98 protein-coding genes (1 of these 98 running past the window's edge) are annotated in these 115,343 nt (G+C 62.7%); 65 read left to right on the plus strand and 33 right to left on the minus strand.

The genetic code is table 11. The annotated features are described in order from the left end of the window. Positions 1 to 309 precede the first annotated feature (309 nt). Entirely contained in the window at positions 310 to 870 is a 561-nt protein-coding gene (locus tag IGS55_RS23760; RefSeq protein ID WP_230518280.1) for an acyloxyacyl hydrolase, read from the minus strand. Positions 871 to 977: 107 nt separating this feature from the next. Between IGS55_RS23760 and IGS55_RS23765 the strand changes: the two genes are divergently transcribed. After that, on the plus strand, positions 978 to 1,874 hold the full coding sequence (locus tag IGS55_RS23765) for an NAD(P)-dependent oxidoreductase (protein ID WP_268991994.1): 897 nt from the start codon (positions 978 to 980) through the stop codon (positions 1,872 to 1,874). Position 1,875: 1 nt separating this feature from the next. Here IGS55_RS23765 and IGS55_RS23770 read toward each other — a convergent pair whose 3' ends face one another. Beyond that, the gene (locus IGS55_RS23770; RefSeq protein ID WP_230518279.1) at positions 1,876 to 3,069 is read right to left on the minus strand and encodes a M20 aminoacylase family protein; all 1,194 of its coding nucleotides are present in this window, start codon (positions 3,067 to 3,069) and stop codon (positions 1,876 to 1,878) included. Between the two features lie 206 nt (positions 3,070 to 3,275). On the opposite strand from IGS55_RS23770, the gene IGS55_RS23775 reads away from it, so the two are divergent. The 4 genes from IGS55_RS23775 to IGS55_RS23790 all read left to right on the plus strand — a co-directional run bounded on the left by IGS55_RS23775 (position 3,276) and on the right by IGS55_RS23790 (position 10,106). Further along, positions 3,276 to 5,351, plus strand: coding sequence for a molybdopterin-containing oxidoreductase family protein (locus IGS55_RS23775; protein WP_230518278.1), 2,076 nt, complete (start codon positions 3,276 to 3,278; stop codon positions 5,349 to 5,351). A 2-nt stretch (positions 5,352 to 5,353) separates the two neighbouring features. Further along, entirely contained in the window at positions 5,354 to 6,403 is a 1,050-nt protein-coding gene (locus IGS55_RS23780; RefSeq protein ID WP_230518277.1) for an aminopeptidase, read from the plus strand. Between the two features lie 277 nt (positions 6,404 to 6,680). Then, the gene (locus tag IGS55_RS23785) at positions 6,681 to 8,363 is read left to right on the plus strand and encodes a long-chain fatty acid--CoA ligase (RefSeq protein ID WP_034745464.1); all 1,683 of its coding nucleotides are present in this window, start codon (positions 6,681 to 6,683) and stop codon (positions 8,361 to 8,363) included. Positions 8,364 to 8,423: 60 nt separating this feature from the next. Then, positions 8,424 to 10,106 carry a long-chain-fatty-acid--CoA ligase gene (locus IGS55_RS23790; protein ID WP_230518276.1) on the plus strand — a complete coding sequence of 561 codons (1,683 nt, stop codon included), beginning with the start codon at positions 8,424 to 8,426 and terminating at the stop codon, positions 10,104 to 10,106. Here the strand turns inward: IGS55_RS23790 and IGS55_RS23795 are convergent. Then, positions 10,103 to 11,275 carry an acyltransferase family protein gene (locus IGS55_RS23795; RefSeq protein WP_230518275.1) on the minus strand — a complete coding sequence of 391 codons (1,173 nt, stop codon included), beginning with the start codon at positions 11,273 to 11,275 and terminating at the stop codon, positions 10,103 to 10,105. The genes IGS55_RS23790 and IGS55_RS23795 overlap by 4 nt on opposite strands. Before the next feature lie 142 nt (positions 11,276 to 11,417). Between IGS55_RS23795 and IGS55_RS23800 the strand changes: the two genes are divergently transcribed. After that, positions 11,418 to 12,299: a LytR/AlgR family response regulator transcription factor gene (locus IGS55_RS23800; RefSeq protein WP_230518274.1), complete on the plus strand. Its 882-nt coding sequence runs from the start codon at positions 11,418 to 11,420 to the stop codon at positions 12,297 to 12,299. On the opposite strand, the gene IGS55_RS23805 is transcribed toward IGS55_RS23800, so the two are convergent. Together IGS55_RS23805 and IGS55_RS23810 are read right to left on the minus strand one after the other, a co-directional pair. Further along, positions 12,296 to 13,888, minus strand: a complete 1,593-nt coding sequence (locus IGS55_RS23805) for an alkaline phosphatase D family protein (RefSeq protein WP_230518273.1) — start codon at positions 13,886 to 13,888, stop codon at positions 12,296 to 12,298. The two genes, IGS55_RS23800 and IGS55_RS23805, sit on opposite strands and share 4 nt — an antisense overlap. Before the next feature lie 21 nt (positions 13,889 to 13,909). Further along, positions 13,910 to 14,275 (minus strand): acyl-CoA thioesterase, encoded by a 366-nt coding sequence (locus tag IGS55_RS23810; protein ID WP_223278886.1) that lies wholly within the window; start codon positions 14,273 to 14,275, stop codon positions 13,910 to 13,912. Between the two features lie 136 nt (positions 14,276 to 14,411). Here IGS55_RS23810 and IGS55_RS23815 point away from each other — a divergent pair, with 136 nt between their 5' ends. The 12 genes from IGS55_RS23815 (at position 14,412) to IGS55_RS23865 (ending at position 26,347) form a co-directional block, all read left to right on the plus strand. Beyond that, complete coding sequence (locus IGS55_RS23815) at positions 14,412 to 16,262, plus strand: ABCB family ABC transporter ATP-binding protein/permease (protein WP_230518272.1); 1,851 nt, start codon at positions 14,412 to 14,414, stop codon at positions 16,260 to 16,262. Between the two features lie 195 nt (positions 16,263 to 16,457). Beyond that, positions 16,458 to 17,414, plus strand: coding sequence for an amino acid ABC transporter substrate-binding protein (locus tag IGS55_RS23820; RefSeq protein ID WP_166446591.1), 957 nt, complete (start codon positions 16,458 to 16,460; stop codon positions 17,412 to 17,414). Between the two features lie 98 nt (positions 17,415 to 17,512). After that, on the plus strand, positions 17,513 to 18,262 hold the full coding sequence (locus tag IGS55_RS23825) for an amino acid ABC transporter permease (protein ID WP_070303009.1): 750 nt from the start codon (positions 17,513 to 17,515) through the stop codon (positions 18,260 to 18,262). Position 18,263: 1 nt separating this feature from the next. Then, on the plus strand, positions 18,264 to 18,956 hold the full coding sequence (locus IGS55_RS23830) for an amino acid ABC transporter permease (RefSeq protein ID WP_166446590.1): 693 nt from the start codon (positions 18,264 to 18,266) through the stop codon (positions 18,954 to 18,956). A gap of 19 nt (positions 18,957 to 18,975) precedes the next feature. Further along, a complete protein-coding gene (locus tag IGS55_RS23835; protein ID WP_230518271.1) occupies positions 18,976 to 19,701 on the plus strand; it encodes an amino acid ABC transporter ATP-binding protein in 726 nt (241 codons plus the stop codon). Positions 19,702 to 19,738: 37 nt separating this feature from the next. Further along, on the plus strand, positions 19,739 to 21,187 hold the full coding sequence (locus IGS55_RS23840) for an amidohydrolase family protein (RefSeq protein WP_230518270.1): 1,449 nt from the start codon (positions 19,739 to 19,741) through the stop codon (positions 21,185 to 21,187). Between the two features lie 151 nt (positions 21,188 to 21,338). Then, on the plus strand, positions 21,339 to 22,391 hold the full coding sequence (gene pyrC, locus IGS55_RS23845) for a dihydroorotase (RefSeq protein ID WP_034745484.1): 1,053 nt from the start codon (positions 21,339 to 21,341) through the stop codon (positions 22,389 to 22,391). A gap of 6 nt (positions 22,392 to 22,397) precedes the next feature. Then, positions 22,398 to 23,216 carry a DUF3025 domain-containing protein gene (locus IGS55_RS23850; protein WP_230518269.1) on the plus strand — a complete coding sequence of 273 codons (819 nt, stop codon included), beginning with the start codon at positions 22,398 to 22,400 and terminating at the stop codon, positions 23,214 to 23,216. A 1-nt stretch (position 23,217) separates the two neighbouring features. Continuing rightward, positions 23,218 to 24,207: a Gfo/Idh/MocA family protein gene (locus IGS55_RS23855; RefSeq protein WP_230518268.1), complete on the plus strand. Its 990-nt coding sequence runs from the start codon at positions 23,218 to 23,220 to the stop codon at positions 24,205 to 24,207. A gap of 11 nt (positions 24,208 to 24,218) precedes the next feature. Next, positions 24,219 to 25,433 carry an MFS transporter gene (locus IGS55_RS23860; protein ID WP_230518267.1) on the plus strand — a complete coding sequence of 405 codons (1,215 nt, stop codon included), beginning with the start codon at positions 24,219 to 24,221 and terminating at the stop codon, positions 25,431 to 25,433. Continuing rightward, positions 25,433 to 25,558, plus strand: a complete 126-nt coding sequence (locus IGS55_RS27920; protein WP_268991989.1) for a hypothetical protein — start codon at positions 25,433 to 25,435, stop codon at positions 25,556 to 25,558. Before IGS55_RS23860 ends, IGS55_RS27920 begins: the two co-directional genes overlap by 1 nt. 297 nt (positions 25,559 to 25,855) lie before the next feature. Then, complete coding sequence (locus IGS55_RS23865; RefSeq protein ID WP_230518266.1) at positions 25,856 to 26,347, plus strand: REP-associated tyrosine transposase; 492 nt, start codon at positions 25,856 to 25,858, stop codon at positions 26,345 to 26,347. Positions 26,348 to 26,456: 109 nt separating this feature from the next. On the opposite strand, the gene recG is transcribed toward IGS55_RS23865, so the two are convergent. Then, complete coding sequence (gene recG, locus IGS55_RS23870; RefSeq protein ID WP_230518265.1) at positions 26,457 to 28,559, minus strand: ATP-dependent DNA helicase RecG; 2,103 nt, start codon at positions 28,557 to 28,559, stop codon at positions 26,457 to 26,459. A gap of 178 nt (positions 28,560 to 28,737) precedes the next feature. Here recG and queA point away from each other — a divergent pair, with 178 nt between their 5' ends. The 9 genes from queA (at position 28,738) to IGS55_RS23915 (ending at position 37,114) form a co-directional block, all read left to right on the plus strand. Then, complete coding sequence (gene queA, locus IGS55_RS23875; RefSeq protein WP_230518264.1) at positions 28,738 to 29,793, plus strand: tRNA preQ1(34) S-adenosylmethionine ribosyltransferase-isomerase QueA; 1,056 nt, start codon at positions 28,738 to 28,740, stop codon at positions 29,791 to 29,793. A 1-nt stretch (position 29,794) separates the two neighbouring features. Next, positions 29,795 to 30,934: a tRNA guanosine(34) transglycosylase Tgt gene (tgt, locus tag IGS55_RS23880; protein ID WP_230518263.1), complete on the plus strand. Its 1,140-nt coding sequence runs from the start codon at positions 29,795 to 29,797 to the stop codon at positions 30,932 to 30,934. Positions 30,935 to 31,130: 196 nt separating this feature from the next. Then, complete coding sequence (yajC, locus tag IGS55_RS23885) at positions 31,131 to 31,463, plus strand: preprotein translocase subunit YajC (RefSeq protein ID WP_034745505.1); 333 nt, start codon at positions 31,131 to 31,133, stop codon at positions 31,461 to 31,463. Positions 31,464 to 31,559: 96 nt separating this feature from the next. Then, entirely contained in the window at positions 31,560 to 33,425 is a 1,866-nt protein-coding gene (gene secD / locus IGS55_RS23890; RefSeq protein ID WP_230518262.1) for a protein translocase subunit SecD, read from the plus strand. Between the two features lie 90 nt (positions 33,426 to 33,515). Further along, on the plus strand, positions 33,516 to 34,538 hold the full coding sequence (gene secF, locus IGS55_RS23895) for a protein translocase subunit SecF (RefSeq protein ID WP_230518261.1): 1,023 nt from the start codon (positions 33,516 to 33,518) through the stop codon (positions 34,536 to 34,538). A gap of 75 nt (positions 34,539 to 34,613) precedes the next feature. Then, positions 34,614 to 35,363: a hypothetical protein gene (locus IGS55_RS23900; protein WP_230518260.1), complete on the plus strand. Its 750-nt coding sequence runs from the start codon at positions 34,614 to 34,616 to the stop codon at positions 35,361 to 35,363. Then, on the plus strand, positions 35,360 to 36,061 hold the full coding sequence (locus IGS55_RS23905; protein WP_230518259.1) for a helix-turn-helix transcriptional regulator: 702 nt from the start codon (positions 35,360 to 35,362) through the stop codon (positions 36,059 to 36,061). Before IGS55_RS23900 ends, IGS55_RS23905 begins: the two co-directional genes overlap by 4 nt. 74 nt (positions 36,062 to 36,135) lie before the next feature. After that, complete coding sequence (locus IGS55_RS23910; protein ID WP_268991988.1) at positions 36,136 to 36,762, plus strand: glutathione S-transferase family protein; 627 nt, start codon at positions 36,136 to 36,138, stop codon at positions 36,760 to 36,762. A gap of 187 nt (positions 36,763 to 36,949) precedes the next feature. After that, positions 36,950 to 37,114 (plus strand): hypothetical protein, encoded by a 165-nt coding sequence (locus IGS55_RS23915; protein WP_230518257.1) that lies wholly within the window; start codon positions 36,950 to 36,952, stop codon positions 37,112 to 37,114. Here the strand turns inward: IGS55_RS23915 and IGS55_RS23920 are convergent. The 3 genes from IGS55_RS23920 to IGS55_RS23930 form a co-directional block, all read right to left on the minus strand. Beyond that, the gene (locus tag IGS55_RS23920; RefSeq protein ID WP_034745523.1) at positions 37,111 to 37,959 is read right to left on the minus strand and encodes an HDOD domain-containing protein; all 849 of its coding nucleotides are present in this window, start codon (positions 37,957 to 37,959) and stop codon (positions 37,111 to 37,113) included. The two genes, IGS55_RS23915 and IGS55_RS23920, sit on opposite strands and share 4 nt — an antisense overlap. A 269-nt stretch (positions 37,960 to 38,228) precedes the next feature. Further along, positions 38,229 to 38,513 (minus strand): hypothetical protein, encoded by a 285-nt coding sequence (locus IGS55_RS23925; protein WP_034778933.1) that lies wholly within the window; start codon positions 38,511 to 38,513, stop codon positions 38,229 to 38,231. A 45-nt stretch (positions 38,514 to 38,558) separates the two neighbouring features. Next, positions 38,559 to 38,993 carry a MarR family transcriptional regulator gene (locus IGS55_RS23930; RefSeq protein WP_181877996.1) on the minus strand — a complete coding sequence of 145 codons (435 nt, stop codon included), beginning with the start codon at positions 38,991 to 38,993 and terminating at the stop codon, positions 38,559 to 38,561. A 131-nt stretch (positions 38,994 to 39,124) separates the two neighbouring features. Between IGS55_RS23930 and IGS55_RS23935 the strand changes: the two genes are divergently transcribed. The 10 genes from IGS55_RS23935 (at position 39,125) to IGS55_RS23980 (ending at position 54,066) form a co-directional block, all read left to right on the plus strand. Further along, on the plus strand, positions 39,125 to 40,069 hold the full coding sequence (locus IGS55_RS23935) for a GlxA family transcriptional regulator (RefSeq protein ID WP_058051011.1): 945 nt from the start codon (positions 39,125 to 39,127) through the stop codon (positions 40,067 to 40,069). A 140-nt stretch (positions 40,070 to 40,209) separates the two neighbouring features. Then, positions 40,210 to 41,451 carry an acetylornithine/succinylornithine family transaminase gene (gene astC, locus IGS55_RS23940; RefSeq protein WP_070220673.1) on the plus strand — a complete coding sequence of 414 codons (1,242 nt, stop codon included), beginning with the start codon at positions 40,210 to 40,212 and terminating at the stop codon, positions 41,449 to 41,451. Positions 41,452 to 41,545: 94 nt separating this feature from the next. Continuing rightward, positions 41,546 to 42,577, plus strand: a complete 1,032-nt coding sequence (locus tag IGS55_RS23945) for an arginine N-succinyltransferase (RefSeq protein WP_230518256.1) — start codon at positions 41,546 to 41,548, stop codon at positions 42,575 to 42,577. Between the two features lie 13 nt (positions 42,578 to 42,590). Continuing rightward, positions 42,591 to 43,643 (plus strand): arginine N-succinyltransferase, encoded by a 1,053-nt coding sequence (gene astA / locus IGS55_RS23950; protein ID WP_230518255.1) that lies wholly within the window; start codon positions 42,591 to 42,593, stop codon positions 43,641 to 43,643. Beyond that, complete coding sequence (gene astD / locus IGS55_RS23955; RefSeq protein ID WP_230518254.1) at positions 43,636 to 45,126, plus strand: succinylglutamate-semialdehyde dehydrogenase; 1,491 nt, start codon at positions 43,636 to 43,638, stop codon at positions 45,124 to 45,126. Before astA ends, astD begins: the two co-directional genes overlap by 8 nt. Before the next feature lie 16 nt (positions 45,127 to 45,142). Next, positions 45,143 to 46,483 carry an N-succinylarginine dihydrolase gene (gene astB, locus IGS55_RS23960; protein ID WP_230518253.1) on the plus strand — a complete coding sequence of 447 codons (1,341 nt, stop codon included), beginning with the start codon at positions 45,143 to 45,145 and terminating at the stop codon, positions 46,481 to 46,483. A gap of 149 nt (positions 46,484 to 46,632) precedes the next feature. Next, complete coding sequence (locus IGS55_RS23965) at positions 46,633 to 51,360, plus strand: NAD-glutamate dehydrogenase domain-containing protein (protein ID WP_230518252.1); 4,728 nt, start codon at positions 46,633 to 46,635, stop codon at positions 51,358 to 51,360. Next, entirely contained in the window at positions 51,360 to 52,343 is a 984-nt protein-coding gene (locus IGS55_RS23970) for a succinylglutamate desuccinylase (RefSeq protein WP_230518251.1), read from the plus strand. Before IGS55_RS23965 ends, IGS55_RS23970 begins: the two co-directional genes overlap by 1 nt. Before the next feature lie 145 nt (positions 52,344 to 52,488). Then, positions 52,489 to 53,457: a DUF2167 domain-containing protein gene (locus tag IGS55_RS23975; protein ID WP_230518250.1), complete on the plus strand. Its 969-nt coding sequence runs from the start codon at positions 52,489 to 52,491 to the stop codon at positions 53,455 to 53,457. Between the two features lie 99 nt (positions 53,458 to 53,556). Continuing rightward, positions 53,557 to 54,066, plus strand: a complete 510-nt coding sequence (locus IGS55_RS23980; protein WP_230518249.1) for a DUF1993 domain-containing protein — start codon at positions 53,557 to 53,559, stop codon at positions 54,064 to 54,066. A 122-nt stretch (positions 54,067 to 54,188) separates the two neighbouring features. Here the strand turns inward: IGS55_RS23980 and IGS55_RS23985 are convergent, their stop codons facing one another. Then, entirely contained in the window at positions 54,189 to 54,752 is a 564-nt protein-coding gene (locus IGS55_RS23985; protein WP_230518248.1) for a glycine zipper 2TM domain-containing protein, read from the minus strand. 161 nt (positions 54,753 to 54,913) lie between these two features. Here IGS55_RS23985 and IGS55_RS23990 point away from each other — a divergent pair, with 161 nt between their 5' ends. The 6 genes from IGS55_RS23990 (at position 54,914) to IGS55_RS24015 (ending at position 63,979) form a co-directional block, all read left to right on the plus strand. Continuing rightward, a complete protein-coding gene (locus tag IGS55_RS23990; protein WP_230518247.1) occupies positions 54,914 to 56,026 on the plus strand; it encodes an NADH:flavin oxidoreductase/NADH oxidase in 1,113 nt (370 codons plus the stop codon). Between the two features lie 161 nt (positions 56,027 to 56,187). Beyond that, on the plus strand, positions 56,188 to 57,771 hold the full coding sequence (locus IGS55_RS23995; protein WP_230518246.1) for an ABC-F family ATP-binding cassette domain-containing protein: 1,584 nt from the start codon (positions 56,188 to 56,190) through the stop codon (positions 57,769 to 57,771). Between the two features lie 254 nt (positions 57,772 to 58,025). Further along, a complete protein-coding gene (locus tag IGS55_RS24000; RefSeq protein ID WP_034745569.1) occupies positions 58,026 to 58,484 on the plus strand; it encodes a RidA family protein in 459 nt (152 codons plus the stop codon). Between the two features lie 129 nt (positions 58,485 to 58,613). Further along, a complete protein-coding gene (locus IGS55_RS24005; RefSeq protein ID WP_230518245.1) occupies positions 58,614 to 60,044 on the plus strand; it encodes an amino acid permease in 1,431 nt (476 codons plus the stop codon). Between the two features lie 445 nt (positions 60,045 to 60,489). Next, the gene (locus IGS55_RS24010; protein WP_230518244.1) at positions 60,490 to 61,962 is read left to right on the plus strand and encodes an amino acid permease; all 1,473 of its coding nucleotides are present in this window, start codon (positions 60,490 to 60,492) and stop codon (positions 61,960 to 61,962) included. Between the two features lie 67 nt (positions 61,963 to 62,029). Continuing rightward, the gene (locus IGS55_RS24015) at positions 62,030 to 63,979 is read left to right on the plus strand and encodes a S9 family peptidase (RefSeq protein ID WP_230518243.1); all 1,950 of its coding nucleotides are present in this window, start codon (positions 62,030 to 62,032) and stop codon (positions 63,977 to 63,979) included. 11 nt (positions 63,980 to 63,990) lie between these two features. Here the strand turns inward: IGS55_RS24015 and IGS55_RS24020 are convergent, their stop codons facing one another. Next, positions 63,991 to 66,141: an FUSC family protein gene (locus IGS55_RS24020; RefSeq protein WP_230518242.1), complete on the minus strand. Its 2,151-nt coding sequence runs from the start codon at positions 66,139 to 66,141 to the stop codon at positions 63,991 to 63,993. Positions 66,142 to 66,231: 90 nt separating this feature from the next. Further along, the gene (locus IGS55_RS24025) at positions 66,232 to 67,920 is read right to left on the minus strand and encodes a M14 family zinc carboxypeptidase (protein ID WP_230518241.1); all 1,689 of its coding nucleotides are present in this window, start codon (positions 67,918 to 67,920) and stop codon (positions 66,232 to 66,234) included. A gap of 149 nt (positions 67,921 to 68,069) precedes the next feature. Between IGS55_RS24025 and IGS55_RS24030 the strand changes: the two genes are divergently transcribed. Continuing rightward, a complete protein-coding gene (locus IGS55_RS24030; protein WP_230518240.1) occupies positions 68,070 to 68,678 on the plus strand; it encodes a hypothetical protein in 609 nt (202 codons plus the stop codon). Between the two features lie 29 nt (positions 68,679 to 68,707). On the opposite strand, the gene IGS55_RS24035 is transcribed toward IGS55_RS24030, so the two are convergent. The 6 genes from IGS55_RS24035 to purB form a co-directional block, all read right to left on the minus strand. Then, on the minus strand, positions 68,708 to 70,861 hold the full coding sequence (locus IGS55_RS24035) for a S46 family peptidase (protein WP_034745584.1): 2,154 nt from the start codon (positions 70,859 to 70,861) through the stop codon (positions 68,708 to 68,710). A 306-nt stretch (positions 70,862 to 71,167) separates the two neighbouring features. After that, the gene (locus IGS55_RS24040) at positions 71,168 to 71,437 is read right to left on the minus strand and encodes a GlsB/YeaQ/YmgE family stress response membrane protein (RefSeq protein ID WP_034745587.1); all 270 of its coding nucleotides are present in this window, start codon (positions 71,435 to 71,437) and stop codon (positions 71,168 to 71,170) included. 166 nt (positions 71,438 to 71,603) lie between these two features. After that, positions 71,604 to 72,179: a YceI family protein gene (locus tag IGS55_RS24045; RefSeq protein ID WP_046684512.1), complete on the minus strand. Its 576-nt coding sequence runs from the start codon at positions 72,177 to 72,179 to the stop codon at positions 71,604 to 71,606. A gap of 151 nt (positions 72,180 to 72,330) precedes the next feature. Further along, positions 72,331 to 72,885 (minus strand): YceI family protein, encoded by a 555-nt coding sequence (locus IGS55_RS24050; protein ID WP_139090541.1) that lies wholly within the window; start codon positions 72,883 to 72,885, stop codon positions 72,331 to 72,333. A gap of 46 nt (positions 72,886 to 72,931) precedes the next feature. Continuing rightward, the gene (locus tag IGS55_RS24055; protein ID WP_230518239.1) at positions 72,932 to 73,456 is read right to left on the minus strand and encodes a cytochrome b; all 525 of its coding nucleotides are present in this window, start codon (positions 73,454 to 73,456) and stop codon (positions 72,932 to 72,934) included. 185 nt (positions 73,457 to 73,641) lie between these two features. Continuing rightward, complete coding sequence (gene purB, locus IGS55_RS24060; RefSeq protein ID WP_070220631.1) at positions 73,642 to 75,021, minus strand: adenylosuccinate lyase; 1,380 nt, start codon at positions 75,019 to 75,021, stop codon at positions 73,642 to 73,644. 275 nt (positions 75,022 to 75,296) lie between these two features. Between purB and IGS55_RS24065 the strand changes: the two genes are divergently transcribed. The 5 genes from IGS55_RS24065 (at position 75,297) to IGS55_RS24085 (ending at position 82,754) form a co-directional block, all read left to right on the plus strand. After that, positions 75,297 to 75,911 carry a glutathione S-transferase N-terminal domain-containing protein gene (locus IGS55_RS24065; RefSeq protein WP_152250657.1) on the plus strand — a complete coding sequence of 205 codons (615 nt, stop codon included), beginning with the start codon at positions 75,297 to 75,299 and terminating at the stop codon, positions 75,909 to 75,911. Between the two features lie 7 nt (positions 75,912 to 75,918). After that, entirely contained in the window at positions 75,919 to 76,947 is a 1,029-nt protein-coding gene (locus IGS55_RS24070; RefSeq protein WP_230518238.1) for a LacI family DNA-binding transcriptional regulator, read from the plus strand. Between the two features lie 309 nt (positions 76,948 to 77,256). Next, positions 77,257 to 79,551, plus strand: coding sequence for a TonB-dependent receptor (locus IGS55_RS24075; protein ID WP_230518237.1), 2,295 nt, complete (start codon positions 77,257 to 77,259; stop codon positions 79,549 to 79,551). Positions 79,552 to 79,566: 15 nt separating this feature from the next. Continuing rightward, on the plus strand, positions 79,567 to 81,429 hold the full coding sequence (locus tag IGS55_RS24080; RefSeq protein WP_230518236.1) for an alpha-amylase family glycosyl hydrolase: 1,863 nt from the start codon (positions 79,567 to 79,569) through the stop codon (positions 81,427 to 81,429). Continuing rightward, entirely contained in the window at positions 81,426 to 82,754 is a 1,329-nt protein-coding gene (locus IGS55_RS24085) for an MFS transporter (RefSeq protein WP_230518235.1), read from the plus strand. The genes IGS55_RS24080 and IGS55_RS24085 overlap by 4 nt, the downstream gene beginning before the upstream one ends. Before the next feature lie 54 nt (positions 82,755 to 82,808). Here the strand turns inward: IGS55_RS24085 and bfr are convergent, their stop codons facing one another. After that, positions 82,809 to 83,285 (minus strand): bacterioferritin, encoded by a 477-nt coding sequence (bfr, locus tag IGS55_RS24090; RefSeq protein ID WP_065307050.1) that lies wholly within the window; start codon positions 83,283 to 83,285, stop codon positions 82,809 to 82,811. 421 nt (positions 83,286 to 83,706) lie between these two features. Between bfr and IGS55_RS24095 the strand changes: the two genes are divergently transcribed. Next, the gene (locus IGS55_RS24095) at positions 83,707 to 84,387 is read left to right on the plus strand and encodes a Fe2+-dependent dioxygenase (RefSeq protein WP_230518234.1); all 681 of its coding nucleotides are present in this window, start codon (positions 83,707 to 83,709) and stop codon (positions 84,385 to 84,387) included. Between the two features lie 219 nt (positions 84,388 to 84,606). Here IGS55_RS24095 and IGS55_RS24100 read toward each other — a convergent pair whose 3' ends face one another. Beyond that, positions 84,607 to 85,308, minus strand: coding sequence for an energy transducer TonB (locus tag IGS55_RS24100; protein WP_051990857.1), 702 nt, complete (start codon positions 85,306 to 85,308; stop codon positions 84,607 to 84,609). Between the two features lie 16 nt (positions 85,309 to 85,324). Beyond that, the gene (locus IGS55_RS24105) at positions 85,325 to 85,540 is read right to left on the minus strand and encodes a (2Fe-2S)-binding protein (protein ID WP_034745611.1); all 216 of its coding nucleotides are present in this window, start codon (positions 85,538 to 85,540) and stop codon (positions 85,325 to 85,327) included. Between the two features lie 413 nt (positions 85,541 to 85,953). Here IGS55_RS24105 and IGS55_RS24110 point away from each other — a divergent pair, with 413 nt between their 5' ends. The 4 genes from IGS55_RS24110 to IGS55_RS24125 all read left to right on the plus strand — a co-directional run bounded on the left by IGS55_RS24110 (position 85,954) and on the right by IGS55_RS24125 (position 88,659). Further along, positions 85,954 to 86,238, plus strand: a complete 285-nt coding sequence (locus IGS55_RS24110) for a FeoA family protein (protein WP_230518233.1) — start codon at positions 85,954 to 85,956, stop codon at positions 86,236 to 86,238. 2 nt (positions 86,239 to 86,240) lie between these two features. After that, positions 86,241 to 88,142, plus strand: a complete 1,902-nt coding sequence (gene feoB / locus IGS55_RS24115) for a ferrous iron transporter B (RefSeq protein ID WP_230518232.1) — start codon at positions 86,241 to 86,243, stop codon at positions 88,140 to 88,142. Between the two features lie 9 nt (positions 88,143 to 88,151). Further along, positions 88,152 to 88,427, plus strand: coding sequence for a hypothetical protein (locus IGS55_RS24120; protein WP_230518231.1), 276 nt, complete (start codon positions 88,152 to 88,154; stop codon positions 88,425 to 88,427). 70 nt (positions 88,428 to 88,497) lie between these two features. Then, positions 88,498 to 88,659 carry a hypothetical protein gene (locus IGS55_RS24125; protein ID WP_176390074.1) on the plus strand — a complete coding sequence of 54 codons (162 nt, stop codon included), beginning with the start codon at positions 88,498 to 88,500 and terminating at the stop codon, positions 88,657 to 88,659. Positions 88,660 to 88,709: 50 nt separating this feature from the next. On the opposite strand, the gene nagZ is transcribed toward IGS55_RS24125, so the two are convergent. The 4 genes from nagZ to IGS55_RS24145 form a co-directional block, all read right to left on the minus strand. Continuing rightward, the gene (nagZ, locus tag IGS55_RS24130; protein WP_230518230.1) at positions 88,710 to 90,251 is read right to left on the minus strand and encodes a beta-N-acetylhexosaminidase; all 1,542 of its coding nucleotides are present in this window, start codon (positions 90,249 to 90,251) and stop codon (positions 88,710 to 88,712) included. Between the two features lie 170 nt (positions 90,252 to 90,421). After that, entirely contained in the window at positions 90,422 to 92,032 is a 1,611-nt protein-coding gene (locus tag IGS55_RS24135; RefSeq protein WP_230518229.1) for an FMN-binding glutamate synthase family protein, read from the minus strand. A 102-nt stretch (positions 92,033 to 92,134) separates the two neighbouring features. Next, a complete protein-coding gene (locus IGS55_RS24140; protein WP_230518228.1) occupies positions 92,135 to 93,148 on the minus strand; it encodes a M48 family metallopeptidase in 1,014 nt (337 codons plus the stop codon). 1 nt (position 93,149) lies between these two features. Then, entirely contained in the window at positions 93,150 to 94,202 is a 1,053-nt protein-coding gene (locus IGS55_RS24145; protein ID WP_230518227.1) for a YjgN family protein, read from the minus strand. Positions 94,203 to 94,367: 165 nt separating this feature from the next. Between IGS55_RS24145 and IGS55_RS24150 the strand changes: the two genes are divergently transcribed. The 3 genes from IGS55_RS24150 (at position 94,368) to IGS55_RS24160 (ending at position 96,438) form a co-directional block, all read left to right on the plus strand. Beyond that, entirely contained in the window at positions 94,368 to 95,039 is a 672-nt protein-coding gene (locus IGS55_RS24150) for a glutathione S-transferase (RefSeq protein ID WP_128141681.1), read from the plus strand. A 71-nt stretch (positions 95,040 to 95,110) separates the two neighbouring features. After that, a complete protein-coding gene (locus tag IGS55_RS24155) occupies positions 95,111 to 95,884 on the plus strand; it encodes a 5'-3' exonuclease (protein WP_166446543.1) in 774 nt (257 codons plus the stop codon). Between the two features lie 146 nt (positions 95,885 to 96,030). Then, a complete protein-coding gene (locus IGS55_RS24160; RefSeq protein ID WP_086144753.1) occupies positions 96,031 to 96,438 on the plus strand; it encodes a response regulator in 408 nt (135 codons plus the stop codon). 155 nt (positions 96,439 to 96,593) lie between these two features. On the opposite strand, the gene mnmA is transcribed toward IGS55_RS24160, so the two are convergent. Beyond that, on the minus strand, positions 96,594 to 97,709 hold the full coding sequence (gene mnmA / locus IGS55_RS24165) for a tRNA 2-thiouridine(34) synthase MnmA (RefSeq protein ID WP_230518226.1): 1,116 nt from the start codon (positions 97,707 to 97,709) through the stop codon (positions 96,594 to 96,596). Positions 97,710 to 97,751: 42 nt separating this feature from the next. Further along, on the minus strand, positions 97,752 to 98,231 hold the full coding sequence (locus IGS55_RS24170) for an NUDIX hydrolase (RefSeq protein WP_034745637.1): 480 nt from the start codon (positions 98,229 to 98,231) through the stop codon (positions 97,752 to 97,754). A gap of 412 nt (positions 98,232 to 98,643) precedes the next feature. Between IGS55_RS24170 and IGS55_RS24175 the strand changes: the two genes are divergently transcribed. From IGS55_RS24175 to IGS55_RS24185, 3 genes are read left to right on the plus strand one after another with little or no spacing between them, the layout of a single operon-like run. Next, positions 98,644 to 99,756: a Re/Si-specific NAD(P)(+) transhydrogenase subunit alpha gene (locus IGS55_RS24175; RefSeq protein WP_219328101.1), complete on the plus strand. Its 1,113-nt coding sequence runs from the start codon at positions 98,644 to 98,646 to the stop codon at positions 99,754 to 99,756. Between the two features lie 24 nt (positions 99,757 to 99,780). After that, positions 99,781 to 100,095, plus strand: a complete 315-nt coding sequence (locus tag IGS55_RS24180; protein ID WP_034745644.1) for an NAD(P) transhydrogenase subunit alpha — start codon at positions 99,781 to 99,783, stop codon at positions 100,093 to 100,095. Between the two features lie 8 nt (positions 100,096 to 100,103). Beyond that, a complete protein-coding gene (locus IGS55_RS24185) occupies positions 100,104 to 101,558 on the plus strand; it encodes an NAD(P)(+) transhydrogenase (Re/Si-specific) subunit beta (protein ID WP_058048033.1) in 1,455 nt (484 codons plus the stop codon). A gap of 131 nt (positions 101,559 to 101,689) precedes the next feature. Here the strand turns inward: IGS55_RS24185 and IGS55_RS24190 are convergent, their stop codons facing one another. The 5 genes from IGS55_RS24190 to IGS55_RS24210 form a co-directional block, all read right to left on the minus strand. Further along, positions 101,690 to 102,631, minus strand: a complete 942-nt coding sequence (locus IGS55_RS24190; RefSeq protein ID WP_230518225.1) for a GGDEF domain-containing protein — start codon at positions 102,629 to 102,631, stop codon at positions 101,690 to 101,692. A 115-nt stretch (positions 102,632 to 102,746) separates the two neighbouring features. After that, complete coding sequence (locus IGS55_RS24195) at positions 102,747 to 103,889, minus strand: UbiH/UbiF/VisC/COQ6 family ubiquinone biosynthesis hydroxylase (RefSeq protein WP_230518224.1); 1,143 nt, start codon at positions 103,887 to 103,889, stop codon at positions 102,747 to 102,749. A 9-nt stretch (positions 103,890 to 103,898) separates the two neighbouring features. Then, positions 103,899 to 105,221, minus strand: a complete 1,323-nt coding sequence (gene pepP, locus IGS55_RS24200; protein ID WP_230518283.1) for a Xaa-Pro aminopeptidase — start codon at positions 105,219 to 105,221, stop codon at positions 103,899 to 103,901. Then, entirely contained in the window at positions 105,221 to 105,940 is a 720-nt protein-coding gene (gene murU / locus IGS55_RS24205; RefSeq protein ID WP_230518223.1) for an N-acetylmuramate alpha-1-phosphate uridylyltransferase MurU, read from the minus strand. Before murU ends, pepP begins: the two co-directional genes overlap by 1 nt. A gap of 197 nt (positions 105,941 to 106,137) precedes the next feature. Further along, positions 106,138 to 107,205, minus strand: a complete 1,068-nt coding sequence (locus IGS55_RS24210; RefSeq protein ID WP_230518222.1) for an aminoglycoside phosphotransferase family protein — start codon at positions 107,203 to 107,205, stop codon at positions 106,138 to 106,140. A gap of 99 nt (positions 107,206 to 107,304) precedes the next feature. On the opposite strand from IGS55_RS24210, the gene IGS55_RS24215 reads away from it, so the two are divergent. From IGS55_RS24215 to rsmA, 4 genes are all read left to right on the plus strand, one after another. Further along, positions 107,305 to 109,542, plus strand: coding sequence for an LPS-assembly protein LptD (locus tag IGS55_RS24215; RefSeq protein WP_230518221.1), 2,238 nt, complete (start codon positions 107,305 to 107,307; stop codon positions 109,540 to 109,542). 103 nt (positions 109,543 to 109,645) lie between these two features. Next, on the plus strand, positions 109,646 to 111,040 hold the full coding sequence (locus tag IGS55_RS24220; RefSeq protein ID WP_223278859.1) for a peptidylprolyl isomerase: 1,395 nt from the start codon (positions 109,646 to 109,648) through the stop codon (positions 111,038 to 111,040). Between the two features lie 19 nt (positions 111,041 to 111,059). Further along, positions 111,060 to 112,115, plus strand: coding sequence for a 4-hydroxythreonine-4-phosphate dehydrogenase PdxA (pdxA, locus tag IGS55_RS24225; protein ID WP_230518220.1), 1,056 nt, complete (start codon positions 111,060 to 111,062; stop codon positions 112,113 to 112,115). Between the two features lie 100 nt (positions 112,116 to 112,215). Next, positions 112,216 to 112,995, plus strand: coding sequence for a 16S rRNA (adenine(1518)-N(6)/adenine(1519)-N(6))-dimethyltransferase RsmA (rsmA, locus tag IGS55_RS24230; protein WP_139090561.1), 780 nt, complete (start codon positions 112,216 to 112,218; stop codon positions 112,993 to 112,995). Between the two features lie 92 nt (positions 112,996 to 113,087). Here the strand turns inward: rsmA and IGS55_RS24235 are convergent, their stop codons facing one another. Beyond that, entirely contained in the window at positions 113,088 to 114,005 is a 918-nt protein-coding gene (locus tag IGS55_RS24235; RefSeq protein WP_034745670.1) for a LysR family transcriptional regulator, read from the minus strand. A 226-nt stretch (positions 114,006 to 114,231) separates the two neighbouring features. Here IGS55_RS24235 and IGS55_RS24240 point away from each other — a divergent pair, with 226 nt between their 5' ends. Continuing rightward, on the plus strand, positions 114,232 to 115,343 hold the 5' portion of the coding sequence (locus IGS55_RS24240; RefSeq protein WP_230518219.1) for a porin. It continues 4 nt past the right edge of the window; 1,112 of the gene's 1,116 nt are visible here — the first part of the coding sequence; its start codon is at positions 114,232 to 114,234; its stop codon lies off the right edge, out of view.

The following is a 115,343-nucleotide window of genomic DNA, read 5'->3' on the forward strand; positions in this document are numbered from 1 at the left end:
GTGAAACAACTTTGCGCCGATGATAGTGCTGCAACCAGTGTGAAAGTAGGTTATCGTCAGGCTTGTTATTCGCAGTAAGAGAAAAACCCCACCGGACTCCGGTGGGGTTTTTTTTCGTCTGGCGGTTTGATATGCCGCGGGTGGTGTCGGCTTACGCTGCGCTAAGCCGACCTACGTCCGTTTACAGCCGGCCAGGTCGGTAGGTCGGATTAGCGTAGCGTAATCCGACAATATTGTTGGCCGGCCAGGCCAATCAACGGACGAAAAAAAAGCACCGCTATGCGGTGCTTTTACTCATGCACGTTTCCATCAGAAATGGTACGCGACTTTGACGTTCATGTAATTGACGCCGCTGTTTGGCTTTTTGTAGCCACCGTTCGAGAAATGCTGGATTTTGGCAGCGACTTCCCATTTGTTATTGAAGATATAGCCGACGCCGATATGGTCGCCGAACTGGAAATGGGTCGACAGGCGGTCATCGTCGTTGTTGTACAGTTTCGACAGCATGTGCACGCCGATGCCGGCTTCCGCATAGAAACCCAGCTTGTTCGTATTTTCAAAGCGGAACACGGGGGTAAAGCCCAGATCCCACAGTTTTTGATGCTGGCCCGGGACATTCTGGTAGCTCTTGGCATCCCAGCCGCCGATGCTGGCATCCCAGTAACCGCTCAGCTGCGTGCCATTCGATACAAACCAGGCTTTATCCCAGTTCGAGGTCACGCCGGCGCGTACCATTTGTACCTTCACGCCCTTGGCATATTCGCCGTAGACGGAGTCGATCAGTTTGTCGTCGGCGGCAAAGCCGGCGTTAGCCGCCATCAGCGCGGCAACGGCGGCGATGGATTTGAGGAGATTCTTCTTGAAGGACATAGAGGCTTTCATCGTAAAATTGGCCGTCAGGCTTGTCTTGTTTGCGCAGGCACCTAGTTTTGCACACTACTCCCGCCACCTGTTTGATCTCAGAGGTTGAATTGACATTGTCTACAAAAATCGCATTTCTCGGTATTGGCCTAATGGGAGGGCCGATGGTCCGGTGCCTGCTGCGCGCTGGATATTCTGTCACAATTTGGAATCGCACGCACAGCAAGGCCCAAGTCCTGGGTGCGGCAGGGGCGCAGCCCGCCGTTTCAGTGGCTGAGGCCGTCAACGGGGCGGACGTCGTCATCTCGATGCTGGAAGCTGGCCCTATCGTGGCGCAGGTGCTGCAAGAGGCGTTGCCGGCCTTGTCCACTGGTGCGCTCTGGGTCGACATGAGTTCCACCAAGCAATCGGAAGCGCAGCAATTTCATGCCATTTTGCACACTGCGGGCCATGGCTTCATCGACGCGCCTGTGTCGGGTGGCGTCGGCGGGGCGCAGGCGGGTACCCTGGCCATCATGGCTGGTGCCAGCGCCAGCGATTACGCTCGAGTTGAGGCAATTCTGTCGGCCATGGGCCGCCCGACCCTGGTGGGTCCGGCAGGCAGTGGCCAGGTCGCCAAGCTATGCAATCAGCTGATCGTCGGTGCGACATTGACGATCGTGGCGGAAGCGCTGTTGCTGGCCCAGGCGGCGGGCGCCGACGCGGCTGCCGTGCGGGCGGCCATTCGTGGCGGTTTTGCAGAGAGCAAGATTCTGGAGGTGCATGGCCAGCGCATGTTGGACCGAAATTTTGTTGCCGGCGGCCAGGTGAAGAGCCAGATCAAGGATATGCACAACATTCTCGCGGCGGCCGAAGCGGCCCACGTCACCTTGCCGGTGACGCAACTGGTGACGCAGCGTTATGAAACCCTCGCCGCCACGCACCCGACGGCCGATCACGCGGCCGCCTTGCTGGCCCTGGAAGCGTTGAATCCGGGCCAGCGCCTGGGCGCCGGTCCGGATCAGCTGAGCTGATTCAAGCGATGGGCAGGCTCGCTTCGGCCAGCTTGACCCAGAAACTGGCGCCGATCGGCAACAGCTTGTCGTTGAAGTCGTAGCTGCCATTGTGCAAGACGCACGGACCCAGGCCGTGGCCGCCATCGCGGTGCTCGCCATCACCATTGCCGATGAAGATGTAGCAGCCGGCTTTTTCCTGCAGGAAGAAAGAAAAATCTTCCGCACCCATGGTCGGCTCGACATTTGCGTTGACCTTGTCCGCGCCCACCACGCTTTTCATCACGTCGACGGCAAACGCCGTTTCCTTCGCGTGGTTGACCAGCGGCGGATAGTTGCGCTTGAAGTGGAAATCGACTTCGGCGCCAAAGGCGGCGGCCGTGTGCACGGCGATCTCGCGCATGCGCTCTTCGATCAAGTCCAGCACGGGCTTGGTGAAAGTGCGCACGGTGCCGACCAGGCTGGCGTCATCGGGAATCACATTGGTGGCGCTGCCTGCATGGATTTGCGTGATCGACAACACGGCCGTGTCGAGCGGACTCTTGTTGCGCGTGATGACGGTTTGCCAGCTTTGCGCGATTTGCACGGCCACCATGACGGGGTCGATGCCCTTGTGGGGCTGGGCCGCATGTGCGCCCTTGCCTTTGACGGTGACATGGAATTCATTGCTGGACGCCATCATGGGTCCTTCCACCACGCTCAGGGTGCCCGTTTCGGCGCCTGGCCAGTTGTGCATGCCGTAGATGGCATCCATGGGAAAGCGCGTAAACAAGCCGTCTGCTATCATTTCGCGCGCGCCGGCGCCGCCTTCCTCGGCTGGCTGGAAGACCAGATACACGGTGCCGTCGAAATGGCGATGTTGCGCCAGATAGTGGGCGGCGCCCAGCAGCATGGCCGTGTGGCCGTCGTGGCCGCAGGCGTGCATCTTGCCCGGGTGGCGTGAAGCATGCTCGAAGGTATTCATTTCCTGCATCGGCAAGGCATCCATGTCGGCGCGCAGGCCGATGGCCCGTGTCGACGTGCCATTTTTGATGATACCGACCACGCCAGTGCGGCCCAGGCCGCGCACCACGGGGATGCCCCACTCCGTCAGCTTGGCGGCGACCACGTCCGAGGTGCGCTGTTCTTCGTAGCACAGCTCGGGATGCGCATGCAGGTCGCGGCGGATACCTTGCAGTTCGGATTGAAACGCCAAGATCGGATCAACTAGTTTCATGGGACTCTCCTGTGGATGCGGGCACGCAGCAATGTATGGCGCGCCGGACCGCGCTTGCTTGATCGAAAACAGGCGCGGCTAATAGTGCATTGTAGCCCTTGTTTGCCGGGTAAATCCAGCGCACGGACGTGCTTGCCACGGCGCCAACAGCAAGCGCGCGGAATGGTTTACAGTATCGCCTTCCCCCAACGTTTTTGGATTGCCCCATGACCACCACCCAAGTGCGCGCCGCCTGCCCGCTCGATTGCCCCGATACCTGCGCCTTGCTGGTCACCGTGACCGATGGGGTGGCCACGGCCGTCAAGGGCGATCCCGACCATCCGACCACGGCTGGCGTGCTGTGCACGAAGGTATCGCGCTTCACGGAGCGCACCTACCATGCGGACCGCTTGCTGCACCCGCTGCGGCGCGTAGGCAAGAAGGGCGAAGGCAAGTTCGAGCGCATCAGCTGGGAAGAAGCGCTGCAGATCATCGCGGCCCGCTTGAAACCGATCGCCGCGCGCGATCCGCAGGCGATCTTGCCGTACAGCTACTGCGGCACCATGGGCCTGGTGCAGGGCGAATCGATGTCCTCGCGCTTCTTCAACCAGCTCGGCGCCTCCCTGCTGGACCGCACCATCTGTGCCTCGGCCGGCGCCACGGGCTACCGCTACACGGTGGGCGCCAGCATCGGCACCGATATGGAGCAGTTCCAGAACGCGAAATTGATCATCATCTGGGGCGGCAACCCGATCGCCTCGAACCTGCACTTCTGGATGCGCGCGCAAGAGGCCAAGCGCAATGGCGCGACCCTGATCGCCATCGATCCCTACCGTTCGCTGACGGCGGAAAAATGCCACCAGCATATCGCCTTGCTGCCGGGTACCGATGCGGCCCTGGCGCTGGGCTTGATGCATGTGCTGATCACGGAAGACCTGGTCGACCACGACTATATCGCGCAGTACACCATCGGCTATGCGGAACTGAAACAGCGGGCCCTGGAATGGCCGCCCGAGCGCGTGGCCGAGGTGTGCGGCATCACGGCCACGGAAGTGGTGGAACTGGCGCGCCTGTACGGCCAGGCATGCCGCTCTGGCGAGGGCGCCGCCATCCGCGCCAACTACGGCGTGCAGCGCGTGCATGGCGGCGGCATGGCCGTGCGCAATATCGCCTGCCTGCCCGCGCTGACGGGCGCCTGGCGCCATCCCGCCGGCGGCATGCAGCTGTCGAGCTCGGGTTCCTTCCCCGTTAACCGCAAGGCCCTGCAGCGCCCGGATTTGCTCAAAGGCACGCCGCGCACCATCAACATGAGCACCATTGGCGACGATTTATTGAAAGCAAGTTCCGCCGAGTTCGGCCCGCAAGTCGAGGCCGTGATCGTCTACAACTCGAACCCGCTGGCCGTGGCGCCCGACTCATCGAAAGTGGCGCAGGGTTTTGCCCGCGAAGACTTGTTTACGGTCGTGCTCGAGCATTTCCAGACCGATACCGTCGATTACGCCGACATCGTGCTGCCCGCCACCACGCAGCTGGAGCATGTCGATGCCCATTCCACCTACGGCCACCTGTACATGATGGCGAATAACGCGGCCGTGGCGCCGCTGGGCGAAGCGAAGGCGAATACGGAAATCTTCCGCCTGCTGGCGCAGCACATGGGCTTTGATGACCCGTGCTTCCAGGAAAGCGACGAGGCGCTGGCAGCCAAGGCGTTCGATGCGACCGATGCGCGCGCCGTGCATTTCGATTGGGAATCGCTGAAACGCACGGGCTGGCAAAAGCTGGCCATGGCCGAGGCGCCATTTGCCACAGGCGGTTTCCCCACGCCATCGGGCAAGTGCGAGTTGTATTCGAGCGCCATGGCGCAGGCGGGACTCGATCCCTTGCCCACGTATATCGCGCCGCACGAATCGCTGGCCAGCAATCCCGCGCTGGCGGCCCGTTATCCGCTGGCCATGATTTCGCCGCCGGCGCGCAACTTCCTCAACTCCACCTTTGTGAACGTGAAAAGCCTGCGCGCGGCCGAAGGCGAGCCGCACCTCGACATCCACCCTGACGATTGCGCCGCGCGCGGCATCGCGGCCGGCGACATGGTGCGCATCTTCAACGACCGCGGCAGCTTCGTGGCCAAGGCCAGGGTGACGGACAAGGCGAGACGCGGCCTGGTGGTGGGCTTGTCCGTATGGTGGAAGAAACTGGCCAGCGACGGCAAGAACGCCAATGAAGTGACGAGCCAGCGCTTGACGGACATGGGCCGCGCGCCGACCTTCTACGATACGCTGGTCGAAGTGGAAAAGGCTGGCTGAGCATGGCGCGCTGGCCGGCCCGCTTGCTTGTCGGCATGCTGTGCCTGCCGCTGGGCGGCTGCACGCAGCTGCGCTACTACACGCAGGCGGCGCAGGGGCAGTATGCGCTGTGGTCCGGCGCACGCCCCATCGGTGACTGGCTCGATGACCCGGCCACCGAACCGCGCCTGAAAGTGCGCCTGGCCAAGGCGCAGCAGATTCGCCGCTTTGCCGTCAGCGAGCTGGACTTGCCCGACAATGGCAGCTACAAGAACTACGCCTCGCTGCGGCGCCCGTTCGTGCTGTGGAACGTGGTGGCCACGCCGGAACTGTCGCTGCAGCCACTGCAATGGTGTTTTCCCATCGCCGGCTGCGTCAATTACCGCGGCTACTACAGCAAGGAAGAGGCGCTCGCGTATGCCGTCGAACTGCGGGCCCAGCATTACGACGTGCAGGTGGGCGGCGTGCCCGCGTATTCGACCCTGGGCTGGTTCGACGATCCCCTGCTGTCGACCTTTATCAATTACAACGATGCGGAACTGGCGCGCCTGATCTTCCATGAACTGGCGCACCAGGTGGTGTACGTACCCGGCGATTCGGCCTTCAACGAGTCGTTTGCCAGTGCCGTGGAAGAGGCGGGCGTGCAGCGCTGGCTGGCGCGCGAGGGCAATGACGCCATGCGCGCCGCGTACGCCCGGTACGCGGCGCGGCGCCAGGATTTCCTGGCCCTGCTGCTGACATACCGGGGCGAACTGGAAGCCGTGTATGCGAGCGGCGCCAGCGATGCGGAGAAGCGCGCGCGCAAGGCGCAGGTGTTTGCGGCATTGCAAGACGCGTATCAGGTGCTGAAGAAAAACTGGAGTGGCTTTGCCGGTTACGACCGCTGGTTCGAGCAGCCATTGAGCAATGCGCACCTGGCTTCCGTGTCTACCTACAATGAATTTTTGCCTGCCTTCAAAAAATTGCTGGAAGAAAAAAAGAACTTTCGTGCTTTTTATGCTGCAGTGCACACAATGGCCCAGATGAACAAGCCTGAGCGCAGGCGTGCGCTGGAACAATTGTCCAGCCCCTGACCCGTAAAGATTGTCCCGTACGCCGAGCCAGACGATCCTGCAACAGTGTATTTATCGTGTTGCGTTGCAGCATAAAATACCCCTAGAGTTGCCGCTCGAATACTGTTGAAAGCGCTTGCATGGAAGCGCGGCGCCCGATAGCATCGCATTAGTAGCATAGAGCAATTGCTCGTCAGAATGCTCAAACTGACTGCAGGACAACAGAATCCGCAGCAATGATCCGCGCCGGCAGGGTGCGCCGGCTCCCCCACGATTATTCGAGACAAAGAGGCACAGGATGGAAAAAATTTGGCTGAAGTCGTATCCTCCCGGCGTCCCCGCCGACATCGATCCTGATCAATATCGTTCGCTGGTGCATCTGCTGGAAGAAGCATTTCAAAAATATGCGGACCGCAATGCCTATGTCTGCATGGACAAATTTCTCACCTATGCCGAACTCGATACCTATTCGCGCCAGCTCGGTGCCTGGCTGCAAAGCCGTGGCCTGAAAAAGGGCGCCCGGGTGGCCCTGATGATGCCGAACGTGCTCCAGTATCCGGTGGCGATCGCCGCCGTCTTGCGCGCCGGCTACACGGTAGTCAACGTCAATCCTTTATATACGCCGCGCGAACTCGAGCATCAGCTCAACGATTCGGGCAGCGAAGCGATCATCGTGCTGGAAAACTTTGCCCATACCTTGGAGCAAGTACTGGCCAAGACGGCCGTCAAGCACATCATCGTTGCCAGCATGGGCGAAATGCTGGGCGGCTTGAAGGGCGCGATCGTCAATTTTGTCGTGCGCAACGTCAAGAAGATGGTGCCCGCGTATTCCTTGCCGAACGCCATGCGTTTCAAGCAGGCGCTGGCGCTGGGCAGCCGCATGAAACTCACGCCTGTCGAGCTGAGCATCAATGACGCCGCCTTCCTGCAATACACGGGCGGCACGACGGGCGTGTCGAAAGGCGCGACCTTGAGCCACCGCAATGTGATCGCCAATGTGCTGCAGAGCGAAGCATGGTCGGGCGCGGCGCTCGACCAGAACAGCAAGGAACAGATGATCGTCGTCTGCGCCTTGCCGCTGTACCATATCTTTGCCCTGACGGCGTGCGCGATGTGGGGCACGCGCGTGGGCGCCCTGAATATCCTGATCCCGAATCCGCGCGATATCCCGGGCCTGATCAAGGAACTGGGCAAGTACAAATTCAATCTGCTGCCAGCGGTCAATACGCTGTATAACGCGCTGGTGAACCATCCCGATTTCGCCAAGCTCGATTTCTCGGGCTTGAAGATCGCCAATGGCGGCGGCATGGCGGTGCAGCAAGCCGTCAACGATAAATGGCTGCAAGTGACGGGCGTGTCCATCATCGAAGGCTATGGCCTGTCGGAAACGTCGCCCGTCGCCACCTGCAACCGGGCCGATACCACGGTGTTTTCCGGCACCATCGGCTTGCCCGTGCCTTCGACCGATATCGCCATCCTCGACGATGACGGCAAGGAAGTACCGCTGGGCCAGACGGGCGAAATCGCCATCCGTGGCCCGCAAGTGATGAGCGGCTACTGGAACCGTCCCGATGAAACGGCCAAAGTCATGACGCCTGATGGCTACTTCAAGTCGGGCGACGTGGGCATCATGGACGAGCGCGGTTACGTGAAGATCGTCGACCGCAAGAAAGACATGATTCTCGTCTCCGGCTTCAATGTGTATCCGAACGAAGTGGAAGCCGTCATCGCGGCCCATCCCGGCGTGCTCGAGTGCGCCTGCGTGGGCGTGCCGGACGAACATTCTGGCGAAGCCGTGAAAGTGTTTGTCGTGCGCAAGGACCCGAACCTGACCCAGGCAGTGCTGGCCGCGTATTGCAAGGAACAATTCACAGGCTACAAGCGGCCGAAATACATCGAGTTCCGCGATGAACTGCCGAAGACCAACGTCGGCAAGATTTTGCGTCGCGCCCTGCGTGACGAAACGAAGACAGCAGCATAAACAGTACAGGGTGTGCGCATCAGGCTGCACACCCTTTCTACAGATAAAGATGAGGCATAGATGGACAAGATTTGGTTGAAGTCGTACCCGGACAGCGTTCCCGCAGAGATTGATTGCACGCAATACCGTTCCGTCACGCATTTGCTGGAAGAGTCATTCCAGAAATACGCTGACCGCAACGCGTTCGTGTGCATGGATAAATTCCTCACGTATCGCGAGCTCGACAAGCTGTCGCTGCAGATGGGCGCCTGGCTGCAAAGCAAGGGCCTGAAGACGGGCGCGCGCGTGGCGATCATGCTGCCGAACGTGCTCCAGTATCCGGTGGCCATGGCCGCGATTTTGCGCGCAGGCTACACGGTGGTCAACGTCAACCCGCTGTACACGCCCCGTGAATTGCAGCATCAGCTGATCGATTCGGGCAGCGAAGCGATCATCGTGCTGGAAAACTTCGCCACCACGGTCGAGCAAGTGCTGCCGCACACGCAGGTCAAGCACGTGATCGTCGCCACCATGGGCGACATGCTGGGTGGACTGAAAGGCACCATAGTCAACTTTGTCGTGCGCAAGATCAAGAAAATGGTGCCCGCGTTTTCCTTGCCGGGCGCCATCAGCTTCAACAAGATGCTGGCCGAAGGCGCGCGCTTGAGCCTGACGCCGGTGCAGCAGGGACATGACGATATCGTCTTCCTGCAGTACACGGGCGGCACGACGGGCGTGTCGAAAGGCGCGATGTTGTTGCACCGTAACGTGATCGCCAACGTGCTGCAAAACGAGGCGTGGATTTCGCCCGTGATGACCAAGGAAATGCGCGCCACCTCGATGGGATTCATGTGCGCCTTGCCCCTGTATCACATCTATTCGCTGACGGTCAGCGCCCTGATGGGCATGCGCGTGGGCGGCTTGAACGTGCTGATCCCCAACCCGCGCGACATCCCCGGTTTCGTCAAGGAATTGTCCAAGCACAAGATCGTCGTGTTCCCGGCCGTCAACACTCTGTACAACGCGCTGCTGAACAATGCCGACTTCGCCAAGCTCGATTTCTCCAGCTACAAAGTGTGCAATGGCGGCGGCATGGCCTTGCAGCGCAACGTGGCCGAACGCTGGCTGAAACTGACGGGCTGCCCGCTGATCGAAGGCTATGGCATGTCGGAAACGTCGCCCGTGGTGACGGGCAACCGCGTCGATATCACGGAATTTACGGGCACCATCGGCTTGCCTTTCCCGTCGACGGAAGTGGCAATCTTGAACGACGATGGCGTGGAAGTGCCGCTGGGCGAGCCGGGCGAGATCGCCGTGCGCGGCCCGCAAGTGATGGCCGGCTACTGGCAGCGTCCGGACGAGACGGCCAAGTCGATGACGGCAGACGGCTTTTTCAAGACGGGCGACGTGGGCGTCATGGATGAACGCGGCTATGTAAAAATCGTGGACCGCAAGAAAGACATGATCATCGTGTCCGGCTTCAATGTGTATCCGAACGAGGTGGAAGACGTGGTCGCTTCCTGCCCGGGCGTGCTCGAATGTGCCTGCATCGGCGTGCCGGACGCCAATTCGGGCGAAGCCGTGAAAGTGTTTGTCGTGCGCAAGGACCCGAACCTGACGGTGGAACAGATCCGCGAGTATTGCAAGCATGAATTGACGGCATACAAGAAGCCGAAATACATCGAGTTCCGCGATGAATTGCCGAAAACCAACGTCGGCAAGATCTTGCGCCGTCAATTGCGCGACGAAAAGAAAGCAGCTTAATGCGCCGATAAGGCCGTGTCCGCCACCACGGCTTGCCGTGGCTGGGCGGGCAAGCCGAAGCAGGGGCGCAGCCAGTTCACTTTGCTGATCAGCAGCGACGTTCCCAGCCAGCAAGTCGCCACCGTGCCTGCAAGTATCAGCAGTGGTTCCAGCACGGGGCCCAGCTTTAACGGCACCAGCCAGTAGGCCAGCAGCACGATGGCGCTCTGGTGCAGTATGTACCAGGGAAAGACGGCCTGGCGCGCCCATGGCAGCCAGGCAAACGGTTTATTCAGCAAGGTGTGCGACCAGCCCAGGATGGCGCAGATGGCCAGCCACATGTACAGGTTGCGCATGGGCCAGGAGCCGGCTGAGGCCCAGGTCAGCAGGTTTTCCGAATACACGAGATCAAAGCCCAGATACACGGCAAACGCGCAGGGTGCCAGCAGCAGCGCATGCCAGCGCAAGCGCGCCAGTTCCTGCCACACTCCCTTGTCATTGCCCAGCCACCAGCCATACAGATACATGGTGAAATAGATGGCGTGCGCGTACCAGTCTTTCACCAGCGCATGGGTTTCCGGATAGCGCAGTTTCAGGAAAGCCGTTGCCGCCAGCGCGGGCAGGGCGGGCAGGATCAACAGGCGCCAGCCGCGCAGCCCCGTCAACAGCGGCCTGGCCTTGGCCAACAGCGGCTGCAGCGCCACCAGCACGATGGTGTACAGCAGCAGATACACCAGATACCACAGATGGTTCCAGGTAAAACTGGTTTTCCAGCCCGTAAATGCGCCGGCCGGCCAGGCGTAGCCGCCAAAGTAGTGCAGCAGAAATGCTCCATAGCCAGGCTCGACCAGGCCGTTGCTGACGCCCTCGCAATACGGCTGCACGGGAATCACCACCAGCACGCCAAACAGCAGGGGCAGCAACAGGCGCTTGATCCGGCGCCACAGGAAGGCGCCGCGGGAGGTGTGCGCCATCATGGCGCACGACACGCCGGAAATGAGGAACACGATTTCCATGCGCCACCGGTTGATAAAGACCATGGGAAAGTTCAATGTTTCCGTCAAGTAGCTGCTCTTCATGTGGAAGGCGGCACCGTCCAGGTACAGCATGGCCGTGTGGTAGACGATCAGCAGGCTGAAGACAAGAAAGCGCAAGGCGTCGATATCGTAACGGCGAGAATCAGTGGTCATGGTCGCGGGTCCGCTGGTGAAGGAAGAGCCCAGCATAGGCAGGCCGCACGGGGCGATCCAGTGAAAAGTGATCAAGTGCGGGCTGTTTGTGACGAGCGGTGATGCTGGGACGGCTTTGGGACCTTACAATCATGCAACTAATTTGCCATCCGACACCATGCGCCTGTCTTCCACCGATTTGTTGCAACGATATCAACGCTGGCGCCAGTTCGCCGAGCCAGCTTTCTGGATCGTCCTGTATCTGCTGCAAACGTCGCTCAACTGCTGGATCAGCTGGACGGACCGCCAACGCGCCGGGCTCGCTACACCGTTCTGGGAAGTGGCCGTGTGGGAGTGGAGCAGCAACCTGGTGTTGCTGGCGCTGGTGCCGGTGGTGATCCTGGCTAACCAGCTTCGGCCCTTGCACCTGGTTTTCCAGCGCCAGAACCTGCGCTGGCACCTGATCGCGTCGCTGGTCTACAGCCTCGTGCATGTGCTGGCCATGGTGGCCCTGCGCAAGCTCGCGTACTGGAGTGCCGGCAGCGATTACGATTTCGGTAACTGGTGGCGCGAATTGCCTTATGAATATGTCAAGGATGTGCGCACTTACTTCTCCATTTTATTGTTCACGGGCTTTTACCAGTTGCTGCTGATGCGCTGGCAAGGCGAGGCGACCCTGCTGGGCGAACCCGACGAGGGACTGGCCGTGGAACCGGTGCAGCAGCCGGAACGCTTCCTGGTGCGCAAGCTGGGCAAGGATTTCCTGTTGCCCGCCGCCGATATCGAATGGATACAGGCCTGGGGCAATTATGTGAATTTGCACGTGCGCGGCCATGATTATCCGCTGCGCTCGACCATGGCGGCCATCGAGCGCCGCCTGGATGGCAAGCGCTTCCTGCGTGTGCACCGCAGCTATATCGTCAATCTTGATTTCGTACAAGCCATCGTGCCGCTGGAGTCGGGCGATGCCCGCGCGGTACTTTCCACTGGGGGCGAAGTGCCCGTCAGCCGGCGCTACCGCGAGGCCTTGAAAAGCATAGGCTAGACGCGCTGCACGCCCGCATTGCCATCCTGGACGGTAAAACTGGCCAGTGTCGCGATGGTCGACGCGCTGTCGCGCACATTTTCCAGACCCTGGAACAGGGTCGTCGTTTTCTCCGGCGTGATTTCCATCCACATATAGCCGCGCTTGTCGCTGCGCCCGTAGCGGATGTGCGGGTTCATCGCCACGTACTGTTCCGTGCGCGCCTGCGGGCGCGAGCTGGACGTGATGGAGGTGCCGCAAAATTCGGTGGCCAGCACGGGATTGTTCTTGCCGGTGGGCCGCATGGCGTTGCGGCTCAGTTCGGTGGCATAGAAAGTGTGCACGTCGCCCGACAGCACCAGCGGGTTGCTGGCCTTGCTGCTTTGCAAGGCGTCGAGCAGGTGCTGGCGCGCCATCGGATAGCCATCCCAGCCATCGGTCCAGATGCGTTCGTCGCCGGGCCGCAAAATCGGCACCTGGCTCGATTGCGCCATCAGGGTTTGCTGGGCCAGAATATTCCAGCGCGCCGGGGAATCATCGAGGCCGGCTTGCAGCCAGCGCTGCTGCTCCTCGCCCAGCATCGTGCGCTGCGGTTTGCGCAGGTCAGGGCAGTTGCGCGTGGTGACGGAATTGGAGCCGCCGCGGCCCGGCCTGGCGCACGCGTGATAGGCACGGTATTGCCGGTCGTCCAGCACGTGGAAGCGCGCCAGGCGGCCCCAGTCGTAGCGCTGGTAGATGCGCATGTCGACAAAGCCCCGCCGGCCCAGCGGCAGCAAACGCAGCGGCATGTGTTCATAAAACGCCTGGTAGGCGGCCGCGCGGCGCTGCAAAAAAGTGGGCGTGAGCAATTCGTCGCGGTCATTGCCGTAATCGTTGGCCACTTCATGGTCGTCCCAGGTGACGATCCACGGCGCGGCCAGGTGCGCGCCCTGCAAGTCGCGGTCGCTCTTGTATTGCGCATAGCGGGCGCGGTAGTCGTCCAGCGTAAAACTTTCATGCGTGCGCACGGCCCGGCCCGGATGCTGCAGCTGGTACGGTCCCCATTCATAAATGTAGTCGCCGAGAAAGGCCACCAGGTCGGGGGCGGCCGCAGCGATGTGCCGGTGCGCCGCATACGCGCCGAACTCCCAGTGCTGGCACGAGGCGACGGCCAGTTTCAGCGAGGAAGGCATGGCGCCGGACTCGGGCGCCGTGCGCGTGCGGCCCACGGGACTGACGGCGTCGCCAAAGATAAACCGGTACCAGTACCAGCGCCCGGGCGCGAGACCGCCAGCGTCGACGTGCACGCTGTGCGCGAGGGCGGGCATGGCCGTGGCCTGGCCCTTGGCGGCGATGCGGCGAAACGCCTCGTCTTCGGCCACTTCCCAGCGCACGTTCAGGGCGATGGCGGGCGTGGCGGCTGGGTGCAGCGGGTCGTGGCAGATGCGCGTCCACAGCACGACGGCGTCGGGCAAGGGCGAACCGGAAGCGACACCGAGCGCAAACGGATAGCCCGTGCCATTCATGCGCGTGGCGGCACTCGCGCTGGAACCGGACAGCACGCTGCCGGCCGCGGCCAGCGCCGTGATGCGCGCAGCGCTTTGCAGGAAGATGCGGCGCTGGCTATCCATGGTGTGGAATGATTGCGACAATCAAGACGACAGCAAGGTCTCGATCGGCGGCACCTTGCGCGGCTTGCGGTCGGAGTCCGTCGCCACGTAGATCAGGGTTGCTTCCGTGACTTTCACGATGCACGCCTGCAGGCGGTTGCGCTCGGCATATACCTCGACATTGACGGTGATCGAGGTGTTGCCGACCTTGACGATGTCGGCGTAGAAGGAGAGCAGATCGCCGACGAAGACGGGGTTTTTGAAGACGAAGGAATTGACGGCGATGGTGGCCACGCGGCCGTTGGCGCGCCGCGTGGCCGGCAGGGAACCGGCGATATCGACCTGCGCCATGATCCAGCCGCCGAACACATCGCCGTACACATTGGCGTCGGACGGCGCGGGCATCATGCGCAATTCCGGCATTTTTCCGGCGGGCAGGCCGGAGGCGAGGCAGTTGTCGGGACGGTCTGGGGAGGTGCTCATCTTTTATTCTCATGAAAGGCTACAATTGCCCCGATTGAACCATAAAAAGCCGACCTTCGCCATGCGCCGTTCCCAGACTCCCCCTCCGCCCCGCTCGCCCGTTTCCGCCAGCCACAGCGATTTCGCCACCATCAAGACCTTGCTGCCGTATCTCTGGGTCTACAAATGGCGGGTGCTGCTGGCGCTGCTATGCCTGGTGGGCGCCAAGCTGGCCAACGTGGGCGTGCCCCTGATCCTGAAAAAACTCGTCGACGCCATGACGATCACGGCGGCCCATCCGCAAGCGCTGCTGGTGCTGCCCGTCGGCTTGCTGGTGGCCTACGGCTTGCTGCGCCTGTCGACCACCTTGTTTACGGAATTGCGCGAATTCCTGTTCGCCCGGGTCACGCAGCGGGCCGTGCGCACCATCGCGCTGCAAGTGTTCCGCCACCTGCATGCGCTGTCCCTGCGCTTTCACCTGAACCGCCAGACGGGCGGCATGACGCGCGACATCGAACGGGGCACGCGCAGCGTCGGCTCGCTCATTTCCTATACCCTGTTCAACATCTTGCCGACCCTGGTGGAAATCACCCTCGTGCTTGGCTACCTGGTCTTGCATTACGACATCTGGTTCACCGTCATCACGGCGGTGGCCCTCGTGTCCTACATCGCATTTACCGTGCTGGTGACGAACTGGCGCACGCATTTCCGCCGCACCATGAACGACCTCGATTCCAAAGCCAATACCAAGGCCATCGATTCGCTGATCAACTATGAAACCGTCAAATATTTCGGCAACGAGGATTACGAAGCGAAGCGCTACGACGAAGGCTTGCAGCGCTATGAGTCGGCGGCCGTGAAATCGCAGACTTCCCTGTCCCTGCTGAACACGGGCCAGTCCCTGATCATCGCCACGGCCGTCACCCTGATTTTGTGGCGCGCCACGGTGGGCGTGATCGCCGGCACGATGACCCTGGGCGACCTGGTGCTGGTGAACGCCTTCATGATCCAGCTGTATATCCCCCTCAATTTCCTGGGCGTCATTTACCGCGAAATCAAGCAAAGCCTGGCCGACATGGAACGCTTGTTTTCCTTGCTGAACGAGAACCGCGAAATCGCCGACACGCCGGACGCCCAGCCGCTCGTCACACGGGGCGCGGCCGTGCGCTTTGCGCACGTGGATTTCAGCTACGAAGCCAAGCGGCAAATCCTGTTCGACGTGGATTTCCAGATTCCCGCCGGCACGACGACGGCCGTGGTGGGCCACAGCGGCTCGGGCAAGTCGACCCTGTCGCGCTTGCTGTTCCGCTTCTATGAAGTCGATGGCGGCGGCATCACCATCGATGGCCAGGATTTGCGCCATATCACGCAGGATTCCCTGCGCGCGGCCATCGGCATCGTGCCGCAGGATACGGTGCTGTTCAACGACACCATCGAATACAACATCGCCTACGGCAAGCCGGGCGCCAGCAAGGATGCCATCGTGGCGGCGGCGAAAGCGGCATCGATCCATGATTTTATTGAAAGCTTGCCAGATGGCTACAACTCCATGGTGGGCGAGCGGGGCTTGAAGCTGTCGGGCGGCGAAAAGCAGCGCGTGGCGATTGCCCGCACCTTGCTGAAGGACCCTGCCATCCTGATCTTCGACGAAGCCACTTCGGCGCTCGACTCCAAGGCCGAACAGGCGATCCAGTCGCAGCTGAAGGACATCGCCAAGAACCGCACCACCCTGGTCATTGCGCACCGTTTGTCGACGGTGGCCGACGCCCAGCAAATCCTCGTGCTCGACCACGGCCGCATCGTCGAGCGGGGCACGCATCCGCAATTGCTGGCGCTCGATGGCCTGTATGCGCAGATGTGGCAACGCCAGCAGGCGAATAGGGACGATGAGGCGCAAGAGGACGAGTTGGCGGGTCTGGCGCCGGCAAAATAAATCGGGAATGTGAAATCAGTAGGAAAAATGCTACAGCCGCGCTGATTCCAGCGCGCGTATAGCGCCTATTTGCGGGCAATCGCAGAAAATGGCTGGTGGGGTGCTGAAAATGAAATAAAATTAATTCCAATGGTGGCGTCTGCACCACAGTTGTTTCGTTCGGAGTCCATCCGATTTGTCCGCCCAGGAGAATTTATGAAATTGACCAAAATCTTCGCCACGCTGCTCAGCGTCGGTGTCATCAGCAGCATGTCGCCAGTCCAGGCTCAGGAATTGACCGGCACCTTGGCCAAGATCAAGAAAGCCGGTTCCGTCACCCTCGGTGTGCGCGACGGCTCCGTGCCCTTCTCCTATCTCGACGACAAACAGCAATACCAGGGTTATTCGATCGACCTGTGCATGAAAGTCGTCACCGCCCTGCAAAAGCACCTGGGCCTGAGCGAACTGAAAGTGGTGATGAGCCCCGTCACCTCGGCCAACCGCATCCCGCTGATGGCCAACGGCACCATCGACCTCGAATGCGGCTCGACGACGAACAACCTGGAGCGCCAGCAGCAAGTGGCGTTCGCCCCGACCATGTTCGTCATCGGCAACCGCGTGCTGGCGAAAAAATCCTCGAACATCAAGACGCTGGAAGACTTGCGCGGCAAGACCCTGGTCGCCACGGCAGGCACGTCGACCATCAAGCAGATGACCATCCTGAACAAGGAAAAGAACCTGGGCATGAATATCGCCGTCGGCAAGGATCATCCCGAGTCGTTCCTGATGCTGGAAACGGGCCGCGCGGTGGCTGAAGCCAACGACGACATTTTGCTGGCGTCGCAAGTGGCCAACTCGAAAAACCCGAACGACTACGAAATCACCAAGGAAGCGCTGTCGGTCGAGCCGTACGGCATCATGCTGCGCAAGGGCGACCCGGCCTTCAAGAAGGTGGTCGACGACGCGCTGATCCGCCTGTACAAGAGCGACGACATCAACCGCATTTACGCGAAATGGTTTACCTCGCCGATCCCGCCGAAAAACATCAACTTGAAATTCCCCATGCCGCCGCAATTGAAGGCCGTGTTTGCCAATCCGACCGACTCCGGCGACCCTGCCGCGTATGCGGCCGTACCGGAAGCGCAGAAGACATCGGACAAGCGGAAAAAGTAAAGATTGCGTAACAAACCGGGGGGCGCAAGCCTCCCGATTTATTTGCGGGACGGGTGGCCGGCTGGCCGCTGTCCTCGGGCTGCATGCGAAGGATGATCATGAATTACAACTGGAATTGGCGTATTTTCTGGGAGATTTCTCCCGATGGCGTGGGCACGTATATGGACACCCTGTGGTCCGGTTTGACCTGGACCCTGGCCACGGCCGGTGCGGCGTGGATCATGGCGCTGATCCTGGGCCTGGTGATCGGCACCATCCGCACCTTGCCGAACAAATGGCTGGTGGGCGTGGCCAATGCCTACGTTGAACTGTTCCGCAACGTGCCGCTGCTGGTGCAGATGTTCCTCTGGTATTTCGTCATGCCGGAACTGCTGCCGCCGGACCTCGGCGCCTGGGTCAAGTCGCTGCCGAATGCGCCGTTCGTCACGGCCGTGCTGTGCCTGGGGTTCTTTACCTCCTCGCGCGTGGCCGTGCAAGTGACGACGGGTATCGAGGCGCTGCCGCGCGGGCAGAAACTGGCCGGCACGGCGCTGGGCCTGACCCTGCCGCAAACCTACCGCTTCATTTTGCTGCCGATGGCCGCGCGCGTCATCATGCCGCCGCTGACCAGCGAATTTTTGAACATCATCAAGAACAGTTCCGTGGCCCTGACCATCGGCCTGATCGAGCTGACGGCCAGCGCGCGCGCCATCCAGGAGTTTTCCTTCCAGGTGTTCGAAGCGTTTTCGGCCGCCACCATCATCTACGTCGTCGTCAACCTGCTGGTGGTGGTGCTGATGCACCTGATCGAGAAAAAGGTCGCCATCCCGGGCTTCATCGTCGCCGGCGCCAAGACGGGAGGACATTGATATGTTCGGCAATTTCGACTTCGATGTCATCTCCCGCTCGTGGGTCTACCTGTTCCAGACCGGCATGGTGTTCACCCTGAAACTGACGGCGCTGGCCATGGTGGGCGGCATCGTGCTCGGTACCGTGCTGGCGCTGATGCGCTTGTCCAGCAACCGCATCGTCTCGGGCGTGGCGTCGAGCTACGTCAACCTGATACGCTCGATCCCGCTGGTGCTGGTGATCTTCTGGTTCTACTTCCTGGTGCCGTATATCGCCGCCTGGATCATCGGCGCCAACGAGCCCGTGAAAGTGGGCGCGTTCTCTTCCGCGCTGATCACCTTCATCATGTTCGAGGCGGCCTACTATTGCGAGATCATGCGCAGCGGCATACAGTCGATCCCGCGCGGCCAGGTGTGGGCCGGCCAGGCGCTGGGCATGAACTACCGTCAAACCATGGGCAACATCGTGCTGCCGCAAGCGTTCCGCAACATGATCCCCGTGCTGCTGACGCAGACCATCGTGCTGTTCCAGGACGTGTCGCTCGTGTACGTGCTGTCGATCCCCGATTTCGTCGGCGCCGCATCAAAAATCGCCCAGCGCGACGGCCGCCTGGTGGAGATGTACGTGTTTGTCGCCGTCGTGTATTTCGTGCTGTGCTATGCCTTGTCGTTCCTGGTAAAACGCCTGCAGAAACGCGTCGCCATCATTCGCTAACCGTAAAAGAAAGAACAAGATGATTGAACTCAATAACGTCAGCAAATGGTATGGCCAGTTCCAGGTACTGACCGATTGCACCACCAATGTCGACAAGGGCGACGTGATGGTCATTTGCGGTCCGTCCGGCTCCGGCAAGTCGACCCTGATCAAGACCGTCAACGGCCTCGAACCGATCCAGCAGGGGCAGATCATCGTCGACGGCATCACCGTCAACGATCCGAAGACGAATCTGTCGAAACTGCGCGCGCGCATCGGCATGGTGTTCCAGAATTTCGAGCTGTTCCCGCATCTGTCGATCCGTGAAAACCTCACCATCGGCCAGATCAAGGTGCTGGGCCGCAGCGCCGACGAAGCCAATGCCAAGGGCTTGAAATACCTGGACCGCGTGGGCCTGCTGTCGCAGCAGGACAAGTTCCCCGGCCAGCTGTCGGGCGGCCAGCAGCAGCGCGTGGCGATCGCCCGCGCGCTGTCGATGGACCCGATCGCCATGCTGTTCGACGAGCCGACATCGGCGCTCGATCCGGAAATGATCAACGAAGTGCTCGACGTGATGGTGGGCCTGGCGCAGGAAGGCATGACGATGATGGTCGTCACGCACGAAATGGGCTTTGCCCGGCGCGTGGCCAACCGCATCGTCTTCATGGACCAGGGCAAGATCATCGAAGATTGCAGCAAGGATGACTTCTTCAACACGACGCGCTCGGACCGCGCACGCGATTTCCTCGCCAAGATCATCCATTAATTTTCCATCACGTTGAAGTTGAGTACGCATGCCTGACATGAAACACATAGCCGGCGCCATGCTGGCGCTGGGCCTGCTCGCCCATGCCCACGCGGCCGACAAGATCGCCGTCGACATCGCCCTGCGTGACGCCACCGTGATCGACGTTGCCGGCGGCAAGGCGGTCAAGGGCAAGACCGTGCTGCTCAGGGGCGACAGCATCGTCGCCGTCGTCGATGACGCGCAGCTGCCCAGCTACGCGCCGAAGCGGACCATCCGCCTGCCCGGCAAGTATCTGATGCCGGGCCTGTGGGATACGCACGTGCATTTCGGCGGCGGCCCGGAGCTGATCGACGAGAACAAGCAGCTGCTGCCCTTGTATCTGGCGCACGGCATCACCACGGTGCGCGACTGCTCGGGCGACTTGCCCGACACGGTGCTGGCATGGCGCCAGCAGATCAACGCGGGCCAGCTGGAAGGCCCGACGATTTTTACGTCCGGCGCCAAACTCGAAGGCATCAAGCCGCTGTGGAAGGGCACCATCGAAGTGGGCACGCCGCAGGAAGTCACGCGCGCGCTCGACGGCCTGCAGGCGCAGCAAGTTGACTTCGTGAAGATCACGGAAAATACCCTGAAGCCGGAGCTGTACCTGGAAGCGCTGCGCCAGGCGCGCGAACGGGGCATGCGCACGTCGGGCCATATTCCCGTGCAGCTGACCCTGGAGCAGATGGCCGATGCGGGCCTGGGCACGATCGAGCATCAATCGTATCTGCTGCGCGCCACCACGCCGCGCGAGCAGGAGCTGACGGCCAAGGTGGCCGCCGGCGCGATGACGGGCAAGGAAGCCATGCAGGCCAGCGTGCAAAGCTACGACGAACCGACGGCGCGCAAGGCCTTTAGCTATCTGGCCGCGCGCGGCACGGCCATCGTGCCGACCCTGTGGGGTTCGCGCGTGACGGCGTACCTGGACCGCGAAGACCACACGCACGACACGGCCCTGCAATACATCGGCAAGGGCTTGCGCGCCACCTACGACTGGCGCGTGCAGCGCGCCGCCAAGGATGGCCCGGAAGCCATCGTCCAGCGCCACGCGCAGTTCGAGCAATCGGCCAAGCTGCTGCCCATTTTGCAGCAGCAGGGCGTGAGCATCATCGCCGGCACCGATGCGGGCTTCTTGAATTCCTTCGACTATCCGGGCCAGGCCCTGCACGATGAAATCGGCCTGTATGTGCAGTACGGCCTGACGCCGCAGCAAGCCTTGCAGTCGGCCGTCATCAACGGCCCCCGCTTCCTGGGCAAGCTGGACCGCTACGGCAGCGTGGCGGCCGGCAAGGCGGCCGACCTGCTGGTGCTCGACGCGAACCCGCTGCAGGACATCGGCGCCACGCGCCAGATCCGCCTGGTGGTCAGCCGTGGCCACGTGTACGACCGCGCCGCGCTGGACCGGATGCTGGCCGAACTCCGCGCCTGGGTGGCAAAGCAGGAAGCGGCGCCGGCCAAGTCCTGATTCCCATACGCTCTCGAGATTGAAAACGGCCGGTGCGAACCGGCCGTTTGATCGTCCGGCAACCATCGGGCAGTAGCCGCCGCAGCCTGCGAGGCCGCCCCGCGGCTGGTAAAATGGCGCTATTCGCAATGACCGCCTGAGAGCAGCCGCCATGTCCACACTCGATCACACCCCAGCCTCCATCACCATCACCCGTCCGGATGACTGGCATTTGCACCTGCGCGACGGCGCCGTCATGGCCAGCGTGCTGCCGCACAGCGCGCGCCAGTTCGGTCGCGCCATCGTCATGCCGAACCTGAAACCGCCCGTCACCACCACGGCCGATGCCAGCGCCTACCGCGAACGCATCCTGGCCGCCGTGCCGCAAGGCGTGAACTTCGATCCGCTGATGGTGCTGTATCTGACGAACAACACCTCGCCCGACGAAATCCGCCGCGCGCAGGATAGCGGCATCGTGCAGGCCGTGAAACTGTATCCGGCTGGCGCGACCACCAATTCCGACCTGGGCGTGACGGATTTGAAGAATTGCTACAAGGTGCTCGAAGTGATGCAGGAGGTGGGCATGCCCTTCCTCGTGCATGGCGAAGTGACGGACCCGGAAATCGACATTTTCGACCGCGAAGCCGTCTTCATCGAGCGCGTGATGCGCCCGCTGCGCAGCGCCTTCCCGGCCCTGTCCGTCGTGTTCGAACACATCACCACCAAGGATGCGGCGCAGTACGTGGCCGAAGCGGAAGGCCCGATCGCCGCCACCATCACGGCGCATCATCTGCTGTACAACCGCAACGAGATTTTCAAGGGCGGCATCCGTCCCCATTACTACTGCCTGCCTATCCTGAAGCGCGAAGAGCACCGCCTGGCACTGATGACGGCCGCCGCCAGCGGCGACGAGCGCTTCTTCCTCGGCACGGATTCGGCGCCGCACGCGCAAGGCGCCAAGGAAATGGCTTGCGGCTGCGCCGGCTGCTATACGGCCCTGCACGCGATGGAAATGTATGCCGAAGCATTCGAACGGGCCGGCGCGCTCGATAAGCTCGAAGCGTTCGCCAGCTTCCACGGCCCGGCCTTCTACGGCGTGCCGCGCAACACGGACACCATCACCCTGAAACGCGAAAGCTGGACCTTGCCAGCCTCGCTGCCGCTGGGCGACAGCCACGTGATTCCGCTCAACGCGGGCGAGCAGATCAACTGGAAAATGGTCTAGGCGTTCATGCTGCCATCGATAGACTGGACCCGCCCCTGGTTTGCCACGGTGCTGCCGGCGCGACGGCAGCTGGACCTGCAGCGCGACACGGTGATTGCCGCGCTCAATGGACGGGCGCGGGCGCTGGACTTGCGCAATCCATCGGGCCTGCCGCTGGCCTTCGTGCCGCAAGCGGACCTGCCCGAAGGCGTGGCCTATGAAGAGTTCATCGGCGCGACGGGCGGCGTGCCCACGCGCGACAATCTGCACGATTTTTTCAACGCGCTCGTGTGGCTCACCTTCCCCCGCATCAAGCGCCAATTGAATGCGCTGCAGGCGGCGCAGATCGCGCTGTCGGGCGTGGGCAAATCGCGTGGTCCCGCGCGCGATGGCGCGACGATTTTTGACGAAAATTCCGCCTTGCTGGTGCTGCGTGATGGCGACGCGGGGCGCGCGCTGGACGCGGCCTTGCGCGGGCACGACTGGCGCGGCGCGTTCATTGCGCAGCGCGAGAAATTTGGCGCGGGCGGCGATGCCGATGTCTGGCTGTTTGGCCACGCGCTGATGGAAAAACTGGTGGCGCCGCGCAAGGCCATCACGGCGCACACGCGCGTGATCTTCGCCGGCGACGCCTATTTCACCCTGGACGATGCGGCACGCCGCGCCTGGCTCGACGAGCGGGTGGCGCAAGACCTGGCGCAGCAAGGCCTCACCACGGCGGACTTCACGCCGCTGCCGGTGCTCGGTTTGCCCGGCTGGTGCGAAGGCCAGGACGACGATTTTTACAATGACGCGGCGGTGTTCCGCCCGAAGCGCAAGGTGGCTGGCGCAGAAAGAGATCAATAGCATGGAAAACACCGTCCGCTGGGGCATCCTCGGCACCGGCAAGATCGCCCGCGCGATGGCCAATGGCTTGCGCGATGCGCCCGGCGCGCAACTGGTGGCGGTCGCCTCGCGCAGCAGCGCCGGTGCGCAGGCCTTTGGTGCCGAATTCGGCATCGAACATTGCCACGGTTCCTACCAGGCGCTGGCCATGGACCCCGGCGTTGACGTGATCTACATCGCCACACCGCACACCCTGCATGCGGAAAATGCCTTGCTGTGCCTGGCCGCCGGCAAGCACGTCGTATGCGAAAAACCGTTCACCATGAATGCGCGCGAAGCGCAGGCCGTGGTTGACATGACGCGCGAGAAAAAGCTGTTTTTGATGGAGGCCATGTGGAGCCGTTTCCTGCCCGCCGTGCAGGAAGCGCAACGCATCATCGCCAGCGGCGAAATCGGCGTGCTGCAACAAGTGCAGGCCGATATCGGCTTTGTCGCCAACTTCCCGCCCGAGCACCGCATGTTCAATCCGCAGCTGGGCGGCGGCGCATTGCTCGACGTGGGCATTTATCCGTTGTCGATGGCGGCCTTCTTCCTCGGCCCCGTATCGCAGGTGCAGGCGCTGGCCGAGATGGGCGCCACCGGCGTCGATGAACAGGTCGCGTTCTCGCTGCTGCACGCTGGCGGCGGCACCTCGTCCTGCGCCTGCAGCCTGCGCGCGCAAACGCCGACGGAAATGACCATTTCCGGCAGCCTGGGACGCATCCGCCTGCCCAGCCGGTTTTACAAGCCCGACCACCTGATCGTCGAGACGGTGGATGGCGAACGCCGCGTCGTCGCCGCGCCCCACCTGGGCAATGGCTATGCGCATGAAGCCATCGAGGCGATGCGCTGCATCCGCGCCGGCTTGCTGGAAAGCCCCCTCATGCCGCATGCCGACAGCGTGGCGCTGATGCGCAACCTCGACACCATGCGCGGCCAGATCGGCCTCGTCTACCAAGCCGACCAGGCGTGAACAGGAACCCCATGACATTGCACTCATCCCGTCCCAGCCTGAAAACTGTCCTCATCGCCAGCGGCGTCGTCCTGACGCTGGCGATGGGCGTGCGCCACGGCCTGGGCTTCTGGATGCAGCCGATTTCGCAAGCGAATGGCTGGACGCGCGAAACGTATTCGCTGGCGCTGGCCATGCAAAACCTGATGTGGGGCGTCTTCGGCCCGTTCGCCGGCATGGCGGCCGACCGTTTCGGCACCATGCGCGTCGTCATCGTCGGCGCCATCAGCTACATGACGGGCCTCGTGTGGATGGCGCTCGTGACGCAGCCCACTCTGTTCATCGTCGGTTCCGGCATTTTCATCGGCCTGGCGCTGGCCTGCACGGCCTTTGGCGCCATCAGCGGCATCATCGGCCGCAGCGCGCCGCCCGAGCAGCGTTCGTGGGCTTTCGGCATCTCGTCGGCGGCCGGCTCGTTCGGCCAGTTCCTCATGATGCCCGTGGAGCAGCAGCTGATCTCCGCCGTGGGCTGGCAAAACGCCTTTTATGTGCTGGCCGCGCTGGTGCTGCTGGCGATGATCCCGATGGCCTTCTACCTGCGTGAGCCGCCTGTCTCGCACGCCAGCGGCCCGCAGCAAAGCGTGGGCGCCGCCTTCAGCGAAGCCATCGCCAGCCGCTCGTTCTGGCTGCTGCTGGCCGGGTATTTTGTCTGCGGTTTCCAGCTGGTCTTCATCGGCGTGCACTTGCCGGCCTACCTCAAGGACCAGGGCCTGATGAACCCGAACGTCGCCGTCACGGCGCTGGCCCTGATCGGCCTGTTCAACATCGTCGGCTCCTACTACGCGGGCAAACTCGGCGGCAAGATCGCCAAGCGCTACCTGCTGTCTGCCATCTACGTGACGCGCGCCGTGGTCATCACCGCGTTCCTGCTGGCGCCATTGTCGGCATGGTCCGTGTATCTGTTCGCCGCCGGCATGGGCGTGCTGTGGCTGTCGACCGTGCCGCTGACGAACGGCATCATCGCCGGCATTTTCGGCGTGAAGCATCTATCGATGCTGGCCGGGATGGTGTTCTTCTCGCACCAGGTGGGCAGTTTCCTCGGTGCGTGGCTGGGCGGCTATCTGTACGAGCACCAGGGCAGTTACCACATCGTGTGGATGATCACCATCGGCCTGGGTCTGCTGGCCGCGCTGATCAACCTGCCCATCGACGAGCGCGCCGTCAAGCGCGTGGCGGTGGCCGCGTAATGGCCAACTGGCGTACATGGCTGTGGCGCCTGGCTGGCGCCGCGCTGCTGGCCATCGTCTTCCTCGCCTATCTGCGGCCCGACTTCATGCTGGACCTGGCGAACCGCTTCTGGATGTGCATGTAGGCTGCGCGGGCGCAATGTAGTTTGCGAAAAGTCGGATTACGCTACGCTAATCCGACCTACCCGGCCTGCCGCCACGCATATCGCGTAGGTCGGATTAGGCCGAAGGCCGTAATCCGACAACACCCGAAAATAAACAATACCAACGGCGCTTAGGCCGAAGGCCGTAATCCGACACCACCCGAAAATAAACAATACCAACGGCGCTTAGGCCGAAGGCCGTAATCCGACACCACCCGAAAATAAACAATACCAACGGCGCTTAGGCCGAAGGCCGTAATCCGGCAACACCTTGAAACCATGCGATACCGACGCGCATCCCAGCCAGGCGGCAGTTTTTTCTTCACGGTGGTGACGGCTCATCGCCGCCCCATTTTTTCTTCGGCAACAGCTGTGGACTTGCTGCGTGACGCATTCAGCGCCGTGCGCCATCAACGGCCATTCGCTATCGACGCTATCGTCATCCTGCCCGATCACCTGCACTGCATCTGGACCCTGTCTGAAGGCGATGCCGATTTCATGACGCGCTGGCGCTTGATCAAGACGTGGTTCAGCAAGCGCTGCGATCTTGAAAATGTCTGGCAGCAGCGGTATTGGGAGCATGTCTTGCGCGATGAGCGCGACTTCGCCAAGCATGTCGATTACATCCATTACAACCCCGTCAAGCATGCTCTTGTGAGCAAAGCCATCGATTGGCCGTATTCCAGTTTTCACCGGTATGTAAAGCAGGGATGGTGTGCCGCGGATTGGGGCGGCGATGGTGTGGATGTGGCGGGTGTTGGGCGGGAGTAGGCGGGGTCAACAATGTTGTCGGATTACGCTACGCTAATCCGACCTACCGTTTGCGTCATGAGTAGGTCGGATTAGCGCAAAGCGCGTAATCCGACATGCAATGTAAGACCTACACCTTCAAAAATTCCTCTTTCCCACCCAGCCAGCGCGCCAGGTGCGCTTCCACGGTGGCTGCGGCGGTGGCCGTGGTGGCGTGCAGCAGATCGTGCGCCACGTCGCGGGCCTGGTCCACCAGCCATTGATCCGTTTCCAGGTCGGCGAAGCGCAGCATGGCCTGGCCGGACTGGCGCGCGCCAAGAAACTCCCCGGGGCCGCGGATTTCCAGGTCGCGGCGGGCGATTTCAAAACCGTCCGTCGTTTCGCGCATGGTCATCAAACGCTGGCGCGCCACGCCGCCCAGGGGGCCCTGATACAGCAGCAGGCAGACGCTGGCCGCCGAGCCGCGGCCCACGCGCCCGCGCAGCTGGTGCAGCTGAGACAGGCCGAAGCGCTCGGCGTGCTCGATCACCATCAGCGAGGCGTTCGGCACGTCGACGCCCACCTCGATGACGGTGGTGGCTACCAGCACGTGGATATGGCCGGCGATGAAAGCGTCCATCACTTCCTGCTTTTCCGCCGGTTTCAAGCGGCCGTGCACGAGGCCCACTTGCAGCGCGGGCAGGGCTTCGGCCAGCATCATGTAGGTGTCGGTGGCCGTCTGCAGCTGCAGCGCTTCCGATTCCTCGATCAGCGGGCAGACCCAGTACACCTGCCGGCCTTCCAGTGCGGCCGCATACACGCGGGCGATAACTTCGTCGCGCCGGTTCTGGTCGATGGCGCGCGTGACGATGGGGCTGCGGCCCGGTGGCAGTTCGTCGATCACCGACACTTCCAGGTCGGCGTAATACGTCATGGCCAGGGTGCGCGGGATGGGCGTGGCCGACATCATCAACTGGTGCGGCACGGCCGCGCTGTCGCCCTTGTTGCGCAGGGTCAGGCGCTGGCCCACGCCGAAGCGGTGCTGCTCGTCGACGATCACCAGGCCCAGTTTGGCAAACAGCACGTTATCCTGGATCAGCGCATGCGTGCCGATCACCAGCTGCGCTTCGCCCGATTCGATCAGGGCCAGCGCGGCCGTCTTTTCCTTTTTCTTCAGGCTGCCCGTCAGCCACGCCACCTTCACGCCCAGCGGCTCCATCCAGGCGGCGATCTTGCGGAAGTGCTGCTCGGCCAGGATCTCCGTGGGCGCCATCAGCGCGGCCTGGTAGCCGCTGTCGATCGCCTGCGTGGCCGACAGGGCGGCGACGACCGTCTTGCCGCTGCCGACGTCGCCCTGCAACAGGCGCTGCATCGGATACGGCTGGCGCAGGTCGGCGCGGATTTCCTCGAGCACGCGCGCCTGTGCGCCCGTCAGCTTGAAGGGCAGGGCGGCGCCGAAAGCGTTCGACAAATTGCCGACGATGGGTAGCGATGCGGCGCCCTTCGAGCGGCGCGCGCGCTGGGCGCGTTTCAGCGACAGCTGCTGCGCCAGCAGTTCATCGAACTTCATGCGCACCCAGGCCGGGTGCGAGCGGTCCATCAGCGCGCTTTCATCGATGTCCTGCGGCGGATAGTGCAGCAGGTGCACGGCGGCGCGGAATGGCGACAGCTGCATCTGGCGCAACAAATCGTCAGGCAAGGTGTCCTGCCAGTCGATGCGGCGCATGGCGTCGGCGATTTCGCGCCGCAGCACGTGCTGCGACAGGCCTTCGCCGGACGGATACACGGGCGTGAGCGCCGTGGGCAGGGGCGCGCCCTCGTTGACCACCTTATACGTCGGGTGCACCATCTCGGCGCCGAAAAAGCCGTGTTTGAGTTCGGCGCGCGCGCGCACGCGCGTGCCTTCGGCCAGCTGCTTGACCTGGCTGCCGTAGAAATTCATGAAGCGCAGCAGCAAATTGCCCGTTTCGTCGGCGATCGTCACCAGCAGCTGCTTGCGCGGCTTGAAATTGACTTCGCATTTGGTGACGACACCCTCGACCTGCCACGACTCGCCGCCGCGCAGGCAGGCGTCGCGTATCGTGTAGACCTTGGTTTCGTCCTCGTAGCGCATCGGCAGGTGCAGCACCAGGTCCATGTCCGTGCGCAAGCCCAGTTTGGCCAGCCGGCTTTCCGTGCTGACCACTTTTTTGACGGCTTTCGGCTTGGTGGCCGGCTTGGCTGCGGGTGGAAGATCGGGCTTGGGTTCGGACATATCGGAGATTTTTGTGCCGCTAGCGTAAAATAGAGGGTTGTCCGGCACACCCTGTGCGTACCGCAGTCGTAAATTGTTGCGGCGGATTATTGTAATGCCTGTATAGGCGCACAGTATAGTGCCAGATGTTCCATTGCGCACTCCTAATCATTTTTGACGTACTTTTGAAGCAAAACGCATGTATTCGCTTTCCGATTTCGATTTTAATTTGCCGCAAGAAAACATTGCGCAAACTCCATTGGCCGAGCGCAGCGCCTCGCGCCTGTTGCATCTGGACGGCGACGCTCTGGTCGACCGCCAGTTCGCCGACATCGTCGGGCTGTTGCAGGCGGGCGACCTGCTGGTGATGAACGATACGCGCGTACTCAAGGCGCGCTTCTTTGGCGTCAAGGAAAGCGGCGGCAAGATCGAGGCACTGGTCGAGCGCGTGCTCGATGACCGCACCGTGCTGGCCCAGGTACGCGCGTCGAAGTCGCCGCCGCCCGGTTGCCGCATCCGCCTGGCCGACGCCTTTGATGTGACGGTCGGCCAGCGCGCCGGCGAATTCTTTACCCTGCACTTCGAGGCCGACGTGTTCGAGCTGATCGAGGCGCATGGCCGGCTGCCGCTGCCGCCGTACATCGAACACGATGCGGACGAATTCGACGAGACGCGCTACCAGACCGTGTTCAACAAGGTGCCCGGCGCTGTCGCCGCGCCGACGGCCGGCCTGCATTTCGACCAGGCCCTGCTCGATCAATTGAAGGCCAAGGGCGTCAACTTCGCCTATGTGACCCTGCACGTGGGCGCTGGCACCTTCCAGCCCGTGCGCACGGAAGTGCTGGCCGAACACAAGATGCATACCGAGTGGTACACCATGCCGCAGGAAACCGTCGACGCCGTGCGTGCCGCGCAGCTGGCCGGGCGCGACGTGGTCGCCGTCGGCACGACCAGCCTGCGCGCGCTGGAATCGGCCTCGCAAAGCGGCCAGCTGGTGGCGGGCAGTGCCGACACGGCCCTGTTCATCACGCCCGGCTATGCGTTTAAAACGGTGACGCGTTTGATCACCAACTTCCATTTGCCGAAGTCGACGCTGCTGATGCTGGTGTCGGCCTTTGCTGGCTATGCGCCGATCCGCAGCGCCTACGCGCATGCGATTGCGCAGAATTACCGTTTCTTCAGCTATGGCGACGCGATGCTGCTCACCACGCAATCGCGCGCTGTGCTGAACCTTGATACTCCCGTGAAAGACTGACATGCTGGAATTTACATTACTCAAGACCGACACGAGCGGCCTGACCAAGGCACGCCGCGGCACCTTGAAACTCAACCATGGTGTCGTGCAGACGCCGATCTTCATGCCAGTGGGCACTTACGGCTCCGTGAAAGCCATGTCGCCGCTGGAACTCAAGGAGATCGACGCGCAGATCATCCTGGGCAATACATTTCACCTGTGGTTGCGTCCAGGTAACACCGTCATGGAAAAATTCGGCGGCTTGCACGGTTTCATGGGCTGGAACAAGCCGATTTTGACGGATTCGGGCGGCTTCCAGGTGTTTTCGCTGGGCGCCATGCGCAAGATCACGGAAGAGGGCGTGCATTTCAATTCGCCCATCAACGGCGATAAACTGTTCCTCTCGCCGGAAGTGTCGATGCAGGTGCAGCGCGTCTTGAATTCCGACATCGTCATGCAGTTCGACGAATGCACGCCGTACGAGATCCAGGGCCGCCCGGCCACGATCGAGGAAGCGGCCAAGTCCATGCGCATGTCCTTGCGCTGGGCGCAGCGCTCGAAGGACGAGTTCCACCGCGGTGAAAACCCGAATGCGCTGTTCGGCATCGTGCAGGGCGGCATGTTCGAAATGCTGCGCGACGAGTCGCTGGCCAAGCTCGAAGAGATCGACTTCCCCGGCATCGCCATCGGCGGCCTGTCCGTCGGCGAGCCGAAGGAAGACATGATGCGCATGCTGGCCCACGTGGGTCCGCGCCTGCCGGCCAACAAGCCCCATTACCTGATGGGCGTGGGCACGCCGGAAGATCTGGTGGCGGGCGTGTCGAACGGCATCGACATGTTCGACTGCGTCATGCCGACGCGTAACGCCCGCAATGGCTGGCTGTTCACCCGTTTTGGCGACATCAAGATCAAGAACGCCAAGTACAAGGAAGACCAGGCGCCGCTCGACGAGACCTGCAGCTGCTACGCCTGCCGCAACTTCTCGCGCGCCTACCTGCACCATTTGCACCGCTCCAAGGAAATCCTCGGCGCGCGTTTAAATACCATCCACAACCTGCATTACTACCTGGACCTGATGCGCCAGATGCGCGAAGCGCTGGACGAAGACCGTTTCCACGCGTTTACGCTGCAATTCCACGCGGAACGCGCACGCGGAACTTAAGAAAACCTTATCTGGCGCCCTGGCCGCAGCATGGCCGGAAGTTTTGTGTATTGGTGCTTGGACTGGGGCGATAAAGCATTGCATAATGCCTTTTTAGCCCCATTTGAAGCTGCCATGCCTGCAATTGGAGGCTTGGCGGATTGCCAATGCTAGAATACAGCGCTATTTTTTCAAACTGATTAGAACTGGAGTCACCGTGTTTTTCATTTCCAACGCTTATGCGCAAGCCCCAACCGACGCCCTGGGCCTCGGCGGCAACCTGACCAGCTTCTTGCCGCTGGTATTGATGTTCGTGGTCATGTATTTCCTGATGATCCGCCCACAGCAAAAACGCGCCAAAGAACAACGGGCGATGATGGACGCGCTGGCCAAGGGTGACGAAGTCGTCACCGCCGGCGGCATGCTGGGCCGTGTTGTCAAGGTAGTGGACGCTTACGTCACCATCGAAGTGGCGACCGGCACCGAAATCACGGTGCAAAAGAGCTCCATCACCACCTTGCTGCCTAAAGGCACCCTGAAGGCGCTGTAATTCCTCGCTGTCATTGCCAAAGCAATGATTGAACGGGGCGGCTACCCGCCGCCCCTCGCGACGCCTCCGACGCTCAACACTGAACGCTGAATCAATATGAATCGCTATCCTGCCTGGAAATACATCATCATCGTCGTCGCCTTATTGCTGGGCGCACTCTATACGGCGCCCAACTATTTCGGTGAGTCACCGGCGCTGCAAGTAACCAGCGGCAAGTCGACCGTCAAAGTGACGGGCGAGCTGATGACGCAAGTCGAGCAAATATTGACGAAAGAGAACGTCAAGTCGGAAGGTGTCACCATGGATGGCGCCGGCAACCTCGCCTCCGTGCGCGTGCGTTTCGCCGATCCCGATACCCAGTTCAAGGCGAAACTGGTGCTGGAAAAAGACCTGAACACCGATGCCAGCGATCCCGCCTACATCGTGACGGTCAATCTGCAAGCCAATACCCCATTGTGGATGCAGAAATTGCATGCCTTGCCCATGTTCCTGGGCCTGGACTTGCGCGGCGGCGTGCACTTCCTGATGCAGGTCGATGCGAAAGCCGTACTGAACAAGAAAGTCCAGGGCGTCCAGTCCGCCGCGCGTAGCGTGTTGCGCGACAAGAATATCCGCCACGCCGGCATCGAGCGCGTGGGCGACAGCGTCCAGATCAACTTCCGCGACGCGGAAACGCGCGTGAAAGCTAAAAATGTCCTGTCCGACCAGATGACGGAACTGGCGTTCGCCGATGCGGGCGAAGGCAGCGATTTGAAACTGAACATCACCCTGAAGCCGGCTGCCCTGAAGGCAACCATTGATGAAGGCGTGAAACAGAATATCTCCACCCTGTCCAAGCGCGTCAACGAGCTGGGCGTTGCCGAGCCGCTGATCCAGCAGCAAGGCCCTGACCGCATCGTGGTGCAATTGCCTGGCGTGCAGGACGTGGCCCGCGCGAAAGCCATCATCGGCCGCACGGCGACCCTCGAAGTGCGCCTGGTCGATGAGTCCATCGTCCCCGGCACCGAACTGTCGAGCGCCATTCCGTTCAACTCGGAACTGTTCACCGTCGGCAAGGGCGTACCTGTCGTACTGGCGAAAGACGTGATCCTGACGGGCGACTATATCTCCAGCGCCACGGCCAGCTTTGACCAGAACCAGCAAGCGGCCGTATCGATCGACCTGAACGGCGACGGCGGCCGCAAGATGCGCGAAGCGACGCGTGAACGCGTGGGCAAGCGCATGGCCATCGTGCTGTTTGAAAAAGGCAAGCCGGAAGTGCTGTCGGTCGCCACCATCCAGCAGGAACTCGGTTCGCGCTTCCAGATCACCGGCATGGGCGGCGCGGAAAACGCGAACGAACTGGCGCTGCTGCTGCGCTCGGGCGCCCTGTCGGCACCGATGACCGTCATTGAAGAACGTACGATCGGACCGCAGCTGGGCGCGGAAAACATCGCCAAGGGTTTCCACTCGACCCTGTACGGCTTCATCGCCATCGCCGTTTTCATGATCGCCTACTACATGCTGTTCGGCGCCTTCAGCGTGCTGGCCCTGGCCACCAACCTGCTGTTGCTGGTCGGCTTGCTGTCGATGATCCAGGTGACGTTGACCTTGCCCGGTATCGCCGCTATCGCGCTGGCGCTGGGTATGGCGATTGACGCCAACGTGCTGATCAATGAACGTATCCGTGAAGAGCTGCGCGCCGGCAATACGCCGCAAGCGGCGATCGCCGCCGGCTTCGACCGCGCCTGGGCCACGATTCTCGATTCGAACGTGACGACCCTGATCGTCGGCCTGGCGCTGCTGGCCTTCGGCAGCGGTCCTGTGCGCGGCTTCGCTGTTGTGCATTGCCTGGGTATTCTGACCTCGATGTTCTCCTCCGTGTTTGTCTCGCGCGGCGTGGTCAACCTCTGGTATGGCCGCAAGAAAAAGCTGACGACCTTGTCGATCGGTACGGTGTGGGTGCCGGGCGCCAGCAAATAAGCGACGGCCCCGACTCACCCAATAGCGTCAACAGCGATCGCGTCCGGTGGCACAGCCGCCGGACGCACAGAATAGAACTCAGAGGATTTCATGGAATTTTTCCGGATCAAAAAAGATATTCCCTTCATGCGCCATGCGTTGATTTTCAACGTGATTTCGGCCGTGACCTTCCTTGCCGCCGTCTTCTTCCTGGTGCACAAGGGCTTGCACCTGTCCGTCGAATTCAAGGGCGGCACCTTGATGGAGGTGAAATACCCCAAGGCGGCCAATCTTGAAGGCATACGCGGCACCCTGATCGCCATGGGCTACGAAGAGCCGGGCGTGACCAGCTTCGATACGGCGCGCGACGTGATGATCCGCCTGCCGGTGGAAAATGGCGTCAGCGCCGCGAACACCTCGCAGCGCGTGTTCGAATCGCTGTGCAAGGCCGAGCAGGGCGCGACCAAGGCCATCGACACCGTCACCGAAAAGGGCGAACATGTGCTCAAGAGCGCCTGCATGGACACCGCCGGCAATGAAGCGGTGGTACTGCAGAAGGTTGAATTCGTCGGCCCGCAAGTGGGCGAGGAACTGGCGCAGAACGGCTTGAACGCGCTGGTGGTGGTGATTATCGGCGTGATGATCTACCTGGCCATCCGCTTCGAATGGAAATACGCTGTCTCGGCCATTATCGCCAACTTGCATGACGTGGTGATCATCCTGGGCTTCTTCGCTTTCTTCGAATGGGAATTCTCGCTGACGGTGCTGGCGGCGATCCTGGCGGTGCTCGGTTATTCCGTCAACGAATCGGTGGTGATCTTTGACCGTATCCGCGAAAACTTCCGCAAGCAGCGCAAGGCTTCCGTGCATGAAGTGATCGACAACGCGATCACCAGCACCATTTCGCGTACCATCATCACCCACGGCTCGACCCAGATGATGGTGCTGTCGATGCTGGTCTTCGGCGGCCAGACCCTGCACCACTTCGCACTGGCGCTGACCATCGGTATCTGCTTCGGTATTTATTCGTCCGTGTTCGTCGCGGCCTCGATCGCCATGTGGCTGGGCGTCAAGCGCGAAGACTTGATCAAGCCGGTCAAGGAAAAAGACGAAACCGACGGCGCCGTGGTGTAAGCGCAGGGCTTTTTGCAGGTCGAATGAAGAACGATCACCGTTTGCGGTGGTCGTTTTTTTTTGTAACGGATGATGATGAAGCGTATTTTATTGATGGGCATGATGGCGGGCGTGACGGCGCTGGCCGACGCCGCCGATTTCAGCCGTGTCGATGCCGGCAGCATCGCCATGCGCGGCCCGATTGCCGAGGGCGACGTGGACAAGCTGCGGCTGCTGGCCGCGCCGGGCACCGTGCTGTTGCGCGTCAATAGCGACGCAGGCGATCCGCAGGCGGCGATGCAGCTGGGCCGCTATCTGCGCCAGCAGCAATGGCGTCTCGCCATCGACACGCTGTGCGCGGGCAGCTGCGCCCTGTATGTCTTCCCGGCCGCGCGGCACAAGCGCATTCCGGCCGATGCCGTGCTGGCGCTGCAGGAATCGGCGTTCCTGCGCGCGCAGGCGAGCCCGGCACAGATGCGCCGCACCCTGGCCGAGGCTGGCGTGGCGGCCGAGGATCTGAACGGTGAAACGGCGGCGCTGGCGGCCCGGTTGGCAGAGACGGCGGCGCAGGAAGCGGCGTTTGCCGCGGAGCTGGGTATCGCCCCCGCCTTTTACCGCGACTTCCGGCAGGTGGCGGCGCAGGCCGATAGCGTGCGCCAGCGCTTTCCCGACCAGGAGGCGGCCGTCTACTGGTGGCCAACCGCCGCCCGCCTGCGGCGCTGCTATGGCATCGCCGGCGTGGAGGAGGGGACGCGCGCGGCGCGCCTGCTGCCCGACGGCTATCTGTATGTGCCGGCCCTGTCGGCCCTCGTCATGGGCGACCAGGCTTTGCAGGCTTGTCCATGAGCCGCAGCGGCCGTTTGTTCCTGCTGATGGACGCCATGCGCGCCAGGCGCGTGCCCGTTACGGCGGCCCAGCTGGCGCAGCAGCTCGGCGTTTCCGAGCGCACGATTTACCGCGATATCCAGACCCTGGCCGAGTTGGGCGCGCCCCTGCAGGGCGAGGCCGGCATCGGCTATGTGCTGCGCCGCGGCGCCTTCTTGCCGCCACTGATGTTTGGCGCCGACGAGCTGGAGGCGCTGGTGCTGGGCGCGCGCTGGGTGCGCCGCCAGGGCGATGCGGGCCTGGCGCAGGCGGCCAGCAATGCCCTGGCCAAGATCGCGGCCGCCTCGCCGCGCGACTTGCGCGACAGCATGGCCGAGACCAGCTTGTGGGTGCCGCTGGGGCGTCCCGCCGATGGCACGCAGCCGGCCGACCGTTACGTGCAGCCCGTGCGCGAGGCGATCCGCTACGAACAGAAGCTCACGCTCGCCTATCAGGATGAGCACGGCAGCGCCACCTCGCGCACGGTGTGGCCGTTCGCCCTGGCTTTTTTCGAAGGCAAGCGCCTGCTGGCCGCCTGGTGCGAACTGCGCGGCGATTACCGGCATTTCCGCATCGACCGCATCGCCGACGTGCGGCAGCATGCGGAGCGCTATCCCACGCGGCGCCATGTGCTGCTTGATGCCTGGCGCAAAGCGCACGAGATTGACCCGGAATCCTGATATCCGCTCCTGACAAAAACTGTCAGTGACGGCGACTACGATGGTGGCTTCTTCACTCACCGGAGCCATCTATCATGCGCTTGTACCACCACCCCATGTCTTCGAATGCCCGCCGTGCCCTGATGACGGCGATCCACCTCGGCCTGCCTCTGGAGCTGGCCGAAGTCGACTTGATGAATGCGGACGACCGCCGCCGCCTGGTGGAACTGAACCCGAACGGCAAAGTGCCCGTGCTGGCCGATGGCGATTTTCTGCTGTGGGAATCGTGCGCCATCATGCAATACCTGGCCGAGCAGGTGCCGGGCCAGACGATTTATCCGCAGGCGCCGCAAGCGCGCGCCGACGTCAACCGCTGGCTGTTCTGGGCCGCGCAGCACTTCGCGCCCGCCATCAGCGTGCTGGCCTGGGAACGCGCCTGGAAAGGCATGACGGGCAATGGTCCCGCGGACCCGCTGGAAGAGGCGCGCGGCGAGCACGAACTGCATGCCTGCGCCGTGGTGCTGGACGCGCATCTGGCGCGGCGTGACTGGCTCTGCGGCGATGCCTTGAGCCTGGCCGAGTTCGCCGTGGCCGCGCCGCTGATGTACAGCGAGGCCGTGCGGCTGCCGCTGGCACAGTACCAGCACATCCAGGCGTGGTTTGCCCGCGTGCGCCAACTGCGCGCCTGGCAGGAAACGGACGTGGAACTGTTGCCGGGATAATCTGCGCGCTAAGTGAGCCAGCGCACGGAGCCGGCGCGGCGCACCGCATAAGATAGGGCTGTCTCTTTCAGGACATCCCTAGCTTTGGACTTTACCCGCTTTCGAGCGGGTTTTTTTTTGAATAGCGGCTTGATAAATTGATAATCGCTGCACAGATGGGGCACATCCCATTTCCAGCAGGTACGCCATGTTCATGCCACGCCATCCGAAACCCCTGTTGAGTACAAAAGCGGTGGCCATGCAAGTTGTCGAGCAGAAGCAGGGAACGCAGGCCATGGACAAGCATGTGCTGATCGTCGATACGCTCAAGCCGGCGGCACCGCCGCCGGTCGTCAAGAAGCCGGCAGGCTAGTGCACGAGCACTTTGAGCAGCGATTGCACTTCATCGTCCGATTCTTCCATGATGCTCGACAAGGTTGCATCGTCGCCGATCAGGCAATCGATGCTGCGCGCGGCGCGGGCCGCCCGCACGGCGATGGCGGCCGGGCTTTCGTTGAGCGGTGACGAGACGGGCGCCAGGTCATTTGCCAGCAGCAGGGTGTCGCCCAGCGATTCGGGCGGGATGGCGCGCAAGCCTTCCCACAGCGCATCGATGGCGCCCCTGACCGCTTCCGGCACCTTCAGTTTGGCCAGGACGCCGTGGCCGATGGCCTGTTCGCCATGTTCGACCCAGTCTTCCGGTTCGCCGTCGAGGATGCCGGGGAATTCGGCCGCGCGCGACAGCAGATAAAAGCCGCCCACTTCATGCATGATGCCGGCAAACAGGGCCGTATCGGGGTCCACCTTGGTGACGCGGCGGGCCAGTACCTGCGACAGGGCCGCCACGTGGGCCGTATGCTCCCACAGCTGGTTGGCCTTCGCCTGCAGCACGGGATCGGTGATGGTGCTGCCCAGCTGGCGCACGATCAGCGATGCCACCACCGACTGCAGGGTACGCACGCCTAGCCGCTGCACGGCATTGCGCACGCTGGTGATTTCATTGCCGGAACGGTTGAACGCCACGGAATTGGCGATGGCCACCGTGCGCGCGGCCAGCAGCGGATCTGCCTGCACCAGCTTGGCGGCGGCCTCGATATGGCAGTCGGGATCGGCCAGCGCCTCTTGCAGCTTGAGCGAAGCGTCCACATTGGCAGGAAAGGTCAGCTCGCCACGAGCGGCTTGTGCGGCGATGCTTTTAAAGGCGTCGAGTCTGTTCATTGAAAAAATTATACTCGCAATATTTCCGTGCGGAACTTTTTAGCCATGATCTTTTCGCAAACAGCTTAGCAAAAGGCAAGCAAAGCCCTGTAAACGGAAAAAGGCATGCCGAATCGTGACATGCCTTTTTAACGACAGCGATCGTCACAGCGCTGGACAGGACCATTGCGAGCGGATGGGATTTTGGGCCGAGAAGCGCAACCGTACTTTAGTACGGTGAGCATCGCCGGCCGCAAAGCGCACCGCGCAGCAGGTCCTGTTCAGCGCTATTACAGCGACTCACTAAAGATTGCGTCGCAGCCTTCGACGAGTTCGTCGCTGTCTTCCAGCTCATCGGTCAAGCCCAGGTCGAACAGTTCCTCGACGGCGTTCATGAAGCTGTTGTGCTTGGTGGCGCCGATCAGGCGGTAGATTTCGCCGTCTTCGTTGCGCACGCCGATGATCAGTTTTTCCTGGCGTACCAGTTCCGGCGTGCTGGCGTTGAGCAGCAGGTTGCCGATGATGTGTTTATCGAAATGAGCAGGCTTTTTGCCTTCGAGCAGTGAGGTTTTCAACTTGGTTTCCTTTGTCTTGTTTGAATGTCTGTGCTTGGTGTATGGTCAGCCGTGGCCGTTGGCAATGGCGTGCTTCAATCCTGCCAGCGTCGTTTCCAACCGCATGAAATCATCTTCGGTATAGCCGTCGAACAGACGCTGGCCCTGCTTTGTCAGCTTGGGGAACACGTCCTGAAACACTTGCTCGCCCTCGCAGCTCAGGCGCACGTAATAGGAACGCTTGTCGCGTGGACAACGTTCGCGTATCACCAGCCCCTTTTGTTCCAGCCGGTCCACCACGCCCGTCAAAGTACCCTTGGTAATCAGGGTTTTCTGGCCCAGTTCCTTGTAGGACATGCCGGGGGTGTTGCCGAGCGTGGCAATGATGTCGAATTGCGCATGCGTCAAGCCGTACTGGCGCACGAAGTCGCTAGAAAACCGCTCGAAGCCTTGCATGCATTCGGCCAGCAGCCGGATACTTTTTAAATATCGTTCACCCATGGGGGGGATTATATCCTTCCGCTCCGCTTTTTTCCGCCGCGCCAGGATGTGCCCTTGCATGAGGGGCGCGACGGGGCGGAAGTCCGGTATCATGTGGGCAACTCAGCCCTTGCCTTTGGTCCGCCTCGCCGATGTCCTTCGCTAATCTTTCCCGTATCGGCCTCGACAAACCGCTGCGTTTGCTGCTGGTCCATGCCGGCGACGCCGAGTCGATCACCTGGGCCGGCCTGGTGCAGCCGCTGCGCCTGTGCGCGCGGGCGCTGGGGCCGGAGGCCCTGCAACTGGACGTGCGCACGCCGGAACAGGTGGCCGCGCAGGGCGGCAACTGGCATATCGCGCTGCTGGTGGCCGACGAGACGCAAGCGCCGCTGCGCGCCGAGCTGTGCCGGGCCGTGATCGAGCGCTGCCGTTCGGCGCCGTTCTGGGGCGGCGTGGGTGCGGCCGTGCTGTGGCTGGCCGACGCGGGCGTGATGGATGGCGTGCGCATCGCCTTGCCCTGGGCCCTGTACGCCGATGCGGAAGCGAAGGCCGAACGGGCCATCCTGACGCCGCACCTGTTCGACATCGACGGCCCGCACATCACCTGCTGCGGCGGCGCGGCCAGCATCGACTTTTCGCTGACCCTGATCGAAACCATCTTTGGCGCCGACGTGCAGGCGCTCGTCAAGGAAGCGCTGTGCGTGGACAAGGTGCGCGGCAAGGAAGAGCGCCAGAGGGTGGCCCTGCAGGCGCGTTTCGGCGTGCTGCAGCCCAAGCTTTCCGAGGCGGTGACCTTGATGGAAGCCAATATCGAGGAACCGCTGTCGACCGACGACATCGCCAGCCTGGTGGGCCTGTCGCGGCGCCAGCTCGAGCGTCTGTTCAAGCAATACCTGGGCAGCCTGCCGTCGCGCTACTACCTGGAGCTGCGGCTGCAGCGCTCACGGCAACTGTTGCTCGATACACATTATTCCATTGTGCAAGTAGGCCTGATGTGCGGCTTTTCCTCCGGCTCGCACTTTTCCACGGCCTTTGGCACCCTGTTTGGCAATACCCCGCGCGAAGAACGGCAGCGCAAGCTCATGCCCCCTGTGTGATGAAGGCAAGCCCGGCTGTGATGAATTGTGAAAATCCTTGTCGCAGATTCAAAAGAGTTTTAGCATCCCGCTTTTTATAATGCAGTACACACGTAGCTGTCGTAGCTGCGGAGTACCTAACATATTGATGGGGAAATGCTATGAATGCCAAGCTTGATTCGACCGTAACGGCTCGTCCAGTCACCCGGGAAACCTTTGACCAGGTCCTCGTTCCTACCTACGCCCCTGCAGCCATGGTGCCCGTGCGCGGTTCCGGACTGGATCTGTGGGACCAGTCAGGCAAGCATTACCTCGATTTCACCTCCGGCATCGCCGTCAACAGCCTCGGTCACTGCCATCCGGCCCTGGTTGACGTGCTGACCAAGCAAATCAACAACTTGTGGCATTTGGGCAACGGCTACACCAACGAGCCTGTCCTGCGCCTGGCGCTGGCCCTGACGGAAGCGACCTTCGCCGACCGCGCCTTCTTCTGCAACTCGGGCGCGGAAGCCAATGAAGCGGCCCTGAAACTGGCGCGCAAGTACGCACACACCAAGTTTGGCGCGCACAAGTCGCGCATCATCTCGTGCTTCAGCTCCTTCCACGGCCGCACCCTGTTTACGGTGTCCGTCGGCGGCCAGGCCAAGTACACGGAAGGCTTCGAGCCGCTGCCGCCATCGATCGACCACATTGCCTACAACGACATCGAAGCGGCGCGCGCCGCCATCGGCGATGACGTGTGCGCCGTGATCGTCGAGCCGGTACAAGGCGAAGGCGGCGTGGTGCCGGGCAATCCGGAGTTCCTCAAGGAGCTGCGCGCCCTGTGCGACAAGACGGGCGCCCTCTTGATTTTCGACGAAGTCCAGAGCGGCATGGGCCGCACTGGCGCCTTGTTCGCCTACATGGGCTACGGCGTCACGCCGGACATCCTGACGGCCGCCAAGGCCCTGGGCAACGGCTACCCGATCGGCGCCATGCTGACCACGAATGAGCTGGCGCAAACGCTGGCCGTCGGCACCCACGGCACCACCTACGGCGGCAACCCGCTGGCCGCCACCGTGGCCCTGACCGTGCTGGACACGATCAACACGCCGGCATTCCTGGCGCGCGTGAAAGAAGCGAGCGTCAACACCATCGCCATGCTGCAAGGCTTGATCACGGATTACCCGCAAGTGTTCTCCATCGTGCGCGGCAGCGGTTTGCTGCTGGGCCTGGTCGTCAGCGATGCCTTCAAGGGCCGCGCGAAAGACATCCAGAAAGCGGCCGAAGCGCAAGGCTTGATGGTGCTGATCGCCGGCATGGACGTGGTGCGCCTGGCGCCGGCCCTGATCGTCTCGGACGAGCAGATCGCCGAAGCGGGCCGTCTGCTGCGCGCCGCCATCGACGGCATGCTGAAAGCCTGAAGCTAGCCCCGCTCCCTGTTTGATCACCGGCCCGCCGCTTTGCTGCGGGCCGGCTTGGTTCTACCCCAGCATTGTCAGCATTGAAGGAGTACCCATGTATGTTGTCCGTCCGGTAGAAATTGCGGATATTGCAGCCCTCGAAGCGCTGGCCGCGGTAACCATGCCGGGTGTCCATACCCTGCCGAAGACGCGCGAAAAAATCGCCGCCTCCGTCGAGCGCTCCATCGCCTCGTTTGCCGCCCATGTCGACATCCCCAGCGAAGAGTCGTATCTCTTCGTGCTTGAATCCTTGCTCGACAAGAGCATCGCCGGTACGGCCGCCATCTTCGCCTCGGCCGGCTCGAACGGTACCTATTTTTCCTTCCGCAACGACGTCATCCAGCAAGTCTCGCGCGACCTGAACATCAGCCACAGCGTGCATGCGCTGACCCTGTGTTCGGAGCTGACGGCGTACTCGCAGCTGTCCGGCTTCTTTGTGCGCAACATGGAGCAGGCGGGCCTGGAAGCGGCCCTGCTGTCGCGCGCGCGGCTGCTGTTCGCCGTGCTGGCGCCGCACCGTTTCGGCGACCGCTTCTTCGTGCCGCTGGCCGGCATCACGGACGCCAACGGCCAGTCGCCGTTCTGGGATGCGCTGGGCCGCAAGTTCTTCCAGATGGATTTCCTCGATGCCGAAAAAGTCATCGGCGGTGCGCGCAACCGCACCCTGATCGTCGAACTGATGCCGCACTACCCCGTGTACGTGCCGCTGCTGCCCGGCGACGCGCAGGCGGCCATGGGCCAGATCCACCCGAGCGGCGAACTGGCGTTCAATCTGCTGACGGAAGAAGGCTTTGAAGCGGACGACTACATCGACATCTTCGATGGCGGCCCGATTTTGCAGGCGCACAAGCATGCGCTGCGCTCGTTTACGGGTTCGCTCACGCGCCGCGTCGTCGCAGGCGTCACGCCCAGCCGCACGGGCATGAAAGTCAACTATGCGGTCGCTTCCGGCGCCGAGCGAAATTTCCGCGCCGTGACCTTTGCCTGCGATGCGCTCGAAGCGCAGGACACCATCGGCTTGCCGGCGGACCTGCTCGAGGCGCTGGCCGTGGCCGAAGGCGACAGCGTCATTTGCGTGCGTATCTAAGGGAGTCAATTTTATGCTAGTAGTACGCGCCATCAACGCCAATGACCTCGATGCCCTGTACGGCCTGGCCAGCCAGGTCGGCACCGGCATGACCACCCTCAAGCCGGACATGAAAATGCTGGGCGACCGCCTGGCCATCGCCTGCGCCTCGTTCGCCGAAACCATTCCGCCCGAAAAGCGCGACTACATGTTCGTCATGGAGGATACGGACACGGGCCGCCTGGCCGGCGTGTGCGCCATCAAGGGCGCCGTGGGCCTGGACGAACCGTTCTATAACTACCGCATCGGCACCCTGGTCCATTCCAGCCGCGAGCTCGATGTGTTTACGCGCATGGAAACCTTGTACCTGTCGAACGACCTGACGGGCAGCACGGAACTGTGCTCGCTGTTTCTGCACCCCGATTACCGCAGCGGCAACAACGGCAAGCTGCTGTCGAAAAGCCGCTTCCTGTTTATCGCCCAGTTCCCGCAGCTGTTCACGGAAAAGCTGATCGCGGAAATGCGCGGCTACCAGGCGCCGGACGGCAGTTCGCCGTTTTATGAAGGCCTGGGCCGCCACTTCTTCAAGATGGATTTCCACCACGTCGACGACTTGACGAGCCTGGGTAAAAAATCCTTCATCGCCGAACTGATGCCGCGCCAGCCCATGTATGTGGCCTACCTGCCCGACGAAGCGCAGGAAGTCATCGGCAAGGTGCATCTGAGCACGGCGCCCGCGCGCCGCCTGCTGGAACAGGAAGGCTTGCACTTCGAGGGCTATGTCGACATTTTCGACGCCGGCCCCGTGCTGCAGGCGCGCGTCTCCGAACTGCGCGCCATGCGCGACAGCATGCCGGCCGTGCTCGACGCCGCGGCTGCGCCGGAAGTGTGCGGCGATGCCGCTCAGGCCGAGCCTTACCTGGTGTCGAACACCGACCTGAAAGATTTCCGCATGATTGTCACCAGCGCCAATCCGCATAGCGGCAAGATCGCGCTCGACGACGATGAACTGCATCTGCTGCGCTGCCATCACGGCGACACCGTGCGCACCTTGTCACTCAACCCGAGGAAGCATCCCCATGTCTAACGTATTGAATCCATCTACCGCAGCATCGAACTTCATCAACGGCGCCTGGCTGCCAGGCACGGGCCGTGAACTGGCCACCATCGATCCGTCGAACGGCAAGCAGACCTGGGCCAGCCTGGAAGCGACGGAGAACGAAGTCGAACAGGCGTGCCAGGCCGCGCGCGCCGCTTTCGAAGCGTGGGCCGACACGCCCGTCGACGAGCGCATCGCCATCTGCGTGCGCTTTCGCGAACTGCTGAAGGAACATGCGGAAGCGCTGGCGCTGCTGATCTCGGAAGAAGTGGGCAAACCGCTGTGGGAGTCGCGCACGGAAGTGGCCACCATGGCCAACAAGATCGATATCTCGGTGCAGTCGTACAACGCGCGCACGGGTATCACGCAAAGCAAGATCGCCGATGGCGACGCCGTGCTGCGCCACCGTCCGCATGGCGTGTTCGGCGTCTTCGGACCATACAATTTCCCCGGCCACCTGCCGAACGGCCACATCGTGCCGGCCCTGATCGCCGGTAACACCATCGTCTTCAAACCCAGCGAATATGCGCCGCGCACGGCCATCAAAACCGTGCAGCTGTGGCAGCAGGCGGGCTTGCCGAATGGCGTCGTCAACCTCGTCAACGGCGGACGCGACACGGGCGTGGCGCTGGGCGCCAATCCACACCTTGACGGCGTATTGTTTACGGGTTCGTGCCAGACGGGCATCAGCCTGCATCGCCAGTTCGGCGGCCAGCCGGGCAAGATGCTGGCGCTGGAAATGGGCGGCAACAACGCCCTCGTCGTATGGGACGTCAAGGATGTCGACGCGGCCGTACACCACGCGATCTTCTCCGCCTTTGTCTCGGCCGGCCAGCGCTGCACCTGCGCGCGCCGCTTGGTGGTGCAGGATAACGCTTTTGGCGCCGCCTTTGTGGCGCGCCTGGTGGAAGTGGCCGCGAAACTGGGTATCGGCGCTTCCGACGCCCAGCCGCAGCCGTTCATGGGCCCGGTGGTATCGAGTGCCGTGGCAAAACGCCTGGTGCAGGCGCAGGCGGACATGGTCGCCAAGGGCGGTACCACCTTGCTGCAGATGCGCCAGTTGAATCCCGAGGCGGGCTTTGTGACGGCCGGCATCGTTGACGTGACTGGTGCTGTCGGCATTCCCGACGAAGAGTGGTTCGGCCCGCTGCTGCAAGTGGTCCGCGTGGCCGATTTCAACGCGGCCCTGAAGGTTGCCAACGCCACGGAATTCGGCTTGGCCGCGGCGCTGCTGTCCGACGATCCGGCCCTGTGGCAAACGTTCCAGGCGCGCGCGCGCGCCGGCATCGTCAACTGGAACCGTCCCACCACGGGCGCGGCCAGCACGGCGCCGTTTGGCGGCATCGGCAAGTCGGGCAACCACCGTCCGAGCGCCTATTACGCGGCCGATTACTGCGCCTACCCGGTTGCCTCGATCGAAAACAGCGTACTGGAACTGCCGGCCAAGCTGTCGCCCGGCCTGAATTTTTAAAAAGGACATGCCTCCCATGCACAGCACGCGCGAATACAATTTTGACGGCCTGGTCGGGCCATCGCATAACTATGCCGGACTCTCGTTCGGCAACGTGGCCTCGTTCAGCAATGTGAAAAGCGCTTCGAATCCGAAGCAGGCCGCCTTGCAGGGCCTGGCCAAGATGCGCGCCCTGGCCGCGCGCGGCTTTGCGCAAGCCTTGCTGCCGCCGCAGGACCGGCCCAATTTCCGCCTGCTGCGCTCCATCGGTTTCACGGGGACGGACGCCGAGGTGCTGGCGCGCGCCTACCAGGAGTCGCCCGTCATCCTGGCCTGCGCCTATTCCGCCTCGCCCATGTGGACGGCGAATGCCGCCACGGTCAGCCCGTCGGCCGATACGCACGATGGCCGCGTGCATTTCACGGCCGCCAACCTGAATAACAAGCTGCACCGCGCCTTCGAGCATGCGCAGTCGGCGCGCAGCCTGCGCGCCATCTTCGGCGACGAGCAGCACTTCGCCGTGCACGATGCGCTGCCGTCGACGCCCGCCTTTGGCGACGAGGGCGCGGCCAATCACACGCGTTTGGGCGCCAGCCACGGCGCGCCGTCCGTTGAATTGTTCGTGTATGGTCGCGTGGAGTTCGATCCATCGGCGCCGTCGCCGAAGCGCTACCCGGCACGCCAGACCCTGGAAGCGTCGCAAGCCGTGGCGCGATTGCACGGCCTCGACGCGAAGCGCACCGTGTACGTGCAGCAGAATCCGGAAGTGATCGACCAGGGCGTGTTCCATAACGACGTCATCGCCGTCGGCAACGGCAATGTGCTGTTCTATCACGAACAGGCGTTTGCCGATGAAGAGGCAAGCCTGTCGCAGCTGCGCCGCGCCGTCGCCGGCACGGGTGCGCAACTGGACGCGCTGCGCGTGGACACGGGCCAGGTACCGATCCAGGATGCGGTGACCAGTTATCTGTTCAACAGCCAGCTGCTGACGAAAGAGGGCGGCAAGATGGCGCTGGTGATACCGCAGGAATGCCAGGAAAACCGCGCCGTGTCGCGCTACCTGGAAGGCCTGGTGGCCAGCGGTGGACCGATCGATGAACTGATACATTTCGACCTGCGCCAGAGCATGCGCAACGGCGGCGGGCCCGCCTGCCTGCGTTTGCGCGTGGCCCTGACGGAAACCGAGGCGCGCGCCATGCACCAGGGCGTGATCATGACGGAAACACTGTACCATCGGCTGGTGCAGTGGGTGGAAAAGCACTACCGCGACCATCTGGAGCCGGGCGACCTGGCCGATCCGCAGCTGGCGCTGGAAGTGCATGCGGCGCTTGAAGAATTGACGATCATCCTCAACTTACCGGGATTGTACGACTTGTAGGCGATAGAAAAAACACAGAAAAAATCCGAGACAGACTATCCGTAGCACAGAATTGGACGGGCGACCCCCGTCTCTTGACACCGCTGCCGCCCAGCCACAAGCCCGAACGACAGCGTTGGACATTCACATTACCGTAATGGAGATGCAAGATGAATCACACGCCACAAGATTTGCGTACACAAACGCTGGAGTTGATTAACGCGGCTGGCAATGCAGGCAAGGCGGCAGCGCCTGTCGTGCAGCTGGTGCAGGCATGGCTCGACTCGCTCGACGCCGAAGACCTGGCCGACATCGCGCCCGACAGCCTGGCGCCCGTGCTGGTCGACGGCTTCACGCAAGCGGCCAAGCGCACCGGCAGCGGCTGCCAGATCGCCACCCTGCGTTATGCGGATGGCCGTGGCGGAATGGCGAGCGCCTTGCTGATCCTGAACGAAGACATGCCTTACCTGGTCGACTCCATCGTCATGGCCATGCGCCGCCAGCACCTGGCCGTGCGCGGCGTGATGAACACCGTGCTGCCCGTGCGCCGCGCCGCTGACGGCAGCGTCGAAGCGGTGCGCCAGCCGGGTGATCCGCTCGAATCGTATGTGTTGGTGCTGCTCGACGAAGAGCTGGCGCCGGAAGCCCTGGCCGCGCTGGTCGCCGCCCTGGAGACGGTCGCGCGCGACGCCGCCGTCGTACGCCGCGATGCCGCCGCCATGAGCGAGCGCCTGGCCGCCGTCGCCACGGCAGCATCGCAGCATGGCGAAGAAGGCGCGGAAGTGGCCGCCTTCCTGGAATGGGCCCGCAGCGGCGGCTTTGAAGTCTTCGGCTACGCCTATTACCGCGTCAAGCCGGGCGTGCGTGAACTGGAACGCGACATTCCGAGCCGTGTCGGCGTGCTGCAGGATACGGCGCACCCCGTCTACGGCACCTGCCTGGCGAATATCCCGGGCGACTTCGACACCCTGGCCAAGCGCGACTCGGCGCTGTCCATCGTCAAGGCCGACGTGGCGGGCACTTTGCACCGCGACCAGCAGCTCGATTTCATCGGCGTGCGCGACATGGATGCGCAAGGCGCGATCCTCGGCGAGCATTGCTTCGTCGGTCTGTTTACCCGCGCGGGCAATTCCACCCCGCTGGCGGCGCTGCCGTTTGCGCGCGGCCGCGTGGCCAAGGTTTTGAGCCTGGCCGGCGTGCGCCAGCAAGGCTTCCGTGCCGAGAAATTCCGCGAAATCCTCGAATCGCTGCCGCGCACGGAAGCGCTGGAAGCGGATCTCGATTGGCTGGCGCAAGTGTGCGGTTCCGTCGTTTCGCTGTACAAGCAGCCGCGCACCAAGGTTTTTGCGCGCCGCGACGTGTATGCGCGCCACCTGAACGTGCTGGTCTATCTGCCGCGCGAGCGCTACAGCGCCAGCGTCGCATCGAGCCTGGCAAAAGCCCTGCAAGCCAGTTCCGGCGCCACGCACGTGAGCATGCAAACCCTGGTGGCCGACGGTCCTCTGGCGCGCGTCTACCTGATCGCCCACGCCGCGCGCTATCCGCTGGACCTGGAAACGGATATCGAACAGCCGCTGCTGAGCGTACTCGATGGCTGGCATAACGGCTTTGCCGCCGTGGCCGACGCCGTGCCCGACGTGGCCCTGCGCACCAGCCTGCGCAAACTGTGCGCCACGTTACCGCTCGATTACGTGGCCGCCACCGCGCCGGCCGTCGCCTTCCGCGACCTCGACACCATCTTGCGCAATACGGATCCGGCGCACGTGGCCGTGCGCATCGAAACGGGCTTTGTGACCACGATTCGTCTGTATTCGGCCAACAAGGTGCCGCCGCTGTCGACCATCCTGCCGGCGCTGCACAACGCGGGCGTGGCCATCGACCGCGAACAGGCGTATTCCGTTTCGCTGGCCGACGGCACGCGCTATTTCGTCACCAGCCTGACGGTCGATGCCGCCAGCGCGGCGAAACTGGCGCAGCCATCCGTCGTCGCCGTGGCGCAGGAATTGTTTGCCGCCCTGTTCAACGACACGGCCGAAGATGGCCGCCTGAATGGCCTCGTCATCGAAGGCGGCTTGTCGACGCGCGAAGTGCAGCTGGTGCGCGCCTATACCAGCTACTGGCGCCAGACGGGCAGCCGCTTCTCGGTACGCTACATCGCCGAAAGCCTGCGCAAGCAGCCGACCCAGGTCAAAGCCCTGGTGGAAGCGTTCCTGCAGCGCTTCGATCCTTCGCTGTCCGACGCGCAGCATGCGACGGCCCTGGAAAGCATCGCCGCCATCAAGGCCGGCCTGCCCTCCGTGAACCATGCCGATACCGAGGAAATCCTCGGCGCGCTGGCCGACCTGATGGCCGCCACCCTGCGCACCAGCTACTTCCAGAACAATCAACAAGGCGACAAGATCATCTTCAAGTTCGACACCAGCAGCCTGGCGCTGGTGCCGGAACCGCGTCCTTACCGCGAGATTTTCGTCTTCTCGCGCCGCTTCGAAGGCGTGCACCTGCGCGGCGGCCCTGTCGCCCGCGGCGGCTTGCGCTGGTCCGACCGCATGGAAGACTACCGCACGGAAGTCCTGGGTCTGGTGAAAGCGCAGATGGTCAAAAACGCCGTCATCGTGCCGGCCGGTGCGAAGGGCGGTTTTGTCTGCAAGATGATGCCGAAGGACGCCGTGCGTGAAACCATCGCGGCCGAAGGCGAAGCCGTCTACCGCCTGTTCATTTCCAGCCTGCTGGAAGTGACGGACAACCGCTCGCTGGGCAATATCGTCCCGCCAGTCGACACCGTGTGCTTCGACGACGCCGACCCGTATCTGGTGGTGGCGGCCGACAAGGGCACGGCCACGTTCTCGGACATCGCCAACGGCATCGCCGTGCAGCGCGGTTTCTGGCTCGGCGACGCGTTCGCCTCGGGCGGCTCGAACGGCTACGACCACAAGAAACTGGGCATCACCGCCAAGGGCGCGTTCGAAGCCGTGAAGCGCCACTTCTATGAAATGGACCACGACCTGAACACCACTCCGATCACCATGGTCGGCGTGGGCGACATGTCGGGCGACGTGTTCGGCAACGGCGTATTGCTGTCGCGCCAGCTGAAACTGGTGGCCGCGTTCGACCATCGCCACATTTTCCTCGACCCGACACCGGACGTCGCCGTCTCGTTCGAGGAACGCGCGCGCCTGTTCGCCTTGCCGCGCTCCTCGTGGGACGATTACAACAAGGAGCTGATCTCGACAGGCGGCGGCGTGTATCCGCGCACCGCCCGCACGATCGAACTGTCGCCGCAAATCCGCACCGCGCTCGATATCGCGGAAACCTCGTTGCCGCCGGAAGAACTGATGCACCGCATCCTGAAATCGCCCGTGGACCTGTTCTACAACGGCGGCATCGGCACCTACATCAAGGCATCGACGGAGAGCCACGCGCAAGTGAAGGACCGCGCGAATGATCACATCCGCGTCAGCGGCAATGAGCTGCGCGTGAAAGTCGTGGCCGAAGGGGGCAATCTGGGCGCGACGCAGGCTGGCCGTATCGAGTTCGCGCTGGCGGGCGGCCGCATCTTCACCGATGCGATCGACAACTCGGCCGGCGTGGATTGCTCGGACCATGAAGTGAACGTGAAAATCTGGCTGGACGTGGAAGTCAACGCGGGCAAGCTGACGGAAGAAGAACGCAACCGCGAGCTGTATGCGATGACGGACGACGTCGAGCGCCTGGTCTTGCGCGACAACACGCAGCAGACGCATTTGCTGGTGCGCGAGTTGCAGGCGCAAAGCGAAAGCGCCGTGCAGGATGGTTATGCCGCCCTGATCGCCAGCCTGGAAGAAGAGGGCGCGCTGTCGCGCGAACTGGAGCAGCTGCCGTCGGTGGCCGAACTGGCACGCCGCAAAGCCGACGGTCGTGGCCTGACCACGCCGGAACTGGCGGTGGTGATCGCCAACGTGAAGAACCGCTTCAAGCGCATCCTGTCCGCCCTGCCGTTGACCGACGAAACGTGGGCCGAGCCGGTGCTGAAACCGTACTTCCCATCCCTGCTGGTGGAAACCCGTTCGGCGCTCGACCACCCGCTGGCCAACGCCATCCTGGCGACCGTGCTGGCCAATGAAGTGATCAACCGCTGCGGCCCGCTGATGATCCGCAACCTGGCGGCGGAACACGGCGTGGCCGAGTCAAGCGTGATCCTGGCCTGGGGCCAGGCATGGGTGGCGCTGAACCTGGCGCCCGTGTTCGACGCGCTCGATGCGGATGCCTTGACGGTGCCGCGCGACGTGTCGATCAAGGTCGATGCGCAAACGCGCGTGCTGCAGCAAACGATGATCGCCGGCGTGCTGTCGGTGCCGGCCGAGCAGTTGCGCGGCGCCGGCCTGGCCGAACTGACTGGTTTGTTTGGCGCGGAATCGAAACGCGAGCTGCTCAAAGCCGTTGGCATCAAGTCGGAAGCGGCGCTGGTGCCGGGCCTGACGCCGGCCTTCGTGCAGGCGTGGGATGCGGTCGATGCGCTGGAAGTCGTGGCCGGCTTCCTGTTCCCGGCCCTGTCCGTGGCGCGTCCTGCTTCGATGGATCTGGCCGCGTTCCTGCAAGTGGGCCTGGCCCTGCGCAGCCAGGCGGGCATCGATACGCTGGAACGTGGCTTGAAGCTGGCCGCGCAAGGCAAGTCGCAGGAACAGTTGCGCAACTATGCGCAGCAAGCGCTGCGCCGCACGCAACAGCGTCTGCTGACGCAGGTGCTGGCGCGCGCCGAGCAAGGCAATGCCGGCCAGGCCGTCGATGCGGTGACGGGCGCGCTGGGCCTCTCGGCCTATGTGGCGGCGACGGAACTGGAGCAAGCCATGCTGGACGTGTGGACCTTGTCGGAAGCCGTGAATAAAATCACGGCGAAAACCCCAGCGGAAGCGGCGGTGTAATGACGCAAAAAGTAACACAGGTAGTGCAGGCGCTGGCGCAGGCCGATTTCAGCGGCGTGGCCCAGTTGTTTTCGGACGCCGGTTTCACGGTGGCCTTGCCGGCGCCCGGCATGCTGCAAGTCGTCAAACCGGGAGCCGGCCGCGCCAGCGTGGCCGTCTCGGTGGGCGTGCATGGCGACGAGACGGGACCGATCGAAGTGCTGGCGCATCTGCTCGACGCCTTGTCGCGCGATGCATCGAAGCTGGCCGTCGATTTGCTCGTTTGCGTGGGCAATGTCGATGCGATCCGGGCCGGCAAGCGTTTCATCGACGCCGACCTCAATCGCATGTTCCGCCCCGTACGGGGCAGCCTGGCGCAAGCGGCGGAAAGCGCGCGCGCCGATGAAATGATCGCCGCGACAACAGCGTTCTTTGAAGCGGCCGGTCCCGTGCGCTGGCACCTGGATTTGCACACGGCCATCCGGCCGTCCGTGTACCCTACGTTTGCCATCGTGCCGGACCTGGTGGCCGACGACGCCAAGGCACAGCTGATAGCCTGGCTGGGCCAGGCGGCCATCGGCGCCATCATCATGAACCCGCAGTCGGCCGGCACGTATAGCTATTATTCGGCCGAGCATTTCGGCGCGGCCGCCAGCACGGTGGAACTGGGCCGCGTGGGCACCCTGGGGCAGAACGATTTGTCCCTGTTCGACGACGTGTCGCGGGCGCTCGATGGCCTGCTGCGCGGCCTGCCTGCGCAGCCCGTCAAGGCGCAACCGCACGTGTTCAAGGTGGCGCAGGAAATCATCAAGCACAGCGATGAATTCCGCATGGCTTTTGACCGCGGCACGCAGAATTTCACGTCCCTGCCGCAGCACGCCGTGATCGCCAGCGATGGCGACCATGTGTACACGGTGCGGCACGCGGAAGAGCTGGTGGTGTTCCCGAACCCGGACGTGCGCGTGGGCTTGCGCGCGGGACTGATGGTGGTGCGCGTGTCCTGATCTTCAAGCCATGCACAGCAGCAGGCGCCAGCCGGGGAAACCCGTCTGGCGCTTTTTTTATGGAAAAATGCCACATAGAAATAATTATCCATTAGGCAATCAATTGATTTAAAATATTTACCCTTTGCAATTTTTTGGACCGATCATGTTGAAACGCCTGCTGACAGCCCTGCTGTGCCTGACCCTCTCCGGTCTGACGGCTGCCGCCCCTGCCGAAGAGAAGGCAGCCGCAACGGAAATGACGGCCGAGCAATTCCTCGCCCAGTTGCACCTGCAGCGCGGCAAGATTACCTTGCCGGGCGGTATCGCCACCCTGGATTTGCCCGCCGGCTTCCGTTATTTGTCGCCGGCGGACGCCGAGCGCGTGCTGGTCGACGCCTGGGGCAATCCGCCGGGCATGGAATCGCTGGGCATGATCGTGCCCGCCAAGACCAGCGTGCTCGAGCGCGACAGCTGGGGCGTGGTGGTGACGTATGAAAAGGAAGGGCATATCAAGGATGATGATGCGGACAGCATCCAATACGACGAATTGCTCAAGGATATGCAGGCGTCCGTGCTGGAAAACAATGCGGAGCGCAAGAAGCAGGGCTATCCCGGCATCCATCTGATGGGCTGGGCGGAAAAACCCAGCTATGCCAAGGATACGCACAAGCTGTACTGGGCCAAGGATTTGATGGTCGATGGCGGCGAGCACTCGCTGAACTACAACGTGCGCGTGCTGGGCCGTGAAGGCGTGCTGAACCTGAATGCGATCGCCAGCATGCAGCAGATCGCGACGATCAAGCAAGAGATGCAGCAAGTGACGGCGTTCACGGAATTTACCGACGGTAACCGCTACACGGATTTCGACAGCAAGACGGACAAGGTGGCCGAGTACGGCCTGGCGGCGCTGGTGGCCGGCGGCGTGGCCAGCAAGCTGGGCCTGTTTGGCAAACTGCTGGCGCTGCTGCTGGCCTTCAAGAAAGTGCTGCTCCTGGCCGTCGTGGGCGGCGGCGCGGCCATCGTCAAATTCTTCAGCGGCAAGCGCAAGGACAAGCCGGCGCCGATACAGCCGCAGGAGTCCGTTGAACAGCCAGCGCATTTGCCGGACGGCAAGGTCAACTTCGACAAGTAAAAGCAACTGGGCCGCTCGGTGCGCTGACGCACACGGGCGCGCTGTCCGAACACAGCGCCTCGGGTACACTGGCTCATCGTTCACTATCAGGAGTCCGCCATGTCCGTGTCCATGTATCAGGCAACCATTCCCGTCTTCATCCGCGGCTTGCGCGTCGTCTCGTCCCTGCTGGAAAAAGCGCAAGCCCACGTGGAGGAAGATGGCATCGTGCCCGAGATTTTGCTGGGCGCGCAGCTGGCGCCCGATATGCTGGATTTGACGGCGCAGGTGCAGCGTGCCAGCGATACGTCGAAGATGTCGGTCGAGCGCCTGAGCGGCGTACCGGCGCCGAAGTTCGAGGATAACGAAGCGTCGTTCGAGCAGTTACAGGAACGCATCGCCAGCACCATCGCCTACATCGACAGCGTGAATGCGGGGCAGATGGCGGGCAGCGCGCAGAAGGAAGTCGTGCTGAACTGGACGGACGAAGGGACAAAATTCTCGGGCGATGATTACCTGCTCAGCTTTGCCTTGCCGAACTTCTATTTCCACGTTTCCATGGTCCACGCCATTTTGCGCAACAATGGCGTGGCCTTGGGCAAGCTCGATTATCTTGGTCCGTACGATTGATAGGCTTGAAAAACCGTCGCGAGCGGCGATGATTTGTGGCTGAGAAGCGCAACCGTACTTTGGTACGGGGGCGCCGAGCCGGTGAGCATCGTCGGCCGCAAAGCGCGACGCGCAGCAGGTTTTTAACGTTGCGGTTGCTGCTCGACCTGGTTCTGTACCGCATTGCCCAGCATGCCGCCGCCGATCACGCCGGCCACCGTCGCCAGCGCCTTGCCGCGGCCGCCGCCGACCTGATTGCCGATCAAGCCGCCGATGACGGCGCCCGTGCCGATGCCCACGTAGTTCGGTTGTGCTGGTGCCGGCGCAGGCACTGGCTGCGGCTGGCGTGCCGGTTCGCGGTAGGCCGTGTCGCGGTAGCCATCGTTGTTGTCATTGTAGGCAGGGCGCGCTTGCGCCACTTGCGTGTGGTGCACGACGCGCTTGTGCACGACAGGCGCCGGGGCTGGTGCCGGGGCGGCTTGCGCGACGACAGGCGCGGCCACCGGTGCAGTCGCGGGCGCTGCCAGGGCAGCGGCGCCGGCCGGCGTCATGGCGGCCACGTCGGCCGGCACGGCAGGCACATTCGCCCGCGAATTGGGCAGGATGCCGGCGATGGACGCCGCGCCGACCAGGCACAGGACCGTCACGGAAATGGCGGCGCCGGCCATCAAAGGGTGGATGCGGCTGGCGGTAGTCGTCGTGTTCATGTGTTCTCCTGGGGTGGTACTGCGGGTGTTATTGATGTGTCCAGATTAGCGGCCTCGCCTGTCCAAGGCTAGCCCTTGCGCTGTATCAAACGTAAGCAGGTGTAAGCCGCGCTTTTCAAAGCACAGTAGAATCGGTGCTTCCCCTTTTCCGAAAGTCCGCCATGAGCCAGCTATTCACGCCATATGCCCTGGGGCCGCTGCTGGTGGCCAACCGCATCGCCATCGCGCCCATGTGCCAGTACTCGGCCGACAACGGCAACGCCACCGACTGGCACATGATCCACCTGGGCCATTTGGCGCTGTCCGGCGCGGGCTTGCTGATGACGGAAGCGACGGCTGTCTCGCCCGAGGGACGCATCTCGGCCGAAGACCTGGGCCTGTGGTCGGATGCGAATCAAGCGGCGCTGGCCAACGTGGTGCAGGCCATCCGCCGCCACGCACCGATTCCCCTGGTGGTGCAGCTGGGCCACGCGGGCCGCAAGGCGTCGAGCCGCGCGCCCTGGCAGGGCGGTGCTTGCGTGCACCTGGCCGAAGGCGGCTGGCAAACGGTGGCGCCGTCCGCCATTGCCCATGCACCGGGCGAAACCGTGCCGATCGCCCTCGACGAGATAGGCTTGCTGCAAATCAAGGGCGCCTTTGTCGCGGCCGCCCAGCGCGTGCATGCGCTGGGCATCGAGGGCATCGAATTGCATGCGGCACACGGTTATCTGCTGCACCAGTTTTTGTCTCCGCTGTCCAACCAGCGTACCGATGCGTATGGCGGCAGCCTGGAAAACCGCATGCGTTTTCCGCTGGAAGTTGTTGAAGCCGTGCGCGCCGCCGTGCCGGCCGACATGGCCGTGGGCGTGCGCCTTTCCGCCACCGACTGGGTCGATGGCGGCTGGGACATCGAGCAAAGCGTGCGTTTCGCGCAGGAACTCAAGCAGCTGGGCGCCGACTTCATCCACGTCTCCAGCGGCGGCATTTCGCCGCAGCAGCAAATTCCCGTGGGTCCCGGCTATCAGGTGGCGTTTGCCGAACGCATCAAGCGCGACAGCGGTTTACCCACCATCAGCGTGGGCTTGATCACGGAAGCGCAGCAGGCGGAAGACATCATCGCCAACGGCCAGTCCGACATGGTGGCGCTGGCGCGCGCCATCCTGTTCGACCCGCGCTGGCCCTGGCATGCGGCGGCCCAGCTGGGCGCGCAAGTGCCGGCGCCGCCGCAGTACTGGCGCTCGCAGCCGCGCGAATTCAAGAACCTGTTCGGCGACACGACGCTGGGGCAGCGCTGACAGGTCTGCTCTGCTACACTGACGCTTCTTTCCCATTTCTCCAGGACGCTTCGACATGCGCCATTGATACTGCCGTGCTGTGCACGGCCTCGCCCATCCCGCCAGCGCGCCATTGCGCCGCGCGGGTTCGCCAGCCCTGTCTGCACGTACAAGGAGTATCCATGCCCGCATTACTACAACTCGACTGTCTGTCCTTTGTGCTGCCCGATGGCCGCACCCTGTTTTCCGATTTGCAATTTGCTTTTGCCCCGCAACGTATCGGCCTCGTCGGCGATAACGGCGTGGGCAAGAGTGTGCTGGCGCGCCTGCTGGCGGGCCAGGCGCAACCGTCTTCCGGCGCCGTGCGCTGCGACGGCCGCGTGCATTACGTGGCGCAGGAGCTTGATCCTGAGCGCTACCCAACCGTGGCGGCGCTCGCTGGCGTGACCAGCTTGCTGGCAGCGCTGGCGCGCATCGCCGAAGGCAGCGTCGATGAGGCCGACTACGCGCTCGTGGGAGAGCGCTGGGATGCCCACACCCGTTTGCGCCAGGCGCTCGATGCGCTCGATTTGCGCCATGTCGATGCCGCTACGCCAACGGCCAGCCTGAGCGGCGGCGAGCGCCAGCGCATCGCCCTGCAAGGAGCCTGGCTGTCGCAGGCGGGCTGGCTGGTGCTCGATGAACCGAGCAACCATCTCGATGCGCAGCAGCGCGCCCGTCTGGTGGCGCAGATGGCGCGCTGGCCGGGCGGCTTGCTGCTGGTCAGCCATGACCGCGGCTTGCTCGAGCACGTCGATGCAATCGTCGAGCTGTCGAGCCAGGGCTTGCGCAGCTATGGCGGCAATTACGCGCTGTATGCGCAGCGGCGCGCGCTGGAACAGGCCGGTTTTGCGGCCGCCCTGCAGGCGGAAAAGGCGGGCGCCAGACGCGAACAGCGCGACGCGCAGCAGCAGGCCGAACGCCAGCAGAAACGGGTGGTGCGTGGTGAGCGCGAGGGCCGCGAAGGCAATCAAAGCAAGCTGCTGCTCGACGCACGCAAGGAGAAAAGCCAGGATAGCCAGGGCAAGCTGCGCCTGCGCGCGCAAGAGGCGCAGCAGGCGCGCCAGCAAAGGGTGATGGACGCCAGCGCCCGCTGCGCGCCCGAGGCTGAACGGCTGCTGCTGGCGCCCGACAGCGCCGTGCCGAACGGCAAGCTGATCCTGGAGCTGCGCGACGTGGTCTTGCCCTATGGCCAGGCGCAGCCTGTGAGCCTGGTCATCAGCGGGCCGCGCCGCCTGGCCGTGACGGGCAATAATGGCAGCGGCAAGTCGACCCTGCTGCGCGTGATCGCCGGACAGTTGGCGCCCGCCAGCGGCGAGGTACTGTGCCATGCGCGGGTGGCGTGGCTGGACCAGCATGCGGGACTGCAAGACGGCGAATGGAGCGCCGTGCAGCGCTTGCAGGCGCGCAATAGCACGATGGCGGAAGGGGACTTGCGCACGCGGCTGGCGCTGCTGGGCATTGCCGGCGCGCGCGCCACCATGTCCAGCCGTTTGCTCAGCGGTGGCGAGCGCATGAAGGTGGCGCTGGCGGCCGAGCTGTATGCGCAGGCGCCGCCGCAACTGTTGCTTTTAGACGAACCCGACAATCATCTGGACCTGGCCAGCCTGCAGGCGCTGGAGCAGATGCTGCTGCAATATCGGGGCGCGTTACTTGTGGTTTCGCACGACCAGGCATTTCTGGATGCGATAAACCTTGACCCCGAGGGCTTGACATTGCACAAGTGACAATTTAATGAAAAAAGTCACGCTCGATGCCTGTAGAGCATGCTTCATGAACTGATGCTGAATTTTGTTTGATTGTCGGTATAATCCACTGAATAACCGGGCCTATTTGTGAACTAAAACTGCTGGTTCACCAATATGATGACGTTTAATCTGGCACTGTTGTCGGTCACTACCGCGCTGCCAGGGCGTCATCCTGCGTGCCCTGCCGTGCATGAATTCTGGTTTCGCTTATATTGTTTTCTTGGAGAAATAGCATGTCGTTTTACGAAAAACTCAAGGCCCTCAACATTGAACTGCCAGTCGTTGCCGCACCAGCTGCCGCCTACGTGATGCATGCCCGCACGGGCAACACCGTCTTCCTGTCCGGCCACCTGGCCAAGAAGGATGGCAAGGTCTGGGTTGGTCAACTGGGCAAGGATGTCACGACGGAAGAAGGCAAGATCGCTGCACGCGGCATCGCCATCGAACTGATCGCCACCCTGCAAGACGCGTGCGGCGGCGACTTGAACAAGGTCAAGCGCATCGTCAAGGTCATGAGCCTGGTCAATTCCACCTCCGAATTCACGGAACAGCACCTGGTCACCAATGGTGCCTCGGAACTGTTCGTCGAAGTCTTCGGCGACAGCGGCAAGCACGCGCGCTCCGCCTTCGGCGTGGCGCAAATCCCGCTGGGCGCTTGCGTCGAGATCGAGCTGATCGCCGAACTGGCCTGACGCAGTGGTCTGACCACATGAGCATGCCGGCGCTTGCCGCCGGCGCGCCTTTTCCTCCTTTCCAGCAAGAGCGGAACCGCCATTGGGGTGGAGGGATCGGTGTATTCAAGAAAAAAACGGAGACACGTAATGAAAACGAGTGAACAAGGCTTGCACCGCGGCCTGGGTGAGCGGCAGATCCGCTTGATGGCGCTGGGCGCCGCGATTGGCGTGGGCCTGTTTTTGGGTTCCGGCAACGCCATCAAGATGGCCGGTCCCGGCATCATGCTGTCGTACATCATCGGTGGCGCGGTCATCTTCATGATCATGCGCGCGCTGGGTGAAATGGCCGTGCACAATCCCGTGGCCGGCTCCTTCAGCCGCTATGCCCAGGATTACCTGGGACCCCTGCAAGGCTATCTGACGGGCTGGAACTACTGGTTCCTGTGGCTGGTCACATGCGTGGCGGAAATTACCGCCGTCGCCATCTACATGGGCATCTGGTTCCCCGACACGCCGCGCTGGATCTGGGCCCTGGCGGCCTTGGGTTCCATGGGCGCGATCAACCTGCTGGCAGTGAAAGCCTACGGCGAGTTCGAGTTCTGGTTCGCCCTGATCAAGGTCGTTACCATCATCCTGATGATCATCGGCGGCACCGGCATGATCGTCTTCGGTCTGGGCAACGATGGCGTGGCCATCGGTATCTCGAACCTGTGGACGCATGGCGGCTTCTTCCCGAATGGCGCGCAAGGCGTATTGATGTCGCTGCAGATGGTGATGTTTGCCTACCTGGGCGTGGAAATGATCGGCCTGACGGCCGGCGAAGCGGCCAACCCGAAGAAATCGATCCCAGACGCCATCAATTCCGTGTTCTGGCGCATCCTGATTTTCTATGTCGGCGCCTTGTTCGTCATCCTGTCGATCTACCCATGGAATGAAATCGGCACCACCGGCAGCCCCTTCGTCATGACGTTCGAACGCCTGGGCATCAAGACGGCGGCCGGCATCATCAACTTCGTCGTGCTGACGGCAGCCTTGTCGTCGTGCAATGGCGGTATCTTCAGCACGGGCCGCATGCTGTACAACCTGGCGCTGCAAGGCCAGGCGCCGAAGGCGTTTGCGGAGACGACGGCCAGCGGCGTGCCGCGCCGCGCCATCCTCGTGTCCGTCTTCGCGCTGCTGCTGGGCGTGCTGCTGAACTACCTGGTGCCGGAAAAAGTGTTTATCTGGGTGACCTCGATTTCCACCTTCGGCGCCGTCTGGACCTGGGGCGTGATCCTCGTCACGCAGATCCAGTTCCGCAAGACCCTGACGCCGCTGGAAATCAAGAACCTGGCCTTCCGCATGCCGTTCGCACCGTATGGCTCCTGGATTTCGCTCGCTTTCCTGGCGCTGGTGATCGGCCTGATGGCGTATTTCCCCGATACGCGCATCGCCCTGATGGTGGGACCAGCCTGGCTGATCCTGCTGACGGTGCTGTACTACGTGCTGGGCCTGGCGCCAAAGGACAAGCGCGATGACGTGCCGCAAGGCTACGAGGCAGGCTGGTCGCCGGCTGATGCGCCGCACGGCAAGAAGTAATTCAGCTGAACTGAGCTGAACCAGAAGCGCGCCCCTGCCCTGCAGCGGCGCGCTTTTTCTTTCATAGAAGCAATATCTTCTTCGCCAGCACTCTTGCGTGTTTGATGGCGCACGCCTGGCGTTGTTTCCATGCATCAAAGTTCTGTTTGGCTGAGCCGGTGAAAGCCCTATAATCGCTTAGTTTTGAAAATGGACGCGATCTTTCCGGTTTTTTGCCAGGTAAGTAATCGCCAGGAAATTATTGTGAATTTATAGCAAACAGAAGTGGATGTGATGCAAGGCGCCCGGCGCGACGCAGTGCGAGCACTGCTAGCGATGGGTAACGCAGCAGCGCGCCACTTATGGAAGCTAGAAAACACAAGAATTTATTGGGGGTTACTCAAGGCCGGAGCGCTATTTGTTTTTACCCGTCATACGAATATGTGTGCCTCATAAAGGAATATTAGTGAGCCAAACCCTGGTCCAGAAAATTTGCCGCACCAAGCCGATCGATACCACGGTCGAATATGGTGAAGGCCTCAGCAGCAGTGGCTTGAGCCGGTCCATCGGCCTGTTTTCCCTCACCATGATCGGCGTCGGCGCCACCATCGGCACGGGCATTTTCTTTACCATGGTCGAAGCCGTGCCCAAGGCGGGCCCATCGGTCGTCCTGTCTTTCCTGATCGCCGCCATCACGGCCGGCCTGACGGCCTTGTGCTATGCGGAGCTGTCGTTCCGTATCCCCGCCTCCGGCTCCTCGTATTCGTTTGCCTACGCCACCGTCGGCGAGTTTCTTGCCTTCATCATGGCCGCCTGTTTGCTGCTCGAATACGGCTTGGCGGGCAGTGCCGTGGCCATCGGCTGGTCGTCCTACCTGAACAATTTCCTGGAAAATGCGTTTGGCTGGCACATACCCGAGATGCTGCGCACGCCGATGATCGTTTCCGGCCCGCATGGCATGGAGTTTCACGCCGGCCACATCAACCTGCCGCCGATCTTTTTGATCTGCATGTGCGGTTTTCTGCTGTTGCGTGGCGCCAAGGAATCGGCGCTGATGAACGCCATCATGGTCATCATCAAGCTGTCCATCCTCGTATTCTTCATCGCCATTGCCTTTTCCGGTTTCAATGCCGACAACTTCGTGCCCTTCTTCAATACCGACAATAGCAAGGGCTTTGCCGGCATGACGGGCGTAACGGCCGCGGCCGGCACCGTCTTCTTCTCCTTCATCGGCCTCGACACGGTGGCGACGGCGGGCGACGAAGTGAAAGACCCCAAGCGCAATGTGCCGCGCGGCATCCTGTATGGCTTGCTGATCGTCACCGTGTTCTATCTGCTGGTGGCCGTGGCCGCTCTGGGCGCGCAACAGGCGAAACTGTTCGAAGGCCAGGAAGCGGGCCTGGCGGTGATCCTGCAAAATGTGACGGGCAAGACCTGGCCCGCGCTGGTGCTGTCGGCCGGCGCCGTCATTTCCGTCTTCAGCGTGACCCTGGTGACGATCTATGGCCAGACGCGCATCCTGTTTGCCGTCAGCCGCGACGGCCTGATCCCGAAGTCGTTCCAGAAGATCCACCCGCGCACCCTGGTGCCGGTCAGCAATACCATCATCGTCTGCCTCGTCGTGGCCGTGGTGGCGGGTTCCATCGATGCGACTTACCTGTGGGACATGGTCAGCATCGGCACCCTGACGGCTTTCATGGTGGTCTCGATCGCCGTGCCCGTGCTGCGCCACAAGCAGGGCGCGAACCGCATCGAAGGCTTCAGCGTGCCGTTCGGCCCGTATGTGATTCCCGGCCTGAGCGTACTCGCCTGCCTGTACATCATGCGCGATTTGCCGCATACGACGTTTGTCGTGTTTAGTATCTGGATGGCGGTGACGGTGGCCATTTACTTCTTGTACAGCATGCGGCATTCGCATCTGGGCAGGAAGGCCCGCTAATGCAGTCTGTTCCATCCAAAACCGCCGCGCTTGCCGGCGGTTTTTTTTATTTCTAACCGGAATTTACATGATGAAAATAACTGATCTGGCCGCCTGCGGCCTGCTGGCAAGCAGCCTTCTGGGCACCACGGCACACGCCGCCGCTGCAACCGGGCCGGCATTGCGCGATTACCGCGCCGTGGCCCTGTCGGCCAATGGCCAGCGCATCGCCGCCATCGAATCGAACAAGGCGGGGGAGCAAGCGCAGCGCCCGCACGCGGCCATCGTCGTGCGCGACGCCGCCAACGGCGCCATCGTGCAGCAATTCGATCCGTGTGCCGTGTGCTCCTACGACAAGCCCAGCTGGTCGCCAGATGGCAAACAGCTGGCCTTCATCGGCTACGACGCCAAGGCGGGCACGGCGCAGCTGTACCTGGCCACCCTGTCGCAAACGCAAGTCCGAACGTTGACCAGTATCAAGGGCGTGGCCAGCACGGCGCGCTGGTCGCCGGACGGCAAGCAGCTGGCCTTGCTTGCGACGGTGGGCGCGCGCAAGCTGGCCGGCGCCGTGGAGGCGGGCGCGCGCCAAGTGGGCGAAGTGGGCAGCGAAGACGACGCCCAGCGCATCGCCGTCGTGCCGGCCAGCGGCGGCGAGCCGCGTCTGCTGTCACCCGCCGACACCTATGTGTATGAATACAGCTGGACGCCCGATGGCCGCGGCTTTGTCGCCACCAGCGCGCAGGGCAATGGCGACAGCAACTGGTGGGTCGCCAAGCTCAGCCATATCGATGCGGCCACGGGCGCCCTGCGCGTGATCGCGTCGCCGGCCATGCAGCTGAACCTGCCCTCGGTTTCGTCTGATGGCAGGACGGTGGTCTTCATCGGCGGCCTGATGAGCGATTTCGGTTCCATCGGCGGCGATATCTACACGGTGCCGCTGGCCGGCGGCACGCCGCGCAATGTGACACAAGACTATCGCGGCACCTTCAATGGCGTCGTCTGGCGTGGCGCCCGCTTGCTGGCAACGGCCCTGATCGATTCGCAACTGGCGCTGGTGCCCGTCGATGCGCAAACGGGTCCGGCCCAGCCCGTGCTGCTTGGTGAAATCAGCAGCAGCGGCAGCGATGGCCGTCTGTCGTTCAGCGCCGATGGCTCGCAAGCGGCGGCCGCGCAGGAAGACTTTACGCACGCTTCCTACCTGGTGGCGGGACCGGTGGCCCAGCTGAAAAAGATCACGCGCGACAATGACGGCTTGGCGCCGCAGCTGACGGTGCAGAACGTGGGCTGGAACAACGAGCAATACAAGGTGCAGGGCTGGCTGCTGGGGCCGTTGAAGACGGACGCCGGCAAGCGCTATCCGATGGTCGTCAACGTGCATGGCGGCCCGGGCGCGGCCGCCTCGCCCCGTTACGTGGGGGCGGACACCCTGATCCACGAATTGACGCAAAAAGGCTATTTCGTCTTCCTGCCCAATCCGCGCGGCAGCTTTGGCCAGGGCCAGGCTTTTACGCGTGCCAACATGGCGGACTTTGGCGGCGGCGACTGGCGCGACATTCTCACCGGCATCGACGCGGTGCAAAAAGTGGCGCCCGTCGACGGCGAGCGCCTGGGCCTGATCGGCCATTCATATGGCGGCTTCATGACCATGTGGGGCGTCACGCACAGCGACCGTTTCAAGGCGGCCGTGGCGGGCGCGGGCGTGTCGAACTGGATCAGCTATTACGGCCAGAACGGCATCAACCAGTGGATGATCCCGTTCTTTGGCGCCTCCGCCTATGACGACCCGGCCGTCTACCGCAAGGCTTCGCCCATCGAATCGATCAAGGCGGCGAAGACGCCGACCCTGATCTACGTGGGCGAGCGCGACGTGGAAACGCCGGCCGCCCAGTCGCTGGAATTCTGGCACGGCTTGCGCGCCATGGGCGTGCCGTCCAGCCTGTTCATCTATGACGGCGAAGGCCATTCCTTCCGCAAGCCCGAGCACCAGCGCGACTTGCAGAAACGCACCGTCGGCTGGTTTGAACGCTACTTGAAGTAAGTTGCGCAGGCTTAGCGCGGGGCCACAATGTGCACGATCGCCGCGCTATGCACCACGATCTTGTCGGCATCGGCCTGTAACAGGCGGATGCGTCTTTTGACCAGCGGCCAGCCCGACCAGTCCACTTCGCTCACGGGCGGTGCGGCTGGGGGCGCCAGCGGGGCGCTGATGGCGGCCTTGTTGTCGAGCTGATCCAGCGCGCGCGACAGGGTCAGGCACACTTGCGTATGGCTGTGGCCAAGCAGGGCGTTGACGGGTGCGACGGGCAGCTGGCTGGCATGGCGTCCCAGGATCGAGCGCAGCGCCGCCACGTGGGCCACCAGCAAGTAATTTTGCACGATGAACAGGTTGATGTCTTCCACGGCCCGCTGCTTGCTGGCCGGTTCGTCGAGCATGCGCACGAGTGCCGAGCTGAGCGCGGCCAGGCTGTCCATCAAGCGCTTGCGCTCGATGCGGTAGGCGAAATCATCGAAGCATTTTCCCTGCAGCAGCGCGAAGCTGGCCTGCATATAGCTGAGGTTCACGTTCAGTACCTGGCGCACCAGCCGTGGCAGGCTCTGGTATTCCCAGTTGGCCAGCACAAAGCTGAACACGGTGGCCACCGCCGCGCCGATCAGGGTGTCGATCAGGCGCTCGCTGACGAGGTTCGGGTTGCTGGGCGCCACCAAATGCATTTGCAGCAAGATCATCAGGCTCACGGCAATGGCCGTGTAGCGGTAGCGCAGATAGATGAAGGTGGGCGTGGCCACGATGGAGAGGAACAGGATGGCCATCAGCACGATATTGCTGTGCACGAAGCGGATCACGATGGCCGTGACCACGCAGCCGATGATGGTGCCGATGATGCGGTCGGCGCGGCGCTGGCGCGTCATGCTGAACGTGGGGCGCAGGATGATGACGATGGTGAGCACGATCCAGTAGCTGTGCGCCGCATACGGCAGCCAGTGGCCGATCAGCAAGCCAACGGAAATGGCCATCGATACGCGCAGGGCGAAGCGGAATACGGGCGAGTCCAGGCGCAAATTCGACAGCAGGGTCTTCAGTTCGTATTTCTGCTGCGACAGGAACGGCGCCATGTCCGCACCGCTCCAGAACGGCACATTGTCATACACTTTCTGGCTGGCCAGGTGCAGCTCGGCGATCATTTTCAGAATGGCGCGGATCTTGTTGCGCTGCGCGCGCAAGGTCGCCAGCGCTTCCTGCGCACTGTCGCCCTTTGCCTGCAGGCGGGCAATTTCCGCTTCGATGTCGGCCCATTCCTTGTCATAGCTGATCTGCGCATACGAAGCGCGCTTGCGCGTGACGGCGTAGGCGACGGCTTCGATATCGCGCGCCGCCTTGTAGGCCAGGTCGTGCAGGGATTTCAAGACGTCGGAGTCGGCCAGGTGCTGGCGCAGCAGCGCGTAATCCGTGTGCGTCGAGAGGATCAGTTCATACAGATCGAGCATGCATACGTGCACCTGCACGACGATGGCATCCTTGCTGTTCTTGTGGCTGCGCAAGATCAAGTCGCGCGACGCTTGCTGGCGGTCGGCCAGGATGCTTTGATGGCGCACCAGCTTGTTGAACTGCTCCGTCAAATTGAAGCGTGCATCGTAGAAATCGGCCTTGATGTCGATGTAGGCGGCCAGTTCGAACAGGGCTTCGGCCAGCACTTGCTGCTTGATGCGGTGGCGCAAGACCCAGGCGATGGCCATGGCATAGGCCAGATAGATCAGGCCGCCCAGCATGAACAGGCCCGCATGGTGGAACGATTGCCGCCACGTCATCTGATGCTCCATCGACATGGTCATGATGAACAGGGCGGCCAGCTGCAAGGGCATGGATTTCTTGCCGTACACCACCATCATGCTGGCGAGAAAACTGACGAGGACGAGCACCGTCATCAATAGCCACTGCACGGGACCGCACAGGCTGATCAATAAGGTCACGGCGCTGCACAGCAGCACGGAAGCGAGCATTTCGTTGAACTTGTGGCGCAGCGGGCTGGGCATGTCCATCAGGGTCGTGCACAGGGCGCCGATGCACACCGTCATGGCGGTGGCGCTGTCGCTGATTTCCTGGGTCAGCAAGGCCAGGCCGACCAGGCCGATGGCCACGCGCAAGCCCAGGTAAAAATAATGGCTGTAAATAAAGGTGCGCAGGTTCAGTGCGTAGTGCATGGGATTACCTTGTGGGCAGGGCACAGAAAGAGGCGCCGCACCGGGGTCTCCGATGCGGCGCCAGGATGTCGCAGTCGCTACAGCCCCGAGTTACATCAGGGCGATCACAGGATAACGCCGCCATTCCGGCTCGGCAAAGCGCTGGCAGTGTGCAAAAATGAAGTCGAGCACGGCTTCCTGATTGCTCAGCAAGGCCGGATTGGCCGCTTTCCATTCGGAAAATTTTGCCGCCAGCGCCGGCTCGTCGCGCAGCAATTCGGACGCCATGTCTTCGAACACATAATCGGAAAACGCTTCTTTCTTCTCCAGCACGCTGTTGAAGAAGCCCCAGCGGAAGAAGCTGTCGTGCGCCTGCGGCTCCAGCGTTTCCACGGCGTAGCGCGCGTTGTCCTGCTCCAGGGACACGACATAATCGCCCGCTTGCACGGTGAACTGGCCCGTGCGCGTTTCCACATCCACCGTGTCGTGGAACATGTGGCCTTCGTAGGCCGTGGCGCGCGTACCGACGTTGGTGATGTGGTAGTAGCGCGCCGTTAGCGTATGTTCGGCGGTGATACGGGTCATTTCGACGCCGTTCCAGCGCAGTCGCTCGATGACTTCGCGCCACGCTTGCGGCACGACGTAGGCTTTTGGCGCGGCTACGGTGACGTCCGCATCAAAGCGGTTGTAATACTTGATGTCGCGCTCCCACGGCTGCGAGCGGTCGTAGGACAGGCGCTGGTAGTCGCCGAGGAGACTCGGCGTGTATTGCGCCGCATAGCCCTTGAAGGGGAAGGTCGACGGCTGTTCCTCGTTCATGGTCCAGTGGATGGGCCACGCGGCTTGCGTGCGGCCGGCCGCCTTGGCTTGCGCGCGCAATTGCTTGATCTGTTCGCCATGTTTGACCGTGAACGCCATCGTGATGTCGAGCAGGGCGCGCATGGAGGCGTAGCGGTCGGCAAACGGTTTCAGCATGTGCGTTTCCGGCATGAAACCGATGACGTGATGCAAGGCCGCAAAGCCGGTCGAGAAACGCGGCACTTCGAGGAACTCGGCGATGCCGTGGTCGGGGCTGTCCTTGACGGGGTTCACATACGGGCAGGTGGGCCAGCCGGCGCTTTCCATCTGCGCAAAGATGTGCGGCAGCATGGTGTCTTGCAGGAAGGGACCGAGGCCATTGCCCAGCTTGTCCGTCTGCGTGTGGATCAGGGTCATCGTGTACGGGTAGTCGGCGCCGTTCGATGTGTGTGTGTCGACCATCACGTCCGGGTCCCAGCTGGCCAGCAGGCGGTTGAACACTTGCGCGTTCAGGCTGTCGCACTTGATGAAGTCGCGGTTCAGGTCCAGGTGGCGGCTATTGCCGCGGAAACCGAATTGCTCCGGGCCATCCTGGTTCACGCGCGACGTGTTGGCGCGGTTCAGGCTGCCATCGACGTTGTAGATCGGAATGAACAGCAGCACGGTGCTGCCCAGCGCCGCCAGGCGCGCAGAATCCGTGCAGAGGTCGCGCACGATGGCCATGCAGGCGTCGATGCCTTCCGGTTCGCCCGGGTGGATGCCGTTGTTGTTGAAGAACACGGTGCGGCCCGCGCGCTTGATCTCTTCACGGTCGAACACGCCATCGGCGCTGACGACGCCAGCATGGATGGGCACGCCCGAGTCGGACAGGCCGATCTGTTCGAAATGCAGCATGTGCGGATAGCGTGCGGCGAGATCTTGATAGAAGGTGATGCATTCCAGCCAGGTCGTGGTCTGGTTGTGGTTACCGAGTTCGTAGGTCGTGCGCAAGTCTGGTGGCATAGCGGTCTGAGTCTGGGAGGGGGAAGGCGCGCTGGGTAAGTACGCCCGCTAGGGGCCAATTGTAGCACCGGCGTTGGCGCCTTGAGGCGCGGCAGAGGGACTGGGCCGCACTTGTGTTATGAATAGGTTTCACGCACGAGGGAGGCGGCATGGGCAAGACGGCGATGGCGGCGCTGCTGTGGTGGGCTTGCCTGGCGGCACAGGCGGCGCCACTGCGCTTGCCAGCAGGCAAGGGACCCGTGGCGCAGGGTGGGTCCGTCACAGCTGCCGCGCAGGGCGCGCTGATACGCTACCGGGGCTGGCTGCTGGCCGTCGATGGCGCCGTATCGGAGGAGCGGCCCGACGTCGTGCTGGCGTCGGCGCGGGCGGACCACGCGCCGCGGCTGCAGGCCGGGTCCGCACAGCGTAGCTTGCCCTTGTGGTCAGCCCTCGAACTCGTCAAGGGCGCCGCGCGCCTGCGCGTCACGGCGCTGCCGGGGCCCGATGAGCTTCCCGCGTTGCTGTTGGACTTTGGCGATGGGGACTACCGCATCGTGATTCCCGCCGCTCCCATCGCGCGGCAAGCGTATCCGCTGCTGGCGCAGCGCTTTCCCGGCGCCGACCTGGCCTTGCTGCTGCACGATGGCCGGCGGGTCATGCTGCCCTTGGAAAATGGCAGGGCGCAAGTGTTTGGCGAGGAACAAGCCGTGCCGTACCGCTTTACCAAGGTAAAACGCCAGGCGAAAAAAAGCCACTCCCGCAGGAGTGGCTCAGGCTAAAGCGCCCGTTGCCGGGTTATTGCTTCTTGTTATTCAGCGCCCATTTCTTTCAGCAGGTTGTCTGCGTGGTCGATGTGTTTCATGTTCCACAGCATGTAGCGCAGGTCGACCTGGATCGAACGGGTGTTGGCCTTGTTGTAGTCCCAATCGGAAATGATCGAGTCCAGGGTACCATCGAATGCCAGGCCGATGAATTCGCCTTTGGCGTTCAGGGCAGCCGAACCGGAGTTGCCGCCGGTGATGTCCAGGGTCGCCAGGTAGTCGACCGGTACGGTTTTCAGCTTCGGATCGACGAATTTACCGAAGTCCTTGGCTTTGATCGCGGCCAGTTGATTTGCCGGAGCATTGAACTCGCCCTGGCCCGTGGCTTTGGCGGCGACGCCATTGACGGTGGTGAAGGCAGACCAGGTGGTGCCGTCGGCGCCATGGTCGCGGCCGGCTACTTTGCCGAACGTCACGCGCAGGGTGCTGTTGGCGTCAGGATAGACGGCTTGGCCCTTGCTCTTCATGAAGGCGATTTTTGCTTTCATGTAGTTGGCGTAGGCTTGCTGGATCTTGCCTGCCAGTTCTTCATCTTCCGCTTCGTTTTTCAGCGAATCCGGGTACATGGCGACGGCTGCCTGGATGAAGCTGTCCTTGCTGGCCTGGAATTCGGCTGGCGTGCGTTTCAGCCATGCTGCGCGCTCGGCCTTGTCGGCCAGCTTGCTGCCGGCATACAGTTTGTCCAGAGCGGCGGACAGGTCGGCTGGCGACATGCCGTCCTTGATGCCGATGGCGGCGTCGAAGCTGGCGCGGCGTTGTGCTGCCGGTTGCGCGGCGTACTTGGTCAGGCTGTTCAGTACCAGCGCCTTGTCGACTTTTTCATCGTAGGTGCGCTCGACCGAGGTGATGCCCGCTTCCAGGCGTGGCAAGTCGCGCGTCTGGTAGCCGGACTTGCGTTCCGTATCGGCCTTGGTGCCTTCGTTCGACAGGCGGTACAGGCTGCGAGCCGTGTTCAGCAGGCGTGGTTGTGCGTAGCTGAGGAAGAAATCGCGCTTGGTGTCGGCATCGCGCTCGGCGATCAGCTTTTCCACTTGCTCGATGTCGCCGGCAAATTCGGCCTTGCGTGCCGGCGTGGCGTTGACCCAGGTCTTCAGGGCTTCGTGTTCCGCCGTCTTGCGCGCCAGGAAGTCGCTGCCGGCGTACGAGTCCAGCATGCCTTGGCGGTTCTTGTAGTAATTGTTTACGCCGGCAACTTGACCCGCGTATTTCAGGGCAACATCCTTGTTGTCCTTGGTTTCGCGCGCGATGATGGCCAGGGTTTCGCCCGACGCTTTCACGAAGGCCGGGTAGTTCCAGTCAAACGTGTACGCCACTTCCGATGGCAGGCGGTGACGGTTGGTGCGGCCAGGGTAGCCCAGGACCATGACGAAATCGCCTTCTTTCAAGCCATCCTTGGCCAGTTTCAGCACGTGTTTTGGCTGGTACGGCACGTTGTCCTTGCTGAAGTCGGCAGCCTTGCCGTCCTTGCTGACGTAGGCGCGGTAGAAACCGTAGTCGCCCGTGTGGCGTGGCCACATCCAGTTGTCGGTGTCGCCGCCGAACTTGCCTACGCCCGCTGGAGGCGCGTGCACGAGGCGCACGTCGCGGATTTCCAGTTGCTTGATCAGGTAGAACTCCAGGCCGCCGTAGTAGGCGGACACGGTGCAGCGGAAGCCCGCTTCTTTTTCGCATTCGGCGACCAGTTTCTTCTGGTTTTTTTCGATCGCGTCGATGCGTGCCTTGCCTTGCAGCTTGGCCACGTCGGCGGTGATGATCTTGTCGCTGACATTCGTCACGGCCGAGGTGACGAAGATGCGGCTGCCTGGGGAGGCTGGCAATTCTTCAGCGAAAGTCTTGGCCAGGAAACCGTTGGCCAGCAAATCGCGCTCTTTGGTCGAATTGACCGCCACGCTGTTGTAGACGCAATGGTGGTTGGTGGCAACCAGGCCTTGCGGCGAGACGAACGACGCCGAGCAGCCGCCCAGGCTGACGATGGCGCCCATCGGGAATTCGGTCAGTTTGGTCAGGTTGGTCGGATCGAGTTTCAGTCCGGCCGCTTTCAGTTCCTTGGCTACTTGTGGCAGCTGTTGGGGCATCCACATGCCTTCGTCGGCGTGTGCGAAGTTGCTCAGGATGGCGAGCGCGATGAGAGATTTTTTCATTCGAGTTCTGTTCTTTTACATTGTAGGGAAGTCGGAATCAGCGGAGTACCCGCTGATTGTGCAGCGGGCGACATAGAGTATCCGTATCGAACTCGCACTAGTCAATCACATTTTCCGGGCAGCATGTTCGTATGTGCTTGCTTGAATGGCATGATTTTGGGGCGCATACGGGCTGGAACCGGCTGCCAGCGCGCATTTTTCCGCGTGGCGGCTGTGGTATTTGTACATACGTGTCCTGGCGGCAATGAAAAATGGCCGGGCGCTTGCGCGGCCCGGCCATGTGTTGCTGCGCTGCTTTTTGCCTGCTTAGCGTATTTTGCCGCGGCGCAAAAGATTCACGATGCCCAGCAGGATCACGGCGCCCAGGAACGAGACCAGCAACGAAGCCAGGCTGAAATTGTCGCTATTGATGGTGCCCGTACCGAACAGCGGGGCCAGCAGCCAGCCGCCCAGGAAGGCGCCGACGATGCCGACGATGATATTGAGGAAGATGCCCTGTTGCGCATTGGTTTTCATGACCATGCTGGCCAGCCAGCCAATGACGCCGCCAATAACGATCCAGATAATGAAATTCATGTAGTCCTCCGCGCGATGGATAAGTGGGTGTGCCATGTCAGAACAACATCATGCCAATGGATAGTGATGCCGCACGATAGAAAAGTCCAGCGGATTCGCGTGGCGCATGCAAAAGCCCGCCTGGCTGCGGGCGGCAAGGCGGGCTTGTCATGCGGCAAGGCCGTGTTTAGTCGGCCTTGATGGCTTCCACCTGGATGGCCAGCTTGACTTCCGGCGAGAACGCCGGCATGCCGTAGTTCAGGCCAAAGTCGCTGCGCTTGAATTCCGCCGTGGCGTCGGCGCCGCACACTTCACGCTTGTAGCGCGGGTGCATGATGCACTTGAACTTGCTCACGTTCAGCTTGACGGGCTTGGTCACGCCCAGCAGGGTCAATTCGCCATCGACTTCCACCAGCTGATCGCCGTTGAACTTGAGCGACTTGCTCTTGTAGGTGATTTCAGGGAATTTCTCGACGTTGAACATGTCCGCTTTTTTCGCGTGCGTGTTCATGGCGTCGAGGCCAAAGTCGATCGAATCGGCATCGATGACGAGGTCCAGGCTGCCCGTCTTGGCGGCGCGGTCCAGGGTGACCGTGCCCTTGGTCTTGTTGAACTTGCCGCGCCACACGGACATGCCCATGTGATCGGCTTCAAAGCTGGGGAAAGTGTGCGTCGGGTCGAGGTTGTAGGTGTCGGTAGCGGCCATGGCCGAACCCGCGCCGGCGGCTGCCAGCACGGCGATCATCAAGTGCTTCAATTTCATTGAATTCCTAACTAAAGTTAAACAACAGATTTTTGGACGTTGATCTAATGTGTAACGCCTGAAAAACGTTCAGGGCAAGGCGCCTTGCCGAAGGCAGTACGAATAGTACGACGAGGCAAGAGCAACGCAGCCATGGGCGTTTTCTCAGGTGTTACTGAGCAGCGACGTGGAATTTAATTGTGACCTCGTCTGCAACCATGCTCGTGTCTTTCCACTCGCCTTCGCCGATGTTATAGGTCAGGCGCTTGATCGGCAGGGCGCCGTCAAATGCATATTTGCCGCCATCGGCTTTCACCGCCAGGGGGAAGGTCACGTCGGTGGTCTTGCCTTTGATGCTCAGCTTGCCGGTCACCGTCAGCTTGCCTGCGCCGGCCGCCTTGATGCTGCTCGAGACGAAGGTGGCTTTCGGGAACTGGGCCGAGTTGAACCATTCTTTCTTCGCCACTTCCTTGTTGTACTCGGGGTCGCCGATATCGATGCTGGCCGTCTCGATTTCCACCGACGCCTTCGAGGCGTCCGGCGCGGCCGGGTTGTAATCGATGGCGATATTGAACTTCTTGAACTTCGCTTCCACGGGCACGTTCATTTGCTTGAACACGGCCGATACGCTGGTCTTGGCGGGATCGACTTTCAGCAAGGTGGCGGCGGTGGCGGCCACGGACAGGCCCAGCAGGGAAGCGAGGACGATGCGTTGGGTGGTTTTCATCTTGTTTTTTTCCTGTAGTTTTTCAGTGAGCAAGGGGAAGTCGGTGTCAGGGCAGCATGCGCTTGAGCACACCATCGCGGTCGATGAACTGGTGCTTCAGCGCCGCCAGCACATGGGCGGCCACGGCGGCGGCCATCGTCATGTTCAGAACATAATGAATCTCTTTTAAAAGCGGCTTAAGTTCCGGGTTCGGCGCCATGATGACGGGCAGCTGGAACAGGCCCAGGTAGACGACGGGCACGCCGGCGGCCAAGGTGTACAGGTAGCCGGAGACGGGCACGGCGAAGATCAGGAAGTACAGCAGCACGTGCATGGCGTCGGCCGCCTTCTTTTGCCAGGCAACCATGCTGGCCGGGTGCGGCGGCGGCACATTGGCCTTGCGCCACAGCAGGCGGATGGCGGCGATGGCCAGCACGGTCACGCCCAGCCATTTATGCCACGAGAAATATTTGAGCTTGGTGGGCGTCAGGCCGGGAATGTCGACCATGACCAGGCCCATGACGAAGGCGCTGATGATCAGCAGGGCGGTCAGCCAGTGCAGGATGATGGCGGTGGTGGTGTAGCGTTGCATCGATGGCTTTCTTGAAAGTAGTACGTATTAGGACTAATTCGGCCTAATATACCAAAGAAAAGCAAATTGCGCTGCGTGCCGGAGATTCTACAAGAAAGATTGCTGTAAAAACCGCGGGGCGGGCAGCATTTGTGTGCTGGCCGCCCCGCGGGAGTGGGATCGGAGGATCCCCATGTGGAAACTGCTTAGATGGCTTTGGCCAATTGCGCGGCGATGCCGATGTAGTTGCCTGGCGTCATGGTCAACAGCACGTCCTTGGCATCCTGCGGAATGGCCAGGCCATTGACGAAGGTTTGCAGCGCTTCTTTCGAGATGCCCTTGCCGCGCGTCAGCTCTTTCAGCTGCTCGTACGGGTTTTCGATGCCATAGCGGCGCATCACGGTTTGTACGGGCTCGGCCAGCACTTCCCAGGTCGCGTCCAGGTCTTGCGCCAGGCGCGCGTGGTTCACTTCCAGCTTGTTCAGGCCGCGCAGGCAGCTGTCATAGGCGAGCAGGGTGTAGCCCAGGCCCACGCCGATATTGCGCAGCACGGTCGAATCGGTCAGGTCGCGCTGCATGCGCGAGACGGGCAGTTTTTCCGACAGGTGTTTCAAGACGGCGTTGGCCAGGCCCAGGTTGCCTTCCGAGTTTTCGAAGTCGATCGGGTTGACCTTGTGCGGCATGGTCGACGAACCGATTTCGCCCGCTTTCAGCTTTTGCTTGAAATAGCCCAGCGAGACATACGTCCAGATGTCGCGGTTCAGGTCCAGCAGGATCGTGTTGGCGCGCGCGAAGGCGTCGAACAGTTCGGCCATGTAGTCGTGCGGCTCGATCTGGATGGTGTACGGATTGAAGACCAGGCCCAGGCGCTGTTCGATGACGGCCTGCGAGAATGCGGGCCAGTCGAAGCCGGGATAGGCCGACAGGTGGGCGTTGTAGTTGCCGACGGCGCCATTCATCTTGCCGAGGATTTCCACTTGCGCGATGCGTTTCACGGCGCGCTGCAAGCGGGCCACGACGTTGGCGAATTCCTTGCCCAGGGTGGTCGGGCTGGCCGTCTGGCCGTGCGTGCGCGACAGCATCGGCACGTCGGCATTGTCGTGCGCGATCTGCGTCAGCTTGGCCACCAGGCCGTTCAATGCCGGCAGCATCACGCCATCGCGCGCGGCTTTCAGCATCATGCCGTGCGAGGTGTTGTTGATGTCTTCCGAGGTACAGGCGAAATGGATGAATTCCGACGCCGCCACCAGTTCCGGCACGTCCGCCACTTGTTCCTTGAGCCAGTACTCGACCGCCTTGACGTCATGGTTGGTCACCGCTTCGATGGCCTTGATGCGGGCCGCGTCGGCTTCCGAGAAGTCGGCCGCCATCTTGTCGAGCAGGGCGCTCGCTTCGGCCGAGAACGGCTTGATTTCAGCGAAACCGGCTTGCGACAGCGCTTGCAGCCAGGAGATTTCCACTTTCACGCGGTGGTGCATGAAACCGGCTTCGGACAGGATCGGGCGCAGCAGATCGGTCTTGCTGGCGTAGCGGCCATCGAGCGGAGACAGGGCCGACAGCGTGGAATACGGAGTAGTAGAAGTCATGAGAGCGGACGCAAGTTAAAGAAACGGTTGGCGTGTGGCGCGCGGGGAGGGTAGGAATTGCAATACAGCAACACTGGCGGCGCCACAGTAAAGGACGATTTTACCACCGCTGGCCGCTGGCCAGCCGTCCATCGGGCGCCGGCGCACCGCATTCGGGCCGAATCCGGCCCCGATGCGGCATGCCTGCCACACCATGGAGACGGCTGGGCGCGTGCCGCCAAACACCGCTGCCGCCGATGCTATACTGCTTGCTGATCCTTCACCTTAAAGTAGCTATGAAACTGATCGGTTCCCTCGCCAGCCCGTATGTCCGCAAAGCCCGTATCGTGCTGGCGGAAAAAAAGCTCGACTATGTCTTCGAGCTGGAAAACGTGTGGGTGCCGGAAACCCGCATCGCCCAGGCCAATCCCCTGGGCAAGGTACCCTGCCTGGTGATGGAGGATGGCAGCACCTTGATCGATTCGAAAGTCATCGTCGAATACCTCGACACGCTCACGCCCGTCTGTAAACTGCTGCCGGCCGGCGGCAATGGCCGCGAGCGGGCCGATATCAAGAACTGGGAAGCGCTGGCCGACGGCATCCTCGACGCGGGCGTGCTGGTGCGCCTGGAGCGCACGCAGCGCCCGCCCGAGCAGCAAAGCGCGGCCTGGATCGCGCGCCAGCTGGAAAAAGTCACCCTGGGCCTGGCGGCGCTGGAAGCACGCCTGGGCGAGAGCGCCTATTGCGCCGGCAAGAACTACACCTTGGCCGACGTGGCCGTGGGCTGCGCCCTGGGCTGGCTCAGCTTCCGCTTCCCGGAAATCGACTGGCGCGCGGATCACCCGGCGCTGGCGCGGCTGTTCGACAAATTGTCCGAGCGCCCATCGTTCAAGGACACCGCGCCGCAGTGAGCGCACGATGACCGGCAACGATTCGAAGGCGCAGCAACGCCTGCAGATGGCCGATATCGCCCGCCTGGCCGGCGTGTCCACGTCGACCGTGTCGCGTGCGTTGAGCGGCAGTTCGCTGGTCAATGAAGAGACGCGCGCGCGCGTCATCGCGCTGGCCCGTTCGCTCAAGTATTCCATCAATATCGGCGCGCAAAACCTGCGCCTGAAACAGAACCGCACGGTGGGCGTGGTGGTGCCGTATGACGCGGCCACGCGCCAGCACCTGTCCGATCCTTTTTTCCTCAGCATGCTGGGCAGCCTGGCCGATGCGCTGACGGAGCAGGGCTTCGACATGCTCATTTCGCGCGTGGATGCGGAAACGCTCGATGCGGCCGCCCTGTCCTTCGACAGCGGCCGCGTGATCGGCATCATCCTGATCGGCCAGTGGCGCCACCATGAACAACTGAACCAGCTGGCCGCGCGCCAGGTGCCCATCGTCGTGTGGGGCGCGCAATTGCCGCAGCAGCTGTATTGCACCGTCGGCGGCGATAACGTCGCCGGCGGCAGGCTGGCCACGGAACATTTGCTGGCGGCGGGGCGCCGGCGCATCGCCTTCTTTGGCGACGCCAAGCTGCCCGAAGTGGCGCAGCGCCACCAGGGCTATGCGCAGGCGCTGGCCGCGCAAGGGCTGTCGCCCGACCCGCAACTGTACGTGGCCGGCTCCTTCCTGCCACAGGGCGGTGCGACGGACGTGCAGGAACTGCTGGACCGCCAGTTGCCGTTCGACGCCATCTTTGCCTGCAGCGACTTGCTCGCCATGAGCGCCATCAACGCCCTGCGCGCGCGCGGCGTGGCCGTGCCGGAACAGGTGGCCGTGGTTGGCTACGACGATATCGAACTGGCCGCGTATTTCCATCCGCCGCTGACCACCGTACGCCAGCCGATCCGCGCCGCCGGACGCGCGCTGGTGGCTTCGCTGCTGGCGCTGGTCGATGGCGCGCCCGCGCCATCGCAGCAATTGCCAACCGAGCTGATCGTACGTGCCTCGGGCCGCTGAAACGCATTGGCAGGCATTACAACCGATTGCAATCATTTCAAATTTATCCGTGAATTTTCATGCTGCATAGCAGCATGAAAAAGCCTGAGATCACGTCGATCCCCGCCTGTTTCCGTCTACCTCGCCCGTAATATTCCCTTAAAAACAACAACATTTCCATGTTGCAGCGCTCTATTGCAATCGATTGCAATAAATTCTTATTCGTTCAATAATGGCGTACCGGCTCAGCCAGCGCGCCACGGCATGCGGCGGCCAGTACCCATAACAAGCGGATACCTCGATGTATCGGCATACAACACTGGAGACAAAATGAACGCACGTACTGCTCAACGCGGCTGCATGGCCGCAGCCGTCGCCCTGGCCATGCTGCAACTGGGTGCCGCCCACGCGCAATCGGCCGCCGACACCGCCAGCGCCGCTCCCGCCGATGGCCTGAACCTGGAACGCATCGTGGTCACGGGCACCACCGGCGGCACGTCCAAAATGAAATCGAGCAATTCCGTCAGCAGCATGGAACTCGATACCATCCTGCACAACGCACCGACCAGCGCCGCTGAAGTCCTGCGCTCGGTGCCGGGCTTGCGGGCCGAATCCTCGGGCGGCGAAGGCAATGCCAACATCACCGTGCGCGGCCTGCCCATTTCCGCCGGCGGCGCGCGCTATGTGCAGATCCAGGAAGACGGCTTGCCCGTGCTGCAGTTCGGCGACTTCAACTTCACGACGCCCGACAGCTTCGTCAAGATCGATTCCACGCTCGACCACCTGGAAGTGGTGCGCGGCGGTTCGGCCTCCACCCTGGCCACCAATTCGCCGGGCGGCATCATCAACTTCATCAGCAAGAATGGCAAGGAGAAGGGCGGCAGCGTGGCCCTCAGCCGCGGCCTGGGCTATGACCAGACGCGTGTCGATTTTGATTATGGCGCGCCGGTTTCGGAACGCACGCGCTTCTTCATCGGCGGCTCCTGGCGCACGGGCGAAGGCATCCGCCACAGTGGCGTGAACAGCGAAAAGGGTGGCCAGATCCGCGGCAATGTCACGCATGAATTCGACAGCGGCTTCGTGCGCCTGTCGTTCAAGCACCTCGAGGACCAGTCGCCCACGGCCTTGCCCGTGCCGGTCAGCGTGCGCAATGGCCGCATCGGGGAAATCGCCGGCATCGACCCGCGCAAGGCCAGTTTCTATTCGCCGTACTGGGTGCCCGACATGGTGCTGAACAAGGATAACCAGCGCGTGGCCACCCGCGTCAACGACGGCTTGCACGTGAAAAGCGATACCGTGGGCCTGGAAGCGTCGTTCAAGCTGGGGCAGGGCTGGAGCGTGAGCGAAAACTTCCGCTACGCCGACAATTCGGGGCGCTTCATCGGCGTCTTTCCGTCGAATAACGGCAGCGACGGCAGCTATGTGTTTGCCAGCGGCCCGAACCAGGGCAAGCCCTACACGGGCCGCGCGTTTTCCGCCGTGGTGTTCAACACTTCGATCGACGACGCCAGCAATACCCTGAGCGACACCAAGCTGGCCAAGACGTTTGTGCTCGACAGCGGCAAGCTGACCACCACGGCCGGCCTGTATTTGTCGCAGCAAAAGCTGGGCCTGACCTGGAACTTCAATGAATACCTGATGCAGGCCACGGGCGACCGGCCGGCGCTGCTGCAAACGGCGAGCGGCACGCCAGGCTACATCGGCCCGGCCTTCGGCGCCTGCTGCTCGCGCGCCGTCGACATGGAATACCGCACGACGTCACCGTATCTGAACCTGGCCTGGGAAAGCGGCGCGCTGAATCTCGACGGCGGCCTGCGGCGCGACCGCCAGCATGCGAGCGGCACGGCCAACCAGGCCACCGGCGCGCAAGCGTATCTGCCGTCGACGGTGCAGCAGGTCGACTACACGCTGGGCCACACCTCGTACTCGCTGGGCGCGAACTACAAGCTGCAAGCGAACCTGGCCGTGTTTGCCCGCGTCAGCGAAGGCGTGGCCTTCAATGCCGACCGCATCCTGTTCGGCACACCGCTCGATGGCAGCGTGCCCGTGGCGATCAACACCGTGCGCCAGCTCGAAGGCGGCGTGAAATGGCGGCGCGGCCCCCTGAGCACCTTCGTCACCGTGTTCCAGGCCAAGACGAAGGAAAGCAATTACGAAGCGACCACCCAGCTGCGCACGGCCAACAGCTATGAGGCGAAGGGCGTGGAGCTGGAAGCGGCCTACAGCGCGGGCGACTTCCGCATCAATGGCGGCCTGACGTTCACGGATGCCGAGATCACGGGCACGGCGGCGGCCGACGTGGCGCTGATCGGCAATACGCCGCGGCGCCAGGCGCGTGTCGTCTACCAGATCGCGCCCACCTATGAATGGGGGCAGGCTACCCTGGGCGCCAGCCTGGTCGGCACGGGCAAGTCGTGGGGCGACGATGCGCACACGATCACTTTGCCCGCCTACCAGGTGCTCAACGCCTTCGTCAATTACCAGCTCACGCCGCAGATGCAGGTGGCGCTGACGGCGAACAATCTGCTCGACAAGATCGGTTATACGGAAGTCGAGGGCGACGGCCATGCGGCCCGCTCGATCACGGGGCGCGCCGTCAAGGTCAGCCTGAAATACGCATTTTAAGCAAGGATAGGATTCATGATGTCGATACGCAGCCCCCTGGCGCGCCTGCTCGCGCCGCTCCCCACGCACTTGCGCGACGATGCTGCGCGCCGTTATGCGCGCCAGGAGGCGGTCTTGCTCGACCGCCTGGGCAGCCTGTATGGCCAGCGGCCGGACTTCCTGCCCTGGCTGGGCGACCTGATGGAAAGCGTGGGGCGGCTGTACGCGGCACGCGCGCCCGAACTGCGGCGGCAGGATGCGCAGCGCGAAGCGCAGCCGGACTGGTTTGCCAGCCAGTCCATGCTCGGCTACAGCGCGTATGTGCAGCGCTTCGGCGGCAACCTGCAGGGCGTGGCGGCGCGCATTGCCCACCTGCGCGAACTGGGCGTGACGTATCTGCACCTGCTGCCGTTCTTGCGCCCGCGCGCCGGCGAAAGCGATGGCGGCTTTGCCGTCGCCAGCTTCGAGGAAGTCGATCCCGCGCTGGGCAGCAATGCCGACTTGCTGGCGTTGACGGCGCAGCTGCGCGCGGCCGGCATCAGCCTGTGCTCGGACCTGATCCTCAACCACGTGGCCGACGACCATGCGTGGGCGCTGGGCGCCAAGGCCGGCGATCCGCTGCTGCGCGATTTTTTCCACACCTATCCCGACCGTGTGCAGCCGGACCGCTACGAGCGCACCGTGGGCCAGGTCTTCCCGCAGGCGGCGCCCGGCAATTTCACCTTCGTGCCGGAGCTCCAGCGCTGGGTCTGGACCACGTTTTATCCGTACCAGTGGGATTTGAATTACGCCAATCCGGCCGTCTTCGCGGCCATGGCTGGCGCCATGCTGGGCCTGGCCAACAAGGGCATCGAAGTGTTCCGCCTCGATTCGACGGCCTTCCTGTGGAAGCGCGAAGGTAGCGATTGCATGAACCAGCCCGAAGCCCACAGCCTGCTGCAGGCGTTGCGCGCGATCGCCGCCATCGTCGCGCCGGGCGTGCTGCTCAAGGCCGAAGCCATCGTGCCCACGCCCAAGCTGCCCGCCTACTTTGGCAGCGATGCGGCGCCCGAATGCCATATCGCCTATCACAGCAGCCTGATGGCCGCCGGCTGGGGCGCGCTGGCCGAGGAAAGCACGGACTTGCTGCAGCAGGTGATCGCCGCCACGCCGCCGCTGCCGCCGGACGCCAGCTGGCTCAGTTATGTGCGCTGCCACGACGACATCGGCTGGAACGTGCTGCTCAACGAAGCGGGCGCGAACGGACCGGCGCGCCTGGCGCGCATCGCGCAGTTTTTTGCCGGTGCACCCGGCAGCTATGCGCGCGGCGCCGCCTTCCAGAGCAGCAGCGCCGACAAGGCGCATGGCAGCAACGGCATGGCCGCCTCGCTGGCCGGGCTGGAAAGCGCCGCCACGGTGCAGGAGCAGGAATACGCGTTGCGGCGCCTGCTGCTGCTGCATGGCCTGGCCTTGAGCTTTGGCGCCTTGCCCGTGCTGTACATGGGCGATGAACTGGGCATGACGAACGATCACAGCTACACGCAGCGGGCCGACAGGGCGATGGACAGCCGCTGGCTGCAGCGTCCCGCGTTCGACGACAGCCTGCTGGCATGGCGCCACGATGGCGTGAGCGCCAGCGGCCGGCTGTACCTGGCGCTGCGCCAGCTGGTCGACGTGCGCCGGCGCTTGCCGGCCCTGGCCGCCGCCGCGCCACGCAGCGTGCTGCCCGCCGATACCCCGGCCGTGCTGGCGCTGCTGCGCGGCGACGCGTTCCTCAACCTGAGCAACTTCAGCGGCGCCAGCCAGCGCTACACTTTACCGGCAGGCGAATGGCGCAACAGCCTCGATGGCAGCGTGCTGGCCGGCACGGTGGGCTTGCAGCCCTGGCATATGCTGTGGTTGGAAAGGGACGCGGCATGAGCGACGCCGGCGCGCACCGTCCGCATCTGTCGTTCTGGCAGATCGTCAACATGAATGTCGGTTTTTTCGGCATCCAGTTCAGTTTTGGGCTGCAGCAAAGCAGCATGAGCCCCATCTACAAATACCTGGGCGCCGACGAGGCGAGCCTGCCCTACCTGTGGCTGGCCGGCCCCATGACGGGGCTGCTCGTGCAACCGCTGATCGGCGCCATGAGCGACCGCACGGTGACGCGCTGGGGCCGCCGCACGCCGTACTTCCTGATCGGCGCCATCCTGTGCAGCCTGGGCCTGCTGGCCATGCCGTTCAGTCCCACTCTGTGGATGGCCGCCAGCCTGCTGTGGATACTCGACGCGGCCAACAATGTGACGATGGAGCCCTACCGCGCCTTTGTCAGCGACAAGCTCGACAAGAAGCAGCACTCGCTGGGTTTTCTCACGCAAAGCGCGTTTACGGGGCTGGGGCAGACGCTGGCCTATCTGACGCCGTCGCTGCTCGTCATGCTGGGCATGAACAAGGATGCCGTCAACGGCAGCCATATCCCGCACATCGTCATCGCTGCCTTCCTGATCGGCGCCGTGTTTTCGCTCGCCTCGGTGCTGTGGACCCTGAAGACGACGCCGGAAAACCCGCTCACGGCGGCCGAACTGGCGGCCATCCGCAGCCGTCCGCCGGGCTGGCGCCACACGCTGTCCGATATCGGCGCGGCCCTGCGCGACATGCCGCCGACGATGAAGCAGCTGGCCCTCGTCAACCTGTTCCAGTGGTACGCCCTGTTCTGCTACTGGCAGTACATCGCGCTGTCGCTGGCGGCCACGCTGTTTCACACGACGGACCCCGCGTCGCAAGGTTTTCGCGATGCTGGCTTGCTGAACGGGCAGGTGGGCGCCTTCTACAATTTCGTCGCCTTTGTCGCGGCCTTTGCGCTGGTGCCGTTCACGCGCCGCTTCGGTCCCAAGCGCATGCACAGCCTGTGCCTGTGCGCGGCCGGCGTGGGCATGCTGAGCATCCCGCTGATCCACAGCCCGGCGCTGCTGTTGCTGCCGATGCTGGGCGTGGGCCTGGCCTGGGCCAGTATCATGGGCAATCCCTACATCATGCTGGCCGGCTGCATCCCGCCCGAGCGCACGGGCGTCTACATGGGCATTTTCAATATGTTCATCGTCATCCCGATGATCATCCAGATTTTCACCTTGCCCCTGTATTACCGCAGCTGGCTGGGCGGCAATCCGGAGAATGTCATCCGGCTGGCCGGCGCCCTGTTGCTGTGCGCGGCGGTGGCCGTGCTGTTCGTCAAGCTGCGCCCGCCGCAGACCGGCAAGGCTTGACGGCAGGCGTAAAAAAACCGGCAAGCCTGCCGGTTTTTTGTTGGGTGCTGCAGATTATTCTTCCACGGCCATTTGGCTCTGGAGATAATTCTGCAGGCCGATCTTGGCGATCAGGTCGATCTGCGTTTCGAGCCAGTCGATATGCTCTTCCGTGTCTTCCAGGATCATCAGGAACAGGTCGCGCGAGACGTAGTCGCCCGCTTTTTCGCTGATGGCGATGCCTTCCTTGACGGTGGCGTGCGCGGCGCGTTCCAGCTTCAAATCGCATTCCAGCATTTCCGGCGTGTTCTCGCCGATCAGCAGCTTGTGCAGCGCTTGCAGGTTAGGCAGGCCGTCGAGCATCAGGATGCGGTCGATCAGCTTGTCGGCATGTTTCATTTCGCCGATCGATTCTTCGTATTCCTTCTTGCCCAGCTTTTCCAGGCCCCAGTGCTTGTACATGCGCGCATGCAGGAAGTACTGGTTGATGGCCGACAGTTCGTTGGTGAGCTGTGCGTTGAGCATGCGGATGACTTCTTTATCGCCCTTCATGGGATTTCCTTTGTTCTGTATTGCGTTCGATGATGAAACCGCAGGCTGCTGGCGTTCACTGCCGGGTGGCGTTGGCTGCCTGGTGGCGCGCAGGTTGCCGGTTTCGCTATGCCCGCATGATAGCGCAAAATGCCGGCGATTTCCGGTGCTAAACGGCATTTTTCCGTCTTTTTAACGTAAATATCGTGCGAATAAAACCCATTCTCAAGTGGATTCCGTGATTGCGCCGTTTTTTATTTGTTAAGGAAAATGAAGGCCATTCTCATTCGCGTTTCCGGCGCTGTTTTGCCGCCGCTGGCGCGCGTGCATGGCCGGGCTGAAAAGGCGGGAAATGTTCGTCCGTTCTTGCTTTTGTGCCTTCTTGGCCGGCGCCGGCGATGCGATAATCGGGCAGCGATATTTACTGAAAAAGGATAGCAAGATGATGCTGCATATACCCGGCGTGCTGACGCCGGAACAGGTGACGCAGTTTCGCCAGCGCCTGGCGCAGACGGACTGGGTCGATGGGCGCGCCAGCGTCGGGGCGCAAGGCGCGCAAGTCAAGCGCAACCGCCAGCTGGCCGAAGGTTCGCCGCTGGCGCTGGAACTGGGCGAGATCGTCAGCCGCGCGCTGATGGCCAATCCGCTGTTCTTTGCCGCCGTGCTGCCGCTGCGCATCCTGCCGCCCTTCTTCAACAGCTATGCGGGCGGCGAGCACTATGGCCTGCATATCGATGGCGCCATCCGCACGCCGAAAAACGGCATGCAATCGATGCGCGCGGACGTCTCGTCGACCGTGTTCCTGAGCGAGCCGGATGAATACGAAGGCGGCGAGCTGGTGGTGGTCGATGCGTATGGCACGCATGAAGTGAAACTGCCGGCCGGCGACGTGATCGTGTATCCGTCGAGCAGCGTGCATCAGGTGCTGCCCGTCACCAGCGGCGAGCGTATCTGCTCCTTCCTGTGGACGCAAAGCATGGTGCGCGAAGACTGGAAACGCAGCATGCTGTTCGAGCTCGATCAGAACATCCAGAGCGTGCGCGCGGAGCATGGCGACTCGCCGGCGACGGTGGGGCTGACGGGGCATTATCACAATCTGCTGCGGATGTGGGCGGAGATATAAGGCTGGGGTCAGACCCCCGGTGAAGTTGGCGCTGAACCTTGCGTTGGCGGTGTTGAGGGTCTGACCCCATAGCGGGCAAAAAAAAGTCTGCCTGGCCCGGGGATGTAGGCTGGCAGACTGAAACAAGCAAATCGCTTGACTAAAAAGGGCGCAAAAAAGCAAGCAGGGCACAGGGTGCGGTGCTTGCGGGCTGGCAGCGGCCCAAGGGCCGCCGGAAGGCTAGCTCAGTTGGAAGGTCAGCGGTACTAAAACGTAGACGGGTACGGGCTTGCCGTTTTCGATCATCGGCTTGAACAGCGCGCGCTGGGCGGCCTGGCGGCCCGCTTCATCGAGGTTGTTGTAACCGGTCGATTTCTGGATCAGGATTTGCTCGGGCAAGCCTTTTTCATTGATCAGGATGCGCAGCACGACGGTGCCGCTTTCGCCCAGGCGGCGCGACAGATTCGGGTAGATCAGTTGCGGCGCCTTGATGTATTCGACGCTGCTGACGGTGCGCGGCGTCGAAGGCGCCGGTGGCGTCGGCGACGGTGCCGCTGGCGCTGTTGGTGCGGCGGTGGCGACAGGTGCCGCTTCGGCGCGCGTCGGCTGCGGCGGCGTGATCGTCGGTTCGCTCGGCGCCACGGCGATCAGCGGCAGCGGCGGGATCACGGCGCGCGGCACGGGCGCGCTCAGTTCCACGGTTTTCGGTACGGACGGCGCCGGCGGTTTCGGCGGTGCCGGCGGGGCGATGATGCTGATGGTCGTGATGGTCGGCATGGCCGCCGTGACGACGCGGCTCAGCAGACCGCTCTGGATGGCGTAAAAGCCGGCGATATGCAGGACGACGATGGCCATCAGCGGCGCGAATTTGTTGCGCTTCTTGTCGAAGTCGGCAAATTGCTGCACGGCCTGCACCGTTACGGGCGGGGGCATCATCGTCATGGCATTCATCGCTTTCTTAGTTTGTCAGTACAGCTCGCATCAATACGGTTTCTTGCAACGCCACGGTGGCGTTCAGGTGATCGTTCAGCACTTCCCGCGCGCAGGTGTGGCATTTGCCGCAACAGGTGGCCACGCCCAGGTCGCGGCGCAGTTCAGCCATGCTGGACAGGCCAAGATCGACGGCTTGACGGATTTCACGATCAGATATGTTGTTGCAGACACATACAATCATTGATACACCTTCTGGCTGGAGGATGAACAGACACTAGTGCTTGGAGGCATTGTTGCTAGTGTTTTAATGAGAATCATTATCATTACGTTTCATTGTCGCGCAAAGTGCGGGACAATGCAAGCGATTTTGATCAAGTGTGCGGCAGTTGGCGGCCTGGCGCGGCGCATCGATATGCCATTTTTTCGGATGGCGCAGCCCTTGATGGGGGCGGCTCTCCGGGCTAAATAAAAACTATTCGCATTCATGTTTATAATGCTGGTATTGTCTCGGACGGTCGCCGTCCGGACATATTGAAAGGCCGCTTGTCGGTAATGCGCAACAGTTGCGTTTTACCTCACAACACCCACGTCAAACACGATGCGCCACGCGCAGCAGTCTGTCCCCGGTGTTCTTAATTTGAACGGAATTTGCTCATGACTCTAGTTCCACCCATGATGACGCTCGACGCTCTGGCCGTTGGCCAGAGCGGCACGGTGTTGCATATCACGCCCCACGCGGCAGGACAGACGGAGGACGGCGTCGACCTCGTCCGCCGCTTGATGGAGCTGGGATTCGTTCCCGGCGAACGCATCCGCATGCTCAAGCGCGGCATTCCCGGCGGCGATCCGCTGGCCATCAAGGTGGGGAATGCCACGTTCGCACTGCGCCGCTTCGAAGCGGCGCTGATTACGATTCAACCGCTGCTTCAACCGGAATGACCATGGGTGCTGTCGAAACGATCGTCGATGCGGGCGTGCACAAGCCGCCGCATCAGCCACAAATTGCCTTGCTGGGCAATCCGAACTGCGGCAAGACCGCCCTGTTCAACCGTTTGACGGGCGCGCGCCAGAAAGTGGCGAACTACGCCGGCGTGACCATCGAGCGCAAGGAAGGCCATTTCACGTCGCCAAACGGCAAGCCCGTGCGCGTGCTCGACCTGCCGGGCGCCTACAGCCTGTCGGCCACCACGCCCGATGAAGCCATCACGCGCGACGTGGTGGGCGGCTTGCGCCGCGGCGACCCGCGTCCGGACGCCATCATCTGCGTCGTCGACGCCACCAATTTGCGCCTGAATTTGCGCCTGGTGCTGGAAGTCAAGCGCCTGGGCCTGCCCATGCTGCTGGCGCTGAACATGACGGACGTGGCGCGCAAGCGCGGCATGCTGATCGACACGGCCAGGCTGTCGCAGGAACTGGGCATGCCCGTGGTGGAAACCATCGCGGTGCAGCACGATGGCGAAAAAGCCCTGCTCGAGGCCATCGACGCCATGCTGCCGCTGCCGGCCGTGGAAGCGAAACCGCTGGCGGCCATCGATGCCGTCAGCGTCGAAGAAACGCAGCGCGAAGTGCGCCGCATCCTGGCCGCCGTCAGCAACGACACGCGCGACAGCGGCAACCTGACGGAAAAGATCGACGACGTGGTGCTGCATCCCGTCTTCGGCCCCATCATCCTGGCCGTGCTGATGTTCCTGATCTTCCAGGCCGTGTTTGCCTGGGCCGCCACGCCGATGGAAATGATCACCGATGGCGTGGGTCACCTGGGCGCCGTGCTGACGGCGAACATGCCTGACGGCCACCTGAAAAGCTTGCTGGTGGAAGGCATCATCGGCGGCGTCGGCAGCGTGCTGGTCTTCCTGCCGCAGATCCTGATTTTGTTCTTCTTCATTCTGAGCCTGGAAGACTGCGGCTACCTGCCGCGCGCGGCCTTTTTGCTGGACCGCATGATGGGCGGCGTGGGCCTGTCGGGCCGCGCCTTCATCCCGCTGCTGTCGAGCTTTGCCTGCGCCATTCCCGGCGTGATGGCGGCGCGCACCATCCAGAATCCGCGCGACCGCCTGGTCACCATCATGATCGCGCCGCTGATGACGTGTTCGGCGCGCCTGCCCGTGTATGCGCTGATCATCGCCGCCTTCATTCCGGAACGCCAGGTGTGGGGCTATTTGAGCCTGCAAGGCCTGGTGCTGTTCGTGCTGTACTTTGCCGGCATCATCTCGGCCATGGCCGTGGCCTGGGTCATGAAGCGCAGCATGGGTGTGCGCGGCAACCAGCCGCTGCTGCTGGAACTGCCCGCCTATCACTGGCCGCATTTGCGCAATCTGGCCGTCAGCCTGTGGGAGCGCGCGAAGATCTTCCTCACGCGCGTCGGCACCATCATCCTGAGCCTGATGATCATCCTGTGGTTCCTCAGCACCTTCCCCGGCCCGCCGGACAACGCGATCTATCCGCCGATCTACTACAGCCTGGCCGGCATCCTGGGCCGCGGCCTGGAAGTGATCTTCGCGCCGATCGGTTTCAACTGGCAGATCTGCATCGCGCTGGTGCCGGGCATGGCGGCGCGCGAAGTGGCCGTCGGCGCCCTGGGCACCGTGTACGCGCTGTCGCAAACGGGCGACGCGCTGGCCACCACGCTGGAGCCGCTGATCGCCCATTCGTGGTCGATGGCCACGGCGCTGTCCCTGCTGGCCTGGTATGTATTCGCGCCGCAGTGCCTGTCGACCCTCTCCGTGGTGAAACGCGAGACGGGCGGCTGGCGCTATCCGCTGCTGATGGCCGGCTACATGTTCGCCCTGGCGTATGCCGCCTCGTTCATCACGTACCGCATCGCCCTGATGCTGGGCGCTTAGGAGAAAAGCATGTGGCAAACCCTCATCGTCGCCCTGATCGTGGCAGCCGCGCTGCTGCATTTTTCGACCAAGTACCTGCCGGCGGGCGTGCGCCGCGCCATCGTGCGTGGCCTGGTGCGCTGCGGCCTCGATGAGGCGAAGATGTCGACCCTCTTCAAGGTGGCGCCCGGTTGCGGCAGCGGCTGCGGTTCCTGCGGCTCCTGCGACAGCCCGCCGCCGCCGTCAGCCACGCCACCGGCCGACGGCAGCAGCAAGCGCGTGATCCTGATGCAGGTGCAGCGCTAGGGTCAACGCCGGAGTAGCCACGGGCGCGCCCGTGGGCTACACTGAGCTTTACGCATGGCAAGGAGCGGCAATGGCGATACTGTTGATCTTCATGTTTCTGTTTGCGGTCGCCACCTGGCTGCTCGCCAGCCGGCGCGGCCGCCACGGGGGCCTCTGGTTCGGCATCGGCCTGTTCCTCGGACCGTTTGCCTTGCTGGCGGTGGCGGCGCTGCCGCCCGTTGCGCCAACCTGAATGAAAAAAAACCCGCGCATGCGGGTTTTTTTACGTCTGTAACGCTGCGCTTACGCCTTGCCCGCCAGCTTGTCGACGACCGGCACCAGCGCGGCCGGGCGGCAGCCGAAGGCGGCCAGGCGGCCTTGCGCGTCGGGCGCCAGGTCCAGGTCATACGGCAAACGGCCCGCCACCAGCCACAGTCTGTCGTGCGGCAGGGCTTCGACCAGGCGGCGCTGGCCGTCGACGAACATGGCGTTATACGTTTGCAGTACGATCTGCCGCGCGCCTTGCGCAAAGGCGATGGCCTCATTGACTTCGTCGTCCAGCGCCTCGGCCGACAAGGCATATTCGCGCACGTCCAGACCCGCTTCGAGCAGCGCCGGCAGCATCGAGCTGCGCGCTTCCTTGTTGCGGCCCAGCGCCACTTCGTCGATTTCGCTGCGCGAGCGCACTTCCACCGTCAGCAGGGTCACGGGCAGGCTGGCGTCGAGTGGGCGGTAGTCGCCCTGCACGCGCAAGGCGGCCTTTTGCAGCAGCTGCGACAGGGCCATGGCGGCCGGCTGCATCAGCGCCGGCGGGGCGACGGGGCGTTCGCGCCAGTCGCGCACGGCGCGGTTGCGCTTGAGCTCCGCCACGCGCGCGCAAGCCGCGTCGATGCGGGCGATGGAGATGTCGCCGCGCTCCACGGCGGCGATGACGGCGTCGATGGCCGCCGTCTGCTGCGCTTCGCGGTGCGAAATGAGGACGATGTCGGCGCCCGCCTGCAAGGTGGCGATGGCGCCCTGGGCGATGCCGATGCCGTCGGCAATCGCCGCCATTTCCAGGCAGTCGGTGATGACGACGCCCTGGTATTTCAACTCGCCGCGCAGCAGGTCCGTCAGCACGCCTTTCGACAGGGTGGCCGGCACGCTGGTATCGGCCTCGAAAGCGGGGAAGACCACGTGCGCCGTCATGATGGCATCCACGCCGCCGGCAATGGCCGCGCGGAACGGCGCCAGTTCCACGGCGCGCAGGCGTTCCTTGTCGTGCGGGACCAGGGCCATGGCGTAATGCGTGTCGGTGGCCGTGTCGCCGTGGCCGGGGAAGTGCTTGGCCGTCACGGCCACGCCGCTGGCGCGCTGGCCGCGCATGGCCGCCATGCCGTAGTCGATGACGGTGGCGGCATCCTCGCCATACGCGCGTACGCCGATGACGGGGTTGTTGCGGTTGTTGTTTACGTCCAGCACGGGGGCGAGCAGCATATTGATGCCCACCTGGCGCATTTCATCGCCGCTGATCTGGTTCATGCGTTCGCAGTCGTCGATGGAGCCGGCCGCCTGGAAAGCCATCGCCGCGGGAATCGGTGTGACGCCCTGTTCGATGCGCATCACCATGCCGCCTTCCTGGTCGATGGAGATCAGCAGCGGCGTGTCGGACACTTCCGCGTTGATCTCCTGCAGTTCGCGGCACAGGGCTGATACTTGCGCGGGCGTGTGCACGTTGCGGCGGAACAGGATCACGCCGCCCACCTTCTTGTCGCGTATCAAGGTCTTGATATGCTCGTCCGCCTGCAGGGCGTCGAAGCCCACCATGAATAGCTGTCCTACTTTCTCGCGCAAACCCTGTTCCATGCTGCAACTCCTCCGGTATTCATTCTGATGACGACAAGTCCGTATTCTGGCCCCTGGTGACGCATCTGGACAATCACCGGAAAAGCTGCCTTTTTTTGGTATTGTATTGGATTTGGATATTTGCGCAAGTGGTTATTAAGTGGTATTGCTCCACTTGCGCAAAGGCCGCATCAATCGAGGCGCTGGAACGAGGCCGATTGCGCCTTGGGCCAGTACAGGCCGAACACGGGCGGCAGTTGCGGCAGTTGGCTCGGGTCGAGCAATTGGCCCGCTTCCAGGAACGGCAGCAGGGCCGACGCCAGTTTCACCTGGTTCGGCGAAATGCGCCGCACCAGGTGGTGCGGACGCAGTTCCTGCGGGTGCGCGAGGCCGGCGGCGGCGATCAGTTCGGCCAGCGCCTTCATGGTGTTCTGGTGGAAGTGCGCCACGCGGGCGATCTTGTCGGGCACTACCAGCGCGCGCTGGCGCCGCGGGTCTTGCGTGGCCACGCCCGTGGGGCAGCGGTCCGTGTGGCAGCTTTGCGACTGGATGCAGCCCAGCGCGAACATGAAGCCGCGCGCCGAATTGCACCAGTCGGCGCCCAGCGCCAGCAGGCGGGCGATGTCGAAGGCCGTGATGATCTTGCCCGAGCAGCCGATCTTGATCTTCGCGCGCAGGTTGGCGCCCACCAGGGTGTTATGCACGAGCACCAGCGCTTCCTGCAGCGGCGTGCCCACGTGGTCCGTGAATTCCAGGGGCGCGGCGCCCGTGCCGCCTTCGCTGCCGTCGACGACGATGAAGTCGGGCGTGATGCCCGTTTCCAGCATGGCTTTCACGATGGCGAAGAACTCCCACGGATGGCCGATGGCCAGCTTGAAGCCCGTCGGCTTGCCGCCGGAGAGCGTGCGCAGGCGGTCGATAAAGTGCAGCATTTCCAGTGGCGTGGAAAAGGCGCTGTGCGCCGCCGGCGAAACGCAATCCTCGCCCACCATCACGCCGCGCGTGGTGGCGATCTCGATCGTTACTTTCGGGCCCGGCAGCACGCCGCCGTGGCCTGGTTTGGCGCCTTGCGACATCTTCAGCTCGATCATTTTCACCTGCTCGGAGCTGGCGTTGGCGATGAAGCGTTCCTCGGAAAACGTGCCGTCCTGGTTGCGGCAGCCGAAGTAGCCGGAGCCGATTTCCCACACCAGGTCGCCCCCGTTTTCGCGGTGATAGGGGCTGATGCTGCCTTCGCCCGTGTCGTGCATGAAGCCGCCGCTGCGCGCGCCGCCGTTCAGGGCCAGGATGGCGTTGGCCGACAGGGCGCCAAAGCTCATCGCCGAGATATTGAAGACGCTGGCCGAGTACGGCTTGGCGCGCGGGCAGTCCGGATGGTTGCCGATCTCGATGCGGAAATCGTGGCCCGTCACCTTGGCGGGAGCGATGGAATGGTTGATCCATTCATAGCCCGCTGCATACACGTCGAGCTGGGTGCCGAACGGACGCTTGTCCGTCTGCTCCTTGGCGCGCTGGTAGACGATGCTGCGCTGGCTGCGCGAGAACGGCGTCGCTTCGCTGTCGCTTTCCAGGAAATACTGGCGGATTTCGGGGCGGATACTTTCGAAGAAAAAACGGAAATGCGCGAGGATGGGGTAGTTGCGGCGCAGGGCGCGCTTCGTTTGCAGCAGGTCGCTGATGCCGACCAGGGTCAGGGCACCGGCCAGCAGGGGCAGCCAGTAATGATCGTAGTAAAACAGGGACAGGACAAAGATGGCTGCCGTCGCAATGAAGGTCAGGTAGCGAAATGGTACTAGGTGCATGGGCACTCCGGTGAAGTCAGGCTGATACAGCCGAGTCTACCTTCGATTCGCCGAACGTGCTGGAGGGAAAGAACGCGGCGCCCGGTGGACGCCGCGTGAGGGTTAGCGCTGGGCCGCTCTGATGCGCTCGACCCGTTCGGCGCTGGCCGGATGGCTCGACAGGTAGGGCGTGCCGTGATCCAGCTTGCCCAAGGCGACGAACACTTGCGCCAGGTGTTCCAGTGGAATAGCGTTCTGGCGCAGCATGGCGATCGCGTAGTCGTCCGCCTCGCGCTCGACGTCGCGCGAATACTTCAAGTCCAGCAGCAGCGGCGGCAAGGTCGCCACCACGGTCGACACGTCGCCGAACAGCAGCGCCGCGCCGGCGCCGACGGCCGAGGTCTGGATGATGCGGCGCGTCAGGTGGCGCTGCTGCAAATGGCCCAGTTCATGCGCCAGCACGCCCATGATGGCGTCGTCGTCCGGCATCAGTTCCACCATTTCATCGGTCAGCACGATGTCGCCCGACGGCAGGGCGAACGCGTTCGGACCGATCTTGCTTTTGCGGAAGACGATGCGGTGCTCGGGCGTGCTGTCGCCGGGCGTGGCCAGGCGCGCGAACCGGGCGCGCAAGGCTTGCTGGCGTGCGTCAGCGAGCTTGCTTGCCTCAAACACGTGTTCGTCGAGGAAATCGAGCACGCCCTGGCCCAGCTTGCGCTCGACGGACTGGGGAATCGCATACGCGACCCCCTTCGCCACTACCGGCAGCAGGTACTGATAGCTGAGCCACAGGGCCAGCACCGTGGCGACCGTGGCCAGCAGGGCGCCGCGCCAGCTTTGCTGCAGCCGCACGACCCAGCCGTCGCGGTGGCCCGTCTCATGCAGCACCTCGTTGAAGGCCGCCTGGTCGGCGATTTCCAGGTAGGCGCCGTCGGGAAAGCTGACCTTGCGCACGGCATGGCTGCTGCGTTCGGACACGTGCAGCTCGCCCAGCGGGCAGCTGCGCTCGATATCGCCGGCCAGCACGGCCACGCCATCGCGCACGCTGAGCGTGACGTGGTACAGGCGCGAGGTCTGGCCGTCGAAATAGCGCGCGGGCACGGGAGCCGCGCCCGGCGCTTGATGGTCGAGCGTCATGCTACAGCGACAGGTCGAAGTCCAGCAGGTCGACCATGCCTTCGCCCGTGGCCGACACTTGCTCGCCGGTGGCGGCGACAAAGGCGTCCAGGCTGCCGTGCACCAGCATTGACGTCGCTTCCAGGCGGTACTTCAGCCAGCGCACGTGGGCGAATGGCGAAAACAGGCCGAGGGTGACGACGATGCCCAGCAGGTTGGTCAGCATGATGAAGGTGGTGCGGCCCCAAGTCAGCTGTGACTGGAACTGGTGCTGCTGCAGGCGCGTGTGGTTCCAGATCAGGTTCTGGATCATGGTCAGGAACAGCGGCAGCACGATAAAGGCCCAGGCATACAGGGCGGCCACGGCGCCGAAGATGCTGCCGGCCTTGGTGACATCGTTGGCATCGGCGGCAAACGTGGCGAAGACGCTGGCGAAGACGACAAAGATCAGGACCAGGAAACCGGCCAGCAGCAGGGCGAAGAACAGCAAATAGGTTTTGTAGAAGCTGCCGACCGAGGCGTCGAAGCTGAAGTTGCTGCTGCCGAAGCGGCTTTGCGTGTGCTGGAAGCGCTTCAGGCGCTGGTGCAGGAACGGCGTCATCAGGCCAGCCGTGAAGGTGTTCAGGATGGGCAGCCACAGGAAGTATTTGTAGGCTTCTTTGGCGCTGCCGTCAAAGCCGAAGCGGATGCCGCGGTAGCTGGTGTTGTACAGCTTGAATTGCAGGCTTTTCCACACCAGCCATGGCAGCACGGCCATCATCAGCACGAGCATGATCAGGCCGACGATGGGCGAGATCTGGAAGGCGATGTTGTAGCCGCCGATCAGCACGACGGCCGCGATGCGGCCCTTCAGGATGGCGACGGCATTGCCGTGGTATTCGAAGCTGCTGCCAGCCAGGTGGGTGCTGGAATAGAAATAGCGGTTGCGGCGCACCTTGGCCCAGGCGGAATAAATGCCCAGGGTGACGATGCTCAGCAGCAGGTTGACGATCCAGATTCGGAAGTATTCGCTGCCCGTGGCGCTGAAGGTAATGGCTTCGCGCTGGGGCGTGGTGTTGTTGGTATCGAAATCCACAGGGGGTTTCCTTACTTATTGGAAACAAAACAAGATAAGGGAATACTGAAAAGTTATCAATTGAAAATACTGTTTTTCGCAATTATTTTTGCAGATCCCCTTGCGCCGCCCCGAACCGGCCGTCCCGGCTATACTGGAACTCAACCATCGCCTAACGGGAAAACCATGATCGTCGTCCACCATCTGAACAATTCGCGCTCGCAGCGCGTGCTCTGGCTGCTCGAGGAACTGGGCCTCGACTACGAGGTCAAGCGCTACCAGCGCGACCCGAAAACCATGCTGGCGCCCGCCTCGCTGAAGGCCGTCCATCCGCTGGGCAAGTCGCCCGTGATCACGGATGGCGCCAACACCATCGCCGAATCGGGCGCCATCATCGAGTACCTGGTCGAGCGCTACGGCAATGGCCGCTTGATCCCGGCGGCGGGCACGCCGGAGAAGCTGCGCTGGACCTACTGGCTGCATTTCGCGGAAGGCTCGGCCATGCCGCCGCTGCTGATGAAGCTGGTGTTCGACAAGGTCGAATCGTCGCCGATGCCGTTTTTCGTGAAACCCATCGCGCGCGGCATCGCCAGCAAGGTCAAGAGCAGCTTCATCCTGCCCAATATCAACAGCCAGCTGGCCTACATGGAAGCGGAGCTCGAGAACAGCAAATGGTTTGCCGGCAATGAATTCACGGCGGCCGACATCCAGATGAGCTTTCCGCTGGAAGCGGCCGCCATGCGCGGTGGACTCGACGAGCGCCTGCCGAAGCTGACGGCGTTCCTGCAGCGCATCCATGCGCGGCCGGCCTACCAGCGGGCGCTCGAACGGGGCGGGCCCTACGATTTCGCCAAATGAAGGGCATTCAAGGGCTATGTGCGGGGAACCATACGGTAAAATGACCGATTCAACCAGTATCCATTTACCGCATGGCCAGACTCCTCGCTATCGACGGCTTGAATATCGTACGCCGCGTCTACGAAGCCAGTCCTGAACCCGATTCCGACCTGAAGGCGGAGATCGCGCTGCGCCATGCGCTGTCGTCGTTCCGCACGCTCATCAACGATCACGAGCCGACGCACATCCTGCCGGCCTTCGATTTCGGCGGCCCCACCTGGCGCCACGCTCTGTATGCCGGTTACCGCGAGGGGCGCCAGCCCATGCCGCAGGTGCTGCGCGACGCCTTGCCCGGCTTTTACGCCACCTTGGCCAGCTTCGGCATGCACGTGGTCAGCATTCCCGAGGTCGAGGCCGACGACGTGATCGGCACGGCCGTCATGCGCTGGCTGCACGAGGGGCGCGGCGCAGCCGTCATCGCCACCACCGACAAGGATTTGCACGGCTTGATCGCGCACGGCGCGCTCGTGTGGGACCACTTCAAGGGCATCTGGCACGACCACGCCTGGGTCGAGAAAAAATTCGGCGTGCCGCCGGAATTGCTGCCCGACCTGCTGGCGCTGATGGGCGACGTCACCGACAGCATCCCCGGCGTGTCGAAGATCGGCCTGAAGACGGGCGCAAAACTGTTGCGCGCCTACGGCAATATCGACGCCGTGATGGCCGGCGCGGGCATTTTGCCCGGTGCGCTCGGTGAAAGCCTGCGAAAAGAGCGGGAAATACTGTATCTTTCAAGAAAGTTAGTCGCGCTCAAGACGGATGTCACGTTGGGCGTCACCTGGAACAAGCTGGCGTGGGAAAAGTAGAGCGCCCCAAAAAAGCTCATGGCGTTGTTGCCTTGCCTCGTCGTACATTCGTACTGCCTTCGGCAACGCGCCTAGCCCTGAGCATTTTGATGGGCGCTCTCTGAGTGGAACTCGCAATAGAAAATCAAGCAAGGAAAGCAATCATGATGTTAAAGACAGTCCTGATCGATAGCAGCGCCGTGGCGCGCGGCCTGCTGAACACGGTCCTGACCGATGGCGGCTACGATGTCTGCGGGCAGACGCATACGAGCGCGCTGGGGCTGGCGCTGCTGGTCAAGCACCACCCGCATTTCGTCTGCATCGCGCGCGAGCAGGTGGAAGACGGGACCAACGTGGTGCAAACCATCCGCGCCCAGTATCCGAAGACGCTCATTTTCATGGTCTCGGGCGGCATCGACGCCGCTTCGCTGCAGGCGGCCCACGCCATGGGCGTGTCGGGTTTCATCGTGAAACCGTTCATGGCCGATACGGTCCTGAAAACCGTGCGCAATACGGTGATCGCCATGGTGCGCAAGCAGCAGCAGGCGCTTGCCGCCGCTGCGAAAGACACCTGATAAAATCTACTGCGCGTCGCGATTTGCGGCCGGCGATGCTCACTGTACTAAAGTACAGCTGCGCTTCTCGGCCACAACTCACTGTCGCTCGCTACGATTTTCTCAGGTGTTGTTATTGAGTTGGATTGGTAAAAATCTACTTAACCAAGCTAACTTTAGGCCAGGCCCGTCGCGCTGGCGATGATGCCGCCGCCGAGGCACACGTCGCCGTCGTACAGCACGGCCGACTGGCCCGGCGTGACGGCCCATTGCGCCTGGTCGAAGGCCAGGCCAAAGTGTTCATTTCCATCCGGCAGCAGCTGGCACGCCACGTCGGCCTGGCGGTAGCGCGTCTTGGCGCTCAAGGCGCCCGCTTGCGGCGCCGTGCCGGCTACCCAGCTGGCCTGGTCGGCTGTCAAGGCGGGCGACAGCAGCCACGGGTGGTCATGACCCTGCACCACCCACAGGGTGTTGTTGGCGATATCCTTGCGCGCCACATACCAGGCGTCGCTGCTGCCGTCCGCGTTCTGGTACGACTTCACGCCGCCGATGCCGATGCCCTTGCGCTGTCCCAGGGTATAAAAACTCAGTCCCACGTGTTCGCCCACCGTCTTGCCGTCGGCCGTTTTCATCGGGCCCGGCTTGTACGACAGGTAGCGGTTCAAAAATTCGCGGAACGGGCGCTCGCCGATAAAGCAGATGCCCGTCGAATCCTTCTTTTGCGCGTTCGGCAGCGCCAGTTTTTCGGCGATCTGGCGCACTTGCGTCTTCGGGATTTCACCCAGGGGGAATAAAGTTTTAGACAACTGCGCCTGGTTCAACCGGTGCAGGAAGTAGCTTTGGTCCTTGCTGGCGTCGACGGCTTTCAGCAGTTCATAACGGCCCGCGTCGGTCGGTGCCTGGCGCACGCGCGCGTAGTGGCCGGTGGCGATCAGGTCGGCACCCAGGGTCATGGCGTGGTCAAGAAAGGCCTTGAACTTGATTTCGGCGTTGCACAGCACGTCCGGGTTCGGCGTGCGGCCGGCCTGGTATTCGCGCAGGAAATCGGCGAATACGCGGTCCTTGTATTCGGAGGCAAAATTGACGGCTTCGATATCGACGCCGATGACGTCGGCCACGCTGGCCGCGTCGATCCAGTCCTGGCGCGTGGAGCAGTATTCCGAATCGTCGTCATCTTCCCAGTTTTTCATGAACAGGCCGATGACTTCATAGCCTTGTTCCTTCAGCATCCATGCCGCGACCGAGGAATCGACCCCGCCCGACATGCCGATAACGACTTTCTTCTTGCTCATCTTGCTTTCCAGTGTACTTTAATAATATGGCAATGCGTATTGCTATGCGCTATTGAAAACGGACGCATGCGTGTGCAGCAGGGCCAGAGGCGCGCGCCGGCCAGCCAGGTATTCGTCCACGCACTGCAGCACCAGCGGGCTGCGGTGGCGCTCCTGGCAGGCCGCCAGCTCGTCGCGCGTCATCCACAGGGTGCGGATGATGCCTTCGTCCAGCGGGCGGTCGTGCTCGGCGCCAGCCGTGCCGCAAAAGGTGAAGCGCAGATAGGTCACGTCCTCGCCCGTGCGCAACGACTGATAGCGCGACATGTACATGCCGACCAGTGCCGTGGGGATGAAATCGTAGGCCGCTTCTTCCAGCGTTTCGCGGATCACCGCTTGTTCCAGCGACTCGAACGGGTCGAGGTGGCCAGCCGGTTGATTGATCTTGATGCCTTCGCTGGTCTCTTCTTCAATCAGTAAAAACAGGCCGTCGCGTTCGACGATGGCGGCAACGGTGACAGAGGGTTTCCAGATTCTCGGCATGATTCCATCCTTGAAAGAGCCGACATTTTATCTTGTTCTGCGCGCGCGGTTTGAAGCCGGCCTTTTGTTGCGCGGACATATTGATAAATGACAACGTTTTAGCAAATAGCGGTGGGAGGTACTTACGTCTTTCCCGGGGAGCGCACTAGCATGGGGGCATAGTTGGCAAGATGGCAGGAAGCGCCCGCTAATATAGGCTTTCCCTGTGGTCAAAACAAGCGCGCACACGTGCTCGACTGTGGTGAGATTGACACACCTTTCCCACAATATGGTCGCCATACCGCATGGCGGAACAAGGATTGGTATTACGGGTAAATTAGTGTCGTACGACTAAAAGTTGCTGCTTCACAAACGTTTAACGCGCTGCTTTCCGTGTTAGATTCTAGTCAGTTTATCAATTAGCGGAGGCATCATGAGGATAGGCATACCGGCCGAAACACGGCCTGGTGAAACGCGGGTGGCGGCAACGCCCGAGACAGTCAAGAAGCTGGCAGCCAAGCATCAAGTCGTCGTGCAGTCGGGAGCGGGCCTGCAAGCCTCGATTCCCGACGACGCCTATGCCGCCGCCGGCGCGCAGATCGGTACCGCCCAGGAAGCCTATGGCTGCGCCATCGTGCTCAAGGTGCGCGCGCCCGATGCCGATGAACGGGCCCTGATGGCCAGCGGCACGGTACTGATCGGCATGTTGAACCCGTTTGATGCGGACAATATCGCCGCCATGGCCACGGCCGGCCTGTCCGCCTTCGCGCTGGAAGCCGTGCCGCGCATCACGCGCGCGCAGTCGATGGACGTGCTGTCCTCGCAGGCGAACATCGCCGGCTACAAGGCCGTGCTGGTGGCCGCGAATACCTACCAGCGCTTCATGCCGATGCTGATGACGGCGGCCGGCACCGTCAAGGCGGCCCGCGTGCTGATCATGGGCGTGGGCGTGGCAGGGCTGCAGGCGATCGCCACGGCCAAGCGCCTGGGCGCCGTCATTGAGGCCTCCGACGTGCGCCCGCCCGTCAAGGAACAAGTCGAGTCCCTGGGGGCCAAGTTCCTCGACGTGCCTTTCCTCACCGATGAAGAAAAAGAGATCGCCAAGGGTTCGGGCGGTTATGCGCGCGCCATGCCGGCCGACTGGATGCGCCGCCAGGCCGAACTCGTGCACGAACGGGCGAAACTGGCCGACATCATCATCACCACGGCGCTGATTCCCGGCCGCGCCGCGCCCGTCTTGATCTCCGAAGAAACGGTCAAGGCCATGAAACCGGGCTCCGTCATCGTCGACCTGGCCGTCGAGCAGGGCGGCAACTGTCCGCTGTCGGAACTGGGCAAGACGGTGGTCAAGCACGGCGTCTACATCGTGGGCGAGCCGAACCTGGCGACCCTGGTGGCGGCCGACGCCTCGGCCCTGTATGCGCGCAACGTGCTGGACTTTTTAAAGCTCATCATCGACAAGGACGATCAATTGCTGATCGACCGCGAGGATGAAATCATCAAGGCCAGCCTGGTGTGCGCAGGCAGCGAAATCTTACGTAAATAACGCGGCGCCGGAGAGAACAACATCATGGAAATCAGTCACACCATCACCAACCTGATCATCTTCGTGCTGGCCATTTATGTCGGCTACCACGTCGTCTGGACCGTCACGCCGGCGCTGCATACGCCGCTGATGGCCGTCACCAATGCCATTTCCGCCATCATCATCGTCGGCGCCATGCTGGCGGCCGGCCTGACCGATGGCCCGCTGGCGCAAGTGGCCGGCACCCTGGCCGTGGCGCTGGCCGCCGTCAACGTGTTCGGCGGCTTCCTCGTCACGCAGCGCATGCTCGAGATGTTCCGTAAAAAAGAACCGAAGGCCAAGCAAGGAGCAAAAGAATGAGTCACGCCATGAGCTTCGTCACCATGAACCTGGTGACGATGATGTACCTGATCGCCTCGGTGTGCTTCATCCAGGCCCTGAAAGGCCTGTCGTCGCCATCGACGGCGCGCCGCGGCAATGCCTTCGGCATGAGCGGCATGGCCATTGCCGCCGTGACCACCGTGGCGCTGATCCTGAAACTGAAGGAGCAGCAGACGGGCGGCATGGGCCTGACCCTCGTCATCATCGGCATCGTCACGGGCGGCGCCATCGGCGCCTATCTGGCGAAAACCGTGGAAATGACGAAGATGCCGGAACTGGTGGCGGCCATGCACTCGCTGATCGGCTTGGCCGCAGTGTGTATCGCCGTGGCGGCCGTGTCGGAGCCGTGGGCCTTCAATATCGCCAAGCATGGCGAGGCGCTGCCCATCGGTAACCGCTTCGAGCTGTTCATCGGTACCTTCGTCGGCGCCATCACGTTCTCCGGTTCCGTGATCGCCTTCGGCAAGCTGTCGGGCAAATACAAGTTCCGTTTGTTCCAGGGCGCGCCCGTCAGTTTCAAGGGCCAGCACATGCTCAACCTCGTGCTGGCGCTGGTGATGGTGGGACTGGGCCTGGCGTTCTGCTTCGCCGATGGCGTCGAACCCGCGTGGACGCCGTTCATCGTCATGACCCTGATCGCCTTTGCGCTGGGCGTGCTGATCATCATCCCCATCGGCGGCGCCGACATGCCGGTGGTGGTGTCGATGCTCAACAGCTACTCGGGCTGGGCCGCGGCCGGCATCGGCTTTTCGCTGAATAACTCGATGCTGATCATCGCCGGTTCGCTCGTGGGATCCTCTGGCGCGATCCTGTCGTACATCATGTGCAAGGCGATGAACCGCTCGTTCTTCAACGTCATCCTGGGCGGCTTCGGCGGCGATGCGCCAGCGGCCGGTGTGGCCGGTGCGCAGGAACAGCGTCCCGTGAAATCGGGTTCGGCCGACGATGCCGCCTTCATCATGAGCAATGCGGAAACTGTCATCATCGTGCCCGGCTATGGCCTGGCCGTGGCGCGCGCGCAGCATTCGCTGAAGGAACTGGTGGAAAAACTCACGCACAAGGGCATCACCGTCAAGTACGCGATCCACCCGGTGGCGGGGCGCATGCCGGGCCACATGAACGTGCTGCTGGCCGAGGCGGAAGTGCCGTACGACCAGGTCTTCGAGATGGAAGACATCAACGGCGAATTCGGCCAGACGGACGTGGTGCTGGTGCTGGGCGCGAACGACGTCGTCAACCCGGCGGCGAAGGACCCGAAATCGCCGATCGCCGGCATGCCGATCCTGGAAGCGTATAAAGCCAAGAGCATTATCGTCAACAAGCGCTCGATGGCGTCCGGCTATGCGGGCCTGGACAACGACCTGTTCTACCAGCCGAACACGATGATGGTGTTTGGCGATGCGAAAAAGGTGATCGAGGATATGCTCAAGGCAGTCGAATAAGCGGTATTTTTTGCCGTAGGTCGGATTAGCGGGGCAAAGCCCCGCGTAATCCGACGTATTGGGGCCAACAATGTTGTCGGATTACGGCCTTCGGCCTCGGCGGCCCCGCCTAATCCGACCTACGCTTGTCTTCAGGCTGCGACGACTTTATTGCGTCCCTGGTGCTTGGCCGCGTACAGGGCCTTGTCGGCATCCGACATGGCCGCATCCAGGGTGGCGCCGGCCGTCAGGGACGCCACGCCGATGCTGATGGTCACCTGCAGTTCGCCGCCATCGGGCAAAGGCGTGATGGCGGCGGCCACGGCGGCGCGGATGCGTTCGGCCACCCTATGCGCCTGCTGCAGGCTGGCGTCGGGGAACAGCAGGCCGAATTCTTCGCCGCCGAGGCGCGCCGCCACGTCGGTGATGCGTCCCGTGTCGCGCAGCGCCTGCGCCACCGTGCGCAGCACGGCGTCGCCCACGGCATGGCCGTAGCGGTCGTTGATCTTCTTGAAATGGTCGAGGTCGGCCACGCCCACGGTCAGGGCGGCGCCGCTGCGCGCCGCGCGCGCCATCGCCTGCTCGGCTTGCGCTTCATACGCGCGCCGGTTCGGCAGCGACGTCAGCGCATCGTGCAGCGCCTGCTGTTCCAGCTGCGCCAGCAGGCTGGCGTTTTTTGCCGCCAGTTCGCGCCGTTCGCGCACATCGAGCAAGAAGGCGCCGAAATAGCGGATGCCGTCGACCACGCCCAGGTCCATCGCCTTCATTTCGATGGGGATCATCTGCGTGTCGCGGTGGCGGATGGCGAATTCGCGTATCTTGCCCAGCACGCTGGACGTGCGCGAGCTGCGGATGTAATTGATCACGTGGTTGTCGTGCTGCGCGCCGACGGCGTCGGGCAGCAGGCCGTTCAAAGTCTGGCCCAGCAATTCCCCGCTCGCATAGCCCGACAATGCCTGCATGGCGCCATTGATATAGCGGATGCGGCAATGTTCATCAATGATGATGACGGCGTCGAGGGCGTCTTCCAGCAGGCGGGAAAAGAGCACTTCGGGAAGAGCGGCAGGCGGTGCTGCGGGCAATACATCTGTCATGGAACGGTCGCCAAAAGCCAGGTGACAGCCATTGTCGCATCCGCGGGCCGTTTATTCCATGCCGGATCGCTCGCCTGTTTCTTTTTCGCCCCAGCTCTTTCCTTATTGTTAAGCCTTATCGGCGGCCGTACATCATCAGCCCAGCCAATGCCTTGCGTGCAGGGGGGAATGCGTCCAGCAAACCCAGCGACAGGCCCAGCAAGCCTTGCGTGGGGGCGCTGCCCGTGAAGATGCGCGCCATGGTGTCGGTCACGCGCACGGTCAGCCCTCGGTCGGCCTGGCGCAGGCTGGCGTAGCGTTCCAGTCCGGCCGGGCTGCCGTCCTGCGCCAGCACGCGGGCCAGCACGGCGGCGTCGCGCAAGCCCAGGTTCAAGCCCTGTCCCGCCACCGGGTGCAGGGTTTGCGCCGCATTGCCGATGGCGACCGTGCGCGCCGTGCCGTTCGCCTGTGCGTTCAAGCCCAGCGGATAGGCCAGGCGTGGCGTCGTATGCGTAAAGCGTCCCAGGCGGCTGCCGAAGGCGGCGCCCAGGCGGGCCAGGAAAGCAGCGTCGTCCAGCGCCAGCAATTGCTCGGCGCGCGTGGGCGGCACGCACCACACGAGCGCGTAGCCATCGTCCTGCGGCAGCAGGGCCAGCGGACCTTCGTCGGTGAAGCGCTCATATGCGCGGTGGACGATGGGGTTGCTTGCGCGCACATGGGCGATGATGGCGCTTTGGCCATAGTCGCGGCTGACGGCCCGTTCCTGCTGCTGGCCGAACAGGCCGCCCTCGGCTTGCACCAACAGGCTGGCGCGCAAGCTCGACGCGGCGCCGGCCCGGTCGATCTGCACGCTGACGCCGTCGGCATCCTCCACGCTGCCCGTCACCATTGCCGGGCGCAGGCTGGCTGCGCCAAGGCGCTCGCACACGTCGGCCAGCGCGCTGACGACGGCGCCGTAACGGGCCACATAACCGAGCGCTTCGACACCATGTTCGCTGCGGTCCATCAGGCTGCGCCCGAACTGGCCGCGGCGCGAGACGTGAATTTGATGGATAGGCGTCGCGTCTACGGGCCAGGCGCCCGCTTCCTTGAGAATCTGGCGGCTGCCGTGCGACAGGGCGATGGTGCGCGGGTCGCGCCTCGCTTGTTCGATGGATTTGGCGTCGAGCAGGACGATGCCGGCGGCGCGGCTGCCGCGCTGCACCAGCAGGGCGGCCAGCGCCATGCCGACGGGGCCGGCGCCGCAGATGGCGAGATCGAAAGTGGACGGTGTATGCATGCGGCGACGTTAATCCTGTGACATCAGTTGTTCGATTTCAGCGACGCTCTTGGGCGCCGTGCTGAAGACTTCATGGCCTTGCGGCGTGACCAGCACATCGTCTTCGATGCGGATGCCCGTATGCCAGAACGGCTCCGGCACGCCCGCGCCGGGACGCACATAGATGCCCGGTTCCACCGTCAGCACCATGCCCGGTGCCAAAGCGCGCCACGGCTTGCCGGGTGCGCCCGTGTCGCGGTAGGCGCCCACGTCGTGCACGTCCATGCCCAGCCAGTGGCTGGTGCCGTGCATGTAGAAGGGCATATAGGCTTTGTCGGCGATGACGTCCTGCACGCCGCCGCTTTTTTGCCGGTCCAGCAAACCCAGGTCCAGCATGCCCTGTGCCAGTACCTGCACGGCCGCTTCGTGAATGGCGCTGTGCGGCAAGCCGGGGCGCACCATGTCCAGCGACGCCTGCTGCGCGGCCAGCACCAGTTCATACAGCGCCCGCTGCGGGCCGCTGAAACGGCCGTTGACGGGCCAGGTGCGCGTGATGTCGGAGGCGTAGCCATCGAGTTCGCAGCCGGCGTCGATCAATACCAGCTCGCCGTCTTTTAATACCGCGTTGTTGGCGCTGTAGTGCAGGATGCAGGCGTTGCCGCCGCCGGCCACGATGGAGGAATAGGCGGGAAACTGCGCGCCGCTGCGCCGGAATTCGTACAGCAGCTCCGCTTCGAGCGCATATTCGTGCATGCCGGGACGCGTGGCGCGCATGGCGCGCACGTGGGCGGCGCTGGAAATGGCGGCCGCGCGGCGCATCAGCTGCTGTTCCTCTGAGTCTTTCAGCAGACGCATGGCGTCGAGCATGCCATTGATGTCATGCGCGATGGTGGGCGCCGTGACGCCGCTGCGGGCTTTTTGCCGCACATTGTTTCGCCAGACCTTGACCTGTGCATCGAGGCTGCCGCCCAGCGCATAGTAGATGGCGGGGGCGTCGGCCAGCAGGCGCGTCATTTCCGCGTCGAGTTCCTCGATGGGGAAGGCGCTGTCAAAACCGAAGCTGGCGCGCGCCGCCTCGGGACCGTGGCGGAAACCATCCCAGATTTCGCGCTCCGTGTTCTTGGCGCGGCAAAACAGGATGGCGCGCGCGGGTGCCGTGGCGCTGGCGGCCACCAGTGCCAGCGCGCTGTCGGGTTCCGTGTAACCGCTCAGGTAATAGAAATAGCTGTCATGGCGATACGGGTAATCGCAATCGCTGTTGCGCGGCACTTCGGGCGCCGTGGCGAGGATGGCCACGCTGCCCGGCAGCATCTGCGCCAGCAGCGCCGCGCGCCTTGCCGCGTAGTTGGCCATCATGCCGCAGGCGCCTTCGCTGCCACGCCATTGAGCGCATCGAGCTGCGCCGGGGTGCCAACATTGGTCCACTCGCCAGGATAGACTTCGCCGCCCACGCGGCCCTGGTCCGCATACCGGCGCAGCAAATCGCCGAGTTTGGCGTGGCTGCCGGGCGTGATGCCGTCGAACATTTCAGGACGGTACACGCCGATATTGGCGAAGGTCCACTTGGTGTCGTCCGTATTGTTGATCGCGAACAAGGTCAGGCCGAAGTCGCCCTTCGGGTGGAAGTCGGGATTGGGCACCAGATAGGCCCAGGCGATGTCGCGCTGGTCGGCCGGGTACGGCGTGCCCAGCACGTCCTTGTCGGCCAGCACGTCGAGTACCTGCTTGAAATCGAAATACGGGCAATAGATGTCGCCGGAAATGGCGAGGAACGGTTCCTCGCCCAGCAAGTGGCGCGCCTGCGCGATGCCGCCCGCTGTTTCCAGCGGCGTGGTCTCGGGAGAGTACGCGATGCGCGCGCCGTACGCGCTGCCGTCGCCCAGGGTTTCCTCGATCAAATGGCCCAGGTGCGAATGGTTGATGACGATGTCCGTGATGCCGGCGCGCACCAGGTTCAGCACATGCCAGACGATCAGCGGACGGCCGCGCACTTTCAGCAGCGGTTTGGGACAGGTATCGGTAAGCGGACGCATCCGTTCACCGCGGCCTGCGGCAAAGATCATGGCTTTCATGGTGAGACTCGTTTTCTGTTTCGTTCGGTAAAGGTTGCGTGGCGTGAGCCGTACAATAAGTTAATTCTGCAGTAGCGACACCTGGCAAAACCGTAGCGAGCGGCAGTGATTTGTGGCCGAGAAGCGCAACCGTACTGGAGTACGGTGAGCATCGCCGGCCGCAAAGCGCGACGCGCAGCAGGTTTTGGCCGGTGTCCTCAGAAGGTATAACCGACCTGGGGCGTTTTATTCTCCAGTGCATCGAGCAAACGCACGAGTGGCTTGAGTTCCGTGTAGCGGTTGGCTGTCTTGCGCACGTAATCGAGCACGGTTGGCAGGTCGCCCATGTACAGATCCTTGCCGTCGCGGTAATTCAGGCGTGCGAACAGGCCGAGGATTTTCAGGTGGCGCTGCAGGGCCGTGAATTCGAAATCGCGGTAGAAGGCGTCGATGTCGGGATTGACTGGCAAACCCAGCTGTTTGGCGCGCTGCCAGTAGCGGATCACCCAGTCGAGCACCAGTTCTTCATCCCACTGGATATACGCGTCGCGCAGCAGCGAGGCGATGTCGTAGGTGACGGGACCGAAGACGGCGTCCTGGAAATCGAGGATGCCGGGATTCGGGATGGAGCCATCGTTGATGTGCATCAGATTGCGCGAATGGTAGTCGCGGTGCATGAATACTTGCTGCTGCGACAAGATATTCGCCGTGATGGCTTCGAAGACCTTGTCCAGTTGGGTTTGCTGCACATCCGTCAAGGTGGCGCCCAGATGCTTGCCGATAAACCATTCCGGGAACAGATTCATTTCGCGCAGGATGAAGGCGCGGTCGAATTCGGGCAAGACGTCGGGCTGGCTGGCCAGCTGGATTTTCATCAACGATTCCAGCGCTTCGGCGTACAGCACGCTGGCGTTGTCGTGGTTCAGGGCGTCGAGATACGTGGTCGTGCCCAGGTCGGACAGCAGCAGGAAGCCCTGCTCCAGGTCTTGCGCGATGATTTCGGGCACGGACACGCCGGCGCCCTTCAGCAAGCCGGCCACCTTGACAAAGGCGGGCACGTTTTCGCGCTCGGGCGGCGCATCCATGGCGATCAGTGTACTTCCTGGCAATGTTGTGTTGCCTGGCAGCACATCGAGACGGTAGTAGCGGCGGAAGCTGGCATCGCTGGAAGCGCGGCGGGCGGATTCGGGCACGACGAGGTTAAGCGAGGTCAACCAGGCTTTCAACAGGGACAGGCGAGCGTCGGCGGAGGCCGGCGCGGTGGAGGAATTGGGGGAGAATGACATTAAGCGGCCTGTGGAATCGGGTTGATGGTGCAGATTCCCATATAATAAGGGATTCAAATCAAAAAATCGCCTGTCAATGGTGCTTGCCCCTTCCAATTCATGAGCTGGTTTTCGGCCTCCCCCCCCTCGCAGCGCTGGGCTTTCGCCATCAGCGCGCTCGTTGCCGCCACGACGGTGCCTGTCCACGCCCAGAAAGCACCGCGTCCCGTGCATGTGGAAGATCCCGACGCGCCCACCGTCATGACGGCAAACAGCATGAGCGGTCGCCCCGAAAGGGAGATCAATCTCGACCGGAATGTCGTGATTGAGCGCGGAAAAACCACAAAAATGACGGCCGATACAGCTTGTTACAAACAAGTTGAAGATCAGTTCGATGCCGAGGGCCACATCAAGATGTGGCGTTTCGGCGATTACTACACGGGTGACGTCCTGAAGCTGAACATGGAGACCGGCAAGGGTTTCCTGCTCAACCCGACGTATCGCTTCGCAGTGGGCGGCGGCCAGGGCAAGGCCGAGCGCGTCGACTTCATCAATCCCGACGAAGCCAATGTTATCGACGGCACCTACAGTACCTGCGAAGGGCCGAATCCGGACTGGTACCTGAAATCGAGCACCTTGAACCTCGATACGGGCCGCGACGTGGGCACCGGCAGCAAGACCATCATCTATTTCAAGGACGTGCCGATCCTGGGCACGCCGGGCATTTCGTTTTCGTTGTCGGGTGCGCGCCGCTCGGGCTGGCTGGCGCCTACGCCGGGCTTTGCTTCGAAGAACGGTTTCGAGCTGCTGATGCCGTATTACGTGAACATCGCGCCGAACCGCGACCTGACCCTGTTCCCCCGCTACATCCAGCGGCGCGGCATCCAGCTCGGTGCGACGGGCCGCTACATGGGCGAGACGGATGCCGGCTTGTACGGCGGTGAAACGTCGTTCGAGTTTTTGCCTAACGACAAGCAAACCAAGACGAACCGCTACATGATCAAGTCCAAGCATGAGCAGGCGCTGGCCAAGGGCTGGACTTACAGCTGGGATTTGCGCGAGGCGTCCGACAATAATTACCCGAACGATTTTTCGAAAACCGTCGCCACCGCCACCGAGCGCCAGTTGCTGCGCGAATTGCGCACCGATTACCGCACCGAAGACTGGAGCCTGACGGCGCGCGTGCAGAATTACCAGGTGCTGCAGGATCCCGATCCCAACGTGGTCGTGCCGCGCCCGTATGACCGCTTGCCGGCGGTTAACTTTCATGCAGGCAAATACGACGTCTGGGGCGGTTTCGACTGGACCTTCGACGCGGAGGCGACGCGCTTCGCGCATCCGACACAGGTGCAAGGCTCGCGCCTTGTGGCCGTGCCGCAGGTGAGTTTCCCCATCATGCGCCCTGGCTACTTCATCACGCCCAAGCTGATGCTCAATGCCAGCGCGTACCAGCTCGACAATGACGCCCGGACCAAGGCGCTGTTTAAGGACACCTCGTTTACGCGCGCCGTGCCGACTTTCTCGGTCGACAGCGGCCTGGTGTTTGAACGCGACTCGAATCTGTTTGGCGCCAAGGGCGGCACGCAAACCCTGGAGCCGCGCCTGTTCTACGTCTACACGCCGTACCGCGACCAGTCGCAGTTTCCGAACTTCGATACGGCCGATGGCACGTTCAACCTGACGCAGATCTTCACGGAAAACCGTTTTGTCGGCAGCGACCGCATCGGCGACGCCAACCAGGTGACGGCCGCCGTCGTCTCGCGCTTCCTGCAATCGGACGGCACGGAGCGCATGCGTCTGACTTTCGGCCAGCGTTTCTATTTTGCCGACCAGCGCGTGCAGCTCAATTCGACGACGCCCGTCAACCAGTCGCGTTCGGATATCCTGCTGGCCGCAACGGGACGCGTGTCCGAGACTTGGACCGCCGACAGCCTGTTGCAGTACAATCCCAGCGATCGCCGCCTGATGAGCTACAACTACACCTTGCAATATCAGCCAGGGCCGAAGAAGGTATTGAATTTCAGTAACCGTTTTCAGCGTGATGTCCTGCGTAATGCGGAAGTGTCGACGCAGTGGCCGTTGACGGACCGGCTGTATGGCGTGGGCCGCATCAGTTACTCCATCAAGGATCGCAGCATGCTGGAAAGCCTGGTCGGCCTCGAATACAAGGGCGACTGCTGGGTGTTCCGCATGGGGGCGCAGCGTTTCGTGACGACGACCAAGACTGTCTCGACGCCGATCTTCTTCCAGCTGGAATTGACGGGCTTGTCGAGTGGCCTGGGCCTGGGTGCGAATGGCCTGGAAACTTTTACAAAAACCATCCCCGGTTACCAGACATTGAGCCAGCCACTCCGTTAAGATAGGCACCGTTGCCGCCGCCGGTGTTCCCGGCGCTGGCACAAACCGGTTTTTTTATTCACCTGAACTCATGAGCGCTCTACACATTATGCGTAATGCCAGTATGCACCAACTCAAAATTGCAACGGTTTTGTTGTGCGCCATTTCCGGCGCCACGACCAGTAGTGTCTGGGCGCAACAGGCTGCGCCAGCTCCTGCGGCCAAGCCCGCTGCCGCCGCCCCAGCGCCGGTCAAGGGCTTCACGCCGCCCGCGTCGAGCAGTGGCCAGACCATCGATTCCATCGCCGTCGTCGTTAATGACGATGTGATCACGCGCAATGAAGTGGCCGCCCGTATCAAGAGCGTGGAGCAGCGCATGAAGGCGCAGAACGTGCCCTTGCCCGATCCGGCCGACCTGCGTCGTCAATTGCTCGAGCGCATGATTGTTGAACGCGCACAGATGCAGCTGGCCAAGGAGATGGGCGTCCGCGTGGATGACCTGACCCTGGACCGTGCGATTGGCCGTATTGCTGAGCAGCAAAAGATGACGGTGCAAGAGCTGCGCAACCAGATGGAAAAGGAAGGCACGCCGTTTGCGGCCTTCCGCGAAGAAATCCGCGATGAAATCATCATGCAGCGCCTGCGCGAGCATGAAGTCGACGCCAAGATCCAGATTTCCGATTCCGAAGTGGATAACTTCCTGGCAGCGGAAAAAGCGGCAGCCAGCGAACAGGTGGAGCTGAACCTGGCGCAGATTCTCGTGCGCATTCCGGAAAACTCGAGCCCCGAACAGATCGCCGCGCGCCGCGCGCGCGCCGAAGAAGTCAGCCGCCAGCTGCGCACGGGCGCCGATTTCGCCAAGATGGCCGCCACCTATTCCGACGCCAGCGATGCGCTGAGCGGCGGCGATATCGGCTGGCGCAATAGCGACCGCCTGCCGCCCCTGTTCACGGAGCAATTGCTGAAATTGAAACCGGGCCAGATCACGCCTATCATCAAGAGCAACACGGGTTTCCATATCCTGAAACTGGTGGACCGCCGCAGCGCTGCCGAGGCGCAAGCCGTCGCCGCCGTGCAGCAGACGCATGCCCGCCACATCCTGCTGAAAGTGACGCCAACCCTGTCTGCGGCCGAAGCCAAGCGCAAGCTGCTGGAATTGAAGGAGCGTCTCGACAACAAGGCCGCCAAGTTCGAAGACCTGGCCCGTTTGTTCTCGAACGACGGTTCCGCGGCCAAGGGCGGCGACCTGGGCTGGCTGTATCCCGGCGACACCGTGCCGGAATTCGAAACGGCGATGAATGCGCTGAAACCGGGCGAAGTGAGCGAGCCGATCGAATCGAGCTTTGGCTTCCACCTGATCGAAGTGCTGGAACGCAAGAGCGACGACGTCTCGAAAGAGAAGCAGCGCGCTGCCGCACGCAACGCCTTGCGCGAACGCAAGCTGGAAGAAGCGACGGAAAACTGGGCGCGCGAAGTGCGCGACCGTGCTTACGTCGAATTCCGCGCGGACGACCAGTAATGCCGCTGACTGATTGCGCATGAGTAACTTGCCTGTTGCCCGCCGCCCGGCCATCGCCATTACCTGTGGTGAACCGGCCGGTGTCGGCCCGGAAATCTCAATCCGCGCCGCCTGGGCCATGCGGCATGAGGTCAACTGCATCCTGCTGGGCGACGCCGCCTTCCTGGCGCTGACGGCCAGCCTGATCGACCCGGACATCCGTCTGGCGGCGCTGTCGCTGCAAGCCGTGCGCAACAGCGGCTTGCCCCAGTTCGGACCCGGCCGCCTGGCCGTGATCGATATTCCCACCGTGAACAATGTGATTCCTGGCGTGCTGGACAAGGAAAACGGGCGTGCCGTGCTCGCCACCCTGGACGCGGCCGTGGAAGGCATCGAAGCTGGCTGGTTTGGCGCGATGGTCACGGCGCCCTTGCAAAAGAGCACGATCAACGACGCCGGCGTGGCCTTTTCCGGCCATACGGAATACCTGGCAGAAAAAACCGGCACGCCGCAAGTGGTGATGATGCTGGCCGGCGAACCCGGCCATGGCGAACCGACCCTGCGCGTGGCGCTGGCCACCACGCACCTGCCATTGAAGGACGTGTCCGCTGCCATCACCATGGACAGCCTGGCCGTCACTCTCGATATCATCCAGGCGGACCTGCAACGGAAATTCGGCATCGCCGCGCCGCGCATTCTCGTCACCGGCCTGAACCCGCACGCGGGCGAGGGCGGCTATCTGGGACGCGAGGAAATCGACGTCATCGCCCCGGCGATTGCCGCGGCGCAAGCGCGCGGCATCGATGCGCGCGGACCGTTCCCGGCCGACACCTTGTTCCAGCACAAATACCTGGCCGACGCCGACTGCGTGCTGGCCATGTACCACGACCAGGGCTTGCCCGTGCTGAAATACGCGACCTTCGGGCGCGGCATCAATATCACCCTGGGCTTGCCGCTGATACGCACTTCGGTCGACCACGGCACGGCGCTGGACCTGGCCGCGCAAGGGCTGGGGCTGGCCGATGGCCACAGCATGGAGCAAGCGCTGCAAACGGCGCTCGACATGCTGCGCGCCAGCACCCCGACCAGAGCATAGAGCGCAGGTCGGGTTGGCCGGCACGGCGCAACCCGACGCTGCCTGCTCAACTGATTCCGCCGGCCTGTGCCGGCTTTACCGCATTAATAGAAAACACATTATGAAACACGTTGCCCGCAAACGCTTTGGCCAGAACTTCCTGCATGACCGCTTCGTCCTCGACGACATCACGGCCGCCATCGGGCCGCAGCCGGACGATGCCATGGTCGAAATCGGCCCGGGCCTTGGCGCCATGACGGAGCAGCTGCTGCGCCATCTGAAGCAGATGCACGTGGTCGAGCTGGACCGCGACCTGATCGTGCGCCTGGAAAAGACGTTCAATCCGGCCAAGCTGACGATCCACTCGGGCGACGCGCTGAAATTCGATTTCGCGCAAATCCCCGTGCCGGCCGGCCAGAAGCTGCGCATCGTGGGCAACTTGCCGTACAACATTTCCAGCCCGCTGCTGTTCCACTTGGCGGACTTCGCGCCGCTGGTGCAGGACCAGCATTTCATGCTGCAAAAGGAAGTCGTCGAACGCATGGTGGCCGAGCCGGGCAGCAAGGCGTATGGCCGCCTGTCCGTGATGCTGCAGTGGCGCTACAAGATGTCGCTGCTGTTCATCGTGCCGCCGACGGCCTTCGATCCGCCGCCGAAAGTGGAATCGGCCATCGTGCGCATGATCCCCGTGGCCGAGCGCCTGGCCTGCGACCAGGCCACCCTGGAAGCCGTCGTCATGAAGGCCTTCTCGCAGCGCCGCAAGGTGATCCGCAACTGCCTGGCCGGCATGTTTACGGAAGAGCAGATCAAGGCGGCCGGCATCGACCCGACCCTGCGTCCGGAAACCGTGGGGCTGGAGCAGTATGTAGCCCTGGCGAATTTGCTCAAAGCACCGCAGTAATCGCAAGGACCGGGGTCAGACCCTCTCCACCACCAGCGTCTGAGCAGGCGTCGACGTGAGCGGGGGGCTGACCCCGGCAGTGCTGGCTTAACTTAAAACCACTGGTCGACCTGCTGCAAATCCTGCCGCAGCGCTGAAAAACAGTCGTCCACGTGGTGGTTGCGGCTGATTTCATTGCGCCGCATCAGGGCGATCTTGCGCTTGCACGTGGGCTGGCGCAGCGGCGCCACGTGCAGGTCCTCGTCGTTGAGGAAAGTCGTGTACAGGCTGGGCATGATGCCCACGGCGATGCCGGCGCGTACCACGCCGTACAGCGACTCGCTGTGGATCATCTGGTACAGGCTCGACGGGCTCAAGCCATGCTGGCGCAGGGCGCTCGAGGCGAACTCCCAGATGCTGCCCTTGGTAAACACGACGATTTCCTGGCCCGCCAGCTGGTCCCAGCGCACTTCCTTGAGCGGCGCCAGCGCATGGCGCCCCGCCGTCACCAGGACCAGCTCGTCTTCGAACAGGCCCACGCTTTCCAGCGACACGGAACCGGGCACTTCGATGCCCACGCAAAAGTCCAGCTGGCCCGAATGCAGCGCGTGCAGCAAGCCGTCGTTGGGCATGTCCGACAGGACGATTTCCACTTCATCGCCATGCTGCTCGCAGTAGCGCGCCACGACCACGGCCGTCATCGCCATGGCCGACGGGATAGCGCCGATGCGGATGCGGTGGCGGCCGCTGCCGATGGCGCGCTGGATATCGGCAAAGGTATTGCTCGCCGTATTCAATAAATGCGTGGCGTAGTCGAGCGCCAGCTTGCCCTCGCGCGTCAATTCCAGCTGATGGGTTGTGCGGTTAAACAACTTTTTTCCCAGTTGATTTTCCAGCAGCTTGATCGATGCGCTGAGGGCCGGCTGGGTCACGCACAATTCCTGTGCGGCCTTGCTGAAGCTGTTTACCCGGGCTAGGGTGGCAAACGCTTGCAAATGTCGTAAGGAAATCTTCTTGCTCAGTTCATGCATGGGCGTTGCTTATTAGAAAAAGTAATGGATTTATAAAAATAAACAAATTTTCTTATCCTGCAATTTACCATATTCTGGACTGGTCCTTACTTGTCTTGAAGGCAACAATCTTCGGGAGAGAGCCTGGAATGCGGTGCCGGCAGGTGCGGCAGCACGCCATGCAAGGGATGCATCAATAAAATAATTCCAAAAAAACTCAGGGTTTATTCTTTTTAGGGTGGCGGCGATGAACAAATGGATGACGGGAACGATGGTGGTGGGGGGCTTGCTGGCGGCGCACGGCGCGGCGCAGGCGCAAAGCAGCGTGCAAGTGTATGGACTGCTGTCGGCCGGCATCGGCTATGTGTCGGATGAAGGCAAGGGCAGCCGCACGCATGCGCTGAGCGGCACGAATCAGAATCCCCGCATCGGTTTCCGCGGCCAGGAAGACCTGGGTAACGGCACCAAGGCACTCTTCGTGCTGGAAAACGGTTTTAACGTCATGACGGGCACGGCCTCGCAAAGCGGCCGTCTGTTCGGCCGCCAGTCGTATGTGGGGCTGTCGAGCAACGACAAGGGCACCCTGACCCTTGGCCGCCAGTATGAAGCCGTCAAGGACTTGCTGGGCCCCGTGGTCATCGCCAGTAACGGCGTGCACATCGGCGACAACGACAATGGCTACAACAATCTGCGCGTGCAAAACGCCGTCAAGTATGTCAGCCCGAACATCAGCAACCTGTCGTTCACGGGCTTGTACGGCTTCAGCGAAAATCCGGAAGACGCGAACCGCAACCGCGTCTACAGCATGGGCGCCGGCTACAAGGTCGACGCCTTCAGCTGGGCCGTCGCCTACACGAAGATGGATCGCCCGAACAGCCCCGACGCACCGAATGGCGCCATCGGCAATGACTACGGCAGCTCGCTGTTGATCTTCAACAAGAGCGCCGTCAAGGGCGCCGGCGTGGACAGCCAGGCCATCGCCGGCACGGGAGGCTTTTATAATGTCGGCAAGACCAAGTTCGGCGCCTTGTACACCAACGTGCGCTACCACTACCTGGATCAAAGCAATCTGACCTTGCAAAACGTGGACTTGAACGTGAACCACAAGCTGACGGAAGCGTTGAATCTGGGCGCCTCGTATTTCTTTACCACCGGTAAATATGACGTGATCAACAAGACGCCGAAATGGCATCAGGTCAATTTCCAGGCCGATTACTTCCTGTCCAAGCGCACCGATATCGCCATTACCTGGAGCTACCAGAAAGCGGCTGGCGACGCGACGTTCGCCCGCGTGTTCGGCTTCGGCGCCTCGGGCGGCAAGACGCAAAGCGTCCTGATCGCCGGCATGCGGCATTATTT

The organism is Janthinobacterium sp. EB271-G4-3-2, assembly GCF_020858035.1.
In the GTDB taxonomy this organism is placed as follows: Bacteria; Pseudomonadota; Gammaproteobacteria; order Burkholderiales; family Burkholderiaceae_D; genus Janthinobacterium; species Janthinobacterium aestuarii.

Bases quoted from the DNA above. Each gene is read 5' to 3' on its own strand.
- purB (WP_070220631.1), bottom strand. From the start codon at position 75,021: ATGACTTCTACTACTCCGTATTCCACGCTGTCGGCCCTGTCTCCGCTC.
- IGS55_RS24015 (WP_230518243.1), top strand. From the start codon at position 62,030: ATGATGAAAATAACTGATCTGGCCGCCTGCGGCCTGCTGGCAAGCAGC.
- rsmA (WP_139090561.1), top strand. From the start codon at position 112,216: ATGAAACACGTTGCCCGCAAACGCTTTGGCCAGAACTTCCTGCATGAC.
- IGS55_RS24170 (WP_034745637.1), bottom strand. From the start codon at position 98,231: ATGCCGAGAATCTGGAAACCCTCTGTCACCGTTGCCGCCATCGTCGAA.
- IGS55_RS24135 (WP_230518229.1), bottom strand. From the start codon at position 92,032: ATGCACCTAGTACCATTTCGCTACCTGACCTTCATTGCGACGGCAGCC.
- IGS55_RS24160 (WP_086144753.1), top strand. From the start codon at position 96,031: ATGTTAAAGACAGTCCTGATCGATAGCAGCGCCGTGGCGCGCGGCCTG.
- IGS55_RS23980 (WP_230518249.1), top strand. From the start codon at position 53,557: ATGTCCGTGTCCATGTATCAGGCAACCATTCCCGTCTTCATCCGCGGC.
- IGS55_RS23905 (WP_230518259.1), top strand. From the start codon at position 35,360: ATGAGCCGCAGCGGCCGTTTGTTCCTGCTGATGGACGCCATGCGCGCC.
- IGS55_RS23840 (WP_230518270.1), top strand. From the start codon at position 19,739: ATGAAACACATAGCCGGCGCCATGCTGGCGCTGGGCCTGCTCGCCCAT.
- IGS55_RS23785 (WP_034745464.1), top strand. From the start codon at position 6,681: ATGGAAAAAATTTGGCTGAAGTCGTATCCTCCCGGCGTCCCCGCCGAC.
- IGS55_RS23770 (WP_230518279.1), bottom strand. From the start codon at position 3,069: ATGAAACTAGTTGATCCGATCTTGGCGTTTCAATCCGAACTGCAAGGT.
- pyrC (WP_034745484.1), top strand. From the start codon at position 21,339: ATGTCCACACTCGATCACACCCCAGCCTCCATCACCATCACCCGTCCG.
- IGS55_RS24080 (WP_230518236.1), top strand. From the start codon at position 79,567: ATGATGTCGATACGCAGCCCCCTGGCGCGCCTGCTCGCGCCGCTCCCC.
- IGS55_RS24185 (WP_058048033.1), top strand. From the start codon at position 100,104: ATGAGCTTCGTCACCATGAACCTGGTGACGATGATGTACCTGATCGCC.
- IGS55_RS27920 (WP_268991989.1), top strand. From the start codon at position 25,433: ATGGCCAACTGGCGTACATGGCTGTGGCGCCTGGCTGGCGCCGCGCTG.
- IGS55_RS24000 (WP_034745569.1), top strand. From the start codon at position 58,026: ATGTCGTTTTACGAAAAACTCAAGGCCCTCAACATTGAACTGCCAGTC.
- IGS55_RS23835 (WP_230518271.1), top strand. From the start codon at position 18,976: ATGATTGAACTCAATAACGTCAGCAAATGGTATGGCCAGTTCCAGGTA.
- IGS55_RS24155 (WP_166446543.1), top strand. From the start codon at position 95,111: ATGGCCAGACTCCTCGCTATCGACGGCTTGAATATCGTACGCCGCGTC.
- secF (WP_230518261.1), top strand. From the start codon at position 33,516: ATGGAATTTTTCCGGATCAAAAAAGATATTCCCTTCATGCGCCATGCG.
- IGS55_RS23985 (WP_230518248.1), bottom strand. From the start codon at position 54,752: ATGAACACGACGACTACCGCCAGCCGCATCCACCCTTTGATGGCCGGC.
- IGS55_RS24065 (WP_152250657.1), top strand. From the start codon at position 75,297: ATGAAACTGATCGGTTCCCTCGCCAGCCCGTATGTCCGCAAAGCCCGT.
- nagZ (WP_230518230.1), bottom strand. From the start codon at position 90,251: ATGGAACAGGGTTTGCGCGAGAAAGTAGGACAGCTATTCATGGTGGGC.
- queA (WP_230518264.1), top strand. From the start codon at position 28,738: ATGTATTCGCTTTCCGATTTCGATTTTAATTTGCCGCAAGAAAACATT.
- IGS55_RS23975 (WP_230518250.1), top strand. From the start codon at position 52,489: ATGTTGAAACGCCTGCTGACAGCCCTGCTGTGCCTGACCCTCTCCGGT.
- mnmA (WP_230518226.1), bottom strand. From the start codon at position 97,709: ATGAGCAAGAAGAAAGTCGTTATCGGCATGTCGGGCGGGGTCGATTCC.
- IGS55_RS23920 (WP_034745523.1), bottom strand. From the start codon at position 37,959: ATGAACAGACTCGACGCCTTTAAAAGCATCGCCGCACAAGCCGCTCGT.
- IGS55_RS23760 (WP_230518280.1), bottom strand. From the start codon at position 870: ATGTCCTTCAAGAAGAATCTCCTCAAATCCATCGCCGCCGTTGCCGCG.
- IGS55_RS24025 (WP_230518241.1), bottom strand. From the start codon at position 67,920: ATGCCACCAGACTTGCGCACGACCTACGAACTCGGTAACCACAACCAG.
- recG (WP_230518265.1), bottom strand. From the start codon at position 28,559: ATGTCCGAACCCAAGCCCGATCTTCCACCCGCAGCCAAGCCGGCCACC.
- IGS55_RS24035 (WP_034745584.1), bottom strand. From the start codon at position 70,861: ATGAAAAAATCTCTCATCGCGCTCGCCATCCTGAGCAACTTCGCACAC.
- IGS55_RS24075 (WP_230518237.1), top strand. From the start codon at position 77,257: ATGAACGCACGTACTGCTCAACGCGGCTGCATGGCCGCAGCCGTCGCC.
- pdxA (WP_230518220.1), top strand. From the start codon at position 111,060: ATGAGTAACTTGCCTGTTGCCCGCCGCCCGGCCATCGCCATTACCTGT.
- IGS55_RS24055 (WP_230518239.1), bottom strand. From the start codon at position 73,456: ATGCAACGCTACACCACCACCGCCATCATCCTGCACTGGCTGACCGCC.
- IGS55_RS24050 (WP_139090541.1), bottom strand. From the start codon at position 72,885: ATGAAAACCACCCAACGCATCGTCCTCGCTTCCCTGCTGGGCCTGTCC.
- IGS55_RS24070 (WP_230518238.1), top strand. From the start codon at position 75,919: ATGACCGGCAACGATTCGAAGGCGCAGCAACGCCTGCAGATGGCCGAT.
- IGS55_RS24040 (WP_034745587.1), bottom strand. From the start codon at position 71,437: ATGAATTTCATTATCTGGATCGTTATTGGCGGCGTCATTGGCTGGCTG.
- IGS55_RS23810 (WP_223278886.1), bottom strand. From the start codon at position 14,275: ATGATGCCCGCGCCGTCCGACGCCAATGTGTACGGCGATGTGTTCGGC.
- IGS55_RS24100 (WP_051990857.1), bottom strand. From the start codon at position 85,308: ATGACGATGATGCCCCCGCCCGTAACGGTGCAGGCCGTGCAGCAATTT.
- astA (WP_230518255.1), top strand. From the start codon at position 42,591: ATGCTAGTAGTACGCGCCATCAACGCCAATGACCTCGATGCCCTGTAC.
- IGS55_RS24125 (WP_176390074.1), top strand. From the start codon at position 88,498: ATGGCGATACTGTTGATCTTCATGTTTCTGTTTGCGGTCGCCACCTGG.
- IGS55_RS24105 (WP_034745611.1), bottom strand. From the start codon at position 85,540: ATGATTGTATGTGTCTGCAACAACATATCTGATCGTGAAATCCGTCAA.
- IGS55_RS24045 (WP_046684512.1), bottom strand. From the start codon at position 72,179: ATGAAATTGAAGCACTTGATGATCGCCGTGCTGGCAGCCGCCGGCGCG.
- IGS55_RS23790 (WP_230518276.1), top strand. From the start codon at position 8,424: ATGGACAAGATTTGGTTGAAGTCGTACCCGGACAGCGTTCCCGCAGAG.
- IGS55_RS23995 (WP_230518246.1), top strand. From the start codon at position 56,188: ATGCCCGCATTACTACAACTCGACTGTCTGTCCTTTGTGCTGCCCGAT.
- IGS55_RS23815 (WP_230518272.1), top strand. From the start codon at position 14,412: ATGCGCCGTTCCCAGACTCCCCCTCCGCCCCGCTCGCCCGTTTCCGCC.
- IGS55_RS23780 (WP_230518277.1), top strand. From the start codon at position 5,354: ATGGCGCGCTGGCCGGCCCGCTTGCTTGTCGGCATGCTGTGCCTGCCG.
- IGS55_RS23945 (WP_230518256.1), top strand. From the start codon at position 41,546: ATGTATGTTGTCCGTCCGGTAGAAATTGCGGATATTGCAGCCCTCGAA.
- IGS55_RS24020 (WP_230518242.1), bottom strand. From the start codon at position 66,141: ATGCACTACGCACTGAACCTGCGCACCTTTATTTACAGCCATTATTTT.
- IGS55_RS23935 (WP_058051011.1), top strand. From the start codon at position 39,125: ATGTCCTTCGCTAATCTTTCCCGTATCGGCCTCGACAAACCGCTGCGT.
- IGS55_RS23855 (WP_230518268.1), top strand. From the start codon at position 23,218: ATGGAAAACACCGTCCGCTGGGGCATCCTCGGCACCGGCAAGATCGCC.
- IGS55_RS23860 (WP_230518267.1), top strand. From the start codon at position 24,219: ATGACATTGCACTCATCCCGTCCCAGCCTGAAAACTGTCCTCATCGCC.
- IGS55_RS23775 (WP_230518278.1), top strand. From the start codon at position 3,276: ATGACCACCACCCAAGTGCGCGCCGCCTGCCCGCTCGATTGCCCCGAT.
- tgt (WP_230518263.1), top strand. From the start codon at position 29,795: ATGCTGGAATTTACATTACTCAAGACCGACACGAGCGGCCTGACCAAG.
- IGS55_RS24140 (WP_230518228.1), bottom strand. From the start codon at position 93,148: ATGACGCTCGACCATCAAGCGCCGGGCGCGGCTCCCGTGCCCGCGCGC.
- IGS55_RS24215 (WP_230518221.1), top strand. From the start codon at position 107,305: ATGAGCTGGTTTTCGGCCTCCCCCCCCTCGCAGCGCTGGGCTTTCGCC.
- IGS55_RS23915 (WP_230518257.1), top strand. From the start codon at position 36,950: ATGTTCATGCCACGCCATCCGAAACCCCTGTTGAGTACAAAAGCGGTG.
- IGS55_RS23830 (WP_166446590.1), top strand. From the start codon at position 18,264: ATGTTCGGCAATTTCGACTTCGATGTCATCTCCCGCTCGTGGGTCTAC.
- IGS55_RS23805 (WP_230518273.1), bottom strand. From the start codon at position 13,888: ATGGATAGCCAGCGCCGCATCTTCCTGCAAAGCGCTGCGCGCATCACG.
- IGS55_RS24195 (WP_230518224.1), bottom strand. From the start codon at position 103,889: ATGCATACACCGTCCACTTTCGATCTCGCCATCTGCGGCGCCGGCCCC.
- astC (WP_070220673.1), top strand. From the start codon at position 40,210: ATGAATGCCAAGCTTGATTCGACCGTAACGGCTCGTCCAGTCACCCGG.
- IGS55_RS24095 (WP_230518234.1), top strand. From the start codon at position 83,707: ATGATGCTGCATATACCCGGCGTGCTGACGCCGGAACAGGTGACGCAG.
- IGS55_RS23990 (WP_230518247.1), top strand. From the start codon at position 54,914: ATGAGCCAGCTATTCACGCCATATGCCCTGGGGCCGCTGCTGGTGGCC.
- pepP (WP_230518283.1), bottom strand. From the start codon at position 105,221: ATGGCCAACTACGCGGCAAGGCGCGCGGCGCTGCTGGCGCAGATGCTG.
- astB (WP_230518253.1), top strand. From the start codon at position 45,143: ATGCACAGCACGCGCGAATACAATTTTGACGGCCTGGTCGGGCCATCG.
- IGS55_RS23965 (WP_230518252.1), top strand. From the start codon at position 46,633: ATGAATCACACGCCACAAGATTTGCGTACACAAACGCTGGAGTTGATT.
- IGS55_RS24005 (WP_230518245.1), top strand. From the start codon at position 58,614: ATGAAAACGAGTGAACAAGGCTTGCACCGCGGCCTGGGTGAGCGGCAG.
- IGS55_RS24210 (WP_230518222.1), bottom strand. From the start codon at position 107,205: ATGTCATTCTCCCCCAATTCCTCCACCGCGCCGGCCTCCGCCGACGCT.
- IGS55_RS24235 (WP_034745670.1), bottom strand. From the start codon at position 114,005: ATGCATGAACTGAGCAAGAAGATTTCCTTACGACATTTGCAAGCGTTT.
- IGS55_RS23850 (WP_230518269.1), top strand. From the start codon at position 22,398: ATGCTGCCATCGATAGACTGGACCCGCCCCTGGTTTGCCACGGTGCTG.
- IGS55_RS23930 (WP_181877996.1), bottom strand. From the start codon at position 38,993: ATGGGTGAACGATATTTAAAAAGTATCCGGCTGCTGGCCGAATGCATG.
- IGS55_RS23970 (WP_230518251.1), top strand. From the start codon at position 51,360: ATGACGCAAAAAGTAACACAGGTAGTGCAGGCGCTGGCGCAGGCCGAT.
- IGS55_RS24030 (WP_230518240.1), top strand. From the start codon at position 68,070: ATGGGCAAGACGGCGATGGCGGCGCTGCTGTGGTGGGCTTGCCTGGCG.
- IGS55_RS24180 (WP_034745644.1), top strand. From the start codon at position 99,781: ATGGAAATCAGTCACACCATCACCAACCTGATCATCTTCGTGCTGGCC.
- IGS55_RS24175 (WP_219328101.1), top strand. From the start codon at position 98,644: ATGAGGATAGGCATACCGGCCGAAACACGGCCTGGTGAAACGCGGGTG.
- IGS55_RS23825 (WP_070303009.1), top strand. From the start codon at position 17,513: ATGAATTACAACTGGAATTGGCGTATTTTCTGGGAGATTTCTCCCGAT.
- IGS55_RS23865 (WP_230518266.1), top strand. From the start codon at position 25,856: ATGCGATACCGACGCGCATCCCAGCCAGGCGGCAGTTTTTTCTTCACG.
- IGS55_RS24190 (WP_230518225.1), bottom strand. From the start codon at position 102,631: ATGACAGATGTATTGCCCGCAGCACCGCCTGCCGCTCTTCCCGAAGTG.
- IGS55_RS23795 (WP_230518275.1), bottom strand. From the start codon at position 11,275: ATGACCACTGATTCTCGCCGTTACGATATCGACGCCTTGCGCTTTCTT.
- IGS55_RS24110 (WP_230518233.1), top strand. From the start codon at position 85,954: ATGACTCTAGTTCCACCCATGATGACGCTCGACGCTCTGGCCGTTGGC.
- murU (WP_230518223.1), bottom strand. From the start codon at position 105,940: ATGAAAGCCATGATCTTTGCCGCAGGCCGCGGTGAACGGATGCGTCCG.
- bfr (WP_065307050.1), bottom strand. From the start codon at position 83,285: ATGAAGGGCGATAAAGAAGTCATCCGCATGCTCAACGCACAGCTCACC.
- IGS55_RS24150 (WP_128141681.1), top strand. From the start codon at position 94,368: ATGATCGTCGTCCACCATCTGAACAATTCGCGCTCGCAGCGCGTGCTC.
- IGS55_RS24085 (WP_230518235.1), top strand. From the start codon at position 81,426: ATGAGCGACGCCGGCGCGCACCGTCCGCATCTGTCGTTCTGGCAGATC.
- IGS55_RS24120 (WP_230518231.1), top strand. From the start codon at position 88,152: ATGTGGCAAACCCTCATCGTCGCCCTGATCGTGGCAGCCGCGCTGCTG.
- IGS55_RS23910 (WP_268991988.1), top strand. From the start codon at position 36,136: ATGCGCTTGTACCACCACCCCATGTCTTCGAATGCCCGCCGTGCCCTG.
- secD (WP_230518262.1), top strand. From the start codon at position 31,560: ATGAATCGCTATCCTGCCTGGAAATACATCATCATCGTCGTCGCCTTA.
- astD (WP_230518254.1), top strand. From the start codon at position 43,636: ATGTCTAACGTATTGAATCCATCTACCGCAGCATCGAACTTCATCAAC.
- feoB (WP_230518232.1), top strand. From the start codon at position 86,241: ATGGGTGCTGTCGAAACGATCGTCGATGCGGGCGTGCACAAGCCGCCG.
- IGS55_RS23900 (WP_230518260.1), top strand. From the start codon at position 34,614: ATGAAGCGTATTTTATTGATGGGCATGATGGCGGGCGTGACGGCGCTG.
- IGS55_RS24220 (WP_223278859.1), top strand. From the start codon at position 109,646: ATGCACCAACTCAAAATTGCAACGGTTTTGTTGTGCGCCATTTCCGGC.
- IGS55_RS23820 (WP_166446591.1), top strand. From the start codon at position 16,458: ATGAAATTGACCAAAATCTTCGCCACGCTGCTCAGCGTCGGTGTCATC.